The organism is Cupriavidus sp. IK-TO18 (assembly GCF_015549295.1).
Classification (GTDB): domain Bacteria; phylum Pseudomonadota; class Gammaproteobacteria; order Burkholderiales; family Burkholderiaceae; genus Cupriavidus; species Cupriavidus oxalaticus_A.
The window spans coordinates 1-113,482 of record NZ_JADGMP010000008.1 but is presented as its reverse complement, the minus strand read 5'-3'; the positions used below and the strand labels follow the sequence as shown (position 1 = coordinate 113,482).

General features: G+C 66.6%; 100 protein-coding genes (1 of these 100 cut by a window edge). 44 read left to right on the top strand and 56 right to left on the bottom strand.

Annotated features, from left to right (window positions below):
• On the bottom strand, positions 1-221 hold the start of the coding sequence (locus tag IPF36_RS08320; RefSeq protein WP_133096687.1) for a magnesium and cobalt transport protein CorA. Its footprint begins 751 nt before the window's first position; the window shows 221 of its 972 coding nt (coding positions 1-221); the start codon lies at positions 219-221; its stop codon lies beyond the left edge, outside the window.
• Positions 222-463: 242 nt separating this feature from the next.
• On the opposite strand from IPF36_RS08320, the gene minC reads away from it, so the two are divergent.
• The 4 genes from minC to IPF36_RS08300 all read left to right on the top strand — a co-directional run bounded on the left by minC (position 464) and on the right by IPF36_RS08300 (position 3,862).
• The gene (gene minC / locus IPF36_RS08315; protein ID WP_195427758.1) at positions 464-1,294 is read left to right on the top strand and encodes a septum site-determining protein MinC; all 831 of its coding nucleotides are present in this window, start codon (positions 464-466) and stop codon (positions 1,292-1,294) included.
• A 67-nt stretch (positions 1,295-1,361) separates the two neighbouring features.
• Positions 1,362-2,177 carry a septum site-determining protein MinD gene (gene minD, locus IPF36_RS08310; RefSeq protein WP_029047801.1) on the top strand — a complete coding sequence of 272 codons (816 nt, stop codon included), beginning with the start codon at positions 1,362-1,364 and terminating at the stop codon, positions 2,175-2,177.
• Positions 2,178-2,198: 21 nt separating this feature from the next.
• A complete protein-coding gene (minE, locus tag IPF36_RS08305; protein WP_006164360.1) occupies positions 2,199-2,453 on the top strand; it encodes a cell division topological specificity factor MinE in 255 nt (84 codons plus the stop codon).
• A gap of 329 nt (positions 2,454-2,782) precedes the next feature.
• Complete coding sequence (locus tag IPF36_RS08300) at positions 2,783-3,862, top strand: porin (RefSeq protein WP_135704100.1); 1,080 nt, start codon at positions 2,783-2,785, stop codon at positions 3,860-3,862.
• A gap of 94 nt (positions 3,863-3,956) precedes the next feature.
• Here IPF36_RS08300 and IPF36_RS08295 read toward each other — a convergent pair whose 3' ends face one another.
• The gene (locus IPF36_RS08295) at positions 3,957-4,664 is read right to left on the bottom strand and encodes a response regulator transcription factor (RefSeq protein WP_133096684.1); all 708 of its coding nucleotides are present in this window, start codon (positions 4,662-4,664) and stop codon (positions 3,957-3,959) included.
• Positions 4,665-4,866: 202 nt separating this feature from the next.
• Here IPF36_RS08295 and IPF36_RS08290 point away from each other — a divergent pair, with 202 nt between their 5' ends.
• Positions 4,867-5,547, top strand: a complete 681-nt coding sequence (locus IPF36_RS08290; protein ID WP_133096683.1) for a response regulator transcription factor — start codon at positions 4,867-4,869, stop codon at positions 5,545-5,547.
• A 16-nt stretch (positions 5,548-5,563) separates the two neighbouring features.
• Here IPF36_RS08290 and IPF36_RS08285 read toward each other — a convergent pair whose 3' ends face one another.
• The 3 genes from IPF36_RS08285 to IPF36_RS08275 all read right to left on the bottom strand — a co-directional run bounded on the left by IPF36_RS08285 (position 5,564) and on the right by IPF36_RS08275 (position 8,002).
• Positions 5,564-6,559 (bottom strand): tripartite tricarboxylate transporter substrate binding protein, encoded by a 996-nt coding sequence (locus tag IPF36_RS08285; protein ID WP_195427757.1) that lies wholly within the window; start codon positions 6,557-6,559, stop codon positions 5,564-5,566.
• A gap of 119 nt (positions 6,560-6,678) precedes the next feature.
• The gene (locus IPF36_RS08280) at positions 6,679-6,972 is read right to left on the bottom strand and encodes a hypothetical protein (protein WP_243736965.1); all 294 of its coding nucleotides are present in this window, start codon (positions 6,970-6,972) and stop codon (positions 6,679-6,681) included.
• Positions 6,973-7,060: 88 nt separating this feature from the next.
• A complete protein-coding gene (locus tag IPF36_RS08275) occupies positions 7,061-8,002 on the bottom strand; it encodes an EamA family transporter (protein WP_255519710.1) in 942 nt (313 codons plus the stop codon).
• An 87-nt stretch (positions 8,003-8,089) separates the two neighbouring features.
• Here IPF36_RS08275 and IPF36_RS08270 point away from each other — a divergent pair, with 87 nt between their 5' ends.
• Entirely contained in the window at positions 8,090-8,650 is a 561-nt protein-coding gene (locus IPF36_RS08270; protein WP_135704096.1) for a MarR family winged helix-turn-helix transcriptional regulator, read from the top strand.
• Between the two features lie 37 nt (positions 8,651-8,687).
• Here IPF36_RS08270 and IPF36_RS08265 read toward each other — a convergent pair whose 3' ends face one another.
• Positions 8,688-9,929 carry an MFS transporter gene (locus tag IPF36_RS08265; protein WP_195427756.1) on the bottom strand — a complete coding sequence of 414 codons (1,242 nt, stop codon included), beginning with the start codon at positions 9,927-9,929 and terminating at the stop codon, positions 8,688-8,690.
• A gap of 126 nt (positions 9,930-10,055) precedes the next feature.
• Between IPF36_RS08265 and IPF36_RS08260 the strand changes: the two genes are divergently transcribed.
• Positions 10,056-10,940 carry a helix-turn-helix domain-containing protein gene (locus IPF36_RS08260; RefSeq protein ID WP_195427755.1) on the top strand — a complete coding sequence of 295 codons (885 nt, stop codon included), beginning with the start codon at positions 10,056-10,058 and terminating at the stop codon, positions 10,938-10,940.
• 77 nt (positions 10,941-11,017) lie between these two features.
• On the opposite strand, the gene IPF36_RS08255 is transcribed toward IPF36_RS08260, so the two are convergent.
• From IPF36_RS08255 to IPF36_RS08245, 3 genes are all read right to left on the bottom strand, one after another.
• The gene (locus IPF36_RS08255; RefSeq protein WP_195427754.1) at positions 11,018-12,241 is read right to left on the bottom strand and encodes a M20 aminoacylase family protein; all 1,224 of its coding nucleotides are present in this window, start codon (positions 12,239-12,241) and stop codon (positions 11,018-11,020) included.
• 294 nt (positions 12,242-12,535) lie between these two features.
• Entirely contained in the window at positions 12,536-13,384 is an 849-nt protein-coding gene (locus IPF36_RS08250; RefSeq protein ID WP_135704089.1) for a fumarylacetoacetate hydrolase family protein, read from the bottom strand.
• 37 nt (positions 13,385-13,421) lie between these two features.
• Complete coding sequence (locus tag IPF36_RS08245) at positions 13,422-14,141, bottom strand: GntR family transcriptional regulator (protein ID WP_240745916.1); 720 nt, start codon at positions 14,139-14,141, stop codon at positions 13,422-13,424.
• A 188-nt stretch (positions 14,142-14,329) separates the two neighbouring features.
• Between IPF36_RS08245 and IPF36_RS08240 the strand changes: the two genes are divergently transcribed.
• The 3 genes from IPF36_RS08240 (at position 14,330) to gstA (ending at position 17,242) form a co-directional block, all read left to right on the top strand.
• Positions 14,330-15,628 carry an MFS transporter gene (locus IPF36_RS08240; protein WP_133096676.1) on the top strand — a complete coding sequence of 433 codons (1,299 nt, stop codon included), beginning with the start codon at positions 14,330-14,332 and terminating at the stop codon, positions 15,626-15,628.
• Between the two features lie 87 nt (positions 15,629-15,715).
• Positions 15,716-16,444, top strand: a complete 729-nt coding sequence (locus IPF36_RS08235; RefSeq protein WP_029047813.1) for an aspartate/glutamate racemase family protein — start codon at positions 15,716-15,718, stop codon at positions 16,442-16,444.
• Between the two features lie 171 nt (positions 16,445-16,615).
• The gene (gene gstA / locus IPF36_RS08230) at positions 16,616-17,242 is read left to right on the top strand and encodes a glutathione transferase GstA (RefSeq protein WP_133096675.1); all 627 of its coding nucleotides are present in this window, start codon (positions 16,616-16,618) and stop codon (positions 17,240-17,242) included.
• Between the two features lie 33 nt (positions 17,243-17,275).
• Here the strand turns inward: gstA and IPF36_RS08225 are convergent, their stop codons facing one another.
• The 6 genes from IPF36_RS08225 to IPF36_RS08200 all read right to left on the bottom strand — a co-directional run bounded on the left by IPF36_RS08225 (position 17,276) and on the right by IPF36_RS08200 (position 24,107).
• On the bottom strand, positions 17,276-17,893 hold the full coding sequence (locus tag IPF36_RS08225; protein WP_133096674.1) for a glutathione peroxidase: 618 nt from the start codon (positions 17,891-17,893) through the stop codon (positions 17,276-17,278).
• Between the two features lie 82 nt (positions 17,894-17,975).
• A complete protein-coding gene (locus IPF36_RS08220; protein WP_195427753.1) occupies positions 17,976-19,529 on the bottom strand; it encodes an MDR family MFS transporter in 1,554 nt (517 codons plus the stop codon).
• Between the two features lie 272 nt (positions 19,530-19,801).
• The gene (locus IPF36_RS08215; RefSeq protein ID WP_133096672.1) at positions 19,802-20,242 is read right to left on the bottom strand and encodes a CBS domain-containing protein; all 441 of its coding nucleotides are present in this window, start codon (positions 20,240-20,242) and stop codon (positions 19,802-19,804) included.
• Positions 20,243-20,398: 156 nt separating this feature from the next.
• Positions 20,399-21,820, bottom strand: a complete 1,422-nt coding sequence (dbpA, locus tag IPF36_RS08210; RefSeq protein WP_195427752.1) for an ATP-dependent RNA helicase DbpA — start codon at positions 21,818-21,820, stop codon at positions 20,399-20,401.
• Between the two features lie 22 nt (positions 21,821-21,842).
• On the bottom strand, positions 21,843-22,754 hold the full coding sequence (locus IPF36_RS08205; RefSeq protein WP_195427751.1) for a DUF72 domain-containing protein: 912 nt from the start codon (positions 22,752-22,754) through the stop codon (positions 21,843-21,845).
• A gap of 150 nt (positions 22,755-22,904) precedes the next feature.
• On the bottom strand, positions 22,905-24,107 hold the full coding sequence (locus IPF36_RS08200; RefSeq protein WP_135704083.1) for a DUF4382 domain-containing protein: 1,203 nt from the start codon (positions 24,105-24,107) through the stop codon (positions 22,905-22,907).
• Between the two features lie 278 nt (positions 24,108-24,385).
• On the opposite strand from IPF36_RS08200, the gene IPF36_RS08195 reads away from it, so the two are divergent.
• Positions 24,386-26,185, top strand: a complete 1,800-nt coding sequence (locus IPF36_RS08195; protein WP_195427750.1) for a methyl-accepting chemotaxis protein — start codon at positions 24,386-24,388, stop codon at positions 26,183-26,185.
• Positions 26,186-26,232: 47 nt separating this feature from the next.
• Here IPF36_RS08195 and IPF36_RS08190 read toward each other — a convergent pair whose 3' ends face one another.
• Positions 26,233-26,661 (bottom strand): helix-turn-helix domain-containing protein, encoded by a 429-nt coding sequence (locus IPF36_RS08190; protein ID WP_135704081.1) that lies wholly within the window; start codon positions 26,659-26,661, stop codon positions 26,233-26,235.
• A gap of 74 nt (positions 26,662-26,735) precedes the next feature.
• Here IPF36_RS08190 and IPF36_RS08185 point away from each other — a divergent pair, with 74 nt between their 5' ends.
• The 3 genes from IPF36_RS08185 to IPF36_RS08175 all read left to right on the top strand — a co-directional run bounded on the left by IPF36_RS08185 (position 26,736) and on the right by IPF36_RS08175 (position 29,884).
• The gene (locus tag IPF36_RS08185) at positions 26,736-27,623 is read left to right on the top strand and encodes a class I SAM-dependent methyltransferase (RefSeq protein ID WP_195427749.1); all 888 of its coding nucleotides are present in this window, start codon (positions 26,736-26,738) and stop codon (positions 27,621-27,623) included.
• A 143-nt stretch (positions 27,624-27,766) separates the two neighbouring features.
• Positions 27,767-28,882 carry a hypothetical protein gene (locus IPF36_RS08180; protein ID WP_195427748.1) on the top strand — a complete coding sequence of 372 codons (1,116 nt, stop codon included), beginning with the start codon at positions 27,767-27,769 and terminating at the stop codon, positions 28,880-28,882.
• Between the two features lie 144 nt (positions 28,883-29,026).
• On the top strand, positions 29,027-29,884 hold the full coding sequence (locus IPF36_RS08175; RefSeq protein WP_195427747.1) for a hypothetical protein: 858 nt from the start codon (positions 29,027-29,029) through the stop codon (positions 29,882-29,884).
• A gap of 69 nt (positions 29,885-29,953) precedes the next feature.
• On the opposite strand, the gene IPF36_RS08170 is transcribed toward IPF36_RS08175, so the two are convergent.
• Complete coding sequence (locus IPF36_RS08170; RefSeq protein ID WP_133096663.1) at positions 29,954-30,277, bottom strand: nucleotide pyrophosphohydrolase; 324 nt, start codon at positions 30,275-30,277, stop codon at positions 29,954-29,956.
• A gap of 155 nt (positions 30,278-30,432) precedes the next feature.
• Here IPF36_RS08170 and IPF36_RS08165 point away from each other — a divergent pair, with 155 nt between their 5' ends.
• Entirely contained in the window at positions 30,433-31,092 is a 660-nt protein-coding gene (locus IPF36_RS08165) for an isoprenylcysteine carboxylmethyltransferase family protein (protein WP_195427746.1), read from the top strand.
• A 40-nt stretch (positions 31,093-31,132) separates the two neighbouring features.
• On the opposite strand, the gene IPF36_RS08160 is transcribed toward IPF36_RS08165, so the two are convergent.
• The 3 genes from IPF36_RS08160 to IPF36_RS08150 all read right to left on the bottom strand — a co-directional run bounded on the left by IPF36_RS08160 (position 31,133) and on the right by IPF36_RS08150 (position 34,961).
• Positions 31,133-32,350, bottom strand: coding sequence for a T6SS immunity protein Tli4 family protein (locus tag IPF36_RS08160; RefSeq protein ID WP_195427745.1), 1,218 nt, complete (start codon positions 32,348-32,350; stop codon positions 31,133-31,135).
• The gene (locus IPF36_RS08155) at positions 32,347-34,179 is read right to left on the bottom strand and encodes a hypothetical protein (RefSeq protein WP_195427744.1); all 1,833 of its coding nucleotides are present in this window, start codon (positions 34,177-34,179) and stop codon (positions 32,347-32,349) included. The genes IPF36_RS08160 and IPF36_RS08155 overlap by 4 nt, the downstream gene beginning before the upstream one ends.
• A gap of 128 nt (positions 34,180-34,307) precedes the next feature.
• Positions 34,308-34,961 carry a hypothetical protein gene (locus IPF36_RS08150; RefSeq protein WP_195427743.1) on the bottom strand — a complete coding sequence of 218 codons (654 nt, stop codon included), beginning with the start codon at positions 34,959-34,961 and terminating at the stop codon, positions 34,308-34,310.
• 443 nt (positions 34,962-35,404) lie between these two features.
• Here IPF36_RS08150 and IPF36_RS08145 point away from each other — a divergent pair, with 443 nt between their 5' ends.
• On the top strand, positions 35,405-37,912 hold the full coding sequence (locus IPF36_RS08145) for an EAL domain-containing protein (RefSeq protein ID WP_195427742.1): 2,508 nt from the start codon (positions 35,405-35,407) through the stop codon (positions 37,910-37,912).
• 391 nt (positions 37,913-38,303) lie between these two features.
• On the top strand, positions 38,304-40,946 hold the full coding sequence (locus tag IPF36_RS08140) for an EAL domain-containing protein (protein WP_195427741.1): 2,643 nt from the start codon (positions 38,304-38,306) through the stop codon (positions 40,944-40,946).
• Positions 40,947-41,056: 110 nt separating this feature from the next.
• Here the strand turns inward: IPF36_RS08140 and IPF36_RS08135 are convergent, their stop codons facing one another.
• The 3 genes from IPF36_RS08135 to IPF36_RS08125 are packed head-to-tail and all read right to left on the bottom strand — an operon-like array spanning position 41,057 to position 42,491.
• Positions 41,057-41,389, bottom strand: coding sequence for a hypothetical protein (locus IPF36_RS08135; RefSeq protein ID WP_195427740.1), 333 nt, complete (start codon positions 41,387-41,389; stop codon positions 41,057-41,059).
• Positions 41,361-41,960, bottom strand: coding sequence for a hypothetical protein (locus tag IPF36_RS08130; protein ID WP_195427739.1), 600 nt, complete (start codon positions 41,958-41,960; stop codon positions 41,361-41,363). The genes IPF36_RS08135 and IPF36_RS08130 overlap by 29 nt, the downstream gene beginning before the upstream one ends.
• 3 nt (positions 41,961-41,963) lie before the next feature.
• Positions 41,964-42,491, bottom strand: coding sequence for a PAAR domain-containing protein (locus IPF36_RS08125; RefSeq protein ID WP_218959519.1), 528 nt, complete (start codon positions 42,489-42,491; stop codon positions 41,964-41,966).
• A 452-nt stretch (positions 42,492-42,943) separates the two neighbouring features.
• Between IPF36_RS08125 and IPF36_RS08120 the strand changes: the two genes are divergently transcribed.
• Positions 42,944-43,651 (top strand): hypothetical protein, encoded by a 708-nt coding sequence (locus IPF36_RS08120; protein ID WP_195427738.1) that lies wholly within the window; start codon positions 42,944-42,946, stop codon positions 43,649-43,651.
• A gap of 34 nt (positions 43,652-43,685) precedes the next feature.
• On the opposite strand, the gene IPF36_RS08115 is transcribed toward IPF36_RS08120, so the two are convergent.
• Positions 43,686-43,964, bottom strand: coding sequence for a hypothetical protein (locus tag IPF36_RS08115; protein WP_195427737.1), 279 nt, complete (start codon positions 43,962-43,964; stop codon positions 43,686-43,688).
• Between IPF36_RS08115 and IPF36_RS08110 the strand changes: the two genes are divergently transcribed.
• The 5 genes from IPF36_RS08110 to IPF36_RS08090 are packed head-to-tail and all read left to right on the top strand — an operon-like array spanning position 43,945 to position 48,537.
• A complete protein-coding gene (locus IPF36_RS08110) occupies positions 43,945-45,360 on the top strand; it encodes a saccharopine dehydrogenase NADP-binding domain-containing protein (protein WP_195427736.1) in 1,416 nt (471 codons plus the stop codon). The genes IPF36_RS08115 and IPF36_RS08110 overlap by 20 nt on opposite strands.
• The gene (locus tag IPF36_RS08105; protein WP_195427735.1) at positions 45,360-46,532 is read left to right on the top strand and encodes a glutathionylspermidine synthase family protein; all 1,173 of its coding nucleotides are present in this window, start codon (positions 45,360-45,362) and stop codon (positions 46,530-46,532) included. The genes IPF36_RS08110 and IPF36_RS08105 overlap by 1 nt, the downstream gene beginning before the upstream one ends.
• 4 nt (positions 46,533-46,536) lie before the next feature.
• The gene (locus IPF36_RS08100) at positions 46,537-47,304 is read left to right on the top strand and encodes a hypothetical protein (protein WP_255519709.1); all 768 of its coding nucleotides are present in this window, start codon (positions 46,537-46,539) and stop codon (positions 47,302-47,304) included.
• Positions 47,305-47,327: 23 nt separating this feature from the next.
• Positions 47,328-47,726: a DUF350 domain-containing protein gene (locus tag IPF36_RS08095; RefSeq protein ID WP_195427734.1), complete on the top strand. Its 399-nt coding sequence runs from the start codon at positions 47,328-47,330 to the stop codon at positions 47,724-47,726.
• Between the two features lie 43 nt (positions 47,727-47,769).
• Positions 47,770-48,537 carry a YdcF family protein gene (locus tag IPF36_RS08090; protein ID WP_368671126.1) on the top strand — a complete coding sequence of 256 codons (768 nt, stop codon included), beginning with the start codon at positions 47,770-47,772 and terminating at the stop codon, positions 48,535-48,537.
• 105 nt (positions 48,538-48,642) lie between these two features.
• Here the strand turns inward: IPF36_RS08090 and IPF36_RS08085 are convergent, their stop codons facing one another.
• The 6 genes from IPF36_RS08085 to dnaA all read right to left on the bottom strand — a co-directional run bounded on the left by IPF36_RS08085 (position 48,643) and on the right by dnaA (position 58,660).
• Entirely contained in the window at positions 48,643-48,972 is a 330-nt protein-coding gene (locus IPF36_RS08085) for a DUF1484 family protein (RefSeq protein WP_195427732.1), read from the bottom strand.
• 351 nt (positions 48,973-49,323) lie between these two features.
• Positions 49,324-50,646: an McrC family protein gene (locus IPF36_RS08080; RefSeq protein WP_195427731.1), complete on the bottom strand. Its 1,323-nt coding sequence runs from the start codon at positions 50,644-50,646 to the stop codon at positions 49,324-49,326.
• Positions 50,643-52,106: an McrB family protein gene (locus IPF36_RS08075; protein WP_218959518.1), complete on the bottom strand. Its 1,464-nt coding sequence runs from the start codon at positions 52,104-52,106 to the stop codon at positions 50,643-50,645. Before IPF36_RS08075 ends, IPF36_RS08080 begins: the two co-directional genes overlap by 4 nt.
• A 500-nt stretch (positions 52,107-52,606) precedes the next feature.
• The gene (gene gyrB / locus IPF36_RS08070; RefSeq protein ID WP_195427730.1) at positions 52,607-55,132 is read right to left on the bottom strand and encodes a DNA topoisomerase (ATP-hydrolyzing) subunit B; all 2,526 of its coding nucleotides are present in this window, start codon (positions 55,130-55,132) and stop codon (positions 52,607-52,609) included.
• A gap of 242 nt (positions 55,133-55,374) precedes the next feature.
• Complete coding sequence (dnaN, locus tag IPF36_RS08065; RefSeq protein WP_116320112.1) at positions 55,375-56,490, bottom strand: DNA polymerase III subunit beta; 1,116 nt, start codon at positions 56,488-56,490, stop codon at positions 55,375-55,377.
• A 370-nt stretch (positions 56,491-56,860) separates the two neighbouring features.
• Entirely contained in the window at positions 56,861-58,660 is a 1,800-nt protein-coding gene (gene dnaA, locus IPF36_RS08060; protein WP_135704039.1) for a chromosomal replication initiator protein DnaA, read from the bottom strand.
• Between the two features lie 803 nt (positions 58,661-59,463).
• On the opposite strand from dnaA, the gene rpmH reads away from it, so the two are divergent.
• The 5 genes from rpmH to tam all read left to right on the top strand — a co-directional run bounded on the left by rpmH (position 59,464) and on the right by tam (position 63,104).
• Positions 59,464-59,598 (top strand): 50S ribosomal protein L34, encoded by a 135-nt coding sequence (gene rpmH, locus IPF36_RS08055; RefSeq protein WP_008650850.1) that lies wholly within the window; start codon positions 59,464-59,466, stop codon positions 59,596-59,598.
• Between the two features lie 142 nt (positions 59,599-59,740).
• A complete protein-coding gene (gene rnpA, locus IPF36_RS08050) occupies positions 59,741-60,196 on the top strand; it encodes a ribonuclease P protein component (protein ID WP_195427729.1) in 456 nt (151 codons plus the stop codon).
• 11 nt (positions 60,197-60,207) lie between these two features.
• Positions 60,208-60,525, top strand: coding sequence for a membrane protein insertion efficiency factor YidD (gene yidD, locus IPF36_RS08045; RefSeq protein WP_195427728.1), 318 nt, complete (start codon positions 60,208-60,210; stop codon positions 60,523-60,525).
• A 21-nt stretch (positions 60,526-60,546) separates the two neighbouring features.
• Positions 60,547-62,217 carry a membrane protein insertase YidC gene (gene yidC / locus IPF36_RS08040; protein ID WP_195427727.1) on the top strand — a complete coding sequence of 557 codons (1,671 nt, stop codon included), beginning with the start codon at positions 60,547-60,549 and terminating at the stop codon, positions 62,215-62,217.
• Positions 62,218-62,333: 116 nt separating this feature from the next.
• On the top strand, positions 62,334-63,104 hold the full coding sequence (tam, locus tag IPF36_RS08035) for a trans-aconitate 2-methyltransferase (protein WP_135706195.1): 771 nt from the start codon (positions 62,334-62,336) through the stop codon (positions 63,102-63,104).
• 24 nt (positions 63,105-63,128) lie between these two features.
• Here the strand turns inward: tam and IPF36_RS08030 are convergent, their stop codons facing one another.
• Both IPF36_RS08030 and IPF36_RS08025 read right to left on the bottom strand, forming a co-directional pair.
• On the bottom strand, positions 63,129-63,515 hold the full coding sequence (locus IPF36_RS08030; RefSeq protein WP_195427726.1) for a VOC family protein: 387 nt from the start codon (positions 63,513-63,515) through the stop codon (positions 63,129-63,131).
• A 30-nt stretch (positions 63,516-63,545) separates the two neighbouring features.
• Positions 63,546-63,983, bottom strand: coding sequence for a PaaI family thioesterase (locus tag IPF36_RS08025; protein WP_135706193.1), 438 nt, complete (start codon positions 63,981-63,983; stop codon positions 63,546-63,548).
• A 189-nt stretch (positions 63,984-64,172) separates the two neighbouring features.
• Between IPF36_RS08025 and IPF36_RS08020 the strand changes: the two genes are divergently transcribed.
• From IPF36_RS08020 to IPF36_RS07995, 6 genes are all read left to right on the top strand, one after another.
• Positions 64,173-65,003 carry a CHAD domain-containing protein gene (locus IPF36_RS08020; protein ID WP_195427725.1) on the top strand — a complete coding sequence of 277 codons (831 nt, stop codon included), beginning with the start codon at positions 64,173-64,175 and terminating at the stop codon, positions 65,001-65,003.
• Positions 65,004-65,102: 99 nt separating this feature from the next.
• Complete coding sequence (mnmE, locus tag IPF36_RS08015; RefSeq protein WP_195427724.1) at positions 65,103-66,530, top strand: tRNA uridine-5-carboxymethylaminomethyl(34) synthesis GTPase MnmE; 1,428 nt, start codon at positions 65,103-65,105, stop codon at positions 66,528-66,530.
• 36 nt (positions 66,531-66,566) lie between these two features.
• A complete protein-coding gene (locus tag IPF36_RS08010; protein ID WP_195427723.1) occupies positions 66,567-67,811 on the top strand; it encodes a glycosyltransferase in 1,245 nt (414 codons plus the stop codon).
• A gap of 42 nt (positions 67,812-67,853) precedes the next feature.
• Positions 67,854-68,432, top strand: a complete 579-nt coding sequence (locus IPF36_RS08005; protein WP_195427722.1) for an OB-fold putative lipoprotein — start codon at positions 67,854-67,856, stop codon at positions 68,430-68,432.
• 27 nt (positions 68,433-68,459) lie between these two features.
• A complete protein-coding gene (locus IPF36_RS08000; RefSeq protein ID WP_029046432.1) occupies positions 68,460-68,660 on the top strand; it encodes a hypothetical protein in 201 nt (66 codons plus the stop codon).
• A 137-nt stretch (positions 68,661-68,797) separates the two neighbouring features.
• The gene (locus IPF36_RS07995; protein WP_195427721.1) at positions 68,798-69,352 is read left to right on the top strand and encodes an Sbal_3080 family lipoprotein; all 555 of its coding nucleotides are present in this window, start codon (positions 68,798-68,800) and stop codon (positions 69,350-69,352) included.
• Between the two features lie 29 nt (positions 69,353-69,381).
• Here the strand turns inward: IPF36_RS07995 and IPF36_RS07990 are convergent, their stop codons facing one another.
• The 4 genes from IPF36_RS07990 to IPF36_RS07975 form a co-directional block, all read right to left on the bottom strand.
• The gene (locus IPF36_RS07990; protein WP_195427720.1) at positions 69,382-70,353 is read right to left on the bottom strand and encodes a M14 family metallopeptidase; all 972 of its coding nucleotides are present in this window, start codon (positions 70,351-70,353) and stop codon (positions 69,382-69,384) included.
• Positions 70,354-70,462: 109 nt separating this feature from the next.
• Positions 70,463-71,440: a tripartite tricarboxylate transporter substrate binding protein gene (locus IPF36_RS07985; protein WP_195427719.1), complete on the bottom strand. Its 978-nt coding sequence runs from the start codon at positions 71,438-71,440 to the stop codon at positions 70,463-70,465.
• Positions 71,441-71,554: 114 nt separating this feature from the next.
• Positions 71,555-72,508: a LysR family transcriptional regulator gene (locus tag IPF36_RS07980; protein WP_133096626.1), complete on the bottom strand. Its 954-nt coding sequence runs from the start codon at positions 72,506-72,508 to the stop codon at positions 71,555-71,557.
• A gap of 60 nt (positions 72,509-72,568) precedes the next feature.
• Positions 72,569-73,624: an AraC family transcriptional regulator gene (locus IPF36_RS07975; RefSeq protein ID WP_133096625.1), complete on the bottom strand. Its 1,056-nt coding sequence runs from the start codon at positions 73,622-73,624 to the stop codon at positions 72,569-72,571.
• A gap of 115 nt (positions 73,625-73,739) precedes the next feature.
• Between IPF36_RS07975 and IPF36_RS07970 the strand changes: the two genes are divergently transcribed.
• Positions 73,740-74,363, top strand: coding sequence for a hypothetical protein (locus tag IPF36_RS07970; protein WP_133096624.1), 624 nt, complete (start codon positions 73,740-73,742; stop codon positions 74,361-74,363).
• Positions 74,364-74,371: 8 nt separating this feature from the next.
• Positions 74,372-75,967: a GMC family oxidoreductase gene (locus IPF36_RS07965; protein ID WP_135706184.1), complete on the top strand. Its 1,596-nt coding sequence runs from the start codon at positions 74,372-74,374 to the stop codon at positions 75,965-75,967.
• Positions 75,968-76,097: 130 nt separating this feature from the next.
• Here the strand turns inward: IPF36_RS07965 and IPF36_RS07960 are convergent, their stop codons facing one another.
• The 3 genes from IPF36_RS07960 to IPF36_RS07950 form a co-directional block, all read right to left on the bottom strand.
• A complete protein-coding gene (locus tag IPF36_RS07960) occupies positions 76,098-77,585 on the bottom strand; it encodes an efflux transporter outer membrane subunit (protein WP_135706183.1) in 1,488 nt (495 codons plus the stop codon).
• A 1-nt stretch (position 77,586) separates the two neighbouring features.
• Positions 77,587-80,739 (bottom strand): efflux RND transporter permease subunit, encoded by a 3,153-nt coding sequence (locus IPF36_RS07955; RefSeq protein WP_133096621.1) that lies wholly within the window; start codon positions 80,737-80,739, stop codon positions 77,587-77,589.
• 71 nt (positions 80,740-80,810) lie between these two features.
• Positions 80,811-82,061: an efflux RND transporter periplasmic adaptor subunit gene (locus tag IPF36_RS07950; protein ID WP_135706182.1), complete on the bottom strand. Its 1,251-nt coding sequence runs from the start codon at positions 82,059-82,061 to the stop codon at positions 80,811-80,813.
• Positions 82,062-82,629: 568 nt separating this feature from the next.
• On the opposite strand from IPF36_RS07950, the gene IPF36_RS07945 reads away from it, so the two are divergent.
• A complete protein-coding gene (locus tag IPF36_RS07945) occupies positions 82,630-83,370 on the top strand; it encodes a TetR family transcriptional regulator (RefSeq protein ID WP_133096619.1) in 741 nt (246 codons plus the stop codon).
• Positions 83,371-83,409: 39 nt separating this feature from the next.
• Here the strand turns inward: IPF36_RS07945 and IPF36_RS07940 are convergent, their stop codons facing one another.
• Positions 83,410-84,471 carry an ABC transporter substrate-binding protein gene (locus IPF36_RS07940; RefSeq protein ID WP_195427771.1) on the bottom strand — a complete coding sequence of 354 codons (1,062 nt, stop codon included), beginning with the start codon at positions 84,469-84,471 and terminating at the stop codon, positions 83,410-83,412.
• A 316-nt stretch (positions 84,472-84,787) separates the two neighbouring features.
• On the opposite strand from IPF36_RS07940, the gene IPF36_RS07935 reads away from it, so the two are divergent.
• Both IPF36_RS07935 and IPF36_RS07930 read left to right on the top strand, forming a co-directional pair.
• Positions 84,788-85,462, top strand: coding sequence for a response regulator (locus IPF36_RS07935; RefSeq protein ID WP_063239986.1), 675 nt, complete (start codon positions 84,788-84,790; stop codon positions 85,460-85,462).
• A gap of 28 nt (positions 85,463-85,490) precedes the next feature.
• A complete protein-coding gene (locus IPF36_RS07930; protein WP_135706181.1) occupies positions 85,491-86,954 on the top strand; it encodes a sensor histidine kinase in 1,464 nt (487 codons plus the stop codon).
• A gap of 23 nt (positions 86,955-86,977) precedes the next feature.
• On the opposite strand, the gene IPF36_RS07925 is transcribed toward IPF36_RS07930, so the two are convergent.
• The 13 genes from IPF36_RS07925 to IPF36_RS07865 all read right to left on the bottom strand — a co-directional run bounded on the left by IPF36_RS07925 (position 86,978) and on the right by IPF36_RS07865 (position 103,657).
• Positions 86,978-88,459 carry an NAD(P)/FAD-dependent oxidoreductase gene (locus IPF36_RS07925; protein WP_195427718.1) on the bottom strand — a complete coding sequence of 494 codons (1,482 nt, stop codon included), beginning with the start codon at positions 88,457-88,459 and terminating at the stop codon, positions 86,978-86,980.
• A gap of 66 nt (positions 88,460-88,525) precedes the next feature.
• Positions 88,526-89,443 carry a patatin-like phospholipase family protein gene (locus IPF36_RS07920; RefSeq protein WP_195427717.1) on the bottom strand — a complete coding sequence of 306 codons (918 nt, stop codon included), beginning with the start codon at positions 89,441-89,443 and terminating at the stop codon, positions 88,526-88,528.
• Complete coding sequence (locus IPF36_RS07915) at positions 89,443-89,865, bottom strand: PaaI family thioesterase (protein WP_116320087.1); 423 nt, start codon at positions 89,863-89,865, stop codon at positions 89,443-89,445. The genes IPF36_RS07920 and IPF36_RS07915 overlap by 1 nt, the downstream gene beginning before the upstream one ends.
• A gap of 61 nt (positions 89,866-89,926) precedes the next feature.
• Positions 89,927-90,985 carry an AbrB family transcriptional regulator gene (locus IPF36_RS07910; protein ID WP_195427716.1) on the bottom strand — a complete coding sequence of 353 codons (1,059 nt, stop codon included), beginning with the start codon at positions 90,983-90,985 and terminating at the stop codon, positions 89,927-89,929.
• A gap of 114 nt (positions 90,986-91,099) precedes the next feature.
• Positions 91,100-92,614: a tripartite tricarboxylate transporter permease gene (locus IPF36_RS07905; protein WP_133096613.1), complete on the bottom strand. Its 1,515-nt coding sequence runs from the start codon at positions 92,612-92,614 to the stop codon at positions 91,100-91,102.
• Between the two features lie 28 nt (positions 92,615-92,642).
• The gene (locus IPF36_RS07900) at positions 92,643-93,116 is read right to left on the bottom strand and encodes a tripartite tricarboxylate transporter TctB family protein (protein WP_195427715.1); all 474 of its coding nucleotides are present in this window, start codon (positions 93,114-93,116) and stop codon (positions 92,643-92,645) included.
• Between the two features lie 271 nt (positions 93,117-93,387).
• Positions 93,388-94,356, bottom strand: a complete 969-nt coding sequence (locus IPF36_RS07895; protein ID WP_029046453.1) for a tripartite tricarboxylate transporter substrate binding protein — start codon at positions 94,354-94,356, stop codon at positions 93,388-93,390.
• Between the two features lie 376 nt (positions 94,357-94,732).
• A complete protein-coding gene (locus IPF36_RS07890; RefSeq protein WP_195427714.1) occupies positions 94,733-95,569 on the bottom strand; it encodes a ChaN family lipoprotein in 837 nt (278 codons plus the stop codon).
• Between the two features lie 54 nt (positions 95,570-95,623).
• Positions 95,624-98,821 (bottom strand): efflux RND transporter permease subunit, encoded by a 3,198-nt coding sequence (locus tag IPF36_RS07885; protein WP_135706175.1) that lies wholly within the window; start codon positions 98,819-98,821, stop codon positions 95,624-95,626.
• A gap of 3 nt (positions 98,822-98,824) precedes the next feature.
• Positions 98,825-100,096 carry an efflux RND transporter periplasmic adaptor subunit gene (locus IPF36_RS07880; RefSeq protein WP_195427713.1) on the bottom strand — a complete coding sequence of 424 codons (1,272 nt, stop codon included), beginning with the start codon at positions 100,094-100,096 and terminating at the stop codon, positions 98,825-98,827.
• A 262-nt stretch (positions 100,097-100,358) separates the two neighbouring features.
• Positions 100,359-100,997 carry an MOSC domain-containing protein gene (locus IPF36_RS07875; protein ID WP_135706173.1) on the bottom strand — a complete coding sequence of 213 codons (639 nt, stop codon included), beginning with the start codon at positions 100,995-100,997 and terminating at the stop codon, positions 100,359-100,361.
• Positions 100,998-101,168: 171 nt separating this feature from the next.
• Positions 101,169-102,353 (bottom strand): MFS transporter, encoded by a 1,185-nt coding sequence (locus IPF36_RS07870; protein WP_133096607.1) that lies wholly within the window; start codon positions 102,351-102,353, stop codon positions 101,169-101,171.
• A gap of 278 nt (positions 102,354-102,631) precedes the next feature.
• A complete protein-coding gene (locus IPF36_RS07865) occupies positions 102,632-103,657 on the bottom strand; it encodes a D-2-hydroxyacid dehydrogenase family protein (RefSeq protein WP_135706172.1) in 1,026 nt (341 codons plus the stop codon).
• 522 nt (positions 103,658-104,179) lie between these two features.
• Here IPF36_RS07865 and IPF36_RS07860 point away from each other — a divergent pair.
• The gene (locus tag IPF36_RS07860; RefSeq protein WP_135706171.1) at positions 104,180-106,036 is read left to right on the top strand and encodes a phosphoenolpyruvate carboxykinase (GTP); all 1,857 of its coding nucleotides are present in this window, start codon (positions 104,180-104,182) and stop codon (positions 106,034-106,036) included.
• Positions 106,037-106,165: 129 nt separating this feature from the next.
• Here the strand turns inward: IPF36_RS07860 and IPF36_RS07855 are convergent, their stop codons facing one another.
• Positions 106,166-106,840, bottom strand: coding sequence for a response regulator transcription factor (locus IPF36_RS07855; RefSeq protein WP_135706170.1), 675 nt, complete (start codon positions 106,838-106,840; stop codon positions 106,166-106,168).
• The gene (locus IPF36_RS07850; protein ID WP_133096603.1) at positions 106,837-108,255 is read right to left on the bottom strand and encodes a cache domain-containing protein; all 1,419 of its coding nucleotides are present in this window, start codon (positions 108,253-108,255) and stop codon (positions 106,837-106,839) included. Before IPF36_RS07850 ends, IPF36_RS07855 begins: the two co-directional genes overlap by 4 nt.
• 391 nt (positions 108,256-108,646) lie before the next feature.
• Between IPF36_RS07850 and IPF36_RS07845 the strand changes: the two genes are divergently transcribed.
• The 3 genes from IPF36_RS07845 to IPF36_RS07835 all read left to right on the top strand — a co-directional run bounded on the left by IPF36_RS07845 (position 108,647) and on the right by IPF36_RS07835 (position 111,622).
• Positions 108,647-110,719: a carbon starvation CstA family protein gene (locus IPF36_RS07845; RefSeq protein WP_133096602.1), complete on the top strand. Its 2,073-nt coding sequence runs from the start codon at positions 108,647-108,649 to the stop codon at positions 110,717-110,719.
• Positions 110,720-110,744: 25 nt separating this feature from the next.
• Entirely contained in the window at positions 110,745-110,939 is a 195-nt protein-coding gene (locus tag IPF36_RS07840) for a YbdD/YjiX family protein (protein WP_012354346.1), read from the top strand.
• A 227-nt stretch (positions 110,940-111,166) separates the two neighbouring features.
• Complete coding sequence (locus IPF36_RS07835) at positions 111,167-111,622, top strand: hypothetical protein (RefSeq protein ID WP_133096601.1); 456 nt, start codon at positions 111,167-111,169, stop codon at positions 111,620-111,622.
• A 297-nt stretch (positions 111,623-111,919) separates the two neighbouring features.
• Here the strand turns inward: IPF36_RS07835 and IPF36_RS07830 are convergent, their stop codons facing one another.
• Positions 111,920-112,210 carry a hypothetical protein gene (locus IPF36_RS07830; protein ID WP_195427770.1) on the bottom strand — a complete coding sequence of 97 codons (291 nt, stop codon included), beginning with the start codon at positions 112,208-112,210 and terminating at the stop codon, positions 111,920-111,922.
• Positions 112,211-112,409: 199 nt separating this feature from the next.
• Here IPF36_RS07830 and IPF36_RS07825 point away from each other — a divergent pair, with 199 nt between their 5' ends.
• Positions 112,410-113,351: a LysR family transcriptional regulator gene (locus IPF36_RS07825; RefSeq protein ID WP_133096599.1), complete on the top strand. Its 942-nt coding sequence runs from the start codon at positions 112,410-112,412 to the stop codon at positions 113,349-113,351.
• Positions 113,352-113,482: the final 131 nt, after the last annotated feature.

Below are 113,482 nucleotides of genomic sequence, written 5' to 3'. Positions count from 1 at the left end.
TCCAGCTTGGGCCGCTGGTGCGCATCGAGCGCATCTTCCACCGCCAGGTCGTGCAGGCCGAAGGCGAGCTGCACCTTGCGCAGCAGCGTCAGGTCTGGCTCATGCAGCCCGAGCCAGACAAAAGTGCCGGGCACGCCCAGCACCGTGGGGATCTCTTCCATGCCGACCGTGCCGAGCCGCTGGCCCTGCCGGTAGGCCACGCAATTGACGATGGCGCCCATGGGAACTCCGCTGTCCAATGGCGCAATCGTAACAAGGCTTTGCAAATTGCTACGGCGGCGAGAGCCGGCCCTGCGTGTCGCCGGTCACTCGGCGCCGGCGGTGCGAGCCGCGTGCTGCACAACGCGCGGGCAGATGGAACGCACAGGGCACCTATTGCGGCTCGATCTCACGGATCGCGCCAATTGTTACAGTTCGCGTGTAAGACAACGTTAGAATGTGGCATTTCCACGGTCACCCGGCTATGTCCCAGAAGAAATCGCCACGCTTCGAGCTGCGCAGTGGCAACGTCGATGCCCTCCTTCTCGCCCTCCAGACCGCCGACATGGCTGCGCTGCGGGATGACCTCCTCTCCCGGTTCGAAGCCACTCCCGATTTCTTCTCCAATGACGTGATCGCGCTGGACCTGCGCGCGCTCGAGGACGATAGCGAAGTCGCGCTCGGCACGGTGATCGAGACCCTGGCCACGCTCAAGGCACGCGCCATCGGCGTGGTGGCCCGCGCCGGCCAGCGCGAATGGGCCGAGCGCTTCGGTCTGCCGCTGCTCGACAGCCAGAGCCGCCGCGGCAGCGGTGCCGGCGCCGATCGTGCCGCCGAGGCCAAGGCCGCCGCCGAGGCGGAACAGGCCGCTGCTCAGGCCGCCGCGCAAGCCGCGGCCGAGCAGGCCGCGCGCGAAGACGCCGTCCGCGCCGCCGCGCAGGCCACCACCGACGCCGCGGTCGCCGCCGCGGTGCGCCAGCACCAGACCCTGCTGATCGACAAGCCGCTGCGCTCGGGCCAGCAGGTCTACGCGCACGGCGACGTGGTGATCCTCGACGTGGTCAGCTATGGCGCCGAGGTCATTGCCGAAGGCAACATCCATATCTATGCCCCGCTGCGCGGCCGCGCGCTGGCGGGCGTCAAGGGCAACACCGCTGCGCGCATCTTCAGCACGTGCATGGAGCCCGAACTCATTTCCATTGCCGGCATCTACCGTACCGCGGAGCAGACGCTCCCGGCCGACGTGCTCGGCAAGACGGCCCAGGTACGCCTGGCCGAAGAAAAACTGATCCTCGAGGCGCTGCGGCTCAAGTAACCGCACCGGCATCGGGGACCCCAATCAAGCAGCGCAAGCTTCAACCTAATTACTGGACCAAAGAGCCATGGCAAAAATCATCGTTGTGACCTCCGGCAAGGGAGGCGTCGGCAAGACCACCACCAGCGCCAGCTTTGCCGCCGGCCTGGCCCTGCGTGGCCACAAGACTGCCGTGATCGACTTCGACGTCGGCCTGCGCAACCTCGACCTGATCATGGGTTGCGAGCGCCGCGTGGTGTACGACCTGATCAACGTGGTGCAGGGCGAAGCCAACCTGCGCCAGGCGCTGATCAAGGACAAGAAGTGCGAAAACCTGTTCATCCTGCCGGCCTCGCAGACGCGCGACAAGGACGCGCTGACCAAGGAAGGCGTGGAGAAGGTCATCAACGGCCTGATCGAGATGGACTTCGAGTACATCGTGTGCGATTCGCCCGCGGGCATCGAGTCGGGCGCGCTGATGGCGATGTACTTTGCCGATGAGGCACTGATCGTCACCAACCCCGAAGTGTCCTCGGTGCGCGATTCGGACCGCATCCTCGGCATCCTGTCGTCCAAGACCAAGCGCGCCAGCGAAGGCGGCGATCCGATCAAGGAACACCTGCTGATCACCCGCTACAACCCCAAGCGCGTGCACGGCGGCGAGATGCTGTCGCTGACCGACATCCAGGAAATCCTGCGCATCAAGCTGATCGGCGTGGTGCCGGAATCGGAAGCCGTCCTGCACGCATCGAACCAGGGCACGCCCGCCATCCACCTGGAAGGCAGCGACGTAGCCGACGCCTATGGCGACGTGGTGGACCGCTTCCTCGGCAAGGACAAGCCGATGCGCTTCACCGACTACCAGAAGCCGGGGCTGTTCTCCCGCATCTTCGGCAACAAATAAACGGTCCGGAGGCTCATCCCAATGTCGATCCTTTCCTTCCTGCTGGGGGAGAAGAAAAAGTCCGCGTCGGTCGCCAAGGAGCGGCTGCAGATCATTCTCGCCCACGAGCGCACCGGCCATTCCGCCCCCGCCGACTACCTGCCCGCGTTGCAGCGCGAGCTGGTGGCGGTGATTTCCAAGTACGTCAAGATCAGCGACCAGGACCTGCGCGTCAGCCTCGAGCGCCAGGACAACCTCGAGGTGCTCGAAGTCAAGATCGAGATCCCGCAAGGCTGATCCCGGTCGCCATAGCCCGGTCCCCATCCGTCCCGCTACAGGCCAGGGCGCAGTGTCTGCGTCCTGGCCTGTAGTCTTTTGCGCTCCGCCATCAGTTCACCAGCCCAGTGCCCAAGCGGCCTGGGGCATTGCGCGTCGCACCAAAACTGGAATTTGTAGCGGCGAGACAACGAATTCGCACCAAAATCCTGCTTGAAAGCCGGGCTTGGCGGACATTTGTGTCCTTACTGCTTACGTTTTGTTAAATTTTCGCCGGCGTTTACACGAAACGTAGACCTTCTCCCTGCCGTGATCCGGCAGAGAACAGTACAAGACAGAAAAGGAGCACCATGAAGAAATCGGCCATCGTCCTCGCAGCCGGCAGCCTGTTGGCAGGTTCGGCATTCGCCCAGTCGTCCGTCACCCTGTACGGTATCGTTGACCAGAGCATCCGCTTCCAGACGAACTCGAGCGCCAACAACGACAACTCGTGGGAACTGACCAACGGCGCAGTGACCAACAGCCGCTGGGGTATCAAGGGCAGCGAAGCGCTGGGCAACAACCTGAAGGCGATCTTCCAGCTGGAAAACGGCTTCGATCCGGACACCGGCCGTGCCAACCAGGGTGGCCGCCTGTTCGGCCGTCAAGCCTATGTGGGCCTGTCGGGCGACTTCGGCACGATCAAGCTGGGCCGCCAGTACACCGAAGGCTTTAATTTCTTCGGCGACTTCGATCCGCTGACCATCGGCAACTACACCAACAACGCCTGGCCGTTCTTCCTGACCAACTTCCGTAACGACAACGTCGTCAGCTACGGCGGCAAGTTCGGCGGCCTGGACGTTGGCGCCAGCTACGGCTTCGGCGAGCAGCCGGGCAGCATGAGCCAGAACCAGTACTGGGGCACGCGTGCCGCTTACACCTACGGTCCGTTCGCCGTCGGCGGCGTGTACCAGGAAGTGCGCAACACCACCGGCCAGAAGCAGCAAATGTGGGGCGCTGCCGGTAAGTACTCGATCGGCCCGGCAAAGATCTTCCTGGGCTACATCGGCGGCCAGGACCGCACCGGTTCGGTCGACGCTTCGCTGAACTTCACCGGCGGCGCGACGAACAACCCGGTCCCGGCTGGCGGCAACTTCGCGGCTAACCCGCGCAAGGACACCATCGGCTACATCGGCATGACCTACCAGGCCACCCCGGCCCTGGCCCTGACCGGCGTGTTCTACGGCGACTACGTCGAGAACGTCAACGGCGTGAGCGACAACAACGGCCGCCGCTACACCGGCGTGCTGCTGGCCGAGTACTCGCTGTCCAAGCGCACCCAGGTCTATGGCACCGTGGACTTCAACAAGGTCTCGGGCGGCACCATCACCGAAATGCCGGGCCGCAACAACCAGACCGGCGCTGCCGTCGGTATCCGCCACATCTTCTGATCGTTACCCCATCAGCAGTCCCTGGCGAAAGGCACCTTCGGGTGCCTTTTTTTCATTGGCGTGCGCTGCCCTCGTGCCTGCCCTCATGCTTCCCTCACGCGGCGGCGCGCTCGATCCGTTCCAGCCGGTAGCCATGCGTGTAGACGGGCGTCAGCCGCAGCGCCTGCGACGCCTGCAGGCCGAGCTTGCTGCGCACGCGCGACACATGGGTATCGATGGTGCGCGACAGCGAAGAGATCTCGCGCCCCCAGACCGCGGCGGTGATGTGGTCGCGCGTGACGATGCGGCCCTCGTTGCGGAACAGCAGCACGGCGAGGTCGAACTCCTTGGGCGTCAGGCAGATGGGATGCCCGTTGCAGGTGGCCGTGCGCATGGCGCAGTCGAAGGCGTATTCGCCCAGCCGCAGCGGGGCGTGCGGCGACTGCACCGGGGGATAGGCGCGCCGCAGCAGGCATTCCACACGGGCCGACAGTTCGGCGGGACGCACCGGCTTGACCATGTAGTCGTCGGCGCCCGCGGCGAGCGCGCTGATGATGTCCTGCTCGGCATCGCGCCCGCTGAGGAACATCACCGGCACGCGCCGGTCGAGATGCGTGCGCACCCACGCCAGCACCTCGCGCCCGGACAGGTCCGGCATCGACCAGTCGAGCAGCAGCAGGTCGAAGCACGCATTACGCAGCGCCAGCAGCAGCTTGCGACTTTCGGTGAAGGTCACGCACTCATGCCCGCCGCCGGCGATGATCCGGCGGATCAGCGCCGCATCGGCGGGCGCGTCCTCTAGCGATGCAATCTTCTTTCCCATGTGTGGTCTCCGGCGACGTTCGCCCGCAGCGCACAGTCGCTGCAGTCGTAGCGCGTCATTTAAGACCGCGTGCCCCGCCGGACGAATAGGAAAGACCTCAATTCGGGCTTTCAACAATCTTTTACTTCTTGCCTCAGCCAGGCGCCCATAACATGGCTTCGCCATTGCCGGCGGCATTGCGCCGGCAGGAGGAGCCACGACCGTGAAGATTGCCTCGCTGCAGGCCGATCCGACCCTCGCCATCCGCATCGAACAGGCCCTGCGCCTTGACGGCCACCAGTGCCGGCGCTACCTCAGCGGCCGCACGCTGCTGGGCGCGCTGCACGCCGAGCCGTTCGACCTGCTGATCCTCGATTGCGAAACGCCGGGAATCCCGGCGCTGGATGTGCTGGCGTGGGTGCGGCGCTCGCTGGGCCATGAGCTGCCGGTGATGCTGACCGGCGGCTCGAATGAAGAGGACTTTGTCGCGGCCTGCTTTGCGCAGGGCGCCGACAGCTACCTGCCGGGGCCGCCGCGGCTGGGCGAGCTGGCCGCGCGCGTGCAGGCGCTGCTGCGGCGCGCGCGGCCGTCCACGCAAGCCTGCGAGGTGGCGCATGGCGCGTTCCGCTTTGCCCCTTCCGAGCGGCGTGCCTGGGTGCATGGCAGGCCGGTGCCGCTGGCGCCGAAGGAATTCGACCTGGCCGTGCTGCTGTTCCGCAATCTCGGCTGCGTGGTGCCGCGCCAGACCATGGTCGACCAGGTCTGGCGGTATCACATCGAGCCGACCTCGCGCACGGTGGACAGCCACCTGTCGCGCGTGCGCACCAAGCTGTCGCTGTGGCCGCACAACGGTGTGCGGCTGTCTGCGGTCTATGGGCTGGGGTGCCGGCTCGATACCGCCTGAGCCGGCATTCGCCAGGTCAGTCCGCCTTGATGCCGGCTTCCCTGACGATGCGTGCGTTCTCCGCGTACTCCTCGCGGATCGACCTGGCGAACTGCGCCGGGGTGCCGCCGGTGGGCACTTCGCCGCCCTTGAGCAGGCGCTCGTGGACGTCCGGTTCGGCCAGTGCCTTGTTCAGCTCGGCATTCAGGCGCTCGATGATCGCCGCGGGGGTCTTGCCCGGCGCGAACACGCCGAAGGTCGAAGTCAGGTTGGCCTTGGGATAGCCAAGCTCGGCCAGCGTGGGCACCTGCGGCAGGCTCTCCAGCCGCTTTGGCGCGCCGACCGCCAGTGCGCGCAGGCGGCCGGCCTTCATATGCTGGGTCAGTGCCGGGCTGGCGTTGGTGCTCATCACCTCGAACTGGCCGCCAAGCGCATCGTTCATCTGCTGGCCGGCGCCCTTGTAAGGGATCAGCGTGATGTCGGCCTTCGACTTCTGCCTGATCTGCTCCAGCACCACATGGCCGACCGTGCCCAGCCCCGAGGTCGCCCAGCGCACCGAACCCGGCTTGGCGCGGGCCTGGCCGACCACGTCGGCGAAGCCCTTGCCGCTGAAGCCGTTGGTGGCGATCACCAGCACCGGCGAGTACATCACGCTCATCACCGGCGCCACGTCCTTCTGCGGGTCGTAGTTGACGTGGCCGACGTGCGGGTTCAGCGTCAGCGGGCTGGTCGAGGCGAAGCCGAGCGTGTAGCCGTCCGGCGCGGCCTTGGTGACGGCATCGATGCCGATGCTGCCGCCGGCGCCGGCCTTGTTCTCGACCACCACCGAGGTGCCCATCTGCGCCGACAGGCGCTCGCCGAGCGCGCGCGCCACGGTGTCGCTGATGCCGCCGGTGGGATAGGCGACGATCAGGCGGATCGGGCGGCTGGGGTAGTTGTCTGCGGCAGCGGAGGCGGCGACGGGGAGTGCGGCGGCCAGCAGGCCGGCGGCAACGGTGGCTGCCAGCAAGGTCGGGCGGAACGGGAAGGCCATGGTGTCGGGAATACGGGGAAGACGGGGAGAGAATCTGGAGCGCGTCTTCGCCGGGCAGAACTGCCGGCCGGCGCGCGACAGCCGCTATCTTAGCCGATCGGTTGCGCGCTCAACGGTGCCTAGCGCACCAGCGGGCGTTCCGGCACCCAGGAGACAAAGAGCTCGTTGGCGCGGTCATAGAGGCGCCAGACCGTGCCGCAGTCGCGGCAGGCAAAGGTCAGCATGCTGAACGGCACGCCCGCGGCACTCTGGCTCACCAGCGGCGCGGTATTGCGCAGCGCCAGGCAGGCAGGCGGCTCGCGCCGGCGTGGGTCGGCGGCCAGTTCCAGGCAGCGCTCGCAGGCCGGCGTGGCGTTGGGCGGCGTCGTGACAGGCGCGGAGGTGACCGGAGAAGGCGGGGCGAGCGGGGGCATGGTGGGCACGGCGGACTTCATGCCCGCCATGATGCCGCAAAACGCAGGCCGGCAGCAGTCCGCGGCGGCTGCGGCGATGCCCATGCACTCAGTGTGCCGCGCGCTGCCCCAGCCAGACACTCGCCAGCACCAGCAACGCCCCCACCGCCTGCACCGCGGTCAGCGCCTGCCCCAGCACCACGAAGCCAAGCACGGTGGCGCTGACCGGGCTCAGCAGGCCCAGCGCCGACACCGCCGACGACGGCATGCGCCCCACCCCGCGAAACCACAGCGCATAGGTCACGCCCGCGCCGATGATGCTCAGCCAGGCGTAGCCCAGCCAGTTGGCCAGCGTGAAATGCCCGGGCAGCGGCTCCAGCGCCAGCGCGAACGGCAGCAGGAACAGGCCGCCCGCACACAGCTGCCATGCGGTCAGCACCAGCGGCGACAGCGGCGGCTGCCAGCGCCGCGTCAGCACGGTGCCCACCGCCATCGATGCCGCACCCGCGGCCGCCGCGGCCACGCCAATGGCATCGAGCCGTGCCGCCGGCCCCAGCACCAGCAGCGCCACCCCCAGCAGCCCGCCCACGCCTGCGAGCCAGGCCGCGGTGCGCGGGCGCGCGCCCAGCCAGGCCCAGGCCAGCGCCACCACGATCAGCGGCTGGATCGCCCCGACCGTGGCGGCCACGCCGCCGGGCAACCGGTACGCCGCGATAAACAGCATCGCCTGGAAGAAGCCGATATTGAGCACGCCCAGCACCGCCGCCCGCCACCACCAGCTGCCCTTGGGCAGGGTGCGGCCCCAGGCCAGCATCAGCAGCCCGGCCGGCAGCGCGCGGATCACGCCGGACAGCAGCGGCTGGCCCGGCGGCAGCCACTGGCTGGTGACGAGGTAGGTGCTGCCCCAGATCGCCGGGGCCAGGCCGGTGAGGAGGATGTCCCGCAGCGGCAGCCGGCCGGTTGCGGGGGACGCTGAAGCCGCGGAAATTGCCCCGGCAGAAGCGGATACAGCAGCGGACGCAGCAGCGTTGGCCGGACCATTCGTCTTCATATCAAGTTTCTTGATATCAATATAAACCCACTTTACGAAGCAGATCGTTTGATGTCAAGATACTTACGTTCCTGCCTGAATGTACCAATGCCAGCCCGCCGCAAACCCCAGCCCGCAATCCCGGACGACACGCCAGACCACGTCGACACCATCCTCGCGCAGTGGGCGCGTGAACGCCCTGACCTGGATGCTTCGCCGATGGGCCTGATCGGCCGCGTGGCCCGGCTCAACCGTCATACCGGCAAGTCGATCGAGTCCGCGCTGGCGGAAACGGCGCTGCAGCCGTGGGAATTCGATGTGCTGGCGACCCTGCGGCGCTCCGGCCCGCCGTTTGCGCTGTCGCCGGGCGCGCTGATCGGCTCGCTGATGATCACGTCCGGCACCATGACCAACCGGCTCGACCACCTGGAGCGCGCGGGCCTGGTGCAACGCCGCCCCAACCCGGACGACCGGCGCGGCCTGCTGGTGGAACTGACCGACGCCGGGCGCGAGCGCATCGATCATGCTGTGGCAGTGCACGTCGAGAACGAGCACCGCCTGGTGGCGGCGCTCAGCGCCACGGAACGGGCCCAGCTGGCCACGCTGCTGCGGCGCTGGCTGCGCCAGTTCGAACCGCCTCCTGGCGGCGACGAGACCAGCGACGCCTGAGCCCTGACTGACCCGGCGCCCCGGAGCCGGCCGAGTGTCAGCCGTGCGCGCGCTCGCGCAGGTCCGGCAGGAACACCGTCAGCAGCCCCAGCAGCGGCAGGTAGGCACAGTACTCATAGACCGCGCCGATGCCGTACGTATCCGCCATCCCACCCAGCACCGCAGCGCCGATGCCGCCCATGCCGAAGGCAAAGCCGAAGAACAGCCCCGACACCATGCCGACCTTGCCGGGGATCAGCTCCTGCGCGAACACCAGGATCGCCGAGAACGCCGACGCCAGGATAAAGCCGATGATGAAGGTCAGTACCGTGGTCCAGAAGAGGCCCGCGTGCGGCAGCAGCAGCGTGAACGGCGCCACGCCCAGGATGGACGCCCAGATCACGCGCTTGCGCCCGATGCGGTCGCCGATCGGCCCGCCCAGGATGGTGCCCGCCGCCACCGCGAACAGGAACAGGAACAGGTGCAACTGGGCGTTCTGCTGCGCCAGCCCGAAGCGCTCCATCAGGTAAAAGGTGTAGTACGAGGTCAGGCTGGCCATGTAGAAATACTTGGAGAACACCAGCACCATCAGCACCAGCATCGCCCGCATCACCACGCGCGTCGGCACCGGGCTGGCCGCGGCGCCCGCGGCCTTGCGCTTGCGCGCGCCCTGCGCCAGCTGGCGCGCGTACCACCCGCCGATGCGCCACAGCACCACGATGCCCACCAGCGCCGCCAGCGAGAACCACGCCAGGCTCGCCTGCTGGTGCACGATCAGCGCCGCCAGCAGCGGCCCCATGGCGCTGCCGCCGTTGCCGCCGACCTGGAAGATCGATTGCGCCAGCCCGTGCTGGCCACCCGACGCCATGCGCGCCACGCGCGACGACTCGGGATGGAAGATCGACGAGCCGGTGCCGACCAGCGCCGCCGCCACCAGCAGCACGCCGTAGGTCGGCGCCACCGACAGCAGCAGCAGGCCGCCCAGCGTAAAGGCCATCGCGATCGCCAGCGAATGCGGCTTGGGATGCTTGTCGGTGTACAGGCCCACCACCGGCTGCAGCAGCGACGCGGTGACCTGGTACGTCATGGTCAGCAATCCGATCTGCGTGAAGCTCAGGTTGAAGCCGCCCTTGAGCATCGGATAGATCGCCAGGATCAACGACTGGATCATGTCGTTGAGGAAGTGGGCGAAGCTGATCGCCGACAGCACGCGGAAGCCGGTGCGTTCGGCCTGCGCCGGCGTGGTGGAGATGCTGGAAGCTGAGGCGCCGGACGGCGCGGAGTCGATGGTTGTGCTCATTGGCGGCTCTCGACAAAAACGGAAAGCGGTCAGCGGGGGCGCTGGCCAGGACTGTGAGTCGGGATGCTAGCTGGCACGCACGCGCCTGTCCTGCGAGAATGGGGCCGCAACCTTGGAGAAAAGGACATGCCGCGCGCGCCCCGTGCCTCCGACGACACCGCCCCGCCGGGTTCCGCAACCGGGCGGCCTGCCCGCGATCTGCGCGGCTTGCCGGTGCCGCCAGCCGCCACGCCGGACGACACCTACAGCAATCCCCCGCGCTACGTCCGCTACGACCGCAGCCCGATGCCGGTTGCCGCCATGGCCGCCGACTACCTGCCCGGTGAAATGACCAAGCGGCACCAGCACCCGCACGCGCAGCTGATCCACGCGGTGCACGGTGTGATGGTGGTAGCCACCGAGGAAGGCCAGTGGATCGTGCCGCCCACGCGCGGCATGTGGATGCCGGGCGGCACCATGCACTGGATCCGCATGGTCGGCCACGTGCAGATGCGCACCGCTTATATCCGCCCGGATGCCGCGCCGGGCCTGCCGCAGCGCTGCACCGTGCTCGGCATCTCACCGCTGCTGCGCGAGCTGATCCTGGCCGCGATCGACATCCCCCTGCCCTATGAACCGGATACGCGCGATGCGCGCCTGATGCGGCTGCTGCTCGATGAAGTCCTGCTGGTGCCATCGCTGCCGCTGCACCTGCCGCGCCCGGCTGACGCAGGCCTGCGCCAGATCTGCGACGCGATCGTGCAAACGCCCGACATCGCGCTGACCCTGGCGGACTGGGGCGAAAAGCTGGGCGTGGATCCCAAGACCATCCAGCGCCGCTTTGCGCGCGAGACCGGCATGACCTTCGGGCAATGGCGCCAGCAGGCGCGGCTGCTGGCGGGGCTGGAAAAGCTGGCTGCGGGCAGCAAGGTGGTCGACGTGGCGCTGGACCTCGGCTACGACAGCCCGAGCGCGTTCGCGACGATGTTCAGGCGGCAGTTCGGCGTACCGCCCAGCGTGTTCTTCCGGTAAGAAACCGACCACTGGTGCCCGTCGTGAGGGCTCCCCTCGCCCGCGAAGTGGGAGAGAGGAGAAAACCCGTGCCCCGCTCAACGCCCCAGATACCGCTCCACCAACCTCGTCCAGTACGCCGCGCCCACCGTCAGGTTCTCGTCGTTGAAGTCGTACCCCGCGTTATGCAGCAGTGGCTGGCTGGCCCCATTGCCCAGCCGCACGAAGCAACCCGGACGCTGCTGCAGGTAATAAGCAAAGTCCTCGCTGCCCGTGATGCGCGCAGCCTGCGGCACCACCTTGTCGGCGCCAACCAGTTCCTCGGCCACCTGCCGCGCGAACTCGGTCTCGCGCTCGCTGTTCACCAGCACCGGATAGCCGCGCACGTAGTCGACTTCCGCCACGGCGCCATAGCCCTCGGCCTGCGAGAGCGCCAGCTGGCGGATGCGGTTTTCCAGCGACGCGCGCACATCGGGGCTGAAGGACCGAACGCTGATTTCCATGCGCGCGCTGTCCGGGATCACATTGGGTGCGTGGCCGGCGTGCAGCGTGCCGATGCTCACCACCGCGGCCTCGTTCGGATCCACGAAGCGCGACACCACCGACTGCAGCGCCATCACCAGGCTGCCGGCCACCAGGATCGGATCGACCGACTGGTGCGGGCGCGCCGCGTGGCCGCCCTTGCCGCGGATGGTGATGGTGACCGTGTCGCACGCCGCCATGAACGGGCCCGCGCGGAACAGGAAGTTGCCCTGCTCCACGCCCGGATGATTGTGCAGGCCGAAGATCGCGTCGCACGGGAAGCGCTCGAACAGGCCATCAGCCAGCATGCGCTCGGCGCCGCCGCCCGCGCCGATTTCCTCGGCCGGCTGGAAGATCAGGTGCACGGTGCCGTCGAAGTTGCGCGTACGCGCCAGCTGCCGTGCCGCACCGAGCAGGATCGCGGTGTGGCCGTCGTGGCCGCAGGCATGCATGCGGCCCTGATTGACGCTCGCGTAAGGCAGCCCCGTGCGCTCGTGGATCGGCAGCGCGTCCATGTCGGCGCGGATGCCGATGCTGCGCGTGCCCTCGCCGCTTTGCAGCGTCCCGACCACGCCGGTCCCGCCCACGCCACGCGTGACCGTGAAGCCCCACGCTTCCAGCAGGCTGGCGATCAGGCCGGACGTGCGGACCTCGTCAAAGGCAAGCTCGGGATTCTGGTGGATGTTGCGCCGGATCGCCTCGAGTTCGGCGCGGCTGTCCAGGGTGTCGGCCAGCCCGCAGTAGCGGCGCTTGAGTGTGGTACCGAGGTAGGACTCGATCTCGGGGGCGTGCTCTGACATGACGTTTGCTCTCTGGCGAAACCTGTATAACCAGTATTTCACGCAGAAAACGCAAGCGAAATGCCAAGTGTGCGATTTCGGGTAAATCGAGGCGATCCGGGCGTTTTCGTCACCGGAACCGTTGCGCGCACGGCACGCTTTGTATGGAAACCCAACGCTTTGTGTGAAAGCGTTTCGACGGGGAACCATTGAAGCTGGCGCTCTTTACCTGCGTTGCAGCATCGCGCAACGCGCGCGGCGGCGTCACCTTGCCAGGTAACGCCGCGCCCTGCCCGGCTTGCGCCGGGAGGGTGATCAGCGCTCGCCGTAGGCGACCACGCGCTGGCTCTGCACGCCGAGCCCTTCCACGCCCAGGCGCATGGTGTCACCCGCCTTCAGGAAGCGCGGCGGCTTGAAGCCCATGCCCACGCCCGGCGGCGTGCCGGTCGCGATCAGGTCGCCTGGCAGCAGCGTCATGAAGCGGCTGACATAGCTGACCACCGTGGCCACGTCGAAGACCATGGTCGCGGTGCTGCCCCGCTGCACGCGCTCGCCGTTGACCTCCAGCCACAGGCCCAGCGCCTGCGGATCGGCCACTTCATCGCGCGTCACCAGCCACGGTCCGGCCGGGCAGAAGGTGTCGCAGCCCTTGCCCTTGTCCCAGGTGCCGCCACGCTCGATCTGGAACTCGCGCTCGGACACGTCGTTGACCACGCAGTAGCCGGCCACGTGGTTCAGCGCCTCTTCGCGCGAGACGTTGCGCGCGACGGTGCCGATCACCACGCCGAGCTCGACCTCCCAGTCGGACTTCTCCGAGCCGAACGGCAGCATCACATCGTCGTCCGGGCCGTTGAGCGAGCTGTTGGCCTTCAGGAACACGATCGGCTCCGCCGGCAGCGGCATGCCAGCCTCGGCGGCGTGATCGGCATAGTTCAGGCCAATCGCCACGATCTTGCCGATACCCGTCCAGGGCACGCCAAAGCGCGCGCCCTCGAGCACGGGCAGCGCTGCCACGTCCACCTGCGCCAGCCGCGCCAGCGCCGCGGGCGCCAGCTCGCCCGGGCCGATCTCGCCCACCACGCCGCTCAGGTCGCGCACGCGGCCGTCTGCATCGATCACGCCAGGGCGCTCGGCGCCGGGATTGCCTACTCGAACCAGTTTCATCGTCGTTGCTTTCGTCAGGGATTGGATTAGGGATGATTCATGCGGACTGCTTCAGGCCGGGGGCGCGCGCACCGGCTTCGCCCAGCGAAGCCGCCACCACGGCGAGTACCTCGGTCGCGGTGTTCTCCGAATGCCGGCGCAGCACCTGCGCCAGGCGCGGCCTGCCGGGCTCGCGCAGCGCGGCCATGATTTCTTCATGTTCCTCATGCGACTCCTGCCAGCGCAGGATGTCGGCATTGGCGGCGCCGCGCGCGCGGTGGACCTTGCTCATCAGCGTGGCGTAGACGCCGGCCAGCACCGGGTTGGCGGCGCCGTCGATGATGAGCTGGTGGATTTCCTGGTTGATGCGGAAATAGTCGGTGCGCCGCCCCGCGGCATGCGCGTCGATCATGGCCTGGTGGCGCCGCTCCAGCTTCGCCATGGCGGCGTCGCCCAGCCGCCGCGCCGCCAGTTCGCCGGCCAGCGCCTCGAGCCCGTGCAGGGTCTCGAAGGTGGCGCGCAACTCCTCCAGGTCCAGCGGCGCCACGCGGTAGCCGATGTACTGCCGGTGCAGCACCAGTCCCTCGGAGACCAGCACCTTGAGCGCCTCGCGCAGCGGCGTCTTGGAGACGTCGAAGGTCTCGCAGAAGGCGCGCTCGTCGATGCGGGCGCCGGGCGGCAACTCGCCCTCTTCGATCATGGTGCGCAGCCGGGCAGCGATGCCGGCGGACATGCCGAGCGTGCGCAGGCGCGTGGTAGGGGAAAGCGTTTGTGTCACAGACGTCACCAGAATGGGGAAATGCACCACGAGAAGGCTATCACATACCAAAATTGTGCATTCGCAACATCGTAAAATCAATAACTTACAAGCGTTGTAATTACAGATTACGTATCCTATACTCCGGCCTGTTGCGCGACACCCATTAAAACTGCCCACCCAAAGGACCGAGACAAGGAGACGCCGCCATGCAAACGACAAGCCAGGCGACGGTGTTGACGGAGGCCAAGACCTCCGTGCGCTGGAAGATTTTTTTGATGATGCTGTTTCTCATCGCGATCAACTACATCGATCGCGCCTCGCTTTCGGTGGCCATGCCGCTGATCGCGAAGGAGTTCGACCTCAGTCCCACTATGCAGGGCCTGATCCTCAGTTCGTTCTTCTGGACCTACGCGCTGATGCAGGTGCCGGGCGGCATGCTGGCCGACAAGTACAAGCCGCGCATCGTGATCGCCTGCGCCACCGTGTTCTGGGGACTGGCCCAGACCATCGCGGCGTTCACCACCAATGCCATGTCGCTGATGCTGACGCGGCTCGGCCTTGGCGCCGCCGAAGCGCCGATCTACCCGGCCGGCGGCAAGCTCAACGCCATCTGGATGACGCAGAACGAACGCGGCCGCGGCGCCACGCTGCTTGACGGCGGCGCACCGCTGGGCGCGGCCCTGGGCGCGATCATCATCACGTGGCTGATCGCCTCGCTGGGCTCGTGGCGGCTGGCCTTTATCGTGGCCGGCGTGGGCACCGTGCTGGCCGGCTTCATGGCCTGGTATTACGTGCGCAATTCCCCGCGCGAGCACCGCGGCGTGAACGAGATGGAAGCGCGCTATATCGAAGAAGCGCAGGCCAGCGAGCACCGCGCCGAGCCGGCCAACCTGTCGGGCCGCTCCATGGATTTCTTCAAGTACCGCTCGGTGTGGTGCATGGCCGCTGGCTGGATGTGCTTCAACACCGTGTTCTACGGCCTGCTGACCTGGATGCCCAACTACCTGAACAAGGTGCACGGCTTCGACATCAAGCAGATGGGCGGCGCCAGCTTCATCATCTTCTTCAGCGGCTTTATCGGCGAACTGGTCGGCGGCTGGATCGCCGACAAGTGGAAAGAGGCGGGCGGCCGTCCCAACGTGGTGATGCGCACGCTGTTCGGCATCGCCGCGGTGGTGGCCACGGCCTCGATCTTCTCGGTGGCATATGTCAGCGACCCGATCATCGTGGTGGTGCTGCTGTCGTCCACGCTGTTCTTCCTGCGCTGGTGCGGCCTGTTCTGGTGCGTTCCGTCGATGCTCGGCACCCGCAACAAGGTCGGCTTCCTGGGCGGCGTGATGAACCTGGGCGGCAATATCGGCGGCATCACCGTGCCCATCATCGTCGGCATGATCGTGCAGTTCACCGGCTCGTACTTCCTGGCGCTGATGTTCTTCGCTGCTGCCGGCGTTGGCCTGCTGCTGGCCTCGACCGCCATCGACTACGAGACCAAGATTCCGGTCTGATCCGCGCGGATCGCTGCGATCACCAAATTCCAAGACAAGCAGGGGGCCGGCAACGTCCCAGCCCCCACGTTTACTCCTGAACACAACATGACCAAGCAAATCCGACTCGGCATGCTCACGCCGTCTTCCAACACGGCGCTCGAGCCCATCACCAGCGCGATGGTTGCCGGCCTGCCCAATGTCAGCGCGCATTTCTCGCGCTTCACCGTGACCGAGATCTCGCTGCGCGACCAGGCGCTGGGGCAGTTCAACCTCGACAAGATCCTGGCCGCCGCCAGCCTGCTGGCCGATGCGCGCGTCGACGTCATCGCCTGGAACGGCACCTCGTCCGGCTGGCTCGGCTTCGACAAGGATGAAGCGCTGTGCAGGCAGATCACCGAGGCGACCGGCATCCCGGCCACTACCTCGGTGCTGGCGCTCAACGAGATCCTGGAAAAGACCGGTGCGCGCAACTTCGGCCTGGCCACGCCGTACCTGGACGACGTGCAGCAGCGCATCATCGCCAACTACGAACGCAGCGGCTTTCACTGCGTGGCGGAAAGCCACCTCGACCTGCACGTGAACTACAGCTTTGCCGAAGTCGAAGCCGACACCATCCGCGAGATGGTGCGCGGCCTCGCGCAGCATGGGCCGCAGGCAATCACCACGTTCTGCACCAACCTGCGTGCGGCGCACCTGGCCGAGGAGCTTGAAGCCGAGACGGGGATCCCGCTGTACGACACCATTTCTACCGTGGTGTGGAAATCGCTGCGGCTGTGCGGCGTGGATACGCGCGAGCTGAAAGGGTGGGGCCGGCTGTTCCGCGAAGTGGAGTGATTGCCTGAGCCACGATGGCGCGATCCAGTCGCGCCATCGACGCACGCGGGCTGTGCAAATCTGCAATCCCCCTCCGCACGCCCGCGCATTGCCGCACCGAATCCGCGATCCTAGACTGCTCCCACGGCCCCACAATGGCGTGGCGGCCAGCCCACCCCAAACAGGATCGCGATGAAGCTCTACTACTCCCCCGGCGCATGCTCGATGTCCGTCCACATCGCGCTGCGCGAAGCCGGCCTGCCCGTTACGCTGGCCCAGGTCGACCTGCAACACCACAAGCTGGCACAGCCCGAGAACGGCAGCGACGACTACTACGCCATCAACCCGCGCGGCTATGTGCCGCTGCTGCAGCTGGTCGACGGCTCGCGCCATACCGAAGTGGCATCGTTGCTGCAGTACATCGCCGATCTGGTGCCCGAGCGCGGCCTGCTGCCCGCCGCCGGCACGCGCGAGCGGCTGGAAGCCACCGGCTGGCTGACCCTGGTCTCCACCGAACTGCACAAGGTGTTCAGCCCGTGGCTGTGGCACAAGGAAACCGCGGCAAGCACGCAGCAGGCATGCAAGGCAAAGCTGCAGGCGCGCTTCGCCGAACTCGACCGCCACCTGCAAACCCGCCAATACCTGATGGGAGACCGCTACACCGTGGCCGATGCGTACTGCTTCACCATCCTTGGCTGGGCGCGCATGCTGATGATGCCGCTGACCGCCTACCCGTCGCTGCAGGAATACCTGTCACGTGTGGCCGCACGGCCCGCGGTACAGGAAGCAATGCGCGCGGAAGGGCTGGTGCGCGACTGAGCTGGCGCGGAGGTGGTGCGGGGAGGGCGCCGCTCAGCGCTGCGCGCCGAGCAGCGATTCGATCTTCGCCACCAGTTCCTTGTCGTCGGGCCTGGTGCGGCTGTCGTAGCTGGCCACCACCTTGCCGTCGCGGCCGATCAGGTACTTGTAGAAGTTCCACTTGGGCGCGGTGCCGGTCTGTCTGGCAAGCAGCGCGTACATCGGGTTGGCGTCGCTGCCGCGCACGTGCGACTTGCCCAGCATCGGGAACTTGACGCCGTAGGTGTTGTAGCAGAAGTCCGCGATCTGCTTCTCCGAGCCCGGCTCCTGCGAGAAATCGTTGGACGGGAATCCCAGCACCACCAGCCCGCGCGCATTGTATTTGGCGTGCAGCGCCTCAAGCCCTTCGTATTGCGGCGTGAAGCCGCAATAGCTTGCCGTGTTGACCACCAGCACCACCTTGCCGGCGTACTGGCACAGGTTCTGCGGCGCTTCGTCCTGCAGGCGCGGGAAGGTGAAGTTGAGCGATGCGGGGCAAGCGCCCGCCTGCGTCGCCACAACGGGCGCTGCGGGCTTGTCGGCGGCGCGGGCAGGCGAGGGCAGCAGTGCCGCCGCGGCGAACGCCACGGCGGCGAAGGCGACGGGATGGGTAATCACGGAACGGCGGAACATGGCGACGGGGCTCCAGGGGTCGGCTCGCTGTATCGGGTACGCGTAGTCTACGCCGATGGCGGGGCCGCTGCCGCCCGCCGCTTCAGTCCATGGCCAGCGTCGCCGCGTGTTCGGTGACGCTGCTGCGTAGCTCCAAGTCCGGCATGCTGCGCACGACCAGCAGCGCCAGCACCGACGCGGCCGCACCGGCGGCAAAGATCAGCTGGAAGCCCGACTCGACACCGCCCGCCAGCACGTGCCGCACCGCCGGCGACAGCTGCGCCAGCGCTTCGCTGCCATGGCGCAGCGCGCCCAGGTCGAGCGCCTGCTTCACGCCCGAGGCCGCCAGCGCATGGCGGAATTCCAGCGTCAGCAGCGTGCCCGCCAGCGCCCCGCCCAGCGCGCTGCCGAGCGAGCGCAGCACCAGCAGCGCGCCGGTGCCGGCGCCGGTATCGCGGCGCTCCAGCACGTTCTGCACGCTCATCAGCGTGGCCACCATGGTGATGCCCAGGCCCACGCCGGCCAGCGTCATCGCCATCAGCACGACAGCCAGCGGCACCGCCGGCGTCACCAGCGCCAGCACGATCAGGCCGAGCGCACCGGCGACATAGCCCGCCGTCAGGATGCCGCGCATGCGGCCTACGCGCGGCGCCACCCATGCCACGATAAAGTTGCCCGCCACCGTTGCCAGCAGGAACGGCATCACCAGCAGGCCGGAAGTCGAAGCATCGGCACCGCGCACCAGCTGGAAATGCAGCGGCAACGCAAAGATGCACAGGAAGATGTTGAGCGCCGACAGCGCCGACGCCGCCACGCCCATCACATAGGCGCGGTTGGCAAACAGCCGCGGCGGCAGCATCGGGTCGGCCGCGCGGCGCTCCTGCCACGCCAGCAGCGCCACCGCCACGGCCGCGGCGAGCAGCAGGGCGGCCAGCTCAGGCGAGAGCCAGTCGTAGACATCGCCACCCCAGCTCATCGCCAGCAGGAAGGCGACGATGGCCACCGCCAGCAGCAGCGCGCCCAGCCAGTCCACGCGCGCCGGACCGCCGCGCGGCGCCAGCATCGCCAGGCCGCGATGGCACATCGCCATCGCCAGCAGGCCCAGTGGCACGTTGACCCAGAACAGCCAGCGCCACGACATGTAGTCCGACACCCAGCCGCCCACCAGCGGCCCCGCGATCGACGCCACCGCCCACACCGTGGCCAGGTAACCCTGGTAGCGCCCGCGCTGGCGCGGCGCCACCACGTCGGCGATGGCCGCCTGCGCCAGCGACATCAGCCCGCCGCCGCCCACGCCCTGCAGCGCGCGGAACAGGATCAGCTGCCCGAGCGTCTGCGCCAGCGCGCACGCCACCGAGGCGCCGATGAACAGCGTGATCGCCACCATCAGCAGCCGGCGCCTGCCGAAGCTGTCGGAAAGCTTGCCGTACAGCGGCGTGGTCACCGTCGACACGATCAGGTACGCGGTCACGATCCACGACAGGTGGCCGAACCCGTTCAGGTCGTTGGCGATGGCCGGCACCGCCGGGATCACCACGGTCTGGTCCAGCGCCGCCAGCAGGATGCACAGCACGATGCCGCCGATGACGCGCATGATGGCGCGATGGTCGTGGACGGGCGTTGGAATGGCTTGGGCGGCGGGTGCGGACGACGACATTGCAGACACGGGTACGCGGCACAGTGCCGCGAGGGAAACACAGGGAAGGGGGAATTGCCGGCCGGAAGGTCCGCCAGGAACGGCCGGTAGGCCGCAGCGGAGTGACCGTAATTCAGTAACCGCATAATTATATGCGGTCGGCGCATATCGCGCTAAGGGAGGCCGCGGGGCATGTCGTCAAACCCCTACGGTTTTCTCCCCTCTCCCGCCCGCGGGAGAAGGGCCAGGGGGCAGGGCCGGCGCATCAATTCCCCACCAGCCCAACGCATTGCCTAATGCCCACCCCCATGGATGTAATGCTCCAGCTGCTCGATGATGAACTGCTGCTCGGAGATGATGTCCTTCACGAGGTCACCGATCGACAGCATGCCGACCAGTTCATCGTTTTCCATCACCGGCAGGTGGCGCAGCCGGTGCTTGGTCATCAGCGCCATGCATTCGTCAGTGCTCTGGCCGGCACTGACGTAGATCACCGAGGTGGTCATGATGTCGCGTACCAGCGTCTCGCGCGAAGTACGCTGCATCAGGATCACCTTGCGCGCATAGTCGCGCTCGCTCAGGATGCCCTTGATGTCACCGTGCTCGATGACCAGCAGGGCGCCGATCCCTTTCTCGGCCATCAGCTGCAGCGCGGCATAGACCGTCGCCGTCGGCGGGATGCTGTAGATGGCCTGAGTCGGCTTGGATTCCAGAACCTGGCGTGCAGTTTTCATCACCAACTCCTCTTCCGTCGAGAAATCATGCGGCTGGCGCTACCTGCCTTGCGACCAATGGAACCAGAGTAGCAAAGGAATGCGCCGGCTTACAGGGTGACTTACGCGAATCTTTGTAAGCGATGTTGTGGCGCACCCACGACTGCGGGCTTCCACTTATTCCGTCATCAGTCGCACCTTCACCTTCTTGCCTTTGACCTTGCCGGCGTTGAGCCGCTTCACCGCCTCGCGGCCGATGCTGCGCTCCACGGCGATATAGGTCGACATATCGAGCACGTTGATCTTGCCGATCTGTTCCTTGGTGAAGCCGGCCTCGCCGGTCAGCGCGCCAAGGATATCGCCGGGGCGGATCTTCTCCTTGCGGCCGCCAAGCATCTGCAGCGTCACCATCGGCGGCAGCAGGCGCTCACTGCTCGCGGGCGTCAGTTCGGCCAGCGAATGCCATTCGAACTCGCCGCCGTGGTGCTGCTCGAGATTACCTACGCGTCCCATCTCGTCCATGCTGACCAGGCTGAACGCCCAGCCCTCCTGGTCGGCGCGGCCGGTGCGGCCGATGCGATGCACGTGCACCTCGGGATCGGGCGTGATCTCGACGTTGATCACCGCTTCCAGCTGCGCGATATCCAGCCCGCGCGCGGCCACGTCGGTGGCAACCAGCACCGAGCAGCTGCGGTTGGCAAACTGCACCAGCACCTGGTCGCGATCGCGCTGCTCCAGGTCGCCATGCAGGGCCAGCGCCTGGTAGCCCTGCGCGCGCAGCAGCTCCACCAGCTCGCGGCAGCGCGCCTTGGTATTGCAGAACGCCAGCGTGCTGGCCGGGCGGAAATGGTCGAGCAGCCGCCCGACCGCGCCCAGGCGCTCGCCTTCTTCCACTTCATAGAAGCGCTGGCGGATGGTGGCGTTGTCGTGCGTCGCTTCCAGCTTCAGCGACTGCGGCTTGCGCAGGAACTTGTGGGCAAGCTTGTCGATGCCTTCGGGATACGTCGCCGAGAACAGCAGCGTCTGGCGCTCCTTCGGGCAACGGCTGGCGACGTAAGCGATATCGTCGAAGAAGCCCATGTCGAGCATGCGGTCGGCTTCATCGAGCACCAGCGTGCTGATCGCCGCCAGGTCCAGGCTGCCGCGATCGATATGATCAAGAATCCGGCCCGGTGTACCCACCACGATATGCGCGCCGTGAATAAGGCTATCCACCTGCGGGCGCATCGGCGAGCCGCCGCACAGCGCCAGCACCTTGATGTTCTCTTCGGCGCGCGCGAGGCGGCGGATTTCCTGGGTGACCTGGTCGGCCAGCTCGCGCGTGGGGCACAGCACCATGGCCTGCACGTCGAAGCGGCGCGGATCGAGCCGGTTCAGCAGCGCCAGCGCGAACGCCGCGGTCTTGCCGCTGCCGGTCTTGGCCTGCGCGACCAGGTCCTGGCCCGCCAGCGTGATCGGCAGGCTGGCCGCCTGGATCGGCGTCATCTCGTCGTAGCCGAGCTGCGCCAGCGTGGCGAGCATGGCGGGCGACAGCGGGAGGGTGGAAAAAGCGGGGCCGGCTTGCGGCTGCGAGGGTGCTTGGACAGGGGTCGAGTTCATGCGGGATTATAGCGAGCCGGCGTCAGGCATCCGCGTCGGCGGGCGGCGTCCAGCCCAGCCGCTCCAGCAACGCCTGCGCGGCGGCCGGCGCGCGTTCCTTGGCGCCGTTGATGAAGAAGACAAAGACTTCGCGCTTGCCGCGCTTGGGTGCCGCGGGCTTGCGGTCTTCGAGCACCGGCAGGTCGTCCGGCTGCGCGCCCTGCGCCCATGACTGCGCGCGTCCGGCCCATTCGTCGAGCGCACTGGGGCCATAGCCGGTCTTCAGCTTCTCGCTGCTTTCCATCAGGCGCGCATAGACAAAATCCCCGGTCAAATCCGCCATCGAGGGGAATTTCGGCGAATCGGTGAACACCGTGGCGGCCTTGTACTTGCGCGCGAGCTTCAGGTAGTCCGGCGTCATGAAGCTGTCATGCCGCACTTCGAGCACGTGACGCAGCTTCACGCCTTCGACGGAAGCCGGCAGCAGTTGCAGGAAACCTTCGAAGTCCTCCCCGTCGAACTGCTTGGTCGGTGCGAACTGCCAGACCAGCGGACCCAGCTTGGGGCCCAGCTCGGCAATGCCGCTGTCGATAAAGCGTTCGATCGATTCGGCCGATTCCGCCAGCACGCGCCGGTTGGTGGCAAAGCGCGACGCTTTTACCGCAAACACGAAATCTTCCGGCGTTTCATCACGCCATTTGATAAACGACGAACGCTTTTGCGTGCCGTGATAAGTGCTGTTGATTTCGATCGCGCTGAGGTGCCGGCTGGCGTAGGCCAGTTCGCGCGATTGCGGCAGCCTGGCCGGATAGAAGTTGTCGCGCCAGGGTGCGAAATTCCAGCCGCCGATGCCGACCCGGAACAGGCCGCCGGGCTTGCGCCGCGCTGCTGTCGGCGCAGACGCTGGCTCAGCTGCCGGCGCAGGTGCGGACTTGGCCGCGGTGCGTGCTGCCATGGCGCGATCTCCCTGGACGCGAGAGTCCAAGTCTAGCGGGAAACCGCGGCCAGCGGGGCGCCATGCCGAACCGGGCAGGCGCCAGAAACGAAGAAGCCGGAAGCAGGCTTGCGCCCGTTTCCGGCTGGTCCCCCGTTAACCCGGGCCCGCTCAGAACGACAGGTTCTGGATCACATCGGCAGTATTCACATCGACCTGTTGCGTCACCACCGCACCGCTGTTGCTGGTGGCCTGCACGCTGTACTTGCCGCCCGCGGCGCCGTCAGGCTGCAGCGGGATCGGCAGCGAGGCCTGGTAGGTGCCGATCACCGGCGCGGCCACCGGCAGCGCCCGCTCGGTCACGAACAGGCTGTAGGCTCCGGTATTGGTTTCCGCGGCGGTCGCCGCGATCTCGAAGGTGCCGCCGTTGACCAGTTGCAGCGCGCGCAGCGTCGCTTCGGCCGAAGCCGGCGTCACCGTGCCCGAGACGCGGCGGTACGCGGAAGTCGGCAGCGACATCGGCGATGCCGAATTCGAGATCGCCGTGCTGCCGCCCGCCACAACCGGCACGCTGCGTACGATGCCCGTGCCACGGCCATTGGCTTCGCCCGGCACCACCACCACGTCGACCGCGCCGGCGGTGCTGCTCTGCTCGATCGGCGACAGCGTGAAATTGCCGTTGGCATCGGCCACCGTCGCCTTCACCACCACGCCGTTGCGCTCGGCATAGACGCGTGCGCCCGGGGCCGAGGCCACCACGCCGGTGACCGCGCCGCTGACCACCGTCGGAATCGCCGTCACCACCGGCTTCAGGCCATAGGTGCCGTTGCCGCGCGTCACCACCGACTTGCAGGCATCGAAGTCCAGCACCAGGTCGGTGAGCGTGCCGGACGCGACCGTGAACGAGCGGTTGATCTTGATGCCGGACTGCACCGCGCTGGGCGTATCGAGCGCCTGCTCGGTACCGCCGGTGGGCACCACGGAGTTGGCCAGCGCACCCGAACCGCCCCCGCGGTTCGCGTCGAGCACCAGCCGTACCTGCTGATAGTTGCCGGCCGGCAGCACGGTCTGGCCCAGTGTGGTCAGCACGCCGTTGGTCAGCGACAGCAGGTCGATCTTGCGCGCGGGCACCACGTCGATATCGACCCAGCCGCCGGCGCCGGGCTCGGCATTGGCGCTGCTGTGCACGCGCACCTTGTTGACGGTTACAAAGACATTGTCATAGCCGCAGGCGGGCGCATCGGTCATCGAGACCTTCAGCGTTCCCTGGCCACCGGAATCATCGCCACCGCCACCGCCACAGGCGGCCAGCGCGAGCGCGCCGCTCAGCGCCAGGATGCGCAGCGGCGTGGATGAGTGTGAAAGGTTCAGCACGGTGTCTCTCCAATTTTTGTCATAGGTTGATCGGAGAATATGCTGCGAAACGCATACCCGGTGTAAGCCTTTGTAATGCGTTGTAAGGAAGCCTCGCCTCAGTATCCTGAACGACGCTCCGATCACACAGCAAGTGGGTGCGTTGCGTCATCAACTTCGGTGAATTCCAAACATCTCGCCTTCCTGCCTCAAGTCGGCAAGCGGGTGCACCGTATACAGCGGGGTGGAAATCCCACGAACAAACGCCCCCAACGATTCCCTACGAAGGAACTCCCCCGATGTTTAATACCCTCCGCGCCCGGATCATGGCCCTGTGCGTGGCCATTGTCGTGGCCGCGCTCGCCATCAATACGGCGCTGAACCAGTCCGTCGCCAGCCGCTACAACGAAGACGCCATCGACAGCAGCCTGGCCGCCGTGCAGAGCGGCCACACCAGCGCCATCGTCGAATGGGTGGCGTCGCACAGCCAGATGATCAATTCCCTGCAGGACGCCGTGCTGCAGCCCGAACCCGATGCCGCGCTCAGGCAGATTGCCGATGCCGGCCGCTTTGCCAACGTCTACGTCGGCTATGCCGACAAGACCGCCAAGTTCTCCAAGCCCGAAGGCATCCCGCCCGACTACGATCCCACCGGGCGCCCATGGTACAAGCAGGCCGCCGCGGCCGGCAAGCCGGTGGTCACGCCGCCTTATGTCGATGCCGGCACCGGCAAGCTGGTGGTGGCCTTCGCCGTGCCGGTGATCCGCGACGGCGGCATCAAGGCCGTGGTTTCGGGCGACGTCGCCATGGACACCGTGGTCGCCAACGTCAAGGCGATCCATCCGACGCCGGCGAGCTTCGGCATGCTGGTCGCCAAGTCCGGCGAGATCGTCGCGCATACCGACGACAAGCTCACGCTCAAGCCCGTCACCGACCTCATCCCCGCGCTGACCGCGGACACGCTCGGCACGCTGGCCGGTGCGACAACGCCGCTGCAGGTCGATGTCGGCGGCAGCGCCAAGCTGCTCGGAGCGCGCGCCATCGCCGGCACCGACTGGATGGTCATCGTCGCGCTCGACAAGGCCGAGGCCACCGCCGGCATGCGCTCGGTGCTGATCGCCTCGGTGATCGCGCTGGTGCTGATCGCCGGCGTTGCGGCCATCGTGGTGTGGGGCGTGGCGACCATGTCGCTGCGCGGCCTCGGCACCGTGCGCGACGCCATGGACGCCATCGGCTCCGGCGACGGCGACCTGACCCAGCGCCTGCCGGCGCACGGCAACGACGAAGTCGCGCAGATCGCGCGCGCCTTCAACACCTTTGCCGACAAGCTCTGCACCACCATGCGCCAGATCCGCGAAGCCAGCGAATCCGTGCGCGCCGCGTCCGACGAGATCGCCGCCGGCAATATCGACCTGTCGCGCCGCACCGAATCCGCCGCCGCCAGCCTGGAGCAGACCGCGGCGTCGATGGAAGAAATCACAGCCACCGTCAGCCAGTCGGCCAACTCGGCGCAGCATGCCAACGAGTCGGTCAGCACCGCCTCGCGCGTGGCCGCCGATGGCGGCGTGGTGATCGGCGAAGTCATCGCCACCATGGGCCAGATCGAGAACGCCTCGGTCAAGGTCTCGGACATCATCGGCGTGATTGAAGGCATCGCCTTCCAGACCAATATCCTGGCGTTGAATGCCGCCGTGGAAGCCGCGCGTGCGGGCGACCAGGGCCGGGGCTTTGCCGTGGTCGCGGGCGAGGTGCGCGCGCTGGCCCAGCGCAGTGCGCAGGCAGCCAGGGAGATCAAGACGCTGATCGAGTCCACGGTGGGCAGTGTCACCTCCGGCTCGGGCCAGGTCCGGCGCGCCGGCGAGACCATGGACGAGATCGTCAGCAACGTGTCGAAGGTGACCGGAATTATTAACGAGATTACTCACGCATCGATGGAACAGACGCGCGGCATTCAAGAAGTGAATAAAGCGGTCAGCCAGCTCGATGAGATGGTCCAGCAGAACGCGGCGCTGGTGGAGCAGTCGACCGCGGCGGCCGCGGCATTGCAGACGCAGGCGGGAAGCCTGGCGGGGGCGGTGGGGCAGTTCAGGCTGGGGTAAGGGGGCTGGCCACGCGAAGGCTGGCCGCAGGCCGCCTTCGCGCCGGCTTAAGCGGCGGCCGTACGTTTGCGGCGCCCGCCAATCGCCCCCGATGCCGCCGCACCAAGAATCCGCCGGAACGTCGGGCATTCCATATGGCTCGGCGCCGGGCACGCAGCCGCGTGCCGCAATCCGTCCCGCATCGCCGTCAGCTTCCGGATGGTCCGGTCCAGCTCATCGGCCTTGGCGGCGAGCAGCTTCCTGTCGATCTGCGGCCCGCCCTGCCGCGAGAACATCCGGGCGATGTCGTCCAGCGAGAATCCCGCCGCCCGCCCGAGCGCGATCAGCGCCAGGCGTTCGAGCACCGCGGCGTCGTACACGCGCCGCATGCCACGCCGGCCGATCGGGGCGATCAGGCCCTTTTCCTCATAGAAGCGCAGCGTCGACGCAGGCACGCCCGCCTGCTGCGCCACTTCGGCGATATCCAGGCTTGTCACCGCTTGACCTCAAGTTGACTTGAACTGGCACAGTGTAGCTTCGCCGCCGCGATGGCGTGCAGGAGGACGCAACCATGGGTGACAAGCAGGCAACAAGCAGTGGCGCCGGCGAACAAGCCGCGCTGTGGAACGGCCCGACCGGCCAGGCATGGGTAGCGCAGCAGGCGCTGCTTGACCGGATGCTCCAGCCGATGGAAGCGCTGCTGGCCGGCGCGGTCGATGCCGGCCAGCAGCACTTGCTCGACGTAGGATGCGGTGCGGGCGCTACGACGCTGGCCCTCGCGCGGCTGACCGGTGCGCGCGGGCATTGCACGGGCATCGACATCTCCGGCCCGCTGGTGGACGTGGCGCGGTCGCGCGCGCAACGGGAAGGCGTGCCGGCCACGTTCGTCCACGCGGATGCACAAGCCCATGCCTTCGCGCCAGGCAGCTTTGACGCCATCGTGTCGCGCCTTGGCGTGATGTTCTTCACCGACCCGGTCGCCGCGTTTGCCAACCTGCGGCGTGCCGCAAAGCCGGGCGCCGCGTTGCGTTGCATCGCCTGGCGCAGCGCGGCAGACAACCCCTTCATGACCACTGCCGAGCGCGCCGCTGCGCCGTTGTTGCCGAACCTGCCACCCCGCCAGCCGGGTGGGCCTGGCCAGTTCGCGTTCGGCGATCGCCAGTTGGTGCGGTCCATCCTCGAGGACAGCGGCTGGACCGCCATCGACATCACGCCGGTCGACGTGGCATGCGCGCTGCCGGCGCACGCGCTGGAAGACTACTTCACGAGCCTGGGCCCCGTCGGCCTGGCGCTGCGCGACGCAGACGCAGGCACGCGTGCCCAGGTTGTCGAAGTCGTCGGCAACGCCTTCAGGCCCTATGTGCAGGGCGAGACCGTGCCCTTCACCGCAGCCTGCTGGATGATTACCGCGCGGGCGCCCGCCGGCCCGGAGGCAGAGCACACAACTGAGCATGGCTGACGCCACGGTTTCGGGCCTGCCCCTCCACGACCGGGAATGCCTGGGTTGAGTGCGCTACCGCACCGAGCTTCCGTTGCGCAGGTCGAGAATAGGAACCCTTCGGCGCCATCGCGCACCGCATCCCGCTACTGCGGGAAAATTGCATGGCAAGGCTTCCTGGCCGACTGGCCGCCTGCGTCGCGTTCAGCCTGATGCTCACCACGGGTGCGCAGGCGTCGGATATTGCCTGCCATCATGGACTGGGTTCGCAGGCCGCCCGCTGCGACGGCCAGTCGGCCCCAGGGAATACGTGCAGGCATGCGGACAAGCCGCCCAGTGGCGCGGCCCTCATTTGCGATTACACAATGCTCCGCGGCGCGTATGAACGCGTCTACGCGGAGCAGTTGCAGGGCTTGCGCACCGGTGAGTTCGGGCCGGACGATATCGCCGCATGGCGAAGGCTACGGGATGCCTGCACCTCGGTGCCGTGCCTGGACAGGGCCTTCGCCAACTGGCGCGACTACGCGAGGCAGAAACCCATTCCCGCCGCCGACGCGCCCCCGGGGGTGCCTGCACAACCCGCGCGCGCTACCAGGAAGAGCAAGCCGGATGCTGCCGGACAGAAGGCTGAGGTCCGGCAGCCTACGCCTGTCGGGAAGCCGGAGCCGCGGGTGAAGCAGCAGGAGCGGCAGCAGGAGAGGCAGCAGGAAGAGCGGCACGAACGGCAGCAGCGGGACACGCTGCCGGCTACGGCCGTGGCGTCTACAGCAAGCCGGGAACAGCCCGCCCCTGTCGAGAAGAACCGATCGCTCCCCGATACCGTCTCACCACCTGCACCGCAGCTTCCGCCTGAGCCTGTGGCCGACAGGAACATCAAGGCGCTTCCCATCGCGCCGGTCACGATCGACCCGCCGCTCCCGGATTCCGCCTCAGTGCCCGCGCCACAGCTCAGGCCCGAGGCCGCGACCGGAAGAGAAACCCCTGAGCGCCCCATCGCCTCGGTTGCGATCCATCAGCCACCTCGCGGCCCAGCCACCCTATGGACCCCCGCCTACCCCGTGGATGGCACCTTGCCACGCAGATGGGAAACGCTTGTCGCGCTGGCGTGGCTGGGGCTGTGCGGGGTGTGCCTGGCCTGGTGGTGCCGGAGGCGGCGGATTGAATGGCTGCCGGATGCCGCGCGCCGACGCGAACGGACGCGGACCGCGGCGCGGATCGTGCTGGTATCGGCGGGACTGATCGCCGTGAACAGCATCGTGCTGTTCTGGATCCTGGCGTAACGCCGGTCATGGCCTTGCGCTCAGGCCGGGATACCCCTGCCGTTCCGTGCGCGACCGCACCGAACATCCGCCGCAGAGCCCCAGAATAGGAGCCCATCGACGCCCCGCTTGCGCCGCCTCCCTCGGCTTGCCCCGGGCGACAGCATGACAAGGCTTCCGGGCCAACTGGCCGTTTGCATCTCGATCAACCTTCTGCTCACCGCCGGTGCGCAGGCGTCGGATATCGCCTGCAAGCACACGCTGCGTCAGCCAGCCGCGCGCTGCGACGATCTGTTCGCCTCCGGCAGCCCGTGCAGGGAGCACCGGCAACCAAGCGCCGCCACCCTGATCTGCGACTACGCGATGCTCTATCGCAATCACGAACGCATTCATGCGCAGCAGCAGCGACTGCTGCGCGCCGGGGAAATCGGGCAGGACGAGGTCATCGCATGGCGCCGGCGCCGGGATGCCTGCACGTCGGTGGCATGCCTGGACAACGTCTTTGCCAGCTGGCGCCCGCACCGGAACCGCAAGCCGGAGCCTCGCGCCACCGCGTCGCAACCCGAGGCGCCCGTGCACAGCATTGCGAAGAACGAGCCGCAAGCGGCACCAAAGATGGCGCCCAGGCTAACGCGGCCGAACGAGCCGCAGCCAGCGCCACCGGACATCGCGCCGCAGCCTCCGCCTGGTCCCGTAGTCGAATCGGGAATTCTTGAAGACCCCGTCCCCCGCGCCGCAGTCGATCGTCCGCCCCCGGCTTCCATACCGCTACGTACGTCGCCGCCGCGCGCGCAGGCACCCCGGCAAACCGGATGGGAATCGCTTGGCACGCTGGCGTGGCTGGGCATGTGCGGCGCGGGCATTTGCTGCTGGTCCCGCAGGACGCGTGGGGAATGGCTGCCGGGCGGGCACCGCCTGCGCGAGCGCCTGCGCGACGCATCGGCCATGGCGCTGACGGTCAGCGGGCTGCTGGTGCTGAATGCGGTGCTGTTCTTATGCATCCTGGGAGCATCCGGCTCATGAGGCCGGGCCGCCGTCGCGCAATGCGACGCAGGCCTGCGTTGCCGATGTCAGCGCATGCAACCCGCCCGCTCACTCCGGCAACGGATACTTCCGGGCATTCATCTCCATCTTGGCGCGCACCGCGGCGTCAAGGTCCACACCCAGCGCCGTCACCAGCTGCGTCAGGTAGATGGTGATATCGGCCAGCTCCTGCTCCACATGCTCACGCTTGTGCGTCGACATGACCTGACGCGACTCATCCTCGGTCTGCCACTGGAAGATCTCGACCAGCTCGGCCACCTCGACGCTCAGCGCCATCGCCAGGTTCTTGGGGCTGTGGTATTTGCCCCAGTTGCGGGCCTCGCCAAAGGCAAAGGCGGCTTGCTGGAGGTTCTGGATATCGATCAGTGGCATGGCGGGATGGCGTTGGCGTTTCATGGCGCCCAGCTACGTCGGCGCATCGGCAGCGGGGTGAAACCCGCAATTTAAGCACGACCACGCCCGCTCGACAGCCAAGCCTACCGGGCTTACGCTACACAGGTGCATCGATCGTCGCAGCGGAGGTCTCCATGCGCCCGACTCCCGGCCTGGCATTCGCCACCCTCGCCGGCACCGTTGCCTACCTGGCCATCGCAATCGCAGGCTGGGGCGGCATCGGCGCCTTCTTCGCGCATCCCGCGCGCGTGGCACTCACCATCGTGCTGTTTGCACTGGCCGTGGCCGCGCTGTTCTCGGGCGGCAACATCAGCAGCGGCATGCGCGAAGACCGCGGCAACCGCTGGGTGCTGGGCGCGTTCGGCGTGCTGGGGCTGCTTGCGGCTTACCTGCCGGCCTATACCGACCGCATCGGCTTCTGGACGCTGGACGGCGATACCGTGCGCTGGATCGGCGTGGCCTTGTTTGCCACTGGCGGCGTGCTGCGCTTGTGGCCGGTGTTCGTGCTCGGGCGGCGGTTCAGCGGGCTGGTGGCGATACAGCCCGGGCATACGCTGGTGACGACCGGCATCTATGGCGTGATCCGGCATCCGAGCTATCTCGGGTTCGTGATCAGTTCGCTGGGGTGGGTACTCGGGTTCCGCTCAGGCGTGGGCGTGGTGCTAACGCTGGCGATGGTGCCTGTGCTGGTGGCGCGGATCCGCGCGGAAGAGGCGTTGTTGCTCGATCAGTTTGGCGATGAGTATGCGGCGTACTGTGGGCGGACGTGGCGGATGGTGCCGGGGGTGTATTAGACGGTCGTCCATCGCGCCGTGCAGCAGTGCAGCGGCTCATTCAATGAGCCTCGCCCATCCACGTCCACACCACCAGCGCTTCGTCGGCGGGCGACAGCCCGAAGCGGACCATCGGCATGCCTTTCTGCCTGACGATGCTGGATTTGCTGGCCACCCACGCTGCCTGCGGGTGCCCGGGCGGAAGCGAGGCGCGCCACATGCCAGACAAGGGCGTGATCTCGTCCGAGCGCACCGTGACGGGACCACCCGTCTGCGTCGGCGGCGCGTTGACGCGAAAGCGCACGCCATCCAGCAGCCTGTTCCAGAGGGCAATGGCTTCCTCGTCGCTCAACGATGCCGTGTCTGCGGCCCCGACACGATTGGCGGCCACCTTCGTGTACATCTTCGCGTTGATCCAGGCGGGGTGCAGCGTTGAGCGTTCCTTGCCCACGGCCTCCCATTCGAAGTCATGCGTGCCATCCGCACGGCGGACCAGCGATTCCTCGCCCTGCCAGACGCCGACCGTACGCTTGCGTTCCCGCAAGGTCGTCAGCTTTGGATAGCGGTGGCCGAGATCCTTCTTTTGCTGGGCGATCGAGGCCAGCAATCCGACGTCATCGGTGTCGTCAACGGTCGCCAGCTTGTTGGAGTCCACCGAAAAGCTGACATCCGGAAAGCTTGGCAGACGGATACCTGCGCTGAAGATTTCCTGGAATGTGCCGGATGCGTCCGCGACGAAGCCGTGGTCGATGCAGACGCCTGGAGCAGTTGGAATGTCGGCGTTGTCGCGTGCGCGGATGCCGGCTACCAAAGGGGCGAGCTCCTCGCCGCCGTAGAACCATTCAAACAGGTGTGAGCCATTTGACACGAATGTCCTTGCCTTTTCGACTCCAAATGTTTTCGCATTTTTGCTCTCAAACGATCGAACTTCGATGCTTTTGTGAATAGGTCCCGGCCCGAAATAGGGAATCTCGGCAGTCTTGTTTGCCGCAAGCACTTTGTCGCGATACGCCTGCGCCACCTCCTTCAGTTCGCCAGCGGCTCCAATGTGTGCGACGATCTTTCCCGGAAACTCTTGGAAGCCCCACAGCAACTTGGCTTCCGCCGGCACCTCCATCACGTAGCGTCCAAAACATACCTGCCTGGTCTTGGCGAAGAGCGTTTGCAAGCGCGGTGACAGTGCAGCGGGTTCCGACATGTTCTTCCCCGGATAGGTATGCGATTGGCAGGCCGCGACCAGCAAAGCGGCAAAGCTTATGGTTAGGGCTCGGCGGATCATTGATCCCACCATTCGGCGGTGTTGGCGATCTTGATGATCGAGTACAGTGTGCTCGCCAATACCTGATCGTTCTTGTAGCTGTCCTGATGCTCGTAGCCGGTCTGCCGGAACAGCGTACCGCGCACGGCTTCGGCCGAGGCTTTGGCCGGCACCGTCTGGTCCCCAGCGTCCTCCGGAGGCTCCAGGCGCAGCGTCAACGGCTGACCACTCTTGGTGCGCACCACGATGCGGCCTTCGGCGTCCTCGCTTTGTAGCGTCCATGTGAGCGGGTCGCCGTGCGGCGCCAGATCGGTAGTGTCCGCGCGCCAAGTCACACTGCCGTAGGCTTTCTGGTCACTGTCATGACCATAGCTGGCATAAGTGGTGGGGTGATACAGGTCCTTGATGTTTTTGTGAAAGTCCAGTGCGTCGGCAATCCGCTGTTTAGCCAATGCGTAAGGATCCGCACGTTCATACTTCTTGTCGGCAGGATTGATCCACTCCGGATTCAGCAGCCGCCACCACGCCTGCGGGTTTCGCCCATAGATGTCATAGACCGGATCGCCAATAGCCACGGGCGCCGCTGGCTTGCTCACGCCCAGCGTCCGGTGCAGTTCCAGATCATCCCGGTACGCTTTCAACGGTTCGTCCGACACGATCGGCAACGCCATCACCTGACGGTAGTCGCATGTTTGCAGCCGCAACCAGCCGCGCGGATATGAGGCGTTCGGCAAGAGTTCCAATGCCCCGGAAGCATTGGCAAAGACTGCCGTCACTTCCTTGCCCGTTCTGCCCAAGACATCCCGCGTAAGCTCCCCAGACAGACTGGTCTGCGCCTCGAAGCCCGCGCGCACGCGCCTGTAGGCCGCCCCGGCACCGAGTGCTGGCTGTACACCGTGGTAGATCCCGAGAATCTTGTCCTTCGCGTTGCCGTAGTCCGGATGTAGCAGCGCGCGGGCAACCAGCCCGCCCATGGAATGAGTGACCACGATCACCTTCCCGCACTTCCGCCCCTTGGCCTTGTACATTCCGATGATCTCGTCGATGCGACTGGCAATCTTCCGCGCCGACGTACCGTTGCTTTGCAGCCAGTTGTAGCCCATCGCGTAGACCGGGTACCAGCAGTTCGACACGCGCCGGATATCGTCCTCGGTGAGCGCATCGCCCGCGCCGCCCCAGTAGGCGGGATCGACGCCCAGCACCTTTACCTTCCTGCCGTGCTTCCAGGTTGGCGAGAGCTCCTTGGACGATGGGACCAACATGTCGTTCATATGCGCCTCCAGCAGCTTGATCACGGTGCCGTACGTCTCGAACATGACTTCGCTCCATCCGCGCCAGCGCGCCTTCTGCGCCGCCGTGGATTCATGATTGCCGCGCCTGGCTTTCCATTCCTCGCCGGCTGGCGGTAACGGTGCGCTCATCAGCAAGCCGATATCGGGCAGTCCGTCCGGCACATTGCTGTGACGCTTGTCGGAGTCCACCGTTTCCGCGCCGGTCATGTCGAACTTGCCGGCATCCTCGGTGATTTCATAACGGTCCACTTCGGTCGCGTCGGGGTCGAAGTTCCGTTGCCGCAGGGCTGGCGAATCCCTGCGACGGGCAAGGGCGTCCCAACGGTCGTCGGGACGCCATGCGATGTTGTCAGTACGCCCGATCTCCTTCTGGCGCGTGCGGCTCATGCGCAAATTACTGCCCATGATGCCCGGCAGAAAGATGATGGGAATCACCCTGGCAGGCGGCACCTGCAGGCTCACGCGCCGCTTGTCGGTCGAAGGCGTCAGGGCAATGGTGGCACCGGCGTGCCCACCGATTTCCTCGCCGGTTTTCAGGTAGATGCGATCAGATTCCATAGAGCACTTCCGCCGTGTGAGAGGTGGAGCTCCTTTATAGCCAGCGCCCGCAGAGGCAGGTATCGGATTGCTCTGGTCAGCTGGTAGGAATCGACGTCATCTCAACGATGCTAGTCGTGGGCTGTAGATCAGAAACCGATGGGTAGTGTTTGCAAGTCGCGCATCACCACTAGTGCCAGCGGTATCAGCGGGATCGCCAGCAGAATCAAGGCGCCATCCGCAGCAACCGTCAGTGGCGTCATGACAACCAGCGCTTCCCTCGCGCCGTTCGGCAGCGCTTCCCTGACCTCGACCCGGTAAGGCTGATTCAATGGCCTGGTGCCCGCCGGCATGCTGAATTTGGCAGCGGAGTAGCGGGAGCCTTGCAAGGCAAACCACCGCACCGCGCGGGTCGTCGATAAATCGGTGAATCCGAAGGCCTTGGCGGCCAGCCGGTCCTCCTGGCTTGCCTGCTCGAGAATCAAGGCAAACTGCCCTTCGACATCGCCATTTGCCTTGACGTTAAAGACATCAAAGCGGGCCGACATTTTCCGGTGCAGCGGCGAGTCCAGCAACTGCACCAAACCCTCCGGTACATCGAAGATGTAGTGATACTTCGGACCAAGAACCGCCAGCCTCTTGCCGTCCGCGGTGACCAGCACCTGGCTGACCGTCTCCTCGTATCGCCGGTACTCGGTTTTAGTCGCCTTGTCCATCAAGGCCTTGGTGGCGCATCCGCCAGTGCCAAGCAATGTGAGGGCCGCCAGGGTGAGAAGTGTTCTGCGGTGGATGCGATTCGTCATCTGGGGAGTGGCTGGCGCCAGTCGATGGGAATCGAATATCAAAGCCTACGTCAGACACTCACTCAATAGCGCGAATCCAAATTGCATACGGAATTTTCCCGAATCTCGTCTGGCATCGCCGCTCGCGAAGACGCCCATCGGCCCTGATCGTGCTCCCGGCCCCTATGCTCGTCTCATCAGCCATGCTTCAAGTGCGTGAGCAGCGCATTGGCAACGGGGTCCGAGGACGCCGGGTTCTGTCCCGTGATCAGCAAGCCGTCCGTGCCGGCATGTCACTCGTCGGCGGGCACCGCGCTATCCGCGCCCTCGCCAGCGTATCCATTTGGCACACGCAGATTCCGCCTTGATCTACATCAACGGTCGCCACCGATCCCGCCACTATGCTGGCGAGCGCTAAAGGATAGCGCTGAACAAAAGAAAGACACAGACATTACGGGTACGACATGCCGCATCACACCCTGGATATCGAGATCGAACGCCTGGTATCGAAATCAACGCTGGAGTGCGAGCCGCTGACGCCCGTCAGCGAAGTTGTCGCCAGAATGGCGGAGCGCCGCTGCAGTTCGATCGTCGTGATGGACCAGGGGCGCGCTGTCGGCATCTGGACCGAACGCGATGCGCTGGCGCTCGGCGACTCGTGCGACGCGCTGTGCGGGCCGATCAGCGCGCTGATGAGCCATCCCGTGCAGTCCCTGCCCGGCCGCACGCGCCTTGGCGATGCGGTCGTCCATTTCAAGAACAAGGGTATCCGCCATTGCCTGGTGGTCGACGACGCCGGACGCCCGCTCGGCATGCTCTCGCAGACCGATCTTGTCATGGGCCACGGTGCGGAATTCTTCCTGCGCACCAGGCCGATCGATTCGGTCAGATTGTCCCGGCCTGTCGTGCTGGCGCCCGACACCAGCCTGCCCGACGCGATGCACGCCATGCGCACCGGCGGGCTGAGCGCCATCATCGTCCGCTACCCCGCAGGCGAGTACGGCATCCTGACCGAACGCGATATTGTCCGCCTGGCAGCCGCCAATGCGCTGGGCGGCACGGTGGCCGAACACGCAGCGCGCCCCCTGCGCGCATTGCGGCGATCCCAAAGCCTCTACGCGGCTCGCCAGACGCTGATCGAACACCGCATACGCCATGTCGGCATATTTGACGACCAGCACCACGACCACGGCGAACTGGTGGGTGTGCTGAGCCTGGCCGACATCCTGAGCCATATCGAATACGAGTATGTGCACGAGCTGCAGCTGGCGCTGCGCGAGCGCGATGAAGCCCTGCTGCAATCCGCCTATCACCTGAAGCTGGCAGACCGCGTGTTCGATGCCACGCTCGACGGCGTCATGGTGACGGACCGCAACGGGGTGATCGAGCGGGTGAATCCGGCCTTTACGCAACTGACCGGCTATTCCCTGGCCGAGGCCATCGGCAAGACCCCGCGCATGCTGAACTCCGGTAAACAGGGCCCCGAGTTCTATCGGTCGCTGTGGCGCCAGCTGCGCGAGCATGGCAGCTGGCAGGGCGAGATCTGGAATCGCCGCAAGAACGGTGAACTCTACCTGGAGTACCTGTCGATCTCCGGCATCTACAGCCCCGATGGCGACTGCACGCACTACGCCGCCATCTTTTCGGACATCACCCAGCAGCGGATGGACGAGGAGCGCCTGAACCACCTGGCGATGCACGATGCCCTCACGGCCCTGCCGAACCGTACCCTGTTCAGCGAGCGCCTGAAGCAGGCCATCGCCCGTGCCGAGCGTGCCGCCAGGCGGGTGGCCGTGATGTTCATCGACCTCGACCGCTTCAAGCTGATCAACGACACCATGGGGCACGGCGTGGGCGACCAGGCCCTCAAGGTCATCGCCCGGCGGCTCAGGGAAGCCGTTCGCGAAAGCGACACGGTGGCGCGCCTGGCCGGGGACGAATTCACCGTGGTCATCGAGGACATCGAAGACATCCGCCACGTCGCGCAGATTGCCCAGGGATTGCTGAGCGCGGTCGGGCACCCCATCGACACCAACGGACAAACCGTGTTCGTGACACCGAGCATCGGCATCAGCATCTACCCCGACGACGGCACCGACCAGAAACAGCTGCTGATGCAGGCCGATCGCGCCATGTACGCGGCCAAGGAGGAAGGCAAGAACAGTTTCCGCTTCTTCTCCACGCAGATGACCTCATCCTCGATGGAGCGGATCACGCTGGAAACCGAGCTGCGCAACGCCCTGGCGGCCAACGAATTCCGCCTGCACTACCAGCCGGTCTTCGACCTGCGCAGCGGGGCCATCGTCAGCGTGGAAGCGCTGCTGCGCTGGCAGCATCCGACGCGGGGTCTGCTGGCACCGGGCGCGTTCATCACCGCCGCCGAGGATTCGGCATTGATCATGCCGATCGGCGCCTGGGTACTGCGCGAAGCCTGCAGGCAGGCGCGCCGCTGGATCGAAGAGGGTTTCGCGTTCGGCCGGATCGCCGTCAACCTCTCCGCGCGGCAATGCCGCCACGAGCAGTTCCTGCATGACCTCACCACGATCCTGAGCGATACCGGCTTGCCGCCTGGCAGGCTGCAGCTGGAACTGGTCGAGAGCATGGCCATGACTGGCAATGAGGTGACGGAAGCGCTGCTGGGTGAGCTCGCCCGGCGTGGGGTGAGCCTTGCTATTGATGATTTTGGGACGGGGTATTCGTCGTTCACGTATTTGCAGACGTTGCCGGTGGATACGCTGAAGGTGGACCGGTCGTTTCTTGCTGGTATCGATGGTCGGCGGCGTGACAGTGCGATCTTGCGGGCGATTGTTGCCATGGCGCGGTCGCTTGGGTTGACGGTGGTGGCGGAGGGGGTGGAGAACGAAGAGCAGTTGGGGTTTCTGCGGGAGATTGGGTGTGATCGGGGGCAGGGGTTTTTGCTGGGGCGGCCTGTGGCAGCTGAGCGGTTGCAGCGTGCAGGTTTTGGGGCCTGACGTCATTGGCTAGCCACCAGATGCATGCTTGGCGCGCCCACCACACTTGACCCGGAAGTTCAGTACCGACTTCGCGCCGACCTGAAACAGCCGGCACTCGGTCCGCGTAAATGCCTTAGCCCCCTTTTGGGGGGCGCCAATCAGGCCGGAATGGCACATAGTTGCCATCATGCCTGCTGGCCAGCCTTGGCACACTCAGCTGGTCGCCGATACCCGCCCCCTCGCATTCGCGAGCAGCGGGGCAAGATCACCACGTGCCGCTTTCGGCGCACGCCGGCCTCGGCATCACGCGGTGAGCATGGGACTAGAGTGCGTGCTGCTTGTCGGGTTCGCTGACCTCGACTAGCCTGCTATCGATGTCGATTCTTCGCTGCGCTGCGATACCCATTTGATGCCAGAACGCTCGACCACCCGCTATGGCAAGGCGCTGCAGCGCCTGCGCGAGGTCTTTTCCCCGTTGAACCTGGCGGCGGCGGCATGGCTGATAGCAACATGGGCGTTCGCGGCGTTTCAGCTCGTGAGCGAGCGGGACCGCCTGATGCACGACGCCGAGAAGCGTACCCAGGCGCAGGCCCAGGCGTTCGGCGCGTACTCGAAATCCAGCATCCTGCGGCTGTCCGAGTTCCTCCTGGACCTGCGGGCCAGTTGGCTGGCCGGCCAGCCGGGGTTCATCGAGATGGTGCGTGAGCGGCAGAACCTGGTGGTGGACCTGTCGTTCCAGGTGTCGGTGATCGACAAGCATGGCCTGCTCCTCTACTCGTCCATTGCCTCGCCCACGCCCGGCGAGAAAGTCGACCTGAGCGGGCGCGAGCATTTCCGGGTCCATCAGAGCGCGGGCGGGCGCGACATGCTGTTCATCAGCGACCCGGTGAAGGGCAAGGTCTCGCGCAAATGGTCGATCCAGTTCACGCGCCCCATCCTGCGCGCGGGCAGCTTCGACGGGGTCATCGTGGTCTCGGTCAGTCCGGAGCAGTTCGCCAGCTTTGCGCAGACGTTCACTGACCGCGATGGCGAAGTGGCGTCGGTCATCAAGGCTTCCGGCCAGGTCCTTGCGCGCGTGCCGGCCCTGGAGGGCACGCTGGCCAGGACGGCCAGCAACAGGCCTTACCTCGCCAGCGGCTCGCCCCCGTCTGGTAGTTATCGGGCGGTGTCGGGCTCCGAAGGCGTGGAGCGGGTCTTCGGCTATTACCGATTGCCGGAGTTCGGCCTCAATTTTGTGGTGGGCGAGTCGGTCGGCCTGGTGCTGGCGCCCTACGAGGTCTATCGCCGCGTTGCCCTGGCTGGCGCCATGGCTTCCACGCTGCTGCTTGCCCTGCTGTACTACAGCCTGCGCCGCTCCATGGCGGAGCGACGGCGCCATATGGAGGAAATGCGGCTGGCTTCGCTGGTCTATTCGTCCAGCAGCGAGGCCATGGTGGTGACGTCGCTCGATGGCACCATCATCGACGTGAATCCGGCCTTTGCCGCTACCACCGGCTATACAGCCGAGGAGATCAGGGGCCGCTCGGGCTATAGCGTCAGCGGGGCAGGCAATGCGGCAGGGCTGGTCGAACGCCTGCGGGCCACCGTGGCAGCCAAGGGCAGATGGAGCGGCGAATTCTCGATCCGCCGCAAGGACGGCAGCGAGTTTCCCGCCTACCTGACCGTGGATACCTACCTGGCCCACGCGTATGGCGAGCGCTGCCGCGTTGCGCTGATCCATGACATGACCGAGAAGCGCCAGGCGGAGGAAGTCATCCGGCACCAGGCGAATTTCGATGCGCTCACGGATCTGCCCAACCGCCGCATGTTCTTCGACCGGCTGAATCAGGAGATCGAGCGTTCGCGCGGCACGCAGGATGTGCTGGCGCTACTGTTCATCGACCTGGATCGCTTCAAGGAGGTGAACGATACCCTCGGCCACGACCAGGGCGACCAGTTGCTGCTGGAGGCGGCGCGGCGCATTGCGGCATCGGTGCGCGCGACAGATACCGTGGCGCGGCTGGCCGGCGACGAGTTCACCGTGATCCTGCCCGCAGTGGGCGATGCCGGCGTTGCCGGGGGCATTGCCCAGGCGATCCTGGAGCGGATTGCCGCGCCTTACCACCTGGCCGGCGAGCTGGTGGTGGTGTCGGCCAGCATCGGCGTGGCCACCTGGCCCAGGGACGCTGACAACGCCGAGGCCCTGCTGGTGTGCGCCGACCAGGCGATGTTTGCCGCCAAGGATGAGGGCCGCAATCGCTGGAAGGTCTTCACCCAGACGCTGCTGCAGGTGGAGAGGGAGCGCCTGCGCATCACCCAGGACCTGCGCACGGCGCTGGCGTCCGGGCAGTTCGCGCTGCACTACCAGCCCATTGTCGATCTGCGCACGGGCAAGGTCTGCAAGGCCGAGGCCCTGATCCGCTGGGACCATCCGGTGCGCGGGCCGATCCACCCGGCCGATTTCATTGCCGTTGCGGAGGAATCCGGCCTCATCATCGACATCGGCCGCTGGGTGCTGACCGAAGCGCTGGACCAGCTTGCGCGCTGGCAGGTGGTGCTGGGCAAGGGCTTCCAGATCTCGGTCAACAAATCACCCGTGGAGTTCTGCGCGCCTGCGAGCGGGCCCGAGTCCTGGTCCAGCATGATCGAGCGCAGGAACGTGCCGGTGGGCAGCCTCGTCATCGAGATCACCGAAGGCTCGCTGATGAAGCAGAACGCCGATGTCATGGACCAGCTCTCCCGCTTCCAGGCAGCCGGCATCGAGATCGCGCTCGACGACTTCGGCACCGGCTACTCGTCCTTGTCGTACCTGCGGCGCCTGGACATTGACTACATCAAGATCGACCAGTCCTTCATCCGCTCGCTGACGCGGGGCCCGGACGACGTGGCCTTGTGCCGCGCCATCATCAGCATGGCGCATGCACTGCGCATCAGGGTGATTGCCGAGGGCGTGGAGACGGAGTCGCAGCGCGATATCCTGGTGGCCGCTGGTTGCGACTACGGGCAAGGCCACTTCTTTTGTCCGCCGGTGGAGGCCAGCGCGTTCGAGGCGTTTGTGAGCGCCGTGACTTGAGGCGAGCGGCGTCCTTCGGTGTTTTGGTCGGGGGCTCGTCTGGGCTTCGTTCTTGGACCTACCAATTGCGACAATGGAGTCTCGCCAATTTGGCGGACTCCATTCTTCCGTCAGCGCGTAGTGATGGGCGGGTCGAATGAATAGCCTTCGGCCGTCCAACCGATCAGGTTGCCACACCTGACCCGGAAGTTCAGTATCGATTTCGCGCCGACCTGAAACAACCGGCACTCGGTGCCGGGCTCGACATAACCAACGACCTTCGCCGCAGGGTCTAGCATGCCTTCCCATTCCTGGTATAGCGCAACACGTTTCGCCACGACCCGGCTTTCGAAATCCAGGCGATAGCCGCCGACCAGGCCGAATAGAACAACAGCAACCGCTGCGAGACCTAGCCATATGACGTAGGATCTGCGCTTACCAATTTCCCGACGCGCCACCTTCATAGCCCTTCTTGTAGTGTCGCTCCTCAACAAGCCGATTCGATCTTCTCAGCCCCATCAGCACGTCAGCCGGCGAAACCAGATCGAAACCGCGTGGGTCATGCGCAAGAATCCCCGCCAGTTCTAGTACATCAGCGACATTGGTGCTGCACGAATTGCCGAACAGGCTGTACTTAGAGTTCTCGGCGACCCGTCTTTCCAGTTCATCACGGATCAGCTTCATTTCACGCGGTGACACCCAAAGGTACATGCCAATGCCATCCCGATACATGCCAGGATGGCTTCCCGATTCGTCCGACACGGTTTGTGCCGTATTGCTGCGCAGGTACTTAGTATAGGACCCCTTGAAATAGGTCGAAGGTGCGCGGCTGTAAACGGTGCCATCGATCTCTATGGCCACGTGGCCGAACTGTGAACCACGACTAATCAGACGGCCATCGAAGATCACGACTTCGATGAACGCTCGCTCGACTTGAACAGGCTTTGGTTCGTCCGCCGACACGGGCGTGGTCGTCCGCGTTGCCTGGCGAATCAAGGTCTTGCCAGAGGTTGGAGATACGAGCTGATTCGTCATGGCTCACCCCTCAACGAAGATTGTGACGTCTTCCGCCTGCGCGTCAGCTGCCAATAGGTGCGTTCTGCCTTCAACGTCAGTTACGCCAAACTCAGCGTTACCACTGGCTCGACGTATCGCATATTCAGTGCTGGCAAGCGGCTGCGCTGTCTTGCTATCCAACAGCACATAGCGATCGTCGAAGCCGACTGTCGAGTCTGTGCCTGTGTCCGTGTCGCACCGTGGACTACCTGCTCCGACGTAGGCAGACCCTATGCCTCTTGGATACTCGACATTGGCGAATCCGCTAGTTGATGAAATAAGGAGGGCGCCACATGCGGTACGCATCCCATGAAGCGCCACGGAGTAGTTGTGTGCGGTGAATCCGGAGTCGCCCTCGATAATCGGGAAGGCGCCCTTGCACTTCGGGCAAAACACCATATGCCCTACGCCAGCCACGGGCACGCCGTGCACCAGAAAGTTGGGAATGCCTTCCAGAACGGTCCCGCCGTGCGTCGTGCCATCGCCCTTGCAAACAATGCCCTTCATCATGGAGTCCTCTCCCTTAAAAGGTGGAACTCCCTTATAGCCGCGTGCAGTAACGGCATAAATCAGACTTTTCCGGCTTTTTGGAAGGGTAGTCGCCATATGTAGCGACGAGACTTCTGCTTGAACACGGCATCCGAAGAAGTCCTCCAAGCGGGAGATTCCTCACAGCCATCTGCCAACGCCAACCCAGATCCGTTGCCCGATGCTCTTGACTGCATCGACGGCTTCGCGGAAGAGCCCCTTTGCCGTAGCGCGGACCCTGGTCACGACGGCCCCTCCCGCAGAGGCGATCGTCGTCGGCAGGCGCTACACGCGGATCGGCTTGCCCGCAGGCTCGAGCTGGCAAATTTGAAAATTGGCGATATTTGCGAGTCCCAGGACACAACTCAAATTCCTTCCCCGCGCCTTTCGCTATAGATAGCGGGGCAAACATTTGATAACCAGGGAGACGCGCATTGCATACTATCCCTCGCGGTGTCCGCTCTTGCGGGCATGTCCTCCACACTTCCCAGTACCTGTACGTCCTCGTTCAGAACCAGCCGGCGAAAGACCAGCCCAACTGCTGCCGCGTCGCCTGGGAATACCTAGATACCGATCAGCCTGCCAAGGGGCCACTATGCACCGGACACAAAGGGATACCTGCGAAGCTGATAGTGGCGATTTTTGCTGGCTTGGCGCTCGCTCCCCAGGCCTTCGCCCAAGTGCCGTCGCCGGTTTTTGACAGCTGCGTATTGATGGAAAGCTACAAGGCTGGCACATACCAGGAGCTTGGTGGCGAGGCCACCATCAGCGACGACGAGATACGCGGGTATTCGGTCCTGAGCTATCAGCATAAAGGAATCAGCTACGGGTATGCATCCAGCGCCAGAAGCCAAGGGGATCTGCTTATAGTTGGCTCACAAAGGATGTCAATCCTCAAAGCCAAGCGAGTGGGGAAAGAGAGTCCAGAGAGAATCGATCCAACTCAGGCGGTCTACGGGATCGTGCGCTACAAAGCGCGAGCCTACTATTGCGTGGCATCCAATTTTGAAGGGTTGGGGCGAAGCGGCTCGCTTCAAAACATACGAGCTGCCTACATTGCTCCCCTCACTGGTTCCAGCAAGGCGCCAAAGATGAGTGGGCTCTACTATTCTGTGCGGGATATCCGCAAGATCCCGAGATAGCCAAGCGGGCAGATAAGCGGCCTTGCCCGCTTGGTCATTCATCGCTGGGCCCATTGGCCGCCCACCATACCGCGAGCAGGCCCGTCACCATCAACTCCTCGGCATACCGCCTGCGTTGCCAAGGTCTGCGCGCATGCTTGGCAGCAACCATTGCCCGCGATAGTATTGCCTTCGCCATCTCTGGCAACTCCAGACAAAACGAATAAAAACCAGGCGCCCGGCCCGGGGCCGGCGTGGCGGCAACCACCGCAGCGCCGGCATGGCCGATCGCCATTACGGGCGGAAAGGTCTGCGTGATCGAACAAATCGTCATCGTCGGCTTCGGCTGCATCGGCCAGGCTGTGCTGCCGCTGCTGGAGAGAACCTGGCCAAAGGCGGCGATAACCGTGGTCGACCGCGTGCTCGACCACACGCGCATGCAACTCGTAGCCAGACACGGCCTGCATGCCGTCGAGGCCAACATCACCGCCGGCAACCATGAAACGGTACTCGGCCCGCTACTGAGCCCCGGCACCTTCGTGCTGAACCTCGCCCCGTCCGTCTGCAGCCGCGACCTGATCGCACTGACGCAGGCACACGGCGCCTTGTACGTTGACGCCGGCATCGAACCATGGGACTACGAAGCCGACCCGCAAGCCTCGCACCTGAGCAACTACGCACTGCGCGATGAGATGCTCGCCTTCGCCCGCGGCCGCGAATCCCTGCCGACCGCATTGATCGCGCATGGCGCCAATCCCGGGCTGGTGTCCGTGCTGGTCAAGGCCGCGCTGATGGCGCTGGCCGGCAACGCGGGATTGCAGTTGCCCGAGCCTGAAGACCGCGCCGACTGGGCCGCACTCGCGCGCGCCCTCGACGTGCGTGTCATCCAGGTCGCCGAGTACGACAGCCAGCAAGCTCCCGGCTACCCGCGCGACGGCGAATTCGCCAACACCTGGTCCGCCGAAGGCTTCATCACAGAATGCCTGCAGGACGCCGAACTCGGCTGGGGCACGCACGAGCCCACGCTGCCGCCCGACGGTTATCGCCACGGCTACGGCAGCGGCGCTGCCATCGCGCTGGACCGGCCCGGGCACCGCACGCGCGTTCGGTCATGGTCGCCGCAGCATGGCCCCTTCGACGCGTACCTGATCACGCACAACGAATCGATCTCGATCGCCGAGTACCTGACTCTGACCAGCAACATCACCACCGGCCAGCCGCCATACCGCCCCACCGTCTACTACGCCTATCGCCCCACCACCGCCACGCAGGTGTCGATGCAATGGCTGGACGACCGCGCCGCACCGCGCGTGCGCGGCGAACGCATCCCGCGCGACGAGATCCAGTGCGGCGAAGACGAACTCGGCGTGCTGCTGATGAGCGGCCGGCACGGCGCGGTCTGGTACGGCTCGCGCCTGTCCGTGCAGCGCGCGCGCTCGCTGGCGCCGTACAACACCGCCACCAGCCTGCAGGTGGCATCGAGTCTGGTCGCCGGCATGCAGTGGATGCTGGCCAACCCCGCGCGCGGCGTGGTGGAATCCGACGCGCTCGACTTCCGCCCCGTGCTGGCCGATGCCGAGCACTGGTGGGCGCCGCTCAGCGTGCATTTCACCGACTGGCTGCCGCGGCCGGGCGCCACGTCGCTCGCCTTCACCGACTTCCTGCTCAACGACGCCACCGCGCCACCCGTCGTCTGCCAACCTGCAACGTCTCCGACAATGGCCTGCTGATGCAACGCATCCCCCAGACCCCGCGCCGCGACTGGCCGCGCGAACTCGAGAAGGTCGGCTTCCACTTCCATTCGCTGGACGAGTTCAACGTCCCGCGCGAAGTCGACGACAACACCTTCTTCTACTGGCGCGAAGACGCCGCCTACGCCTTCAGCAAGCACGAGATCGAAACGCTGTACGCCGCCGCGTATGACCTCAACCAGCGCTGCCTGGAAGCCGTGCAGCACGTGATCGACCACGACCTGTTCGCGCGCCTGGCCATCCCCCAGGACTTCGCGCAACTGATCCGCACCTCCTGGGACCGCGACGAGCCCACGCTGTTCGGCCGCTTCGACATGACGCTGGACGAGCACGGCGTGCCGAAGCTGTACGAGTTCAACGCCGACACCCCCACCTCGCTGATCGAATCCGCCGTGGCGCAGTGGTACTGGAAAGAATCCGTGCAGCCGCAGGCCGACCAGTTCAACAGCCTGCACGAGGCGCTGGTGGCGCGCTGGCAATGGCTGCGCCAGCACTACCGCAACGCCAGCGTGCTGCACTTTGCATGCATGTTCGACAGCCAGGAAGACATCTGCAACACCGAGTACCTGATGGACACCGCGCTGCAGGCCGGCTGGTCCGTCAAGCTGGTCGACCTGCAAGACATCGGCACCGACGGCCGCGGCGGCTTCTATGACGCCGACGACGTGCCGATGGAAGTCGTCTTCAAGCTCTACCCATGGGAATGGATGGCCACCTCCGACTACCGCGACCAGCTCGCGCATAGCCCCATACGCTGGGTCGAGCCGCCGTGGAAGGCCGTGCTGTCCAACAAGGCCATCCTGCCGATCCTGTGGGAGCTGTTCCCGGGACACCCCAACCTGCTCGAAGCCAGCTTCGACCCCGGCCGCTTCGCCGGCCAGCCGCACGCCAAAAAGCCCTTCCTGTCGCGCGAAGGCGAGAGCGTGACCCTGCTCACCCCGGAAGGCCACGTCCACAACCCCGGCGAGTATGGCGAGGAAGGCTTCATCTACCAGGCCTACTCGCCGGCGCGGCGCTTTGACGGCCGCTACACCACGCTGGGCGTCTGGATCGTCGACGACGTGCCCAGCGGCCTGTGCGTGCGCGAGGAATCCGGGCCCATCGCCAGGAACACCAGTTTCTTCGTTCCACACTACTTCACGAACGCGTAAGCAAATGGCCAAGAAGAAGCCGGGCAGCCAACGGCCGTCGAAGTACGACAGCCCCTACAGCCCCAGGCCCAGCCGCTCCGCCAAGGTGTCATGGCAGGCGCAGGCCTACAACACCCAGCCGAAGAAGTCGCCCACGCTGTGGATCATCGGCGCCTGCGCCGTGGTCGCCGGCGCAGCGGCACTGGGCTCCTGCAGCGACGACGCCGACGACGATCCCGGCGTGACCGTCCGCCGCGCCAGCTACGCCACGCTGCAAGACTGCGAAGCCGACTGGAACACGCCCAACGACTGCGAGAGCGTGCCGGCCGACGACACGCGCAACCTCTACAGCTCCAGCCTGGCCGACGCCGCCAGCAGCCCGGGCGCCAACGGCAGTTCTGGCAGCGGCCATGGCAGCACCGCCTACTACGCGCGCTGGTACGGCCCGTACTACACCGCCAGCGGCACCGTCTATCACCCCGACGGCTCGCAGACCCAGCGCGACATGTCCTCCGGCCCGCTGCGGCCGATGACTGCCTACGACAGCAACGGCATGCGCACGCAGCAGCAATGGGCGCCATCCACGCCGAACGCCGCGATGTGGAAGAAGCCACCGTGCGCCGCAGTTCGCTCGGCCGCGGGCAATCCATGGGGCTGTCCATGCGCGCCGCAGCCGTGTCGCGCGCGCCGGTGGTGTCGCGGGGTGGCTTTGCCAGCCGGTTTGGCAGCTCCGGGCGGTCTGGTGGCGGTTGAGTGTTGCTTCGCTTTCGCTGTGTCTTATTTCCTTCCCTGATCCACTGACAACAAGTCGAACCTATGGTCAATGCCATGCATCCGGCGCTTGCCTACCTGATCTATATCGTCACCAGCTTTGGCTTGCTGGGGTTGTTCCTGCTGGTCTATACGCGGGTGACGCCGCATCGGGAATTCCAGCTGATTCGCGAGGGGAACGTGGCGGCGGCGTTGTCGCTGGGCGGGGCGGCGTTGGGGTTCTCGCTGACGTTGTCGTCGAGCATTCAGCATAACGCTACGTTTGGGATGTTCTTGTTGTGGGCGCTTGGGGCGTTTGCTGTGCAGGTGGTGGCTTACCTGGTGGCGGCGCGGGCGTTGGGGGGTGTCGGTGAGGCGATCTCCAATGACAACCGGGGGGTTGGGGCGGTGATGGGGGTGATTTCGTTGTCGGTGGGGGTGGTGAATGCGGCATGTCTTAGCTGAGGTGGTGGACGCAGGGCCGGCGGTGAAACGCAGCAGGCATTGGGTGCGCATTGGCCTGGCGCTGGTTGGTGCTGTGCTGCTTGGGGATGCTGTTGCGCTGATGGGGATGGGGTTGTTCAGTCTCGGCATCACGTTGCCGGGGGGTATTGGTATTGCGCTCCTGTTGCTCGCGTTGTGTTGGGATGGCGTGGCGCGGTGGCGGAAGGCTGATCGGCGGCGGGAGTTGCTTTGGCGTGCGGGGTGGGGTGCGTTTGCGGTGTGGCTGGTGACTGTCGGGGTGTTCTTTTATGGCATCCGCAGTGGCATGGGCGTGTCCGTGCCGGCGGGGACGTCGGTGAAGGCGATTGTCATTCTTGGGTCTGGTACGCCTAACTGTGAGGCGTCGCCGACGTTGATTGCGCGGCTGGATCAGGGGTTGGTGCAGGCGCAGCGGTGGCCTGGGGCCAAGGTTGTTGTGAGTGGTGGGCAGGACTTTGGGCTGCGGTGTGTTGAGGCGGACATCATGGCTGACTACCTCGTTGCTCGTGGGATAGCGACGGACAAGGTGATTCGGGAAGGACGCAGTACCAGTACTGAAGAGAATCTGGTGTTCAGCCGGCGGTTGCTGGAGGGGCAGGGCGTTGGTGCTGCGGGTGCGATTGTGGTGGTGACCAGCGATTTCCACGTGCGGCGGGCGGTGGGGATTGCGCGGAAGGCAGGATTTGGGAAGGCATTCGGCGTGGGGGCCGAGACGCCGTTGTACCTTCGATTCAATGCATGGCTGCGTGAGTACTTTGCGGCGATCAGCAGTTGGGTGTTGAGGGAGTACTGAGGCGTCAGCTTGTGGCACTTCGCAGTATCAGAACCAGAACGGCGCGAGACCAGTGGGCTCGCGCCGTTCTGCTTTCAGACCCGCGTTGCGCAGGCCTGTGTCCCGTCAGACAAGCGCCTGCAGGCGGTCGGCGCTTTGGTCAATCTGCCGCTTGAGCGGCGACAGCAGGGCGTGGAGGCCGATGCTGTCGGGGACATCGCCGGCCTGCAGGTCCAGCAAGGTCAGGACGGACTGGAGGCCAGCGCTGACGCGCAGCAGATCGTCGCTGGCTTCGAGGATGTGGTCTTCGAGGGTGGCGGCTTTGCTGGGTTGCGGTGGGACGGCTTTGGCGCGGCGGCGGAACTGGGCGCGGTCGGCTTTGGCCAGGTTTTCGGCTAGTTGGGATTGTTTTTGGGCGAGGGTGGGCTCTTGGGGAGCCGGGGTGATGGGTTGCATTGCGAACCTCCTTGCATTGGTGATAGAGGCCCGCCGTCCGCTGTCAATCGGGTGGGCGAGCACGAAGCAGGGTTGACAGACCGGATGCAAGGGCCGGCGAGCCCGAGGGCTCCCCCGCCGCGGCTCGCCCGTAAGGGTCTGCGTAGGCGAAAGACGAGAGGATACCGCCTCGTAGCTCGTCCGGCTTGCATGGATTCAGGCTGTCAAACCTGGTCGACCATTGCTGTGGTGACGCAGCCAGTTTCCATCGGCAGTCTGCTCGGAACAATGCAGCGGAGTCTCAAAACATACGGCAACCAGCGCTGACAAAGCTAAAGCGGGGGCCCTCAGATGCTTCTGATCCAGAAGCGTTCACACTGAAATCGCCTCGGCCCTAGTAACGGTATTCATGCTGTTTGCCGTACGCAGAAGCGGCAGGTTGGTGAAGCCTCGCTCGAACAAACGGCCACTGTGCAAATCGAATGGTAAGACCCAGAGCCTGAGTTCCGGGTCGAACTCGAATACAGGAAGCGGCTCCTTAAAGGCACTCCGCCGAGGGTAGATAAGCGCAAGCTCGCCTTTTCCGGATAGATACTTCTGGCCGTAGGCGAAGAGCTGATAGAAGTCGGCTTGGCTGAGACCATAGTTCTTAGTCTTGTTGGCACCGTCAACCAACTTCCACTTGGTGTCTAGCACCCAACGTCTTCCCGATTGCTCAATGAGCAGGTCCGGCCGTAGCCGAAACATTGCGCCGCCGTCGTGCAAGCACAGGGAGCGGGCGGTTGCTTGCGTGATGAGACGCGCATCCGGGTGCAGTGCCCTGCCGAGATGCGCGGCCACGTAGCGCTCGAACAGCTTTTCCATCGGAAAAAGTAGGCTAATGCCTTGCCACGCGCCCACGACAGACAAAGGCATTTGCCGCGACAACACAAGCTCACACCAAGGCTTTACTGCTTGGTAGTGCGCCATAAGCCGATCAGTCCGCCAGCGCTTGAAATCCTCGGCCACGTCAGCGCTTCTGGGTATCTCATGGAAGAGCGTTCGCAGCTCCTGCGCGAGCCGCCAGCTGGCCGGGTTCTGCGTCCGCTGACAGCTCTGTTCCACCGCTAGCTTAAGCAGCCGATTCTCCGGCCGATCCGGGGAATAGATGTCGTGGCGAATTTGGAAGATGTGCTGTCGGCCCGGCGGCAAGCGAAGCTGTCGCACGGTGTCCAACTGTCCTCTAAGGTGGCGTTCCGCTGCTTCGACGCGCCCATAGTCGGACCGCACACCTCGCTTGATCAAATGGTCCAGTGCGGATAAAAACTGCGCTATGACCCACTCGGTCAGCGGCGCATTGAAGCGCTGCAGTGCAGTCTCGCCAACCTCCCGCACCGGAAGGTCCATTGCACCGGCGATCATTCGGCACATCAGTGCTCGACTGGTCGCCGCGTCGGTAGCTTCTTCCTCGTGCTTGGGCAGAATTTCAATCCGCGTGCCGCAAGGCGTTTCAATGACGCCGACATAGTTGTCGAGCCTCAGCCAGCGTCGGTCTTCCACTTGAACCAGAGAAGTTCCGGAGGGGCTGATCTCCGCATTCAGGCGGCACAGCCACTCAAACGCTGACGCCGAAATCTGGGCACGGTCGAGAGAGGCTTCGGCGATGGGAGCCGTCGTTAGCCTGGCATACTCCCGCACGGTGACAGAAGCGCTCACGCGCCTGTCCCTCCCAGAGGGTCGATTACCCCGATGTATGCCTCTGCTTGGGAGAACGCCAGCTCATTGATCGTCCAGCGTTGATTCTGCTCTCCAATGCCAACGCCTTCACCGAAGAGCTGCGCCACATTACTGGTCGGCTTGTGCACGAATCGATGTTCGACTGACTTGCGGTGATCATTAAACACCCACTGGATGCGCAGCCAGTCTTCAAAGAAATACTCCTGCAACAAGGGCAAGATCTTCGCGCGGAAGACTTGCGCCAAGGCATCCAGCGTCGGTGACTCCACTAGGGGCATGAAATAGGCGTGCCCAATGCAATGATCCCGATCCAGCAGCAACTCGATACGCTCGTTCATCACTTGAAGCAACGCCGCGACGTTAATGCCGTCAATATCAACGTCTTCCAGCAGCTCCGGACGCGGCGGCATTTCGCGGAAGCTGAATCGCCGCCTCAGCGCCAGATCGAGCCCGGCGAGCGAACGGTCGGCCGTGTTCATCGTTCCAATCAAGTGAAGGTTTGGCGGAACGCTAAAACGATCCTTCGAATACGGCAGCGTGACCTCCAGCGCCTCGGGGCATCCCGCTCGCTTGGAAGGCTCGATCAGAGTAATAAGCTCTCCCAGAACGCGGGAAACATTGCGTCGGTTGATTTCATCGATGATCAAAACCTTGGCGTTGCGCGTTGGCTTCGCTGCTTCTGCATTTGGTCCGGACGCAACGGCTGGGCTCGTCAGCAACCGATCGACGAACGCAGGCAGGATATTGTTGTACCCGTTGACCAGATAGGGCTCCAGCGTGGAGTTCTGCAGCTTGTCGAAAACACGCTTTTCGCGGATGTCCTCAATCGTAATCTGACCACCGCGCACGAAGCTCGCAAGGAGTTCCAGCATCCGCATGCTGAATGCCAATCCGTTACCGTTCGGCTTTTTCAGCTCGAGAATGTCCGCCGACGCATACGTCACTTGGTATCCGCTACCAAACTTCTCACCAACCTTAAAAGATGCTGCCGTGGCCGCACCATCCGCGCGATTGGATACATCACTACTACGAAGCGCTAGACAGATACTCTTGAACACACCGTCCACGACCGAATAGCTTAGTTGGCCGTCTTCCGTCTGCTCCGCACGAATGCCCTCGACAAAGTCTTCGTAGCTAAAGCTTTGATGGAAGGTGACAAAGCGGATGTCTCCGGCAGCAACCAGAGCATCAAAATGTGCCTTCAATGCTCGCCGATCATCGCCATGTGCGGCGAGGAACTCGGGCGACAGCACTTCCAAGGCGGCGTTGATTGTTTCGTATGTCTTTCCGGTTCCCGGCGGGCCGAAGAGGATTTGATTTAGGGGCGGCATGGCATCGGCGGCAATCGAATTAGCGCTACGAGACTCGACCGTATCCTTGTTGGGGGCTGCTGGCATTGCTCGTTCTAATCCCGGGTGGGTCGCGGCGGCGCAGTTCATCGGCGATGGCTCGGAAAGTTCCGAGCCTTTGAATCGCCTCAATTGTTACCGAAAAGTGGAAATTTCGGTACAGCCGCACCCGTCAGCCAAAATGTGCTCTTTTTTCGCCACCAGTTCGGGTGCGGTCTTCGTTGCACTATGTTGTTTTGCCATTGCGGCGGCTCGCGACATCATCTGTCGGAACCAAGAGGGCTGGTTTCTAGGGGGCTCGGTGTGGTAGCCGGTATGCCGCTGTAGCTTATTAGCGACAATGCAACGGCGCGAAGCGCGGATGGCGTGCGCCGTTCTACTTGAGGCTCGCTGCCTCGCCGTTATCTGGGCGACGGATGCAAGCTTCGGCACCCTGAGATTCGGGAAGTTGTTGGCATTGCGTTTGAGCCCTAAGAGTCCGCGGCACAAGCGTACCCACTTAGGTGCCATGCTGCATCGCATGAAAAATGGCGCTGAGAAGCGCCATTTTTCATCAACTGCAGCAAGTGGTTTTCACTAACTTGGCAAAATCACACATCAATATTCCGCGCCACCAATGCATTGGATTCAATAAAGTTCCGCCGCGGCTCCACCTCATCACCCATGAGGGTGGTAAAGATCTGATCCGCCGCAATAGCATCCTCAATCTGTACCTTCAGCAGTCGCCGCTGCGTAACGTCGAGAGTCGTCTCAAACAGCTGCTCAGGATTCATCTCCCCCAGCCCCTTATACCGCTGACGAGAAACCCCACGCTCAGCCTCAGCCAGCAGCCATTGCATGGCCCCGTGGAAGTCATTGACAGTCTGATCCCGCAGCTTATCCCCTTCACCCCGCTGCACCTTAGTCCCTTCCGGCGTCAGCCCTTGGAAAGTCTTGGCAGCATTGGAGAGCGCAGCGTAATCAGCCCCATGAACAAAGTCCGCATCCAGATGCGACAACCGCACGTTGCCATGATGACGCCGCGCAATCATCAGCCGATGCTTGTCAGTCTTCTCATCAAACTGCGCATACACATCAGCCGTACCATCATCATTGACGGCAGCCCCAATCAACGTCTTGGCATGCATCTCAGCCAGCTTAGCCTTCAGCGCCACCGCTGAAGCCTCCGCCGCAGCAGCACTATCCAGATCCAGCGTCACGCCGTCCGCAATGGCACGCAGAGCATCCGTATCCACCACCCGCGACAGGCGACCAATCACGCCTTCCGTCAGCTGGTACTGACGAGCCAGTTCGGTCAGCGCATCACCACTGATCTCACTACCATCCGGCCGCACCAGCACCGCCTTCTCCATCGCCAGCTTCAACAGATAAGCATTCAGCTCGACATCATCCTTGATATACCGCTCTTCCTTGCCATGCTTGATCTTGTACAACGGCGGCTGCGCGATATACACATAGCCGCGCTCAATAATGTCAGGCATCTGCCGATAGAAGAACGTCAGCAGCAGCGTCCGGATGTGCGAGCCGTCCACGTCCGCGTCAGTCATGATGATGATGCGGTGGTAGCGCAGCTTGTCCAGGTTGTAGTCGTCCTTGCCGATGCCGGTGCCCAGCGCGGTGATCAGCGTCAGCACTTCCTGGCTGGACAGCATCTTGTCGAAGCGGGCGCGCTCTACGTTCAGGATCTTGCCCTTGAGCGGCAGGATGGCCTGGAACTTACGGTCGCGGCCCTGCTTGGCGGAGCCGCCTGCGGAGTCGCCCTCCACCAGGAAGAGTTCCGACTGGGCGGGGTCTTTTTCCTGGCAGTCGGCCAGCTTGCCGGGCAGGCCCATGCCGTCCATCACGCCCTTGCGGCGGGTCATTTCGCGGGCCTTGCGGGCGGCTTCGCGGGCGCGGGCGGCGTCTACGATCTTGCCGCAGATGGTCTTGGCGTCGATGGGCGTTTCCAGCAGGAAGTCGGTCAGGGCCTTGCTGACGAGTTCTTCCACGGGCAGGCGCACTTCTGACGAGACCAGCTTGTCCTTGGTCTGCGAGCTGAACTTGGGCTCGGGCACCTTCACGGACAGCACGCAGGCAAGGCCTTCGCGCATGTCGTCGCCGGTGGTTTCCACCTTGGCTTTCTTGGCGACTTCGTTTTCTTCGATGTACTTGTTGATGACGCGTGTCATCGCGGCGCGCAGGCCGGTCAGGTGGGTGCCGCCATCCCGCTGCGGGATGTTGTTGGTGAAGCAGAGCACCTGCTCGTTGTAGCCGTCGTTCCACTGCATGGCCACTTCCACGCCGATGCCGTCTTTTTCGGTGTTGGCGTAGAAGATGTTGGGGTGCAGGACGGTCTTGGCGCGGTTGATGTACTCGACAAAACCCTTCACGCCGCCGGAGAAGGCAAAGTCTTCTTCCTTGCCGGTGCGCTGGTCGACCAGCTTGATATGGACGCCGTTGTTCAGGAACGAGAGTTCGCGGATGCGCTTGGAGAGGATCTCGTAGTGGAACTCGACGTTGGTGAAGATTTCTTCGTCGGCCAGGAAGTGGACTTCGGTGCCGCGCTTGTCGGTGGCGCCGATGACCTTCATCGGGGAGACTTCGACGGGCTGGCCGTCGGGGCCGGGCACGGTCTCGATGATGCGGTTCTGCACATCGCCCTTGGCGAATTCGATGAGGTGGACCTGGCCGTCGCGGCGCACGGTCAGGCGCAGCCACTTGGAAAGTGCGTTCACGCAGGACACGCCCACGCCGTGCAGGCCGCCCGATACCTTGTAGCTGTTCTGGTTGAACTTGCCGCCGGCGTGCAGCTCGGTCATGGCAATTTCGGCCGCGCTGCGCTTGGGTTCGTGCTTGTCGTCGAACTTGACCAGGGGCGGGATGCCGCGGCCGTTGTCGACGATGGAGATCGAGTTGTCGCTGTGGATGGTGACCTGGATCTCGGTGCAGTAGCCGGCCAGCGCTTCGTCGATGGAGTTGTCCAGCACCTCGAAGACGAGGTGGTGCAGGCCGGTGCCGTCGGAGGTGTCGCCGATATACATGCCCGGGCGCTTGCGTACCGCCTCCAGGCCTTCCAGGATCTGGATCGAGGAGGCTCCGTAGGTGTTTTCCTGTTGCGGTTTCTGCTGTTCGGTCATGTCTTTCCTACTTGCGGCGAATACGGATTTCGGGCCGGGCCGGCATGCTCTGGATGCTGGCAGCGGGGCGCGAAGGGTCCGCATGGCGGGTTACTAAAAACGGCAAAAGGGGCGGATCGTCATATCGATCCTGCCCCCGCTGCGGGATGCCTATCCCCAGGACTTCCCGGCCGGGCCGGGTGTCAATGCGTGCCGTTTGCTGCTCCGGTAGCTCGTCTTCTGCGTGTCCTGTTACCGGATCATCAGATGCGCATCGGCATGACGACGTACTTGAAGTTGTCGTCTTCCGGCACGGTGATCAGCGCGCTCGAATTCGAGTCGCCGAGGCTGACCTGCACCTGCTCGCTCTTCAGGTTGGCGAGTACGTCGAGCAGGTAGGTCACGTTGAAGCCGATATCGAGCGCGTCGCCCGAGTAATCGAGTTCCAGCTCTTCCTGCGCCTCTTCCTGGTCGGCGTTGGTGGAGCTGATCTTGAGGACGTGCGTGTCGAGGATGCAGCGCACGCCCTTGAATTTGTCGGTGGTCAGGATCGCGGTGCGTTGCAGCGCCTGCTGCAGCCGCACGCGGTCGATCGCGAAGGCGTTCTTGTAGCCCTTGGGGATCACGCGCTGGAAGTCGGGGAACTTGCCTTCGACCAGCTTGGAGATCAGTTCGATATTGGCGAACGTGAACTTGACCTGGTTGGCGGCCAGCTGCACCGTGACCGGATCGTCGTTGTCTTCCAGCAGGCGCTGCAGTTCCAGGATGGTCTTGCGCGGGATGATGACTTCCTGGCGCGCGCCGACGCCGGCGGCTTCGTTCTCCAGCTCTACGCCGCAGTAGGCCAGGCGGTGACCGTCGGTGGCGACTGCCATGACCTTCTTGCCTTCCACCACCAGCAGCATGCCGTTCAGGTAGTAGCGGATGTCCTGCTGCGCCATGGCGAAGTGGACCATCGCCAGCAGGTGCTTGAAGGTCTTCTGCGGCAGCGTGACGCTGGCGTTGAATTCGCTGGCTTCGGCAACGGTCGGGAATTCTTCAGCGGCCAGCGTCTGCAGTGCGAAGCGGCTCTTGCCGGATTGCACGGTCATGCGCTTGTCATTGAGCGACAGGGCCACGTCGCCGTCAGGCATGGCACGCAGGATGTCGAGCAGCTTGCGCGCGGCCACGGTGGTGGCGACGCTGTCGTTGCCAACGCCGCATTCTGCATGCGTGGTGATCTGGATTTCGATGTCGGTCGACAGGAAGGACACGTTCGACCCGGACTTGCGAATCAGCAGGTTGGCCAGGATCGGGAGGGTGTGGCGGCGCTCCACGATGCCGCTCACGATTTGCAGCGGACGCAGCAGGTTGTCTCGCGAGGTTTTGACCAATTGCATTGAATTTATCCTTCGTCGTTTGTAGTCGGCGACCGCAGAACGCAAACAACTCCAAATTCACTTAGGAATCAAGGAGTTAATGTGCCATTGTACCAAGGATAAGCCGCTGCGGTGAAGCGGGGCGGGACCGGCGGGCGGGCCAGCTGTGCACAAAAAGCCACGCTGGCGCTGACTGCGCTTTGCCATCCCGGCCCGACTCACCGCAAAGCCTTATCGGTGGCCACTTTCCGGACTTTTGCTCCGGCGATGCTGACGTTAATTCCCCAGGCGCCACGGGTTGTCCGTGGCGCGCACCCTACAGTATGCCAGCCTCGGAGGCCGGCCCTTCAAAATGCGCCTTTCCCGGTCTACGGCCGGGAACGACCATGCATCAGCCCTTGAGCGTTTGCTCCAGCACGTGCAGCTCATGGTTGAGCTGCGCATCCTTGCTGCGTTCGTCGGCGATCTTGCGCACGGCGTGCAGCACGGTGGTGTGGTCGCGGCCGCCGAAGAGTTCGCCGATCTCGGGCAGGCTCTTCTGCGTCAGCTCCTTGGCCAGGTACATCGCGATCTGGCGCGGTCGGGCAATATTGGCAGGCCGCTTTTTCGAGTACATGTCAGCGACCTTGATGTTGTAGAAATCCGCGCAGGTCTTCTGGATGTTCTCCACCGAGATCTGGCGGTTCTGCACCGTCAGCAGATCCTTCAGCGCTTCACGCGTCACCTCGATGGTGATGTCCTTGCCGTGGAAGTTGCTGAACGCCAGGATCTTGCGCAGCGCGCCTTCCAGCTCGCGCACGTTGGAGCGCAGGTGCTTGGCGACAAAGAAGGCAACTTCTTCCGGAACGTTCACGTTCTCGGCGGCGGCCTTCTTCATCAGGATCGCCACGCGCATTTCCAGCTCGGGCGGCTCGATCGCCACGGTCAGGCCGGAGTCGAAGCGCGAGATCAGGCGGTCGTCGATGCCGGTGATTTCCTTGGGGTAGGTATCGCTGGTGATGATCACCTGCGCCCGGTTGGCGATCAGGGCCTCGAAGGCGTAGAAGAACTCTTCCTGCGTGCGGTTCTTGCCGGAGAAGAACTGGATATCGTCGATCAGCAGCAGGTCGAGCGAGTGGTAGTAGCGCTTGAACTCGTCGAACGCCTTGCGCTGGTACGCCTTCACCACGTCGGACACGTACTGCTCGGCGTGGATGTAGCGGATACGCGCGCGCGGGTTCTCCAGCAGCATGTAGTTGCCGATGGCGTGGATCAGGTGGGTCTTGCCCAGGCCCACGCCGCCGTACAGGTACAGCGGGTTGTAGGACTTGCCGGGGTTGTTGGCGACCTGGATGGCGGCGGCGCGCGCCAGCTGGTTGGCTTTACCCGTGACGAAGTTGTCGAAGGTCAGGATCGGGTTCAGGCGCGAGCGCTCGTGGACCGTGTCGCTGGGCTGGTGGCCGGGCATGCCGTTGGGGCCGCCCATCGGCGGCTGCGACTGCGGCTGCGGCGCGCGGTAGGAGCGGGCGCTGACTTCTGCGGGGTCCATGTGGACCACGTCGATATCGCCCATGTCGTTGGCGTGCTGGCTGCCATGGCCACCCATCTGGCCCAGATGGCTATTGTTCTGCCCGGGGTGCTGGCCGCCCTGGCCCATGCCGGGCATCGGCGCACGCGCGCCGGCCGGGACCGGCGCGGCGGACGGGTTGCCGTACGGCGGCTGGCCCATGCCGTAGGCGGTCGCGGCCGGATACTCGCCATAGCCCTGCTGGCCGGGCTGGCCGGCCATGGGGTAGGGCGCTTGCCCGCCCATCTGCTGGCCGCCCGGGTAGCCGCCCATCCCCGTACCCGGGGCTGCGTGGCCGTCCATGCCCGGCATGCCCATGGCGCCGCCCTGCTGCGGGTGCGCGCCCGGCCCGATGGCCGGTTGCGGCGCCTGCATATAGGCGGCGGCACGGCCGGAGGCCGCGGGATCGAGCACGAACTGGACGGTGACCTGCGCTTCCCAGTATTCGCAGGCCAGTGCGGTGATGCGCCCGGAGAACTGGCTCTTGACCCAGTCCAGCTTGAAACGGTTGGGCGCAGCAATCCGCAGCGCATGCGTTTCTTCATCGAACGCAACGGGCGCCAGCGGCTTGATCCACGTTTTGAACTGTTGCGGCGTCAGCTCGCGCTCGAGTTGCGCTGCTGCCGCCTGCCAGAAATCTTGCATTGTTTGTTGTTTAGTAGTGGCACCCGGGGATCGCGGCCCGGGCACATCACAAGCGGCGTATACGTTGCGTCGGCCGGGCCTGCTTGCCGAACTGGTAATCACTACCAGTTGGCGTACCCCCGCGGCATGACATGCGACAGCCTGCGAGCGACCGGCTCGCCGCACTGAGCGTGCGTTAACTCATGCGTTGTTCGCGGTGGGGGGCCCGGGTTGCGCCTGCGCCACGCAGCCCATGATGTGTTTGGACCGGGATTGTACCCCCGCCCCTGAGTTATCCACAAAGGATAAGTCTGTGGACAACTTGTGCAAATTCAGTGGATTGTTGTGCACAACCCGTGCTGCAGTGCGGGGTAGCGGGCTGTGGAAAGCCGCGAAACACCAGGCAAAACAGGGACTTTGGCCTGGGTTGTCTTATATGTTGGCGGCGCCTCGGGCACAAAAGTTTATGCACTGGCCACTGTGGACAATGATGCACTGACAGGTTCTTCGGTTTGTGGCATATGTGTCGGCGCACAATGCCGTTTACCTTGACACCTTCTTTAAAACTGGGTTAAATGCCGGGTTCTGCGATGCGGCAGGGGATCACGTATGCGCATCGCCGGGTCTGGCCTGTTCGTGCCGTCCGCGCCCACAGGCCAACGCCTGCACTGCGCCGCCGGCCGGCAGCAAGACAGAACCAGAATCGTCGGCATTACCGCGGCAGTTCCTTGCCAGCGGCAGCCCCATGCGAACCATACGCGGCGGCCACGGCACCCCGGCACCGGCCGAAGCCGGGCACGCCCAGATCAACCAGAGAGTGCAACATGAAACGTACCTACCAACCTTCCGTTACCCGCCGCAAGCGTACCCACGGTTTCCGCGTGCGCATGAAGACCCGTGGCGGCCGTGCCGTCATCAACGCTCGCCGCGCCAAGGGCCGCAAGCGCCTGGCCATCTGAGGCCCGGGCAACCGGCCTGACGGCGCCTGCGGCGCCGTCGATGCCTCTTGCCTCGGGTCCAGGACGGCCGGCGCGATTTGCGCCGGGTTGCCGCCGGGTCCAGCTAGTCAGTCAGCAGTATCTCTCGCCAGCCTTGCCCAGCGTGTCAGCCCATGCCTTCCCCAAAGCCGCGAGGCTAACAAAGACGGATGAGTTTTCATCCGTTTTTGCTTTGCGGCCCCGGCGGCGCAGCACGCATTTCGTGCTGTACGTGCGCGCCAACGGCCAGGCCGAGGCCCGGCTGGGCGTGGTGGTGGGCAAGAAGTTCGCGCCGCGCGCCGCCGAGCGCAACCTGGTGAAGCGCATGGCGCGCGAGCTGTTCCGCCAGCGCCGCGAGGAGCTGTCGGGGCGTGATGTGCTGCTGCGCCTGCAGGCAAAATTCCCGCGGGCGGAATTTGCCACGCGCACGGCGGTCCGACAGGCGTGCGCAGCGGAAATCGCCAGCCTGCTGGAAGTGGCGGCCAGGCCGCTGCCGCCGCCGCCCGCTGCCAACCCTGCACCGCCCGCCCCGCCGCCGGCTTCTGCTCCGCAGAGCCAGCCACCGGGCCTTCCGGCCTGACGGTTCTCACCATGAAGCGAATCCTGCTAGCCCTGCTGCGTATCTACAAGATCGCCCTGAGTCCTTACCTGGGCTCGCAGTGCCGCTTCCTGCCGACCTGTTCCGACTACGCCCGCGACGCGATCGTCCATCACGGCGCCGCGCGCGGCAGCTGGATGGCCGCCTGCCGGCTGTGCCGTTGCCATCCCTTCGCCCAAGGCGGGTATGATCCCGTGCCGGGCACGGAAACCGACACGGCCAGGGCGGACTCCGCCTCGGGCCGTTCCGTCCATGCCGCGGCAGGCCATGCGTCCCATGCGCCTGCCGCAATCCGTCTGCCCAGACCCTGATTTCTCCGACCACAGCCAGACATGGATATCAAACGCACCATCCTCTGGGTCATCTTCTCGATGTCCCTCGTGCTGCTCTACGACAACTGGCAACGCTCCCAAGGCCATGCGTCGATGTTCTTCCCGAGCGCGACGCAGCAGCAGGGCGCTTCGGCGCCGGCCGCCAGCGGCGCGGCCGCGCAGGGCGATGTGCCCAAGGCCAACGTCCAGCCCGGCGCAGCCGCCCCGGCCCCGGGCGCTGCGCCGCAGGCCGCCGCCCAGCCCGCCGGCGAGAAGATCGTGGTGACCACCGACACGGTGCGCGCCGAGATCGACACCGCCGGCGGCATCGTGACGCGCCTGGAGCTGCTCAAGGAGCTCGAGAAGGACGGCAAGCCGGTGGTGCTGTTCGAGCGTGACAATGTGCACACCTACATGGCGCGCTCGGGCCTGATCGGCGGCGACCTGCCGAACCACACCACGGTGTTCACCGCTGCTCCCGGTCCGCGCAACCTGGACGGCGCCGAGCAGCTGGAAGTGGTGCTGACCGCCGAGAAGAACGGCGTCAAGCTCACCAAGACCTATGTCTTCCGCAAGGGCAGCTATGTGGTCGACACCAAGTTCGCGGTGACCAACGCGGGCACCGCGCCGGTATCGCCGACGCTGTACCTGGAACTGGCGCGCGATGGCAGCAAGATCGAGCAGTCGCAGTTCTACAGCACCTTCACGGGCCCGGCGCTCTATACGGACGCGGACAAGTACCACAAGATCAGCTTTGAAGACATCGCCAAGGGCAAGGCTACCGTGCCTGCCGCCGCCAACAACGGCTGGGTGGCGATGGTGCAGCATTACTTTGCCTCGGCCTGGATCCCGCAGACCGGCAAGGAGCACAGCTTCTACGTCCAGCAGATCGATCCGAACCTGTACCGCGTGGGCATCCAGCAGCCGCTGGGCGAAGTGGCCCCGGGCGCCACGGTGAGCACCGATGCACGCCTGTTCGCCGGCCCGCAGGAAGAACACATGCTCGAGAAGATCGCCCCGGGCCTGGAGCTGGTGAAGGACTACGGCTGGCTGACCATCCTGGCCAAGCCGCTGTTCTGGCTGCTGGAAAAGCTGCACGGCTTCCTGGGCAACTGGGGCTGGTCGATCATCGCGCTGACGGTGCTGATCAAGCTGGTGTTCTTCCCGCTGTCGGCGGCGAGCTACAAGTCCATGGGCAAGATGAAGGACCTGCAGCCGCGCATGACCGCGATCCGCGAGCGTTACAAGAACGACCCGCAGAAGATGAACCAGGAGATGATGGGCCTGTACCGCACCGAGAAGGTCAACCCGCTCGGCGGCTGCCTGCCGATCGTGATCCAGATCCCGGTGTTCATCGCGCTGTACTGGGTGCTGCTGTCGTCGGTCGAAATGCGCGGCGCGCCGTGGCTGGGCTGGATCAAGGACCTGTCGGTGCCGGATCCGTTCTACATCCTGCCGATCGTGATGGCCGTGTCGATGTTCGTGCAGACCAAGCTGAACCCGACGCCGCCGGATCCGGTGCAGGCCAAGGTCATGACGATCATGCCGCTGGTGTTCTCGGTGATGTTCTTCTTCTTCCCGGCCGGCCTGGTGCTGTACTGGGTGGTGAACAACATCCTGTCGATCGCGCAGCAATGGCAGATCAACCGGATGCTCGGCAAGGGCAAGACGGCGGTTGTGGCCAAGAGCTGATTGAATGTTGCGTTGATGTAGCAAGCGGAAAGCCCGGCGGATGCCGGGCTTTTTGTTTTTGTGGCTGACGTGGCGGGCGTATCCTACTGGCCTGCACCTCACGTCCGGAGATCCCCATGAGCTGGTCCGCCCGCCAATACGTTGCCTTCGAAGACGAACGCACCCGTCCCGTGCGCGATCTCGTCGCCGCCATCCCGAACGAGATCGTGCGCAATGCAGTGGATATCGGCTGCGGCCCCGGCAATTCCACGGAGGTATTGCTGGCGCGATATGCCGGCGCATCGATCACCGGCCTGGACAGCTCCGGCGACATGGTCGAGGCCGCACGCAAGCGCCTGCCTGACGTGCAGTTCCGCGTGGCCGACATCGGCGCGTGGGACGATCCCGGCCCGTACGACGTGATCCTGGCCAACGCCGTGCTGCAATGGCTGCCCGACCACGCCAGCCTGTTTCCCAGGCTCGTTTCCAAACTCTCGGAAGGCGGCACGCTGGCCGTGCAGATGCCCGACAACCTGGAAGAGCCCGCGCACCGGCTGATGCGGCAGGTGGCAGCGGAAAGCCCGTGGGCGCAGCAGCTGGCCAGCGCCAGCAAGGCGCGCGCAGAGCGTTCGCCGGCGCAGTGGTACTACGAACTGCTGCGCCCGCTGTGCCGGCGCGTGGATGTGTGGCTGACCACCTACCATCATCCGCTGGCCGGCGGCGCGGCGGCGGTGGTGGAGTGGTTCAAGGGCAGCGGCCTGCGGCCGTTCCTGCAGCCGCTGGACGAGGCCGGGCGCCTGGCGTACCTGGCGCGCTATGAAAGCGAGATCGCGAAGGCGTATCCCGCGCTGCCCGACAAGTCGGTGCTGCTGCCGTTCCCGCGGCTGTTTATCGTGGCGACGCGCTGATCGCCATCTGCCGCACCAGCCGGCTCAGGCGGGCTTGTGGCACACCGCCTCGATGTTGTGCCCGTCCGGGTCCAGCACGAAGGCGCCGTAATAATCCGGGTGATAGCGCGCCCGGAGCCCCGGCGCGCCATTGTCCCGTCCGCCCGCCTCGATCGCGGCGCGGTAGAACTTGTCCACAAGCTCGCGGCTGTCCACGCGGAAGGCCACGTGGACCGGCGGCCGGTTGGGCTCGCCGCGGTGGATCCAGAAATCCGGCTTGCCCGGTGGCCCAAAGCCCGCCACGTCGGTACTGCCCGTGACGCTGGCCGGAAATTCCTTGACGAGGCCGTAGCCGATGGCGCCGAGCGCGGCCAGGTAGAACGCGCGGCTTTTGGCGTAATCGCTGACGCTGGCGCCGGTATGGTCGATCATGCTTGGCTCCTTGCAGGGTTGGGGCTGGACTCAGGCCAGGTCCAGCACGCTCATGGTGGCGTTGAAGCGGCTTACCAGCACCGTTTCGCCATGCACGTCCGCAAACACATCCGCCTCGACCACGATGATCGAGCGGCCGGACTTGAGCACGTCGGCGCGGCAGCGCAGCCGGTCGCTGCGCACGGCCCTGAGCAGGTTGATCTTGAATTCCGCGGTGACCACGTGCTGGCCCGCTTCGAGGATGGTGGTGGCCGCCGCGCCCGCGGTGTGCTCGGCCATGGTGGCCTGCACACCCGCGTGGACGATGCCGCCGTGCTGCAGGTGACGCGCGGTGATCGCCAGCGTCGATTCGCACCAGCCCGGCCCGCAATCCGCCAGCGCGATGCCGACATCATTGACGAAGGCGGCCTGGCGGAAGCCGGCCGCGATGGTGTCGCGCAGCAGGAGACGCTCCTGTTCGGTGGTCATGGCGGGTCCTCGTACGGTCACTGCTACGGTCACTGCATCACCAGGCGGTGTGCGCATTGCAGCGCGACCGCGGGCCGCTGTCAACCGCGGCAGCGCCTGATGCGCCGCCCGGGCACGTTCGCGCGTGCCGTCGCCTACACTGGTGGCATCTGCGTCTCCACCGGCGCGCCTGACCGCATGAAGACCGCCATGACTGACGCCCAGCCGCCCACGCTGCGCCGCAAGACGCATCCGGTCGTTGCCTTTGCCGCGCTGACACAGGCCAGCCTGGCGCGGATCGACACGTCCCTGCAGGATCTGCTGCACCGCGACGAAGCGGAAGACCTGCACCAGCTACGCGTAGCGGTGCGCTATGCGCGCGCGGTGCTGTGGGCGCTCGCGCCAGCGCTGCCACTGCTGGAGCGCGAGCGTTGGAAGCGCGAACTGCGCACGCTGGCGCGAGCGACCAGCGAGGTGCGCGACTGGGACGTGTTCCTGGCCGAGACCGTTGCCCCGGCGCACGGGAAAGCGCCGGACGATCCGGTGCTGGCCGCCGTGGCCGAGGTTGCCGCCACACGGCGCAACAGCGCTCGCGCGGCCATGCTGGCGACACTGGTCAGCTACCGCGACGGACAGTTGCCTGTCGTGCAACGCGATCTCGCCCACCTGGGCCACCTTGCGGAAAAGGTCGCCGCCCGAGGCAAGGCCGGGCGGCGCGACCGCCTGGGCCCGTTCGCAAGCCAGCGTGTGCGCCGCGGTCGCAAGCGATTGCTCGCGCTGAAGCAGGCCGCACAGGGCGGCGACCTGGGCGCGGTGCATGACCAGCGCATCGCGGGCAAGCGGCTGCGCTACACGATCGAGGCGCTGGCACCGGTGCTACCGTCGCGCTATACCAGGCGGCTGCACCGCAAGCTGATCAGGCAGCAGACGCGGCTGGGCGGCTTTGTCGACGCCATCGTCGCGCGCCGGCTGATGTGCGAGTGCCTGGACGTGGCGGAGCTGCCCGACGACGTGCCGCCGCCACCGCCCGGCGCGAGCTGACGCCCCGCCCGACATGGCGGCCGACCCACCGCGCCGCGCGGCGCTCCTGCAAGTGCAACCCGCGCCACGCCAACTGCAATCGATCTGCGACAATACCGCATGACTGCTACCCAGGTTCCCATTGCCGCCATCGCCACCGCGCCCGGACGCGGCGGTATCGGCGTGGTGCGCGTCTCGGGCCCCGATGTCGGCCCGGTCATGCGCGCCGTCTGCGGCCAGGCACTGAAGCCGCGCCATGCCACCTACCTGCCGTTCCTCGACGGCCACGGCAAGGTCATCGACCACGGCCTCGCGCTGTACTTCCCCGCGCCCAATTCATACACCGGCGAAGAGGTGCTGGAGCTGCAGGGCCACGGCGGCCCGGTGGTGATGCAGATGCTGCTGACACGCTGCCTGCAGGCCGGCGATGGCATCGGCCTGCGGCTGGCCGAGCCGGGCGAGTTCACGCGCCGCGCCTTCCTCAACGACAAGCTCGACCTGGCGCAGGCCGAGGCGGTGGCCGACCTGATCGAAGCCAGCACCGAAGCCGCGGCACGCTCGGCGGCGCGCTCGATGGAGGGCGAGTTCTCCAATGCGATCCGCAAGCTTGTGGACAAGGTGATCCACCTGCGCATGCTGGTCGAGGCCACGCTGGATTTCCCCGAGGAAGAGATCGATTTCCTGGAGCAGTCCGATGCGCGCGGCCAGCTTGCTGCCATCCGCAATGATCTGGGCGGCGTGCTGGCGCAGGCCCGGCAGGGCGCGCTGCTGCGCGAAGGCCTGTCGGTGGTGCTGGCGGGCCAGCCCAACGTGGGCAAGTCTTCGCTGCTCAACGCGCTCGCCGGCGCCGAGCTGGCCATCGTCACGCCGATCGCCGGCACGACGCGCGACCGCGTGCGCGAGACCATCCAGATCGACGGCATTCCGCTGCATATCATCGACACCGCCGGCCTGCGCGAGAACGCCACCGATGAAGTCGAGCGCATCGGCATCGAACGCACCTGGGACGCGATCCGCCGCGCCGACGTCGTGCTGCACCTGGTCGACGCCACCGACTACCTGCGCCACGGCCTGTCCGAGATCGACGACGCCATCGACGACCGGCTCAGCGGCCATCTGCCACCGGGCTCGCCGATCGTGCGCGTGGTCAACAAGATCGACAAGGCGCCGGCAGTGGGCGACACGATGTTTGGCGGCAACCGCCCGCACGTTGTCGCAGCGAACGGGCCAAACCCGACGGAGATCTGGATCTCTGCCCGCACTGGTGCAGGCATCGAACTGCTGCGGCGCGAGTTGCTGCGGCTGGTGGGCTGGCAATCCGGCAACGAAGGCACCTTTCTCGCGCGCGAGCGGCATCTGACGGCGTTGCGCAATGCGCAGTCGCACCTCGATATTGCGGCGGAACAAGCCGAGCATCAGGCGCAGGCGCTGGATTTGTTTGCGGAGGAACTGCGGCTGACGCAGGAGTGCCTGAACAGCATTACCGGGGAGTTCACCAGTGATGATTTGCTGGGGACGATTTTTACGCGGTTTTGTATTGGGAAGTGAGGCGGTCGCAACCGGAACGCGCCACCATCCTCTCCCATGCGCCTAACCCTCATCACCTTCGGCACCCAAGGCGACTGCCGCCCCATCGTAGCCCTCGGCCTGGGCCTGCGTGACGCCGGGCATGACGTGCTGATGCTTGGCGAACGCTCCGCCGCAACGCTTGCCGCCGGGCATGGCCTGCCGTTCGCGCCGATGGCCGGCGATATCCAGCAAACCCTGCAGCCCGGCGGTGCCTTGCACAAGCTGATGACGGAGGGCGGCAACGTGGCCGAGGCCACGCGTGCGTTCGGGCGCATTGCGGAGGAGAACACCGAGGCGTGGATGGCGCAGCTGGCGGAAGCGGCGCGCGATGCGGATGGCATTGTATTTTCGGGGCTGACGGCTTATGTGGCGCTGTCCGTGGGCGAGCAGCTGCGCAAGCCGGTGATCGGCGCGGGCATGTTCCCGATCTCGCCGACGCGGGATTTCCCGTCGTCCCTGTTGCCGCCGTTGCGCATGCCGGGCTGGGCCAACCGGGCCAGTCATGCGGTGATCAACTTCGTGCTGTGGCGCATGTTCCGCAATGCCACCAACGCAGCGCGCGCGAAGCTGTTCGGCGTGGCGCCGCGCCGGGCGATGTGGCGCGATTTCCCGTCGCTGTACGCGATCTCGCCGCACCTGGTGCCGCGCCCGCGCGACTGGCATGCGGACTGGCTGGTGACCGGCGCGTGGAACATGCCGGCGCAGCCGGCCTGGAAGCCGGGCGCTGCGCTGCGAGACTTCCTGGCGGCCGGCGCGCCACCGCTGTATATCGGCTTTGGCAGCATGGCGGGCTTTGACCGGCAGAAGGTGGTCAAGGCCATGCTGCAGGCCGTCGATGGCCGGCGCGCGCTGTTCTATCCGGGCTGGTCGGGCATCGATGTGTCGGCGCTGCCAGCCAACTTCCATGTGATCGGGGCCACGCCGCATGACTGGCTGCTGCCGCGCGTGGCGGCGGCGATCCATCATGGCGGGGCCGGCACCACGCACGCGGTGGCGGCGGCCGGCGTGCCATCGATCGTGCTGCCGTTCGCGGGCGACCAGTTCTTCTGGGCGGGACGGCTGGCGGCGCTGGGCGTGGCGCCGGCGTACGTGCCGGGGCACAAGATCGACGCAGCGCGGCTGGCGTCGATGATCGCCTTTACCGAGCGCCCCGAGACGCGCGGCAAGGCCGCCGCGCTGGGGCGCGCCGTTGCGGCGGAGCGCGGGGTGGAGCACGCGGTGGCTGCAATCGGGCGCTTCTGCGCTTCGGGTGGCGCATAATCGCGCTTTCGCCTTTTTGCATGCTCCCAGGCAGACCGCCAGATGTTGAACCGTACCCAGCAGATCCTCGTTGCCATCGTCGCCGTGGCTGTCCTTGGCATGTTGTGGCTTGCCGGCAATGACCGGCATGAAGACGCCGCCGCACCCGCTGATTCCGCAACGCCGGCGCAGGCCAGCGCGCCCGTTGCCACGGCCAGCGATGTGCGCGGCGTGCCGCGCGACGGCACGCTGGACCCGGTCAGCATCGACCCGCAGCGGCCCGCCGACCGCCTGCCGCAATACCAGGCCGGCGCCATCCTGGAGGACTACCGCAACGATCCCAAGGCCGCGGATGCGCGTTACCTGAACCGCTACGTGATCGTCGAAGGCGTGGCCAGCGGCGTGCGCCGCGAGGGCGAGCAGGTGTTTGTCGATATTCGCACCAACGATCCCGCCGCCAATGTGCGTGCCTTGCTGCTGCAACGGCAGATCTGCGGCCCGGCGGGCCGGGTCTGCGAAGTGGAGGCCCGCGCCACCATGGTGCGGCGCGGCCAGAAGGTGGCGGTGGAGTGCAACGGCGCGGGCGTGGCCGATGGCGTGCCGCTGCTGCGCGACTGCCTGCTGCGCGGCGGCGCCAACTGAGCGCAAGCCTGAACCGGAGAACCTGCGATGCAATCCGTGCTGTCCGTGCTTGCGCTCATCATCCTGGCGGCGACCGCCGCCGGCCTGGCTTCGCCGCGCTGGCTTAGCGAGACCCTGCTGGGCGGCCGGCCCGTGACGCGGCTGCAGGTCGCGGTGGTCGGGCTGTGCCTGGCTGCGTTCTGCCTGATCCTGGTGGGCCGGCTCGCGCAAGGCGGGGCGGGCGGCTGACGCGCCACGCCGGCGCAGCAGCGCCGGTTTTGCGTCTCTGTTCCGGGAATTGGCCGGCGCCGGCAGCGCCTACAGTGTGAAGGCACACTGCCCGCATTGCGCGCCGGCGGCAGTGCCCCAAGCCATCCAGGATTCCCATGAACAAAGCCCTGCTGGCCGCCAGCGTCGGCCTGCTGCTGTGCGGCTGCTCGACCTACCAGGCCGTGACCCCGGTCGACCGCCCCGACCGCTCCGATCCCAATACCGCGTTCCAGGTGCCCGCCGGCGGCGGCCCGCGCGGCGACTACGGCGCCAACGGCATGCTGCTGTGCGTGGTGGTGAACCCGGTGAGCGGCAACAACTATGTCGAGGCCTTCCGTGCCTCGCTGGAACACCGCAACTTCGAAGTGAAGATGCTGCAGGCCGAGGCAGCGTCGGCGATGGCGTGCCCGATGGTGGCGTATTACAGCGCGCGCAGCGCCTGGTTCTGGACGTCATACCTGGACAGCGTGGACATCACAGTCTTTCGCCAGGGCGACCGCGTCGGCAAGGCGATCTACAGCGCCAACCGCAGCGCGGGCGGGCTCAACCTGAGCAATCTCGTGGACCCGGCGTCCAAGCTGAACGAGCTGGTCGAGCAGCTGTTCCCGGGCATGCTGCCGCCGCCGGCGCCGTCGGCGGGCACATCGCCGGCACCGACGGCGGGAGCCTGATCAGGCAGACCCTGACCTTCCAACCCGGCTCAGCGTTCGAGCCGGCCCAGCCGCACCACGGTCACACCGGGGCGAAGCTGGCGCAGCGAAGGCATCACCAGCACGCAGTCGGGATACGGCGTCACCACCGGCTCGCCGTCGCGCCAGCCGATGACCGCGCCGGCGTCGGCAAAGGTCTCCAGGCCGGTATAGGGGCCGGCAAAGCGGAAATCCATGCTGGTGGCGACCACCGGCTCGGTCACGCGTACCACCCGCTGCGCGGCGGGCAGCGGCTGCAGCCAGCCGGCGGGCAGGTCGGCGGCGTCGACCACGCCGGCGTGCAGCAGGAAGCGCGCGGTGCTGTCCTGCGCCACCGTCACGGCAGCCGGCTCCCAGTGCTGGCCGCATTCGATCAGCAGCGCATTGCGCGGGCTGGCGGGATCGCCAAAGCCGTCGTAGTCGCGCATGCGGCGGCCTTCGGGATGGCCTTCGTCGACGATCACGTCGGCCGGCGCGCCCAGCGCGCGCGACAGGGCGATGCCCTTGTCGAGCGGGCCCGAGACGATCAGCGGGCGGCTTTTCTCATGCATCGAATGCAGGTCGAGCAACAGGTCGACGGTGTCGATCACCGGGCGCATGGCGCGCGCGCGGCGCAGCTCGGAGGAATCGCGGCTGGTGTCGTCCAGCGTGGCGGCGGTCCATACGCGGTTGAAGTCCTGGTCGACAAAGCGCGAGGCGTCGGGCCGGGCCGGGTCGAAGCTGTGATAGGCATCGACGTTGGCGAAGGCCAGCGTCAGGCGGCCGCGGCGCGGGCGCAGGTGGTGGTCGAGCAATGCCTTGACGGCGATGGCGCCGCAGACCTCGTTGCCGTGGGTCAGGGCGTTGACCATCACGTGCGGGCCGGGCTGGCCGCTGTCGAAGGAGTACAGGTAGGGGATGCCGCTGTTGCCGGGGGCGTAGGGGCGGATGTCGGGGAAGGCGACGTCGACGGGGTAGGCGTCGAGGTGGGCGGGGTGGGTCATGGAAATCAGGTGCTCACAGGGGTGCGCATTGGATCGGTGCCTGGCGGGTCGTTTCTATTTGGTGTGTCGTGGGTACTGGCAGGCGCTGGCAGCACCGACACCCCATCCCTCACTCACGAATCCCAGCCGTCTGCACAATCGTCCGGTAGCGCCCCGTCTCGCGCTTGATAAAGCTGCCGAACTGCGAAGGATTGCCCGGCGTCACTTCCACACCAGCCTCGGCCAGCTTCTTCTTCACATCCGGCAGCGCCAGCACGGCTTGCATCTCGTTGTTCAGCCGCTCCACTACCGGCTTAGGCAGGTTGGCCGGCCCCATCAGACCGAACCACACCCCCATATCGACGCCCTTCAACGCCGGCGTCTCCGCCAATGCCGGCACGTTCGGCGCCACCGCGGCGCGCTTGGCGCCGGTCACACCATAGGCCTGCACGCGGCCCGCCTGGATATGCGGCAGCGCCGACGACAGCACCATCACCGCCAGGTCGATCTGGCCGCCGAGCAGGTCGGTGGCCATGGCCGATGCGCCCTTGTACGGCACGTGCGTGATATTGACGTTGCCCTGCTGCTTGATCAGCTCGCCGGCCAGGTTCAGCGGCGTGCCCACGCCCGACGACGCATACGACAGCTTGCCCGGCTGCGCCTTGGCCAGCGCGATCAGCTCGGCGGCGTTCTTCGCCGGCAGGCCCGGCTTGCCGACCAGCACCATCGGCTGGGTGCCGACGAAGGTCACGGGCGCCAGGTCCTTCTCGCCGTCGTAGCGCACGGCCGGGTTGGTCAGGCGAGCGATCGAGACCTCGCTGCCGGATCCCATCAGCAGGGTGTAGCCATCTGCCTCGGCCTTGACCACCTTGGACGCGCCGATGGTGCCGCCGGCGCCGCCCAGGTTTTCGATAACCACGCTCTGGCCCAGGCGCTTGCCCAGCTCCGGCGCGATGGTGCGGGCGACGAGGTCGACGCTGCCGCCGGCGGTATAGCCCACCACCAGCGTGATCGGCTTGGCGGGCCAGGTGCCGGCAAAGGCGCCGCCGGTGGCGGTGGCGGTGGCAAGGCAGAGTGCGGCAGCGGCCGCGCGCAGGATGGTCTTCATGGTCTTGTCTCTGGGGGTTCCGGAATCTATGTTGTGACCGGATGTTAGAGAGCGCGCGGCCCGGCCGGCATGCGGCTTTGGCAAGTGGGGTTGCCGATTCGGCAATGGCCGCAGCTAGCGCGGCGCCGCCACCGCGGCGCGCCAGAACGCCTCGGCCAGCGGCCGCATCGGCGCACGCGGGCGGTACAGGCGGATATCGAGGGCAAGGTCGCCGCCATCGTCGGCCCCCGCAGCAGTGGCGCCGATCGCGCGCACCAGCCGGCCCGCGTGCAGGTCGTCGGCAATGAGCCGCGCGGGCAGCCACGCCAGCCCCATGCGCTGCCGCACCATTTCATGCACCGACTCGGCAAAGTCGCTGACCGCGATCACGTCCAGCCGCGGCGCCAGCTTGCGGCGCGCGATCTCCTGGTTGACCATGCGCCCCAGCGTCAGCGTCTCGGCATAGGCGATCATCGGCACCGGCTTTTCCTTCGCTGCCTTGCCGGTGCGCAGCCGGTGCAGCGGTGCGCCGTGCGCGTCGGCGGCGCTGACGCACACCAGCCGCTCCACGCCGGCCAGGTGGAACTGGTAGCGCGCGTCGTCCAGCATCACCGGCAGGTCGGGCGGGCTGTAGCACAGCAGGAAGTCGGCATCGCCCTCGGCAAACATCGCCAGCGCGTCGTGCATGGGGAAGGTCGACAGCCGCGTGCGGAAGCCTGCCGCGGCGGGGTCGCCGCGCAGCGTCTCGCGCAGGCCGGACAGCCACGCCGGCACCATCGAGCGCGCCAGCGTCTTGCCGGTGGCGATGGTCACGGTGCTGGCGTCGGCCCGGTGCGCGGCGCGCAGTGCCAGCCGCGTTTCATCGAGCGTGCGCAGCGCGCCCTGCGCGGCTTCCAGGAACAGCCGGCCCTCGGCGGTCAGGCGCACCGGGAACACGCTGCGGTCGATCAGCGGGGCGCCGGCCCATACTTCCAAGGCCTGCATGCGCCGGCCGAACGCGGGCGGGGTCACGTTGCGCAGCTCGGCGGCGCGCGCCAGGCTGCCGGCCTGCGCCAGGCAGACGAAATCTTCGAGCCAGCGGATATGCATGGAAGGCGGGCGGGTGGGGTTGGTCTGCCCTCATTATCGGCAAAACCAGCACGGGTTTTGCTACGCCTGCGCGACCCGGCGGCGCCAGCCGTGCGGCGTCTCGCCGGTCCAGCGCTTGAATGCATGCGTGAACGCGCTCTGCTCGGAATACCCCAGCCGCAGCGCGCACTGCGCCAGGCTGACCGCGGGATCGGCCAGGTATTGCTCGGCCAGCGCGCGCCGCACGTTATCCACAAGCTGTGAATAACTGATGCCCTGCGCCTGCAGGCGACGCTGCAGCGTGCGCACGGGCAGCCGCAGGTGCGCGGCCACGTCGGCGATGGGCAGCTCGCCGTCCTGCAGGCGGGCGCTGATATAGGCACGCGCCTGCGCCAGCTCGTCGGCGCCGGCGGGGACGCAAAGCTGCAACTGAGAGTCGGCGATGCGCGTCATCTGCGCCTGCATGCCGGCATCGGCCTGCAGCGAAGGCAGCGCCAGCAGCGCCGGGTCGATATGCATGGCATGGCGCCCGGTGCCGAAGGCGACCGGGCAGCCGAACACCTCGGCATGCAGGCTGGTGTCGGCCGGCGCGGGGTGCGGGAATTCAACCTGCGTGGCGAAGTAGCGCTCGCCGATCAGCCAGCGCGCGAACACCGACCAGGTGGCCATGTGCAGCTCATGCGCGTGGCGCGACAGCGGGCCGTGCTGCGCGGTCCAGGTCATGCACGCCATGCCCGGCGCTTCGACCAGGCGGGTGCGGCCGATATCGTTGGCCAGCACCTCATAGCGTATGCCCTGCAGGATGGCGTCGCGCACGGTCGGCGTGGTCAGCACCACATAGCCCATCTCGGCATAGTGGCGCGGCACGAAGGCGGCCCCGGCACGCAGCCCGACATGCGGATCGCCGGTGGCCTCGCCGAGCCAGTCCAGCAGCGCAAGGTAGGCGGCACCCGGGATGCGCGTGGCGATCGGCGCACCGGTGGCGCCGAGGATGCCGGCCGCCACGCCGACGGCGCGCAGCTGGTCGGCGGCGGCAATGCCCTGGCGTTCGCCGTGGTCGAGCACGGCGCGAAGGTAAGCGAGCGACACGGTGCCGGATACCGTGGCACCGCCGGCGGTCGGGTTGGCGCGTGGCATCAATTCACCTGTCATGCGGAATCAAGACGGGGCTCCGATCTTTATCCAAACTACAGGTAGCGTCAATGCGGAGTCATCCGCCCCGACAACAACACCGACGCACAGGAGACACCCCATGCCCCCGCATTCCCAACCTGCGCCACACCGGCGCGCAGATGCCGGCGCCGAGGCGCTGCACGCGCTACACGCTCTCTCGCGCCGCGGCTTCCTCAAGGTCGGACTCGGCTTCTCGGCCGCGCTGGCGTGTACCGCGCTGGTGCCGTCGCTGGCCGGATGCAGCGCGGCCGATGCCGCGCCGCAGGCCGGCATGGCCTGGCTGCGGCCCGACGACGTGGCCATGTTCCGCGCGTTGCTGCCCGCCGTCGTCACCGAACTCGCCGAGGCGCCGCCGCCGCGGCGCGAGGCCCTGGTGCAGGAGACACTGCGCAATATCGACACCAGCTGCGCCGCGATGAACGCCGGCGCGCAGGCTGAGCTGCGCAAGCTGTTCGGCCTGCTCGCCAGCACGCCGCTGCGCTGGGCGCTGGCCGGCATCCGCCAGTCCTGGGACGCCACCACGCCGGAACAGGTCCAGGCCTTCCTGGAACGCTGGCGCGCCAGCCGGCTGGCCACGCTCAATGCCGGCGCGGTGGTGCTGGTCAAGCTCGCCAGCGTGAGCTACTACGTGCTGCCCGCCGCCTGGGCCGGCAGCGGTTATCCCGGCCCCAATGCGCCGGTCTACAAGGCGCTGCACGCCTGAATACAGACATGGCCATCGACAATCTCTACGATGCCGGCATCGCCGCCGGCTGGAAGGTGCTGGATGCCGCCACCTTCACCGCCTCCCGCACGCTCGACGCGGACGTTGTCATCGTCGGCAGCGGCGCGGGCGGCGGCATCAGCGCCGAAACGCTGAGCCGCGCCGGGCTGCGCGTGGTGCTGCTGGAAGAAGGCGCGCTGCGCACCTCCGACAGCTTCCGCGACATGGACGAGAACCGTGCCTACCGCGAGCTGTACCAGGAGGCCGCGGCGCGCACCACCGCCGATGGCGCCATCGCCATCCTGCAGGGCCGCGCCGTCGGCGGCAGCACCACGGTGAACTGGTCGTCCAGCTTCCGCACGCCGCCGCAGACGCTGGCGCACTGGGCCGGGCACCATGCCGTCAGCGGCCACGCCGAGGCCGACATGGCGCCGTGGTTCGCGCAGGTGGAAGCGCGCCTGGGCATCGCGCCCTGGGCCATGGCGCCGAATCCCAACAACGACGTGCTGCGCCGCGGCTGCGAAAAGCTGGGCTGGGAGTGGCACGTCATCCCGCGCAACGTGAAGGGCTGCTGGAACTCGGGCTACTGCGGCTTCGGCTGCCCGGTCAATGCCAAGCAGTCGATGCTGGTATCGACCATCCCGGCGGCGCTGGCCGCAGGCGCGACGCTGGTGCACCGGGTGCGGGTGCGCACGCTCGGACACGACGGGCAGCGCGTGCAAGCGGTCATCGGCGAAGCGCTCGGCGCAGACGGTTATACGCCCACCGGCGTGGGCGTGACCGTGCGCGCGCGGCACGTGGTAGTCGCCGGCGGCGCTATCAACACACCGGCGCTGCTGCTGCGCTCGCGCGTGCCGGACCCGCATGGGCGGCTGGGCGTGCGCACGTTCATCCATCCGGTGAATATCAGTGTCGCAGTCATGCCGGAGAAAATCGATCCCTATTATGGCGCGCCGCAGTCGGTCGCCTCCGACCACTTCCAGTGGGCCAACGGCGCCACCGGCCCGATGGGCTACAAGCTGGAGGTGCCGCCGCTGTTCCCCGGCATCAGCGCCGGCGTGCTCAACGGCATGGGCGACGCGCTGCGGCGCGATATCGCGCAGCTGCCCAATACCAACGCCATGCTGGCGCTGCTGCGCGACGGTTTCGTACCGCAGAGCGAGGGCGGGCGCGTGCGGCTGGCCCCCGACGGCAGCCCGCTGCTCGACTACGAGATGAGCGACTACGCCTGGGACGGCGTGCGCCGCGCCTGGCTGAGCATGGCACAGGCGCAGTTCGCCGCCGGCGCGGTCAAGGTGCGGCCGGCCCACCTGGACGCCACCGACTACCGCAGCTGGCCAGAAGCGCGCGACGCGATCGCGAAGCTGCCGCTCAAGCCGTTCCGCACGGCGCTCTTCACCGCGCACCTGATGGGCGGCTGCGGCATGAGCGACGACGCCCGCCGCGGCGTGGTGGACAGCCACGGGCGCCACCACCAGCTGGAGAACCTGTCGGTGTTCGACGGTTCGGTCTTTCCGACCAGCGTGGGGGCCAATCCGCAGTTGTCGGTGTTTGCGCTGACGGCACAGAATGCAGATGCGCTGGCTCGAAATATCACGGCATGATGGATCGGCGCCGCTGTGATGCAGGCGAAAAAAAACCAGTGGCGCTGCCACTGGTTTCATCGCTTGAGCTGCTTGCTCCCTCTCCCGCTTGTTCCGCTTGTGGGAGAGGGGAGCAAACCGGCAGTGAGCGTTACTGCGTCACCGGTTGCTGCGCCGCTGGCGCTGCCTGCTGCGCCACCGCGCTGTCCGCCTTCAACCCGCCGCCCAGCGCGCGATACAGGTCGATCGCGTTGTTCAGCCGCAGCTGCCGCGCCTGGATCAGCGCCTGCTCCGCGGTGAACAGCTGGCGCTGCGCATCGAGCTCGTCCAGGTAGCTGGCCACGCCGCTGCGAAAGCGCAGGCGCGACAGTTCGTAGCGCGCGGCTTCGGCATCGCGCACCTGTTCCTGGCCGGTGACCTGGTCTTCCAGCGTGCCGCGCGCCACCAGCGCATCCGCCACTTCCGCGAAGGCCGTCTGGATGGTCTTCTCGTAGTTGGCGATCTGGATGTTCTTGCGCACGTTGGCCAGGTCCAGGTTCGACAGGTTGCGGCCATAGTCGAAGATCGGCAGCGTCAGCTGCGGCGCGAACGACCATGCGCGTGTGCCGGCATCGAACAGCCCCGAGAACGTCGGGCTGATGGTGCCCACGCTGGTGGTCAGCGAGATGCGCGGGAAGAACGCGGCGCGCGCCGCGCCGATATTGGCGTTGGCCGACAGCAGCTGCTGCTCGGCCTGCCGGATATCGGGACGCTGCTCCAGCAGCTCCGACGGCAGGCCCGCCGGGATATCGCTGATGATGCGCTCGTCCGACAGCCGCATCGGCTCGGGCAGGTTCTCGATGGTGCCGATGGGCTTGCCCACCAGCACTTCGAGCGCGTTCTGCGCCTGCGCGCGCTGGCGTGCCAGCTGCGCCGCGGAGACGCGTGCCTGCGCCACCAGCGATTCGTTGTCGCGCAGGTCCAGCGCCGAGGTGGCGCCGGCGTCAAAGCGCTTCTTGGCCAGCCCGTAGGTGCTTTCGCGCGCCTGCAGCGTGTTGCGTGCCAGCTCGTACTGCTCGGCAAAGGAGCGCTCGGCCAGGTAGGCCTTGGCGACTTCCGACACCAGCGAGATATACGCCGAGCGGTGCGCTTCTTCGGTGGCGAAGTACTGCGCCAGCGCGGCGTTGGACAGGCTGCGCACGCGCCCGAAGAAATCGAGCTCGTACGACGAGATGCCCAGGCCGACCCGGTAGACCTCGGTCACCCCTGGCTGGCCCAGCACGGTGGCCGCCTCGGCCGGGGTGGTGCGGGCCCGCGTATAGCCGCCTTCCACGTTCACCGTGGGCAGCAGGTCGGCGCGCTGCACCTGGTACGTGGCGCGCGCTTCCTCGATGCGCAGCGCGGCCTGGCGCAGGTCGCGGTTGTTATCCAGCGAGGTGGCGATCAGCGCCTGCAGGCGCGGGTCGCGGAAAAACTCGCGCCAGCCGATGTCGGTGGCGCGGCGGGTCTCGCCGCTCTTCACCTCGGCGGTGGCATAGCCCTCCGGTGCCACCGGGAAGCTGTCTGCCACCGGCGGGGCGGGGCGGTCATAGTGGGGTGCCAGCGTGCACCCGGTCAGAACGCCGGCCACCAGCAGCAGTGTGGTCAGGGTCTTGGTCATGTCAGATTTCCTCTTGCGGGTCATGCCACTTCTTGTCCAGCATGCGCTGGCGCTGGCTGCCCTTGAAGCGCTTGCGCACCACCACGAAGAAGACCGGCACCAGGAAGATCGCCAGCACCGTGGCCGTGATCATCCCGCCCATCACGCCGGTACCGATCGCGCGCTGGCTGCCCGAGCCCGCGCCGGTGGCGATCGCCAGCGGCAGCACGCCCAGGATGAATGCCATCGACGTCATCAGGATCGGGCGGAACCGCAAGTGCACCGCTTCCAGCGTGGCTTCGACCAGGCCCTTGCCTTGCGCCTGCAGGTCCTTGGCGAATTCCACGATCAGGATGGCGTTCTTCGCCGACAGGCCGATCGTGGCGATCAGGCCCACCTTGAAGTACACATCGTTGGGCATGCCGCGCAGCGTCACGCCCAGCAGCGCGCCGAGCACGCCCAGCGGCACCACCAGCAGCACCGAGAACGGGATCGACCAGCTCTCGTACAGCGCGGCCAGGCACAGGAACACGATGATCAGCGACAGCGTGTACAGGATCGGTTCCTGCGAGCCGGCCAGGCGCTCTTCATACGACTGGCCCGACCACTCGAAACCGAAGCCCGGCGGCAGCTTGGCGAAGTTCTCTTCCATCGCGCGCATGGCCTCGCCGGTACTGCGTCCCGGCGCGGCCTGGCCCGCGATCTTCACCGCCGGCATGCCGTTGTAGCGCTCCAGGCGCGGCGAGCCCATGATCCACCTGGACGTCGCAAACGCCGCGAACGCCACCATGTCGCCGTTGCTGTTCTTCACGCGCAGCTTGGTCAGGTCATCCGGCAGGCGGCGGTCGGCGCCGTCGGCCTGCACGATCACCTTGCGCACCCGGCCTTCATAGATGAAGTCGTTGACGTAGCTGGAGCCGAACGCGATCGACAGCGTCGAGTTGATCTCGGCCACCGACACGCCCAGCGCTCGCGCCTTCTCGCGGTCGATGTCGATCTGCAGCTGCGGCGCGTCTTCCTGGCCTTCGGGGCGCACGCCCATCAGCACCGGGTTCTGCGCGGCCATGCCGAGCATCATGTTGCGCGCTTCCATCAGCTTGGCGTGGCCCTGGCCGGTGCGGTCCTGCAGGCGGAAGTCGAAGCCCGAGGAGTTGCCCAGCTCGGCGATCGCCGGCGGATTGAGCGGGAAGATGATCGCGTCCTTGATGAACGACAGCGCGCCGAAGGCACGGCCCACCAGCGCCTGCGCGTTCTCGCCGTCGCCGGTGCGCTCCTTCCAGTCCTTCAGGCGCACGAACGCGATACCGCCGTTCTGGCCGCGGCCGAAGAAGGAGAAGCCCGCCACCGTGATCATCTGGTCCACCACCTTGCTTTCCTTCTGCAGGTAGTAGTCCTCGATCTGCTTGAGCACGCCGATGGTACGGTCCTGCGTGGCGCCGTTGGGCAGCTGCACCACCGTGATCATGTAGCCCTGGTCTTCATCGGGCAGGAACGACGACGGCAGGCGCTTGAACAGCACCACCACGCCGGCGATGATCAGCGCGTAGATGATCAGGTAGCGGCCGGTGCGCTTGAGGATGCGCGCGACCACGCCCTGGTAGCCGGTCGACGCGGTAGCGAAAGTGCGGTTGAACCAGCCGAAGAAACCCTTCTTCTCATGGTGATGGCCGGCTTCCACCGGCTTGAGCAGCGTCGCGCACAGCGCCGGGGTCAGCGTCAGCGCCAGCAGCGCCGAGAACGCCATCGAGGCGATCAGCGACAGCGAGAACTGGCGGTAGATGTTGCCCACCGAGCCCGAGAAGAACGCCATCGGGATGAACACCGCGGTCAGCACCAGCGTGATGCCGACGATGGCGCCGGTGATCTGGCCCATGGCCTTGCGTGTCGCTTCGCGTGGCGAGAGTCCTTCCTCGCTCATGATCCGCTCGACGTTTTCCACCACCACGATGGCATCGTCCACCAGGATACCGATCGCCAGCACCATGCCGAACATGGTCAGCACGTTGATCGAGAAGCCGAACGCCAGCAGTGCGCCGAACGTACCCAGCAGCGCGATCGGCACCACCAGCGTCGGGATGATGGTGGCGCGGAAGTTCTGCAGGAACAGGTACATCACCAGGAACACCAGCACCACGGCTTCCAGCAGCGTCTTGATCACTTCCTCGATCGAGATCTTGACGAAGGCCGAGGTGTCGTAAGGCACCGTGTACTGGTAGTCAGCCGGGAAGGTCTTCGACAGCTCTTCCATCTTGGCGCGCACCGCGGTGGCCGTGGCCAGCGCGTTGCCGGTCGGGGCCAGCTTGATGGCGATGGCCGCCGACGGCTTGCCGTTGGTGCGGGCCAGCGTCGAGTAGTCGGCGCCGCCCAGCTCCACGCGGCCCACGTCCTTGATGCGCACCGACGAACCGTCGGGGTTGGTGCGCAGCAGGATGTTGCCGAACTGCTCGGGCGTGGACAGCCGGCTTTCGGTGGTGACGGTGGCGTTCAGCTCGGTGCCCTTGGGCGAGGGCGTGCCGCCCAGTTCGCCCACGGCGACCTGCACGTTCTGCTCGCTCACCGCGGCGGTCACGTCCAGCGGCGTCAGGTTGTAGCCGGTCAGCTTGGACGGGTCCAGCCAGATGCGCATGGCGTACTCGGTGCCGAACAGGTCGGCCTGGCCCACGCCCGGCACGCGGCGGATCGAGTCGATCACCTGCGCCGAGACATAGTTGCCGAGCTGGATCGCGCTGGCCGTGCCGGACTTGGACGACACGGTCAGGAACATCATGTAGTTGTTCCCGGCCTTGTCCACGCGCACGCCCTGCTGGCGCACCTCCGCCGGCAGGCGCGCTTCCACGCGCTTGAGGCGGTTCTGCACCTCGACCGAGTTCAGGTCGACGTTGGAGCCCGGCGCGAACGCGATGGTGATCGTCGCCAGGCCGGTCGATTCGCTGGTCGAGTTGTAGTAGAGCAGGTTGGGGGCGCCGTTAAGCTCCTGCTCGATCACCGAAGTGACGGAATCCTCCAGCGTCTTGGCCGACGCACCCGGATAGGTGGCCGTGACCGAGATCGTAGGCGGGGCGATGTTCGGGTATTGCGCGATCGGCAACTGCATGATCGACAATATCCCGCCCAGCACGATGATCAGCGCGAGCACCCACGCGAACACCGGCCGGTCGATAAAAAACTTGGCCATAAGACTGGCTCCCTCTTTGTCTAGCCCTGTGTGCCGCGGCGGCTGGCTTCAGCCGCCGCGGCGCGGCGGTTTCAGCCTTGCTTGCCCTCGGCCTTCGCTTCCTGCTTCGCTTCGGCCTTGGGGGCCGAGGCCGGGGCAGCAGAAGCCGCAGCCGGCATGGCGGCCGGCGCCGAGGCACCCGCCTGCACGAACGGCACCGGCCTGGCCGGCGCGCCGACCTTGACCTTCTGCAGGCCCTCGACGATCACCTTCTCGCCGCCCTTCAGGCCTTCGGTCACGATCCAGCGGTCGCCGATGGCCTGCGGCGCCTTGACCGGCACGGAGGCGACGTTGCCGTCGTTGCCAACGACCAGCACGGTGGCGCCCTGCGCGCCGCGGATCAGCGCCCGCTGCGGCACGGTCAGCGCGTTCTCATCCACGCCCTGCTCGATCTTCACGCGCACGAAGGTGCCCGACAGCAGCTCGCGCTTCGGATTGGGGAACTGCGCGCGCAGCGTGATCGCGCCGGTGGTCGGGTCGACCGTCATGTCCGAGAACAGCAGCTTGCCGGTGTGCTCGTACTCGCGGCCGTCTTCCACGTACAGGTGCACGTTGGCGCCGCCGTTGACGCCCTTGACGGCGCCCGACTCGATGGCGCGTCGCAGGCGCGTGACTTCCGAGGCCGGCTGGGTGAAGGTGACCCACATCGGGTCGACCTGCTCCACCAGCGCCAGCTTGGTCGCCTCGCCCTTGCCCACCAGCGCGCCCTCGGTCACCAGCGCACGGCCGGCGCGGCCGCTGATCGGCGCGGTCACGGTGGTGTAGCCCAGGTTGATCTGGGCGGTGCGCACGGCGGCCCTGGCCGATGCCACGTCGGCGTTGGCCTGGCCGGCGGCGGCCACGGCGTCGTCGTATTCCTGCTTGCTGACCGCGTTGACGGCCACCAGCGGCTTGTAGCGCTCGGCCTTCAGCCTCGCAGTGACGGCGTTGGCCTCGGCGCGCTGCAGCGCGGCCTGGGCCGACGACAGTTCGGCCTGGTAGGGCGCCGGGTCGATGCGGAACATCACCTGGCCGGCCTTCACTTCGCCGCCCTCGGTGTAGTTGCGCGACAGCACGATGCCTTCGACGCGAGCGCGCACTTCGGCCGTGCGCACGCCTTCCAGGCGGCCCGGCAGTTCATTGACGACGGCGACCGGCGACGGCGTCACGGTGACCACGCCCACTTCCGGCGGGGGCGGGGCACCGCCCTCGGCCTTCTTGTCGCCGCAGGCAGTGAGCGCCAGCGCCGACAGCGCAGCGGCTGCAAAAGTGGCAACGCGACTGATATGTTGGGACTTCCTCATCGATAACCCCATGATGGCAATTTGAGATCTGCCGCATCGCCCCGGCCTGACATCTCAGGAAAGCGAAAACGACGCAGCCCGCCGCAATATTTGCAGCGGATAAAAGCGTGATGCTAGCCACAAATCGCGTCGGCGCGGTGACGAATACGACGAACGGTGGCTTTTATATGACGACTGGATTGCCGTCCGGCTGGCCTGCGCAAGGAGTCGCCCAGGGTGCTGGCTATGTCACAGGGGGCGGCTGGCCGAAAGCCGGGCGAGCGCGTATTATATATACATTCAAGCATGTATGTTAAAGTCGATTCATCAGCAGGGGCTTTCACATCACGCCGGGCGGGTCCGATGCGAACCATCGGATCCCAGCGAAAAGCCGGCCAACCTGATCCGGTATCCGGCGCAAACCGCCGACTCGGGTTAGGATGCGCGCCGTCCTGTCGGACCCAAGGGCTTGCGACAACATAGCCATGTGACGACAACGACCCGCCGCGCACCTTGCGCGGCACCGGGGAGATTCAACACGCCGGACCGTGGACACCGTGTCCATGCGCCTCCGGCATATGAGACAGAAATGGTCAGACGCACCAAGGAAGAGGCGCTAGAGACGCGCCACCGGATTCTCGACGCGGCCGAAACCGTGTTCCACGCCCGCGGCGTGGCACGGCCGTCGCTGGCCGACATCGCCGAGGCGGCGGGGGTCACGCGCGGCGCGATTTACTGGCACTTCAAGAACAAGAGCGATGTGTTCGCCGCCATGTGCGACCGCGTGCACCTGCCGGTGGAAGCGTTGTGCGATCCGGAGCGGATCGCGCGCCAGGAAGACCCCCTTGGGGGCGTGCGCGACATCTGCGCCTACGTGATGCGCCAGACCGTGGTGAACCCGCGCCTGCGCCGCGTGTTCGAGATCATCTTCCACAAGTGCGAGATGGTGCAGGACAACGGAGCCATCTTCGAGCGCCAGCGCCAGTCGCACAAGGAAGGCCTGGTCAAGATCCGCGAGCACCTGCGCCTGGCGCGCGAGCGCGGGCAGCTGCCGGCCGACCTCGACCTCGATCTCGCCGTCAATGCGTTCCACGCCTGCATCGGTGGCGTGCTGGCGCACTGGCTGTTCTCACCCGAGGACTTCGACCTCGACGCCAACGCCGAGCGCATGGCGGATGCCTTCATCGATACCCTGAGATTGTCCCCCGCGCTGCGGCTCGGCTACGTGCCGCGCCCGATGGCGCAGCTCGACGACGAACTGTCGACGCTGTGCGAGCAGGCCTGCCAGAAGGAAGCCGCGGGCCTGGACACCAGCGACCTGGTGCCCTGATCTCCTGACTCCCCTGGCTCCCCGAAACCGGCCTGGGTGCTAGCCGCGCACCGCTTCGTGCCAGCGCGCCAGGAAGGCGCGCTTGCGCAGGGTGTCCTGCGCGGCCAGCAGGCCCGGCCCCACGCTGATCGGCTTGAGCGCGTAGCCCAGGCGCTCCGACAGCGCCGCGGCGGTGTGCACGCTGTCGGTATCGGTGCGGATGGTATAGAGCTGCGTGGTCGACTTGGCCAGCAGCGCCTGGCCCTCGCGCGACAGCAGGAAATCCAGCCACAGCCGCGCCGCATTGGGCCGCGGCGCGCGCCTGGCGATAAACGCCACCCGCGACATCACCAGCGTGTAGTCGCGCGGCGCGATCACGTCGATCGCCGCGCCGCGCTCCATCAGCGACAGCGCGTAGGAACCCAGCAGGTTGTACCCCATCACCAGCTCGCCGCTGGCGATGCGCTCGACCATCTCCGCGGTCGACGACGACAGCTGCACCCCGGCGCGCCCCAGCGCCTGCGCCAGGTACCAGAACTCGCTGCCCATGCGCGCGTCCTGCTGCGCCAGCAGGTAGCCCACGCCGGAGCGCTCCACGTCATACGTCACCACCTTGCCGCGCCAGCGCGGCGCGTTCTCCTGCAGCAGCCGCGCCAGCCCGGTGCGGCTGCGCGGCGCGCGCATGCCGGTGAAGTGGTGGCGGTTGTAGACGATCACCGCGGGCTCGAAGGTGGTGCCCCAGGCCTCGTCGCGCCACACCGCCCAGCCGGGCAGGCCGGCGCGCTCCGGCGAGGCGTAGCGCTGCGCGTTGCCGTCGTTGACCAGCTTGATCTGCAGGTCCATGGCGGTGCTCCACAGCACGTCGGCATAGCGCGCGCCCGGCGCCGGGCGGCCGCTGCCCAGCGCGGCGGTTTCGGCGAGGAAGCGCTGGTTCAGGTCGACGGTGTTCAGGTCTTCATAGCGCACCCGGATGCCGGGATAGCGCGTCTCGAACGCCGTGATCAGCGGCTGCGCCACTTCCAGGTCGGTCGAGGCATAGACCACCACCTCGCCTTCGCGCAGCGCGCGGGCGATGGTGGCGTCATACCCCGACGGATAGCCCGGCGGCGGCGCCGGCAGCATGGACTGGGCCTGCAGCGGCAATGACAGCGAAGTCCCGGCAAGCAGCGCGGCACCGGCCAGCCGGCGGCGCTGCGGTGAGGCGGGTGACGGGTGTGATGCGTGACGTGATGCGGGAAGGGCGGGCGACCCATGCGCCGCGGGCGGCATGGAAGCGGACTGCTGGGGCGGACGCTTGGACACGGTGATCGGGAACTGGAGGGCGGCCCTGCAGCAGGCGCGCCGGGACAGGCGGGGCGGGGTTATTATAGGCGCCCGCGGCCGGCGCACCATAGCGCCGGGGCCGCCATGCAAGAACCGGCAGAGGAGGAGGACCGGCATGCGCATCCTGCTGGTGGAGGATGAAGTCGAACTGGCACGCTGGGTCGCCCGCGCACTGGAGCAGGGCGGATTCGTGATCGAGCACGTCGCCGACGGCCTGCAGGCCGAGGCACGGCTGCAGGCCGAGGAATACGACGCGGTCGTGCTCGACCTGCGCCTGCCCGGCAAGGACGGGCTGGCCGTGCTCAAGTCGATGCGCGGGCGCGACGACCGCACCCCGGTGCTGATCCTGACCGCGCAGGACACGCTCGACGAACGCGTGCGCGGCCTCAACCTCGGCGCCGACGACTACCTGCCCAAGCCCTTCGCCATCGCCGAGCTGGAAGCGCGGCTGCTGGCGCTGATCCGCCGCAGCCGCGGCCGCGCGCACCCGCGCCTGCAATGCGGCACGCTGGTGTTCGACGGCGAGACGCGCAGCTTTACGCTCGATGGCCAGCCGCTGGCGCTGACGCCGCGCGAATCGACGCTGCTGGGCGCGCTGCTGGCGCGCAGCGGCCAGCCGCTGACCAAGGCGCAGCTGCTCGACAAGGTGTTCTCGCTCGACGCCGACGTCTCCCCCGACGCGATCGAAGTGCTGGTCTACCGGCTGCGCAAGAAGCTGGCCGGGCACGGCGTCACCATCGTCACGCTGCGCGGCTTCGGCTACCTGCTGGAGCCCGAGGCCGGGCGCTGACATGCGCTGGATGGCAGGGAATATGCGCATGGGTCCGCGCCATCCCATACTGCTGTGGCGGCGCGGCAGCCTGCGCCGCCAGCTGCTGTTGCTGCTGGTGCCGGCGCTGGCGGCGATGATGGCGATCGACACCTGGCTCAGCTACGGCACGCTGCGCGACGCCGCCAACCGGGCCTACGACCGCTCGCTGTACGGCTCGATCCGCACCATCGACAACGCCATCGGCATGGCCGGCGAAAGCGTCCAGCTCACGCTGCCCGACGCCGCCATGGAAATGTTCGAGAGCGCGGCGCAGACCCATGTGTACTACCGCGTGTCGCTGGAGCGCGCCGGCAAGGTGGAGACCATTACCGGCTACGACGACCTGCCGCTGCCCGCCGGCAACCTCGTCAACAACCAGCCGCGCTTCTACGATACCGAGTACCTGGGCGAAGCGGTGCGCATCGGCGTGATGGCGCGCCCCGTGTACCGGCCCGATGCGCGCATGCGCGTGATCATCCAGGTTGCCGAGACCGCCGAGCCGCGCAGCGCGCTGATCGCCACGGTGTGGCGCAGCGCGCTGGCGCGCGACCTGATGCTGATCCTGCTGAGCGCCGCGATCCTGGTGGGCGGCGTCACTTACGTGCTGCGCCCGCTCAAGCGCGTGCGCGACGACGTCGAGGCGCGCTCGCCCGACGACCTCGCGCCGCTGTCCTTCGAGCGCGTGCCGTCCGAGGTGCGGCCGCTGGTCGACGCGGTCAACCTGCACGTGTCGCGCTCGGCGGCAATGGCGCAGGCGCAGGCGCAGTTCATCGCCGATGCCGCGCACCAGCTGCGCACGCCGCTGGCAATCCTGAAGACGCAGGCCGAATATGCCCAGCGCCAGCTGCGCGACCCCGATCCGGAAGCCGCGCGCCGCGCCGCGGGCGAGGCCGTGGGCGGCATCGTCACGCAGCTGGAGCAGGCCGCGCGGCTGACCAACCAGCTGCTGGCGCTGGCGCGGGTACGCCAGCACCATGGCGAGAATGCACAGCCGGGCGAGGCCAGCGACGCCATCGACATCATCGACGCCGTCGCCGTGGCCGAGCAGGTGGCGCTCGACTACCTGCCGCTGGCGCGCGGCAAGCAGCAGGACTTCGGCTGGGAGCCGGTGCCGGGGCTGAAGCTGCCGGTGCGCGCCGATCCCGCGCTGCTGCGCGAGGCGCTGGCCAACCTGGTGCACAACGCGATCCAGTACTCGCCGCGCGGCAGCCGGATCACCTTGTCGGCAAGCCGCAACGACGAAACGGCCTGCCTGGTCGTGGAAGACGACGGGCCGGGCATCCCGGCCGAAGAGCGCGAGAAGGTCTTCGCGCGCTTCTACCGCCGCGTGGGCAACGCCGAGCCCGGCTCGGGGCTCGGGCTGGCGATCTCGCGCGAGATGGCGTCGCGCTTCGGCGGCACGGTGGAGCTGGGCGACGGCGCGCAGGGCGTTGGCGTGCGCGCCGTGCTGAAGCTGCCGGTCGGTGATTGAACCCGAGTAGCGCTCAATAGCGCTCAGCCGAACAACTCCTCCGCCACCGTCGGATGCAGCTGCACCGTGGTCTGCAGGTGCGATTCACGCACGCCCAGGCGCAGCGCCACCGCCAGCGCCTGCACGATCTCCGGCGCGGCGTTGTCCATCAGGTGCACCCCCAGCACGCGCCCGCTGCGCGCGTTCAGCACCAGCTTGAACACGCTCTGGTACGCCGTGCCGCCGAAGCGGTTCTCCAGCGAGACAAAACGCTTGACCACGGTGCGGATGCGCTCGGGCTTGCCGGCATCGGCAATCGCTTGCGCCTCGGTCATGCCGACCGCGCCGATGGCCGGTTCGCTGAACACCGCGGTGGGCACGAAATCGAAGTCGGCACGCTCGCCGCGCCGGCCATACAGCCGGTCGGCCAGCCAGCGGCCCTGCGCGGTCGCCACCGGCGTCAGGTGCAAGCCGTCGGTGGCATCGCCGACCGCATAGATCTTGCGCACGCTGCTGCGGTACTGCTTGTCGACATGGATGCCGCCCTTGTCGCCAAAGGCCAGGCCGAGTTCTTCCAGCCCCAGCCCCTGCACATTGGAGATGCGCCCGATCGCCGCCAGCGCGGCCTGCGCGCGCACGGCCTCGGTCTGGCCGGGGCGGTCGGTGGGCCGGTAGCAGACTTCCACCGCGCCGTTGGCCTGGCTGAGCAGGTGGACTTCGGCGTTCAGATGCAGGCGCACGCCGCGCGCCGTCAGCGCCTCGGCCAGCGCAGCGCCGATCTCATGGTCGAAATGCCGCAGCAGCCGGTCGCCGGCGACGATCAGGTCGACCTTGACGCCATAGCGCGACAGGATCGATGCCAGCTCCACGCCGATATAGCCGCCGCCGATCACCGCGACCGAGGCGGGCACGGTCTGCCAGGTAAAGACATCGTCGGAGCTGGCCGCCAGTTCGCCGCCGGGCACGTCCAGCGGGCGCGGGCGCGCGCCGGTGGCGATCAGGATGCGGCGCGCATGGATGGTCTCGTCGCCGACGCGGACTTCATCGGGCGCGGTGACGCGCGCGTCGCCACGCAGTATCTCCACGCCGGATTCATGCAGGCGCTGGGTGTAGCCCGCGTTCAGCCGCGCCACCTCGGCATTGACGCGCACGATCGCGTCGCGCCAGTCCTCGTGCCCGCCGGTGTGCGACAGGCAGCCCGACAGGATCGCTGCCCACGAGGCGCCATACGACAGCATCTTCTTCGGTACGCAGCCGCGGTTGACGCAGGTGCCGCCGATGGCATCGCGCTCGATCAGGATCACGCGCGCACCGTGCGCCGCCGCGCGCCGCGCGCAGGCCACGCCGCCGGAGCCGCCGCCGATCACCACCAGGTCGGCGTCGCGCGCCTTGCCGTTGCGGCGCTTGCCTCCCTGGCCACGGGCGCGCGGGACGCGCTCGACGGGTGGCGCAGCGCTGACCTGGCGGGCACGCCTCGGTTCGTTGGTCCCCTGCGTTGCGGTGGGGGTTGTCTTGCGCTCGGTCATCCATGCCTCCTGTCGCGGCACGCGGGCCGCATCGACAATCGATCGGGCCGGTGCCACAACACGAAGCTAGGCGCCCGGCCGCAGTTCGGTATTCAGGATCGACGGCCACTCGCGCAGGAAAGTTTCCCCGTCGCGGCGGCCGAGTTCGTAGGCGTGCGTCATGGCATCGGGCCGGGTGTAGTCCCAGCTCGAGATCGGCACGCGCTCCGAGGGCTGCAGGTACAGGCGGCGCTGGCCGCCTTGCTCGATGACGAAACGGCGCGGGCGCGGATAGAGCCGCGTCACCAGCACCAGCACATTGCCCGGCGCGGTGTCGAGCGCATCGACCGGTACGTTATCCACAAGGCCGCCGTCGAGCACCGGCCGGCCGTCGCGGCGCAGCACCGGCGTGAACGGCGGCGTCGACGCCGACTGCAGCAGCAGGTCGGCCAGCTGCTCCGGCGAGGCGCAGTCCTGCGCGCGCACGAACTCGGGCCGGAAGCCAAGCTTGCGCCCCAGCCGCGGGTGCAGCGTCTTGAGCACATGCTTGTCGATGTTGTAGGCCAGCAGGCCCGCCGCCACCGCCAGCCGCGGACCGCTCCAGCGCGGGATATGCGCCACGCCGATGCGGATCTCGGGCGCCTGTTGAAGCTGCGCCAGGCGGCCGTCGGCAAAGATCGTCAGTAGCGCGGTGCGGTAGATGCCGTAATGCGGGAACACGCGCTCGTTGCGCAGCAGGTTGCCCCAGTAGGCATTGCGGCGGTTGTTGGACAGCACCTCGCGGTAGTAATCCATGGTCTGGTGCGAGTCATGCGCATAGACCATGCACGCGGTGGCCGCGCCGGCCGAGATGGCCGCGATCACCCGCGGACGCAGCTGCAGTTCGGGCGCGACCATGTCCCACCAGCCCGCCTGCCACCAGCAGCGGTTGCCGCCGCCGGCAAAGACGACCTGGTCGAAGGGATTGGCGGGATGGGCGGGACTGGTGCCCGCGCTGGCTGGCATCAGAGCAGCGCGTAGGTGGTGGTGGCCTGCACCGCGAGCTTGCCGTCGGTGCCGGTCAGCTCGATCTCGCCGAACACCACGGTCTTGCCCAGGCGCAGCACGTTGGCGCGCACCAGCACGTCGCCGTCGATCACGGGACGCATGAAGTTGGTGGTGAGCGAGACCGTGGTCATCGGGCGGAAGCCGCCGAGCGCACTCGCGACGGCAACGATCATGGCGGTATCGGCCGCCGACATCAGCACCTGGCCGCAGACCACGCCACCCGCGTGGCGAAATGATTCGTTGAAAGGCAGGCGCAGCGTTACGCCTTTTGCATCGACGGCTTCGGCCCGCAGGCCTAGCTGGCGCACCCACGGCGCCAGCACGCGCTCCAGCGTGGCGTCGATGTCGGCAAGGGCAAGTTGCGGTGATGCTTCAGACATGGCGGTCCTCGTTCTTGTATCCATGTTCCCGGCCGCGCCCGTGGCCGACCCGTGGCCGACCTTACGCTGTCTCCCCCGGCGCGACGCGATGCTTCAGGCAATGATACAGGGGGCCGGTGGCAAGCACCACGAAGGCCATCCGGATCACATGGAAGGCCGTCACCAGCGGCACGCCCAGCTCCAGCACCTTGGCGGTGATGCACATCTCGGCAATGCCGCCGGGCGTGGAGGCCAGGATCATGGTGGCCGGGTGCGCGCCCGACAGCGCAGCCAGCGCCCAGCCGAACAGCGCCGACACCACCAGCGCCAGCACCGTGTACAGCGCCACGCCCGACAGGAAGCGCGGCGCGGTGTGCAGGAACTCGCGCGAAAAGCGCACGCCCAGCGACACCCCGATCAGCAGCTGGCCGGCGCGGCTCATCCAGGCCGGGATCGCCGACAGCTCGATGCCCGATGCCGTCAGCACCGCGGCCGCCAGCAGCGTGCCGATCACGAACGGGTTGGGCATGTTCAGGCGCCTGACCAGCAGCGCCACGCCCAGCGTGATTGCCACCAGCGCCAGCAGGCCCGGCGCGCTGACCACGCGCGGCCCGGGGATGTACGTGTCAAGCCCATGGATGCCGCCGTACTGGAAGATCGCCGGCACCGTCACCACCACCATCAGCACCCGCAGCGAATGCGCCGCCGCGACCTGGTCGATGCGCGCGCCGTTGCGCTCGGCCAGGTTGGCCATCTCGGAAGCGCCGCCGATGGCTGTGGAAAAGTAAGCGGTCTTGAATGCGACCCCGGTGGTCCGGCGCAGCATCAGCGCGCCGCCCGCGCCCATCGCCAGCGCGAACAGCGAACCGGCGACGATGTACGGCAGGAACTCCACCAGCCGCGCCACCACGTCGGGCGTGAAATACAGCCCGAGCGAGGCGCCGATCACCCACTGCCCGGCATTGCGCGCCTGCGACGGCGCGCGCAGGTCGGCGCCCCACATGCGTGCCGAGGCGACGGCCAGCAGCGGGCCGATCATCCACGGCAGCGGGGTATGCAGGACGGTGCAAAGCAGGGCGGCGGCCAGCCCGAGTGCCAGCGTGGGCACCGCGGCCAGCCAGCGGTTGGCGGCGAGACTCATCGGTCAGCGGCCTGGCGCGCAGGCGCCGGCGCTTGTTGTTTTAAGGGGATGGAAATGCAAAGGGCCCGCACGCCATGGCGCCGGGCCCCGGAAACTACCGCATGCTAACGCGCATCACGCCGCGTTGTCAGCCTGCGCATGCGCCGAGCCGCGCGCGGCATGCCAGCGCAGCAGGCGCGGGATCACCACCACCGCCACGGTCAGCGCCAGGATGGTGGCCGAGATCGGCTGGCGCACGAACAGGCTCCAGTCGCCCTGGCCGATCGACAGCGCATTGCGCAGCTGCTTCTCCGCCATCGGTCCCAGGATCATGCCAACGATCACCGGCGCGGTCGGGAAGTCGAAGCGGCGCATCACCATGCCGAGCAGGCCGACCACGAACAGCAACAGCAGGTCGAACCACGACTGGCGGATGCCGTACGCACCCAGGCCCGCGAAGATCAGGATGCCGCCGTACAGCAGCGGCGTCGGCACGCGCAGCATGCGCACCCACAGGCCGATCGCCGGCAGGTTCAGCACCAGCAGCATGACGTTGCCGATATACAGCGACGCCAGCAGGCCCCACACCAGGTCGCCCGAGGTCTGGAACAGCATCGGGCCCGGCTGCAGGTTGTAGTTCTGGAACGCGGCCAGCAGGATCGCGGTGGTGTTCGAGGTGGGGATGCCCAGCGTCAGCAGCGGGGCCAGCGTCGCGGTCACGGCCGAGTTATTGGCGGCTTCCGGGCCGGCCACGCCTTCGATCGCACCGACCTTGCCGAACTCTTCCTTGTGGTCCGACAGCTTCTTCTCGGTCGCATACGACAGGAAGGTCGGGATCTCGGCGCCGCCCGCGGGGATCAGGCCGAACGGGAAGCCGATAAACGTGCCGCGGATCCACGCCGGCAGCGAACGCTTCCAGTCCGACTTGTTCATGTGGACCGAGCTGAGTTTGTTGAAGGTGCCGTCCGGCTGTGGGAAGAACGCATTGAACAGGGCCTCGCCCACGGCGAACAGGCCGACGGCCACCACCACGATGTCGATGCCGTCATACAGCTCCTGCACGTTCATCGAGTAGCGGGTCTGGCCCGACAGCGAATCCATGCCGATCAGCCCGATGCCCAGGCCCAGGAACAGCGCCGTCATGCCGCGCAGCAGCGACGAGCCCAGCACCGCGGAAACCGTGGTGAAGGCCAGCAGCATGATCATGAAGTACTCGCCCGGGCCGAACTGCAGCGCCACGTCGGCCGCCACCGGCGCGAACAGCGACAGCATCACGGTGGCGATGGTGCCGGCCACGAACGAGCCGATCGCCGCGGTCGCCAGCGCCGGGCCGGCGCGGCCGTTCTTGGCCATCAGGTTGCCTTCCATGGCCGTGACCATGGTGGACGATTCGCCCGGCGTGTTCATCAGGATCGACGTGGTCGAGCCGCCGTACATCGCGCCGTAGTAGATGCCGGCGAACATGATCAGCGCGGCGGTGGGTTCGACCTTGGCGGTCAGCGGCAGCAGCATCGCCACCGTCAGCGCGGGGCCGATGCCCGGCAGCACGCCGATGGCGGTGCCCAGGAAGCAGCCCACCAGCGCCCACATCAGGTTGATCGGCGTAATCGCGACGGCAAAGCCGTGCATCAGCATGTTCAGCGTTTCCATTCGAAGACTCCTTGCTGGACGGGCGGGCTCATAAGCCGGCGATGGGGAGCAGCGGCAGGTTGATGCCGAGCAGGAATTCAAACAGCGCCCACATCGGCACCGTGATGCACAGGCCCACGATCAGGTCGCGCACGATGCGGCGGCTGCCGTAGCCGCGCGCCACGCACATCATCAGCAGCGTGGAAGAAAACACGAAGCCGAGCGTGCCGATCAGCGCCATGTTCAGCACCAGGCCGGCGGCCACCCACAGGAAGCCCTTGAAGTTGTGCGGCGCGCTGGGCAGTTCGGCATCTTCCTCCGGCATGTTGTGGAAGCCGCCGCGCACGCCCTGCCACGTCAGCAGCGCGCCGCACACCGCCAGCCCGACGGCCACCAGCGTGGGCACGAAGCGCGGCGACAGGCCGGCATAGCCCTCTTCGCCGGTAATGCCCGACAGGCCGAGAAAGAAGAACAGCGAAAGCGCCAGGACGGCAACGCCGATGGCAACGTGCGAGGGTTTCATGGAGACTCCTTGGCCTTTGTCGCCAGCAAGGGGGCTGGCGTCCGCGACGCTGGCTTAGCTAAGCTTGCGGCCCGCGCGGCAATGAGGCCCGGCGACATATGGTTGTTGTCTTCGGTATCGCAGGTGGACACCGGGCCCCATGCCGTTTTCCTGCCGCCGGGATCGCCGGCGGTGTTGGCAGGCACGACAGGTAAAGCGGTTTGATGCGGTTTTCTGATGCGGTAACGCGGGGGGGTTCACAGGCCGCGCCGGCTTGGCGCGGCAGCGGGCTTTACTTGGCGACGCCCAGCTCGCGCAGCGTGCCGCCCAGGCGGGTCGATTCGCTGTCGACAAACTTGCCGAACTCATCGCCGGTCAGCAGGAACGGGGTCCAGTCGTTCTTCTGCAGCGTGTCCTTCCAGGCCTTGCTCTCGGTGGCCTTGACCACCGCATCGATCATGGCCTTGCGCTGCTCGGGCGTGGTGCCGGGCGCGCCATACACGCCGCGCCAGTTGTAGATCTCGACGTTGACGCCCTGCTCCTTCAGCGTCGGGATGTCGGCGGTGCGGTCCTTGGAGGTCACGGCCAGCGCGCGCATCTTGCCGCTCTTGATGAAGGGCAGGAATTCCGACACGCCGGCGATGCCCACCGTCACGTGGCCGCCCATGATCGAGGCCGAGGCTTCGCCGCCGCCCTGGAACGGCACGTAGTTGATCTTCTTGGGATCGACACCGCTCTCCTTGGCGACCAGGCCGGCCAGGATATGGTCGATCGAACCCTTGGAGCCGCCGCCCCAGCTGACGCTGCCCGGGTTGGCCTTGAGCTGCGTGGTCAGGTCCTTGATCGACTTGATCGGCGAGCTGGCCGGCACGGTGATGACCATGGTGTCGGCGAACAGGCGCGCGATCGGCGTGGCGTTCTTCAGCGTGACCGGCGGCTTGTTGGTCTCGATCGCGCCGACCATCACGGCACCCACCACCATCAGCGCGTTGGGGTTGCCCTTGTCGGTGTTGACGAACTGCGTCAGCGCGATGGTGCCGCCGGCGCCGCCCTTGTTGTCGTACGAAGCGGTCTTGGCCTGGCCGGCTGCGATCATCGCGGCGCCCAGCGAGCGGCCGGTCTGGTCATAGCCGCCGCCGGGGTTGGCGCCGATCATGACCTTGACGCTGTCCAGCGCGTAGGCGGGCGCGGCAACGACGGTGGCGGCAACGGCGGCCGATGCCAGCGCGGCATGGGCGAAACGGGAAATCGAACGGCGCATAGCGGTCTCCTTGGTTGTACCGGTGATCGCTTGCCAGTCACTGGCTGGCCGCGATCCGACCCGGGGGTTCCGGCGGCAGCCTGAGCGTTGCTGGGGACTGGGACACGGCTTGCCGGCGGCGCACGGGGCGCTGCCGGGCTTGTCTCCTGTCCGGGCGCAGCGGGGCGTGGCCGGGACTGTTCTTGGATTATTGGTGAACATCAGACCGGGGTTAGCGGTCATGGGGCGGATTCTAGGCGGGGGAAACTGTCAAAAGGCTGTCAAAAGTGGTGGGAAGGGGTTGGGGTTTACGTGGATGGCGGGGGATTGGCATGTGGACGGGCGGGAGAGGGCCCGCGCATCCAGGGACTGCGGGCCTGCAATAGCTCAATAGCGCTCACCCTGCAGGCACCGCCTGCAAGCAAGGATCCTTGCGCGCCACCGCCGGCACCACCACCGCCATGTCGAACTCGCCGTCCGCCGCCGCGCTCTCCACGTAGCCCACGCTGACAACCTTGCCGGCCTCGCCAGTAAGCCAGCGCGGCACCCCCACGTCGCGCCGCACATGCCCGTTGCCCGCAATCAGCACCGCGCCGCGCTGCGCGTAAGGCCGCAGCGCCCGCGCCATCACCGCGTCGCGCGCCGCCTGTGCCGCCAGCATGCCGGGCAGCATTGCCTTGGGGAAATTGCCGCAGTGCCCGCGGTCAAGCACAGCGGTCTGCGCCGCCACCAGGTCAGGCGGCAACTCTCCCGTCAGGCCAAGCTTCTCCCGCTCGTGCGCCGGGAACAGCCCGTCCAGCCCACCGCGCACGATCTTCCCCGCATCCGCGCGCGACAGGTTAGCCGCGACCAGCGGCAGGTCGTACTGCAGCGCCAGCGCCACCACCGGCCGGTACAGCGGCCACTGCCAGGCACCACCGCCGGCCTGCGCGATCAGGTAGTCGGCATCCCTGGGCCGCTCCTTGCGGGCACGGTCGATATCGGGCTGCCGTTCGCGGTCGAACTGCTCCATGGCGATGGCCGGACGCCAGCCCTGCTCGACCGCGCGCGTCAGCGCGGCCAGCCGCTGCTGCTGTCCGGCGGCATTGTCATGGACCTCGCCCAGCAGCACGTAGGGCTTGCCGGCAAAGCCGGCGCTGACGGCAGCCGGCGAGGGAACCGGGGCGGCACAGCCTGCGGTCAGCAAGGCGGCAGCTGCGGCCAGCATGGTTGGAACGCGCAAGCGGAATGACATCACGCGGCTTCCTTTTTCTTGTTTCGTTCGTTAGCACGGATCCGGCTAGCGCCCTCAGTGCTGCCGCACCGTCTCCCCAGGCACCTTCTCCGGCAGCTTGTTGCCTTCCGAGTCGATCTGCAGCGGCCCCGTGCCCGAGAACCTGTCCAGCGCCAGGTAGATCACCGGCGTGATGAACAGCGTAATCACCTGAGAGAACAGCAGCCCGCCGACCACCGCCAGGCCCAGCGGCTGGCGCAACTCGGCGCCGGCGCCGAGGCCCAGCGCCAGCGGCAGCGCGCCCATCACCGCGGCGAAGGTAGTCATCATGATCGGACGGAAGCGCAGCAGGCATGCCTGCCGGATTGCCCTGGCCGGCGTCATGCCTTGCTCGCGCTGCGCCGCCAGCGCGAAGTCGATCATCATGATCGCGTTCTTCTTGACGATGCCGATCAGCATCAGCACGCCGATGACCGCGATCAGCGACAGCTCGATATTGAAGACAAAGAGCGTCAGCAGCGCGCCGACCGCGGCCGACGGCAGTCCCGCCAGGATGGTCAGCGGGTGGATGTAGCTCTCGTACAGCACGCCCAGCAGCGTGTAGATCACCGCGATGGCCGCCACCAGCAGCACGATCTGCGTGGCCTGCGATGACTGGAACACCGCCGCGTCGCCGCCCCAGCTGGTGAAGATCGACGTCGGCATCGCGATCTCCTGCTTGTAGCGGTCGATGCGCGCCGACGCGTCGCCCAGCGCCGCGCCCGGCGCAAGGTTGAACGACACCGTCACCGACGGCAGCTGCCCCTGGTGGTTGACCGCGATCGGGCCGACGCGGCGCTCGGTGGTGGCGAACGCCGACAGCGGCACCATCTGGCCGGTCTTGCTGCGCACGTAGAGCTTGGCGAACGCGGTCTCGTCGACGCGGTCGAGGTCGGCCGCCTGCAGGATCACGTAGTAGTTGTCGATCGGCGTGTAGATGGTCGACACCTGCCGCTCGCCGAACGCCGAATACAGCGCGGTGCGCACGTCCTGCATCTGCACGCCGAGCGCGTTGGCCTTGTCGCGGTCGATCGACAGGTGCGCCTCCAGGCCCGACTGCTGCGAGTCGCTGGTGACATCGCGGAACAGGCTGTCGGCGCGCATCTTCGCCATCAGCTTGTCGGAGTAGTCCTGCAGCTGGCCGGCCTTCACGCTTTGCAGCGTGTACTGGTAGCGGCTCTTGCTCTGGCGCCCGCCGAGCTGCAGGTTCTGCACCGGCGCGAAATACACCGCCAGCCCGGGCACGCCGGCCACGTCGCGGCGCAGCGACTCGATCACCTTGGGCATCGCGTTGCGCTCGCCGCGCGGCTTGAGCTCGACGAACATGCGCCCGGTGTTGATGGCCGGCGACGGGCCGCCGCCGATCGCCACCACGATGCTCTTGACCGCGGGGTTGGCGCGCATGCGCTCGGCCGCATCGCGCAGGCGCTCGGACATGGCATCAAAGGAAATGTCCTGCGGCCCTTCGGCATTGACGCGGATCTGGCCGATGTCTTCCTCCGGGAAGAAGCCCTTGGGGATCGTGACGAACAGCACCGCGGTCAGCACGAAGGTCAGACCCGCCGCCACCAGCACCGTGCGCCGGTGCGCCAGGCACCAGTCCAGTCCGCGCGCATAACGGTGCAGCGTGAACTCGAACAGGTTCTCGAACCACTGCGTGGAGCGCATGCCGATGGTCTGCCTCTGTGGCACGGCAGGCTGCGCCAACGCGTGGTCGCCATAAGCGTGGTGCGACTCGTCGACCGGCACGTTTTCGGCCGACAGGAAACGCGCGCACAGCATCGGGATCAGCGTCAGCGACACCGCTGCCGACACCAGGATCGACAGCGACACCACCGCGGCGAACTCGTGGAACAGCAGCCCGATCACGCCGGGCATGAAGAAGATCGGGATAAACACCGCCACCAGCGAGATCGAGATCGACAGGATGGTGAAGCCCATCTCGCGCGAGCCCACCAGCGCGGCCTTCAGCGGCGGCACGCCTTCCTCGATATGGCGCACGATGTTCTCGAGCATGACGATGGCGTCGTCCACCACCAGCCCCACCGCCAGCGTGATGGCCAGCAGCGAGACGTTGTCCAGGCTGTAGCCGAACGCCTTCATCAGCGCCACCGTGCCGATCAGCGAGATCGGCAGCGACACGGTGGGGATCAGCGTGGCGGCGGCGCGGCGCAGGAACAGGAAGATCACCATCACCACCAGCGCCACCGTCAGCGCCAGCGTGAACTGCACGTCGTGGATCGATTCGCGGATCGAGCGCGAGCGGTCGTTGACCACCGCCACGTTGACCGAGCCCGGCATCTGCCCGATCAGGCGGGGCAGGGCGGCCTGGATCGCATCGACCACCGCCACGGTGTTGGCGTCGGGCTGGCGCAGCACGGCCAGCACGATCGAGCGCTCGTTGTTAAGCCAGCTGCCGGTCTTGATGGTCTCGACGCTGTCCTCGACCTCGGCCACGTCGGACAGCCGCACCAGCGCGCCGTTGGGCTGGCTGGCGACGATGATGTTGCGGAAGGCATCCGCATTGGTCATCTGCCGGTTGGCCTGGATGGTCAGCGTCTGGCGCGCGCTGTCGAGCGTGCCCACGGGGGTGTTGGCGTTGGCGCGGTTCAGCGCGGTGGCCAGCTCGTCCAGCGTCAGGCCGCGCGCTGCCAGCGCATCCGGGTGCGCGCGCACGCGCACGGCAAAGCGCTTCTGCCCGAAGATCTGCACCTGCGCCACGCCCGGCAGCGTGGCCAGCGTGGGCGAGATCAGGTTGTCGCCGAAGGCATTCAGGTCCGCCAGGCTCATCGCCGGCGAGTTGATCGCCAGCAGCAGCACCGGCGCGTCGGCCGGGTTGACCTTGCGGTACGACGGCGGCGTCGTCATCTCGATCGGCAGCGAACGCTGCGCGCGGAACAGGGCCGCCTGCACGTCCACGGCCGCGTCGTCGATATCGCGGTCGCTGTTGAATTCGATGGTGATGCTGGAGTTGCCGAGCGTGTTCGACGAGCTGATCACCGACACACCGGGGATGGTGGCGAACTGCTTTTCCAGCTGCGTCGCCACCGAAGCCGCCATGGTTTCCGGGCTCGCGCCCGGCAGCGTCGCGGTGACCTGGATCACCGGCGAGTTGAAGCTGGGTAGCGCGGCGATCGGGATGGTCGGGTACAGCACGATGCCGGTGACGACCACGGCCAGGCACAGCAGCACCGTCATCACCGGACGGCGGATGCAGAGTTCGGACAGCGTCATGGCTCAGTGCCCCGCGGCGGCATTGGCGGCATTGGCGGCAACGTTCGCGGCACTGGCTGGCCGCGCGGCGGCCGCACCGGAGGCGGCGCCGGCCGGCGCCTCGCGCACCAGCGCGCCCGGGCGCAGGTTCTGCGTGCCTTCCACCACCACGCGGGCGCCGGGCTGCACGCCTTCCACCACGGCCGCGGCGGCGGTGGTGGTGATCACCTGCACCGGCACGCGCGCGACCTTGCTGTCGGGCTGCACCACGTAGACAAAGCGGCCTTCGGGGCCGGTCACCACCGCCTGCGGCGGCACCGACAGCGCGCCCTTGAGCGTCTGCACCACCGCGCTGACGTTGGCGTAGGTGCCCGGCCACAGCCGCTGCTCTTCGTTGCCGAACTGGGCCTTGACGCGAATGGTGCCGTACTGCGGATCGACCGTGTTGTCCACGAAGGTGATCTTGCCGGTCACCGGGGTCTTGCTGCCGTCGTTGGGCTGGGCGATGACCTGTACCGGGCCGGCCTGCAGCGCCTCGCGCAGCGCCGCCAGCTGGCGCTCGGGCAGGCTGAAGGTCACTGCGATCGGCTGCACCTGCGCGATGGTGACCATCGGCACGGCGCCGGTAGGCAGCACCAGCGAGCCCGGGAAGGCGTTGATCACGCCGGTGCGGCCACTGATGGTGGCGCGGATCGAGCCATAGCTGATCGCCACGCGGCTGGCCTCGATGGCGGCCTGGTCGGCGCGCACGGTGGCTTCGGAGCCATCGACCCTGGCCTGCGCGGTATCGACTGCGCTCCTGGAAATGAAGTTGCGCTCGAGCAGTTCCTTGCTGCGCGCCAGCGTGCGGCGGGCGTCGGCCAGGTCGGCCTGGTCCTTCAGCAGCTGCGCCTGGGCCTTGGCCAGGTTGGCCTCGTCCATGCGCGTGTCGAGCGAGAACAGCAGGTCGCCCGGCTTGACCGTCTGGCCTTCCTTGATATGGACCGTGCGCACCGTGCTGGACACCTGCGGCCGCACCTCGACCGTGGACAGCGCGGTGACATTGCCGTTGGCCGTGACCTGCAGCGGCACGTCACCCTGCTGCACCAGCGCGGTGGTGACCACCGCCGCGGCGGGCGGCTTGGGCGCCGGCTTGGGCGCCAGCCACGTGCGCCAGGCAAACCAGCCCAGCCCGCCCAGCACCAGCACTGCCAAGACCAGTACCCACGGCGAAACCCGGCCGCGCCCGGTTCCCGCGGCCGCACTCCAGTTGCTGTCGACGAACCCCTTGGGCTGGTCGATCCTGTCAGTTTTCATGTTGTGTGGACCCTCTGCACCGCGTCTTGCGCTACTCCCCGTGATCCGCGCCGGCTTGTTGTGATCGAATGTCGCCGGCGCGTGCTGCGCAAAGACTCTACTAGTACCGCGCTTCGCCGGCCGGAGCCAGCGTCGCGTATTACAGTCCGTTACAGGGGTGTAAGGCGGTATCGGGAAGACGGGCGCCGGCAAGCGCCCTCCGGACCACGGAGGAAACCGGAAATGAAGTTGGCGAGGCGCTTGTATCGTTAGACAAACATTATCAGAAAAGCTGCCGCCGGCTGTCACGACGCCACTGGTTGACGCTGTCGATCGACAGTTCGCGTGGCCCCGGCTGCACAATGATGGCGTCGCCGGCGCGAACCTGGCCGGTCACCAGCACGCTCAGGTAGACGCCCGAATACCCGCTCTGCACCATGTCGCGCACCGCGTGGCGGTAGCCGAGCGCGGCATTGAACTTGTAGCAGGGCCGGCGCGGCGCCTCCACCCGCAGCAGCGCCGTCCCGGCGCGCACCAGGTCGCCGATCCACAGGTCGGACTCCAGCAGGCCTTCCAGGCTCAGGTTCTCGCCCAGAGCGCCGAACGGCAGCGGCTGTGCCGATTCAGGTTGCCCGCAAGCGCGCCGGCGCGCATTCCACCAGGGGTAGTGCTCGGACGGATAGGCGTAGACCGCCTTGTCCCGGCCGCCGTGGACGGTCAGGTCGGCCTGCTCGTCGCCGGCCATGCCCAGCGGCCGCACCTGCACCGAGAGCGGGTGCAGCAGGGTGCTGACGGGATGCTTGCGGATGCCGGACAGCACCACCGCCTCGGTGCCTGCGCCGGCCACGACCAGCGGGATCGCCTTGCCAAGGCTCACGGCCAGCACGCGTGCATTGCCTTGCCAGCGTCCGGAATCGCTCACGTGCGCCCCCGCTTGTGGTTGTGGATGGAGATGTGGATAAGCTGCGGATATCCCTGAGGATAAGGGGGCGGATAACACTGTGGACAAGTGCTTCGTGCGGTGCCTCACAAGACGCCGCGTGCACGGCGAGGCAGGTCGCTCCCGGGGACAGGACGCCCCCGGGCCTTGGTTTCAGCCGGCGTTGGGAGCCTGCTGCGGAGCCTGCGGGCGCTGCCACTGGCAGCCCAGCGAACGGGCGCGCTGCGACACCGCCAGCGCCGCCAGCATCAGCGCCGCGGCGCCCCAGTGCAGCGAATCGACCCCGGCCAGGGTATAGATGCCGGCGCCGGCCATCGCGCCTGCAGCCTGCCCGAGGTAGATCGACGAAGAGTTCAGCGAGATCGAGGCCGAGGCGCGCTCCGGCGCCAGCAAGACCAGCCGCGCCTGCTGCGCGCTGTTGGTGGCAAACCCGCCCAGCCCCCACAGCATGAACAGCAGCACCAGCGCCACGCCGCCCAGGCCCGCCAGCGGCCACAGCACCATGGCGGTCACCGAGGTCAGCAGGGCCACCTGCACGATCCGGCTCGGGGTGACGCGATCCATGCGCGACGCCGCCAGCGCATTGCCGAACACGCCGCAGGCGCCATAGGCCAGGAACATCAGGCTGAGCGCGCCGCCGCTGATGCCGTAGACATCGCGCATCAGCGGCGCGACATAGGTAAACATGGTGAACATGCCGGCCGACGACACCATGGTGGTCAGCACCACCAGCATGACCGGCTTGTGGCGCAGCACCGCGGCCCAGGCCTCGCGCCCCACCGGCTCCACGTACAGCCCGCGCGGCAGCGCCCGCCAGACCGCCGCCGACACCAGCAGCGCCAGTGCGCCCACCAGGCCCATGCTGACGCGCCAGCCCAGCGTGGTCGAGATCCAGGTGCCCAGTGGCACGCCCACCACGCTGGCGACGCTCCAGCCCAGGAAGACAAAGCTGATGGCACGGCCGCGCGTCTGCGCATTGACCAGCAGCGGCAGCGTCGCCGCGGTCTGCGGTGTGTAGATGGCGGCGCCGATCGCCGTCAGGAAGCGGATCACCATCAGCGCCGCGAAGCTGGGCGCAAAGGCGGCCGCCAGGTGCATCACCGCATAGACCAGCAGCGACCCCGCCAGCAGCAAGCGGCGGTCGATGCGCGAACCCAGCGTGGCAAACAGCGGCGCGCCCACGCAGGTGGCCAGCGCGAATACTGAAATCAGCTGCCCGGCACTGGCCGCGCCCAGCCCGAAATCCCCGGCAATATCGTTCAACATGCCGGTCACGATCATCGCGCCGGTGCCGATGACGAAATTGCCGACGCAGAGCGTCACGAGCCTGGGATCCATGCCGGCCTTGGGAAGAGGGGGTGCGCGCGGGCGCTTGTTGTTGTCGGGGCTGCCGCCATGGCCGTTGCGGCCGGCGGTTAGGGAAGTCCCGAGTGTAGCGGGATTGGCGGATTCGCGTTGACAGCGCAATCCGCCCTGGCCATAGCCCACGCCATGTGAACCAGGCTCCCCTCTGCCGCGCTCGCTCCCGCGAAGTGGGAGAGGGGTGGGGGAGCCTCTACGAAGTGACGCGAGGCGGAATGCCAGCGCCGACCCGCCCCGGCAGCTACCGTAACGCCTCAGCGCGACAGCGCCGGTGTCAACGCCTTGGGATTGACGATGCAGCCGTGATTGCCGCCCAGCACGTCCAGGATGTTCTGGAAAGCCGTGCGGAAGTACAGCTCATAGCTGTCGCGCTCGACATAGCCCAGGTGCGGCGTGCAGATGCAGTTCTCCATGCGCAGCAGCGCGTGCCCCTGCAGGATCGGCTCGGATTCGAACACGTCGACCGCCGCCATGCCCGGGCGGCCGCGGTTAAGCGCGGTGACCAGCGCGTTCTCTTCCAGCAGCTCGGCGCGGCTGGTGTTGACGAACAGCGCGGTGGGCTTCATCCGCGTCAGGTCGGTCAGCTTGACGATGCCGCGGGTGTCGTCGTTCAGCCGCAGGTGCAGCGACAAAACGTCGCTGTCGGCAAAAAACTGGTCCTTGGAGGCGGCCACGTCCAGCCCGTCGGCGCGCGCGGCCTCCAGCGAGGCCTCGCGGCCCCACACCATCACCCGCATGCCGAAGGCCTTGCCATAGCCGGCCAGCAGGCGGCCGATCTTGCCGTAGCCCCAGATGCCCAGGGTCTGGCCGCGCAGCATCTGGCCCAGCCCGAAGTTGGGCGGCATGGTGGTCGATTTCAGCCCCGATTGCTGCCACGCGCCGTGCTTGAGGCTGGCCACGTACTGCGGAATGCGCCGCTGCGCGGCCATGATCAGCGCCCAGGTCAGCTCGGCCGGCGCCACCGGCGAGCCGACGCCTTCCAGCACCGCCACGCCGCGGTCGGTGGCGGCATCCAGGTCGATATGGCTGCCCGGACCGGCGCCGACCTTGCCGGTCTGGCTGATCAGCTTCAGTTTCGGCAGTTTTTCCAGCAGTTGCCGGGTGATACGGGTGCGTTCGCGGATCAGCACCACGGCTTCCACGTCCGACAGGCGCGCTGCCAGCTGGCCCACGCCCTTGACGGTGTTGTTGAACACCTTGACGTCGTGTCCCTCCAGCAGGCTGAAGCACGGCAGCTTGCGCACGGCGTCCTGGTAATCGTCGAGTACGGCAATCTTCATCGGCAACTCTGGTTTGTCTTCCGGCGCTTGTGCCGGTTGGTGCGCGCGGCAACCGAGCCGCGCGCCGCCCAACAGTATTGTGGATAACCCAGCGTCGGCGCCAGCATGCCGGCCCGCCGCGAGGTGGAACATCTCTTGCGAAACAACGGCGTCAATTGTTGCGCAGCAAAAAACAGGGGGGTGCGCCAGTGGTATCCTTGCCCGCTCCGGTGCCGCCGCGGATTGTCGGTCGAGCCTTGCTCCCGACACGCGGTTGCCGCCGGACAAAGCCCGCCCGGCGCGCGCAGATACCCCTGCGCGGGCGAAGCGCAACTGTAGCGCAGCCGCAGGGACCGCCGCGACCTTTTGCACAACACGGGCCGCCGCGGAGTTGTAACGGGATGTGACGATCGGGACAGGGCCATCTCCCATGCCGCGATCCCGCGATTCCGTCCCCCGCGCGAGCAACGGACCAACCGCCCGCCGGCCAGGCTTTGCAAGGTTTCCTTCCCTTCCTTCCCTTTACAAACCTGGAGTTGCAGTATGAACCACCCCTCGATGCAAGGCACGGCGCCAGTGAATGCCCCGGCCTGGGTCAAGCACCCCAAGCTGGTTGCCTGGGTCGCCGGAATCGCCGCGCTGACCAAGCCCGACAATATCTACTGGTGCGACGGCTCGCAGGAAGAATATGACCGCCTGTGCGAGCAGATGGTCGCCGCCGGCACCATGAAGCGGCTGAACCCGGCCAAGCGCAAGAACTCGTTCCTGGCGCTGTCGGATCCGTCGGACGTGGCCCGCGTTGAAGACCGCACCTTTATCTGCTCGGAACGGCAGGAAGACGCCGGCCCCACCAACAACTGGACCGCCCCGGCCGAGATGCGCCAGACGCTGAATGGCCTGTTCGAAGGCTGCATGCGCGGCCGCACGCTGTACGTGGTGCCGTTCTCGATGGGCCCGCTGGGCTCGCCGATCGCCCATATCGGCGTGGAACTGTCCGATTCGCCGTATGTGGCGGTCAATATGCGCATCATGACGCGCATGGGCCGGGCCGTGTATGACGTGCTGGGCACCGACGGCGAGTTCGTGCCGTGCGTGCACACCGTCGGCAAGCCGCTCGCCGCCGGCGAGAAGGACGTGCCGTGGCCGTGCAACCCGACCAAGTACATCGTCCATTTCCCGGAAACGCGCGAGATCTGGTCGTTCGGCTCGGGCTACGGCGGCAACGCGCTGCTGGGCAAAAAGTGTTTTGCGCTGCGCATTGCGTCGACCATGGGCCGCGATGAAGGCTGGCTCGCCGAGCACATGCTGATCCTGGGCGTAACCTCGCCCGAGGGCAAGAAGTACCACGTGGCCGCGGCGTTCCCGTCGGCCTGCGGCAAGACCAACTTCGCCATGCTGATTCCGCCCAAGGGCTTCGAGGGCTGGAAGGTCACCACCATCGGCGACGACATCGCCTGGATCAAGCCGGGCCAGGATGGCCGCCTGTACGCGATCAACCCGGAAGCCGGCTTCTTCGGCGTGGCCCCGGGCACCAGCGAGAAGACCAACTACAACGCGATGGCGACGCTGAAGGAGAACGTCATCTTCACCAACGTGGCGCTGACCGACGACGGCGACGTGTGGTGGGAAGGCATGACCAAAGAAGCGCCGGCTCACCTGATCGACTGGCAGGGCAAGGACTGGACCCCGGAAATCGCCAGGGAGACCGGCGCCAAGGCTGCCCACCCGAACTCGCGCTTCACCGCGCCGGCGTCGCAGTGCCCGTCGATCGACGAGAGCTGGGACAACCCGGCCGGCGTACCCATTGATGCGTTCATCTTCGGCGGCCGCCGCTCGACCACCGTGCCGCTGGTGACCGAGGCCCGCAACTGGACCGAAGGCGTGTACATGGCCGCCACCATGGGTTCGGAAACCACCGCCGCGGCCGCTGGCCAGCAAGGCGTGGTGCGCCGCGACCCGTTCGCCATGCTGCCGTTCTGCGGCTACAACATGAGCGACTACTTCGGCCACTGGCTGGCACTGGGCCAGAAGCTGGAAGTCGCGGGCGCGAAGCTGCCGAAGATCTACTGCGTCAACTGGTTCCGCAAGGACGCCGACGGCAACTTCGTGTGGCCGGGCTTCGGCGACAACATGCGCGTGCTGTCGTGGATGATCGATCGCGTGGAAGGCAAGGGGCAGGGCGCCGAACACATGTTTGGCACGACGCCGCGATATGAGGATCTGAACTGGAATGGGGTGGAGTTCTCCCCGGCGCAATTTGCGCAGGTGACCTCGATTGATCGCGATGCCTGGCGGGAGGAACTGGCGCTGCATGATGCGCTGTTCACGCAGCTGAATCATCGCCTGCCGCAGGCGCTGGCGGAAACGCGCGCGGCGCTGGGCAAGCGGCTGGAGGGCTAAGCCGCTGCCGGTTTGCTCCCCTCTCCCCGTGAGGTCCGTGAGGGGAGAGGGAGAACACCTTGCCAAGGCGAGTTCGGGCGGCCTGGGAGCACCCAGAACCGCACTCCTTTTCGGCGTCCTGGGGGCCTGTCAGCCCCCCTCGCTATCCCCCAGCGTCTCCACCGCATACTTCACCAACCCCGAGCGCCCTTCGATCCCCAGCTTGCGTTTCAGGTTGAGCCGGTGTGTTTCGACCGTCCGCACCGATACGCCCAGTTGCGCCGCAATCTCCTTGTTGGCCATCCCGCGCCCGATGCAGCCCAGGATGTCGCGCTCGCGCCGGGTCAGCGCATCCAGCGGTCCCGGGCTCTGCTCGGCCATGCCGCGCGCGATGCGGGCACTGTAGAACACCCGCCCCGCCAGCACCGACTGGATCGCCGCCATCAGCTCATCGGCCGGCGCATCCTTCAGCACATAGCCCCGCGCCCCCGCCCGCACTGCCTGCCGCACATACTCCAGGTTGTCGTGCATCGACACGATCAGTACCGCCAGCTCCGGATACCGGTCATGGAGCGCGGCCGCCAGCGCAATGCCGCCCATGCCGCGCATGCCGATATCGGTGATCACCAGGTCCGGCAGGTCGGCCTCGCCGGCACGGTCCAGCCACGCGAGCGCCGCCTCGCCGCCATCGGCCTCGCCGACCACGCGCAGCCCCGGCTGCAGCGCCAGGTGCATGCGCATGCCGTCGCGCACCAGCGCGTGATCGTCGATCAGCAATACGCGCGCCGGTGCGCCGGTGTGGCTCGATTCAGGGGAACGTGTCATGACTGCGAAGGTCCGGCGGAAACAGGATCATGCGAAACGGCTGCGGGCTTTGGCGCAGGCTTCGCCAGGGGCAGCGACGCCACCAGCTCGGTGCCGCCGGTGCCGGAAACAATATCGAACTGCCCGCACAACGCGGCGATGCGCTCGCCCAGGTTGCGCAGGCCGATGCCGCGCCGGGGATCGCGCTGCATGCTCGGCACGTCGAAACCGGCGCCGTCGTCGCGCACCGTGAGCCGGGTGGCGTCGGCGTCGAATGCCAGCGACACGCTGACGTGCCGGGCGTTTGCGTGGCGTTCCACGTTGGTCAGCGCCTCCTGGGCGATGCGGAACAGCGCGGTGGCCTGCTCGTCGGGCAACTCGCGCGGGGTACCTGACTGAATCACCGAGATCTGCAGCCGGCTGCCGCCCTGCATCTCGCGCGCCAGGTGCTGGAGCGCGGCAAAGAGACCGAGGTCGTCCAGCAATGCCGGCCGCAAATTGCGCGCCACCCGCCGCACTTCATTGAAAACCGTGTCGAGCCGGTTCAGCGCCATGCCCAGCACCGGCGCCACCGCGGCGCCTTCGGTCGGAGCCAGCCGCAGCCGGTTGGTAGCGGTTTCCAGCACCAGCTTGACCGACACCAGCAACTGGCTGATGCCGTCGTGCAGTTCGCGCGACAGCCGTGCCCGCTCCTCCTCCTGCGACTGCACCACCCGCTGCGCAAGCTGGCGCAGCTTGGCATCGGCCTCGCGATGCTCGCTGACATTGAGCGCGAGGCCGCTGGCCGCTACCAGCAGGATGCTGATCGCGGCGATCACGCCGATCCAGGCCATGGTCTCCCGGATATCGGTCTCGGCACGGGCATCGAGCTGGCGCAGCGTGCTTTCCACGTCGTCCAGGTAGATGCCGGTGCCGAGCATCCAGCCCCATTCGGGCACCGACACCACGTAGCCGAGCTTGGGTACCAGTTGCTGCGATGACGGCTTTTTCCACAGGTACCGCACCGCGCCGCCTCCGCCCCTGGCCGCCGCGATCAGCTGCTGGATGGTGAGCGATCCCTGCGGGTCGCGCATGGTCCACAAGTCCTGGCCGACCAGCTCGGGTTGGCGCGGGTGCATCAGGTTGCGGCCCTGCAGGTCGTACAGGAAGAAATAGCCGTCCGGCCCGTAGTCGAGCCGGGCCAGCGCCTCCATTGCCGCCTGGCGCGTGGCCAGATCAGTGCGGCCCGACCGCACCATCGGCGCGATCGCGCTCTGCGCCAGTTCTACGTAGTGGCGCAGCTCCATTTCCTTGCTTTGCAGGTAAGCGGCTTCGACCAGCGCGCGCTCATGCTGCGCGAGCTGGGTCGCCTGGTAGCGCACGGCAAGCGCGATGCCCAGCATGGCCACCGCAAGGGGCGCCACCGCGAGCAACAGGATCTTCTGGCGGAGTTTCATACAGGACTGGGGGTAAACACCGATGCCGCGCAGGCGGCATGCCACCGTCGATTTGCGTAGTACTACGCAGAAGTGCTGCGTAGTTACGCGCTTGTGCGGGGTTTGGCGGGTGTCAATACTACACGCCGGATGCGCAGGCCGCCCCAACAAGGCGCGCGTATCCACGCAGCTGGTGCACCGGCCTATCCGGATGGTGCACCGCCTGCCTGCAAGACGAGATCCGGAAACGACACGAACCGGGCGAGCAGCAGCCAGATCCCAGGAGACACCTTCACCGCCGGATTGCCCAGCTGCCCGCCCAGTCGCGCCCGCCGCCGACCCAGCCCGTTGCCAGTTACCAGTCCTTCGCCGCCGCAGGCTTTCCAAATCCCGGTCTGAGGAGACCTTCACTATGAATCGCATCGGAGAACACCTGGTGTGGCTGGCCGTCGCCGTGCTCGGCGCGTTTGCCTTCGGCACCGTCGCGCTGGCGCGCGGCGAGGCCGTCAGCGCACTGTGGATCGTGGTCGCCGCGCTCTGCATCTACCTGATCGCCTACCGCTACTACAGCCGCTTTATCGCCGACAAGGTGATGCAGCTCGACCCGAAACGCATGACGCCGGCCTGGCGCCATAACGACGGCCTGGACTACGTGCCGACCAACAAGGCGGTTCTGTTCGGCCACCACTTCGCCGCGATCGCCGGGGCCGGCCCGCTGGTCGGCCCGGTGCTCGCCGCGCAGATGGGCTACATGCCCGGCATGCTGTGGCTGCTGGCCGGCGTGGTGTTCGCCGGCGCGGTGCAGGACTTCATGGTGCTGTTCATCTCCACGCGCCGCGACGGCCGCTCGCTGGGCGACCTGGTCAAGTCCGAAATGGGCACGGTGCCGGGCCTGATCGCGCTGTTCGGCTGCTTCATGATCATGATCATCATCCTGGCGGTGCTGGCGCTGATCGTGGTGAAGGCGCTGGCCGATTCGCCGTGGGGCACCTTCACCGTGGCGGTGACCATCCCCATCGCCATCTTCATGGGCATCTACACCCGCTACATCCGTCCGGGCCGCATCGGCGAAGTATCCGTGATCGGCTTCGTGCTGCTGATGATGGCGATCATCGGCGGCCAGTACGTGCATGAAAGCGCGACGCTGGCCCCGCTGTTCACCTACGACGGCAAGGCGCTGACCTGGATGCTGATCATTTACGGCTTCATCGCCGCCGTGCTGCCGGTGTGGCTGCTGCTGGCCCCGCGCGACTACCTGTCGACCTTCCTGAAGATCGGCACCATCATCGCGCTGGCGGTGGGCATCGTGATCGTGGCGCCGGAGCTGAAGATGCCGGCCTTCACGCAGTTCGCCGAGGGCGGCGGCCCGGTGTGGTCGGGCAACCTGTTCCCGTTCCTGTTCATCACCATCGCCTGCGGCGCGGTGTCGGGCTTCCATGCGCTGATCTCGTCGGGCACCACGCCCAAGCTGCTGGAGAACGAGACCCACGCGCGCTTCATCGGCTACGGCGCGATGCTGGCCGAGTCCTTCGTCGCCATCATGGCGCTGGTGGCCGCCGCGGTGATCGAGCCGGGCGTGTACTTCGCCATGAACAGCCCCGCGGCCGTGATCGGCACCACGCCGGAAGCGGTGGCGCAGGCGGTCTCGACCTGGGGCTTCGTGATCACGCCTGACGTGCTGGTGCAGACCGCCAAGGACGTCGGCGAGAACACCATCATCTCGCGCGCCGGCGGCGCGCCGACGCTGGCCGTGGGCATCGCGCACATCCTGCACCAGGTGGTGGGCGGCCAGGCCATGATGGCGTTCTGGTACCACTTCGCGATCCTGTTCGAGGCACTGTTCATCCTGACCGCCGTCGACGCGGGCACCCGTGCCGGCCGCTTCATGCTGCAGGACCTGCTGGGCAGCTTTATCCCGTCGATGCGCAAGACCGACTCGCTGCCCGCCAACCTGATCGCCACCGGGCTGTGCGTGGCGGCCTGGGGCTACTTCCTGTACCAGGGCGTGGTCGATCCGCTGGGCGGCATCAACACCCTGTGGCCGCTGTTCGGCATCTCCAACCAGATGCTGGCCGCGGTGGCGCTGGTGCTGGGTACCTGCGTGCTGGTCAAGATGAAGCGCGGCCAGTACGCCTGGGTCACGCTGGTGCCGACCGTCTGGCTGCTGATCTGCACGCTGACTGCCGGCTGGCAGAAGCTGTTCCACGCCGACCCGAAGGTCAGTTTCCTGACCCACGCCGCCAAGTTCAGCGCCGCCATTGCCGAAGGCAAGGTGCTGGCCCCGGCCAAGTCGATGGAGCAGATGCACCGCATCGTCTTCAACGACTACCTGGACGCCGGCCTGTGCGCGCTGTTCATGGTGGTGGTGCTGTCGATCGTGTTCTATGGCTTCAAGACCGCGCTGCAGGCCCGCGCGGTGAACCGCCCGACCGACAAGGAAACGCCGTTCGAGCCGCTGCCAGGCGCGGCTTCGGCCCAGTCCTGACCCTGACCTCGACAAGGAGCCCGCCATGCTGGAACAACTGGGTACGATGGGGCGTTATCTCGGGCAGTCGCTGCGGCTGATGGTCGGCTTGCCCGACTACCAGACCTATGTGGCGCACATGGAGAGCACGCATCCGGACCGCGCGCCGATGAGCTACGAAGAGTTCTTCCGCGAGCGCCAGGAAGCGCGCTACGGCGGCGGGCAGGGCAAGTGCTGCTGAGCACACGGTAAAATACGCATCCGGGCCCTGGCCCGGGTGCAGACAAAGCAGACAGGCGATCACATGATCGCCTGTCTTTTTGTTAGGTGTTGTATTTTCACCGCGCTTTTATTGCCCAGTTACGCCGTTTCTGTAGGGGGTTACAGGGCTTTACAGGTAGTTACAGCAAGCGTGGGGCTCCTTCTCTACACTTGCGACACATCATGGCAATTCAAAGGACAAGACATATGACTCGCCATCCCGTTCGCAATCTGACCATTGCCCTCGCCCTGGCGGCCAGCGCGCTGCCGGCCTTCGCGGGCGACATGAACAACGCCCTGGGCGGCGCGCTCGGCGGCGTCGCCGGTGCCGCAGTGGGCGGCGCGCTCGGCGGCAGCACCGGCGCAGTGATCGGTGGTGCGGTGGGTGGCGGCGCAGGCGGCGCCGTGACGTCCAACCGCCGCGAGCGCACCGGCGCCATCATCGGCGGCGCGCTGGGCGGTGGCGCGGGTACCGCGGCGGGCAACGCCATGGGCGGCCGTACCGGCGGCCTGATTGGCGCCGGCCTGGGGGGCGGTGCCGGTGCGGCGCTGGGCGGCAATATCTCGCGCAGCAATTCGTATGCAGACGACCGTCGTTATTACAACAACGGCCACTACAAGCACAAGAAGCACAAGCATCGCCATCACCACGATCACGACTGATCTGCCGGGGTGAAGCAAAAACGGGCCGCAAGGGCCCGTTTCTTATTTGTGCCGTCTGGCATAATCGATTTCAGTGCGGCGCCCGACCTGCCGCGCACCGAAACAAAGAAGCCCGCAGCCGGACATGCCGGTTGCGGGCTTCTTCTCCTCCAATAAAGCGGGAGAGGGTGTTTGACTCTCTCCCAAAGCCGGTTGGAGACCAGGCAGAAACAGAAGGGGCCGCTCTGGGGAGGAGCGGCCCCGGATCGCGCTTGCAGGAGCCTTGTTGCGGTAGCGGACCCCGGAGGGACGGGCCGCTTACAGCGGCGCGCGATCGGTACCGGTTTCGTACTTTGCGCCGTCGGCAAAGGCGTCGAACTTGCCGGCGCGGGCGCCATCGGTGTAGGTGTCGAACTTGCCAGCCTTGGCACCGTCAGCGAACACGTCGTACTTGCCGGCCTTGGCGCCGTCCGTGTAGACGTCGTACTTGGCCGCCTTGGCACCGTCGGTGAACACATCGAACTTGCCTGCCTTGGCAAAGGCCGGCGAAGCGGACAGGGCAGCGGCGATGGTGGCGACAGCGATCAGGGCGGAGCGGTTTTTCATGATTCAGGCCTTCTTTATAGCTTGGATGCCTCCGCCAGCACTTTGGCTGAAACAGGATTGTTGCATTGCGGCATCCGATGGGCAGATATTAGGCATTTCCCTCATATCAATAAATATCAGGATCCACAATGATTAGTTCTGATTCCAACAATAAAGCAGCCTGAACGCGTAAGGATTCAGCGCAGAAACGGGAGACTATGTCATGGATCGCCTGCAATCGATGCGTGTGTTTTCCAAGGTGGTGGAACTGGGAAGCTTCGCGCGTGCAGCGCAACAGCTGGAAATGTCCAACGCCGTGGTCACCCGCTACGTCGCCGACCTGGAAAGCCACCTGGGCACCCGGCTGCTGAACCGGACCACTCGCAGCCTGTCGCTGACCGACGCCGGCGAAACCTACCTGCAGCGCTGCCAGCAGATCCTCGAGGATGTGGAAGAGGCCGAAAGCGTGGTCGCCGCGCGCAGCCAGTCGCTGTCGGGCACGCTGCGGCTGGTGACGCCGGTGATGTTCGGCCTGCACCTGCTGCCCGAACTGCTATCGCGCTTCCAGCAGCTCTATCCGGATGTGGTGTTCGACGTGCTGCTGTCTGACCGCAACGTCGACATCGTCGAGGAAGGCCGCGACGTGGCCGTAATGCTGTCAGACCTGGGACTGGGCTCGCATCTTGTGGCACGCCCGCTGCTGTCGGCCGAAGTGATCCTGTGTGCATCGCCCGGCTACGTGGCCGCGCACGCGCCGCTGCGCCATGCGCACGAGCTGAGCCACCATCGCTGCATCGCGATGCGGCTGCCCAACGCCGAACACGAATGGACGCTGCTCGGGCCCGAGGGCGAGGTGACCGTGCCGATCCGCCCTGGCCTGCTGTGCAGCAATGCCGAGCTGGCGCACCAGGCTGCGCTGGCCAATATGGGCGTGGCCATGCTGTCTTCCTACCTGGCCCGGCCGAATATCGAATCTGGCAAGCTGGTCCATGTGTTGCCGCAGTATCAGTTGCCACGGCGGGACGTCAGCGTGGTCTACCCGAGCCGGAAGTTCCTGCCGACCAAGGTCCGTGCGTTTATCGATTTCCTGCTGGAGGAAGGGCAGGTGAAGGGCAAGGCGGAGGACGCCGAGCCGCGGCACCCGGCGCATAGCGTCAGCACGTAAGTCCTGGAAGTCCTGGAAGTCCTGGGAAGGGCCGGCGGCTGATTCCGGATTGCAAAAGGGGCCCTTGCGGGCTAATGCCGTTCAGTTAAGGTCCTTTCTGAGGAACCGGACGGTGTAGCGCTTAGGCAGGG

Coding starts and splice junctions, on each gene's coding strand:
- gstA (WP_133096675.1), top strand. CDS start 16,616: ATGAAGCTCTACTACTCCCCCGGCGCATGCTCGATGTCCGTCCACATC.
- IPF36_RS07910 (WP_195427716.1), bottom strand. CDS start 90,985: ATGAGTCTCGCCGCCAACCGCTGGCTGGCCGCGGTGCCCACGCTGGCA.
- mnmE (WP_195427724.1), top strand. CDS start 65,103: ATGACTGCTACCCAGGTTCCCATTGCCGCCATCGCCACCGCGCCCGGA.
- IPF36_RS08275 (WP_255519710.1), bottom strand. CDS start 8,002: ATGAAGACGAATGGTCCGGCCAACGCTGCTGCGTCCGCTGCTGTATCC.
- IPF36_RS07940 (WP_195427771.1), bottom strand. CDS start 84,471: ATGCTGCCGGCGCCGCCGCCGGGCTATCCGTCGGGGTATGACGCCACC.
- IPF36_RS07880 (WP_195427713.1), bottom strand. CDS start 100,096: ATGAAAACTGACAGGATCGACCAGCCCAAGGGGTTCGTCGACAGCAAC.
- IPF36_RS07985 (WP_195427719.1), bottom strand. CDS start 71,440: ATGAAGACCATCCTGCGCGCGGCCGCTGCCGCACTCTGCCTTGCCACC.
- IPF36_RS08140 (WP_195427741.1), top strand. CDS start 38,304: ATGCCAGAACGCTCGACCACCCGCTATGGCAAGGCGCTGCAGCGCCTG.
- yidC (WP_195427727.1), top strand. CDS start 60,547: ATGGATATCAAACGCACCATCCTCTGGGTCATCTTCTCGATGTCCCTC.
- IPF36_RS07915 (WP_116320087.1), bottom strand. CDS start 89,865: ATGTCTGAAGCATCACCGCAACTTGCCCTTGCCGACATCGACGCCACG.
- IPF36_RS08020 (WP_195427725.1), top strand. CDS start 64,173: ATGACTGACGCCCAGCCGCCCACGCTGCGCCGCAAGACGCATCCGGTC.
- IPF36_RS08025 (WP_135706193.1), bottom strand. CDS start 63,983: ATGACCACCGAACAGGAGCGTCTCCTGCTGCGCGACACCATCGCGGCC.
- IPF36_RS08175 (WP_195427747.1), top strand. CDS start 29,027: ATGACAAGGCTTCCGGGCCAACTGGCCGTTTGCATCTCGATCAACCTT.
- rpmH (WP_008650850.1), top strand. CDS start 59,464: ATGAAACGTACCTACCAACCTTCCGTTACCCGCCGCAAGCGTACCCAC.
- IPF36_RS08205 (WP_195427751.1), bottom strand. CDS start 22,754: ATGGCAGCACGCACCGCGGCCAAGTCCGCACCTGCGCCGGCAGCTGAG.
- IPF36_RS07980 (WP_133096626.1), bottom strand. CDS start 72,508: ATGCATATCCGCTGGCTCGAAGATTTCGTCTGCCTGGCGCAGGCCGGC.
- IPF36_RS08085 (WP_195427732.1), bottom strand. CDS start 48,972: ATGCAACCCATCACCCCGGCTCCCCAAGAGCCCACCCTCGCCCAAAAA.
- IPF36_RS07930 (WP_135706181.1), top strand. CDS start 85,491: ATGGGTCCGCGCCATCCCATACTGCTGTGGCGGCGCGGCAGCCTGCGC.
- tam (WP_135706195.1), top strand. CDS start 62,334: ATGAGCTGGTCCGCCCGCCAATACGTTGCCTTCGAAGACGAACGCACC.
- IPF36_RS08265 (WP_195427756.1), bottom strand. CDS start 9,929: ATGAGCACAACCATCGACTCCGCGCCGTCCGGCGCCTCAGCTTCCAGC.
- IPF36_RS07860 (WP_135706171.1), top strand. CDS start 104,180: ATGAACCACCCCTCGATGCAAGGCACGGCGCCAGTGAATGCCCCGGCC.
- IPF36_RS08255 (WP_195427754.1), bottom strand. CDS start 12,241: ATGTCAGAGCACGCCCCCGAGATCGAGTCCTACCTCGGTACCACACTC.
- IPF36_RS08105 (WP_195427735.1), top strand. CDS start 45,360: ATGCAACGCATCCCCCAGACCCCGCGCCGCGACTGGCCGCGCGAACTC.
- IPF36_RS08165 (WP_195427746.1), top strand. CDS start 30,433: ATGCGCCCGACTCCCGGCCTGGCATTCGCCACCCTCGCCGGCACCGTT.
- yidD (WP_195427728.1), top strand. CDS start 60,208: ATGAAGCGAATCCTGCTAGCCCTGCTGCGTATCTACAAGATCGCCCTG.
- IPF36_RS07890 (WP_195427714.1), bottom strand. CDS start 95,569: ATGTCATTCCGCTTGCGCGTTCCAACCATGCTGGCCGCAGCTGCCGCC.
- IPF36_RS08235 (WP_029047813.1), top strand. CDS start 15,716: ATGACCAAGCAAATCCGACTCGGCATGCTCACGCCGTCTTCCAACACG.
- IPF36_RS08075 (WP_218959518.1), bottom strand. CDS start 52,106: ATGAACTGCGCCGCCGCGACCCACCCGGGATTAGAACGAGCAATGCCA.
- IPF36_RS08250 (WP_135704089.1), bottom strand. CDS start 13,384: ATGAAACTGGTTCGAGTAGGCAATCCCGGCGCCGAGCGCCCTGGCGTG.
- IPF36_RS08160 (WP_195427745.1), bottom strand. CDS start 32,350: ATGATCCGCCGAGCCCTAACCATAAGCTTTGCCGCTTTGCTGGTCGCG.
- IPF36_RS07825 (WP_133096599.1), top strand. CDS start 112,410: ATGGATCGCCTGCAATCGATGCGTGTGTTTTCCAAGGTGGTGGAACTG.
- dbpA (WP_195427752.1), bottom strand. CDS start 21,820: ATGAACTCGACCCCTGTCCAAGCACCCTCGCAGCCGCAAGCCGGCCCC.
- IPF36_RS07845 (WP_133096602.1), top strand. CDS start 108,647: ATGAATCGCATCGGAGAACACCTGGTGTGGCTGGCCGTCGCCGTGCTC.
- IPF36_RS07935 (WP_063239986.1), top strand. CDS start 84,788: ATGCGCATCCTGCTGGTGGAGGATGAAGTCGAACTGGCACGCTGGGTC.
- IPF36_RS07850 (WP_133096603.1), bottom strand. CDS start 108,255: ATGAAACTCCGCCAGAAGATCCTGTTGCTCGCGGTGGCGCCCCTTGCG.
- IPF36_RS07835 (WP_133096601.1), top strand. CDS start 111,167: ATGACTCGCCATCCCGTTCGCAATCTGACCATTGCCCTCGCCCTGGCG.
- IPF36_RS08180 (WP_195427748.1), top strand. CDS start 27,767: ATGGCAAGGCTTCCTGGCCGACTGGCCGCCTGCGTCGCGTTCAGCCTG.
- IPF36_RS07895 (WP_029046453.1), bottom strand. CDS start 94,356: ATGCGCCGTTCGATTTCCCGTTTCGCCCATGCCGCGCTGGCATCGGCC.
- IPF36_RS08115 (WP_195427737.1), bottom strand. CDS start 43,964: ATGACGATTTGTTCGATCACGCAGACCTTTCCGCCCGTAATGGCGATC.
- IPF36_RS08135 (WP_195427740.1), bottom strand. CDS start 41,389: ATGAAGGTGGCGCGTCGGGAAATTGGTAAGCGCAGATCCTACGTCATA.
- IPF36_RS08240 (WP_133096676.1), top strand. CDS start 14,330: ATGCAAACGACAAGCCAGGCGACGGTGTTGACGGAGGCCAAGACCTCC.
- IPF36_RS07960 (WP_135706183.1), bottom strand. CDS start 77,585: ATGACCAAGACCCTGACCACACTGCTGCTGGTGGCCGGCGTTCTGACC.
- IPF36_RS08215 (WP_133096672.1), bottom strand. CDS start 20,242: ATGAAAACTGCACGCCAGGTTCTGGAATCCAAGCCGACTCAGGCCATC.
- IPF36_RS07970 (WP_133096624.1), top strand. CDS start 73,740: ATGCCCCCGCATTCCCAACCTGCGCCACACCGGCGCGCAGATGCCGGC.
- dnaN (WP_116320112.1), bottom strand. CDS start 56,490: ATGCAATTGGTCAAAACCTCGCGAGACAACCTGCTGCGTCCGCTGCAA.
- IPF36_RS07925 (WP_195427718.1), bottom strand. CDS start 88,459: ATGACCGAGCGCAAGACAACCCCCACCGCAACGCAGGGGACCAACGAA.
- IPF36_RS08145 (WP_195427742.1), top strand. CDS start 35,405: ATGCCGCATCACACCCTGGATATCGAGATCGAACGCCTGGTATCGAAA.
- IPF36_RS07905 (WP_133096613.1), bottom strand. CDS start 92,614: ATGGAAACGCTGAACATGCTGATGCACGGCTTTGCCGTCGCGATTACG.
- IPF36_RS08155 (WP_195427744.1), bottom strand. CDS start 34,179: ATGGAATCTGATCGCATCTACCTGAAAACCGGCGAGGAAATCGGTGGG.
- IPF36_RS08000 (WP_029046432.1), top strand. CDS start 68,460: ATGCAATCCGTGCTGTCCGTGCTTGCGCTCATCATCCTGGCGGCGACC.
- gyrB (WP_195427730.1), bottom strand. CDS start 55,132: ATGACCGAACAGCAGAAACCGCAACAGGAAAACACCTACGGAGCCTCC.
- IPF36_RS08195 (WP_195427750.1), top strand. CDS start 24,386: ATGTTTAATACCCTCCGCGCCCGGATCATGGCCCTGTGCGTGGCCATT.
- IPF36_RS08300 (WP_135704100.1), top strand. CDS start 2,783: ATGAAGAAATCGGCCATCGTCCTCGCAGCCGGCAGCCTGTTGGCAGGT.
- IPF36_RS07975 (WP_133096625.1), bottom strand. CDS start 73,624: ATGCCACGCGCCAACCCGACCGCCGGCGGTGCCACGGTATCCGGCACC.
- IPF36_RS07870 (WP_133096607.1), bottom strand. CDS start 102,353: ATGGATCCCAGGCTCGTGACGCTCTGCGTCGGCAATTTCGTCATCGGC.
- IPF36_RS07900 (WP_195427715.1), bottom strand. CDS start 93,116: ATGAAACCCTCGCACGTTGCCATCGGCGTTGCCGTCCTGGCGCTTTCG.
- IPF36_RS07865 (WP_135706172.1), bottom strand. CDS start 103,657: ATGAAGATTGCCGTACTCGACGATTACCAGGACGCCGTGCGCAAGCTG.
- minE (WP_006164360.1), top strand. CDS start 2,199: ATGTCGATCCTTTCCTTCCTGCTGGGGGAGAAGAAAAAGTCCGCGTCG.
- IPF36_RS07995 (WP_195427721.1), top strand. CDS start 68,798: ATGAACAAAGCCCTGCTGGCCGCCAGCGTCGGCCTGCTGCTGTGCGGC.
- minD (WP_029047801.1), top strand. CDS start 1,362: ATGGCAAAAATCATCGTTGTGACCTCCGGCAAGGGAGGCGTCGGCAAG.
- IPF36_RS08170 (WP_133096663.1), bottom strand. CDS start 30,277: ATGCCACTGATCGATATCCAGAACCTCCAGCAAGCCGCCTTTGCCTTT.
- IPF36_RS08225 (WP_133096674.1), bottom strand. CDS start 17,893: ATGTTCCGCCGTTCCGTGATTACCCATCCCGTCGCCTTCGCCGCCGTG.
- IPF36_RS08260 (WP_195427755.1), top strand. CDS start 10,056: ATGCCGCGCGCGCCCCGTGCCTCCGACGACACCGCCCCGCCGGGTTCC.
- IPF36_RS08010 (WP_195427723.1), top strand. CDS start 66,567: ATGCGCCTAACCCTCATCACCTTCGGCACCCAAGGCGACTGCCGCCCC.
- IPF36_RS07885 (WP_135706175.1), bottom strand. CDS start 98,821: ATGACGCTGTCCGAACTCTGCATCCGCCGTCCGGTGATGACGGTGCTG.
- IPF36_RS07955 (WP_133096621.1), bottom strand. CDS start 80,739: ATGGCCAAGTTTTTTATCGACCGGCCGGTGTTCGCGTGGGTGCTCGCG.
- IPF36_RS08095 (WP_195427734.1), top strand. CDS start 47,328: ATGGTCAATGCCATGCATCCGGCGCTTGCCTACCTGATCTATATCGTC.
- IPF36_RS07945 (WP_133096619.1), top strand. CDS start 82,630: ATGGTCAGACGCACCAAGGAAGAGGCGCTAGAGACGCGCCACCGGATT.
- IPF36_RS07990 (WP_195427720.1), bottom strand. CDS start 70,353: ATGACCCACCCCGCCCACCTCGACGCCTACCCCGTCGACGTCGCCTTC.
- IPF36_RS08270 (WP_135704096.1), top strand. CDS start 8,090: ATGCCAGCCCGCCGCAAACCCCAGCCCGCAATCCCGGACGACACGCCA.
- dnaA (WP_135704039.1), bottom strand. CDS start 58,660: ATGCAAGATTTCTGGCAGGCGGCAGCAGCGCAACTCGAGCGCGAGCTG.
- IPF36_RS07920 (WP_195427717.1), bottom strand. CDS start 89,443: ATGCCAGCCAGCGCGGGCACCAGTCCCGCCCATCCCGCCAATCCCTTC.
- IPF36_RS08130 (WP_195427739.1), bottom strand. CDS start 41,960: ATGACGAATCAGCTCGTATCTCCAACCTCTGGCAAGACCTTGATTCGC.
- IPF36_RS08185 (WP_195427749.1), top strand. CDS start 26,736: ATGGGTGACAAGCAGGCAACAAGCAGTGGCGCCGGCGAACAAGCCGCG.
- IPF36_RS08150 (WP_195427743.1), bottom strand. CDS start 34,961: ATGACGAATCGCATCCACCGCAGAACACTTCTCACCCTGGCGGCCCTC.
- IPF36_RS08030 (WP_195427726.1), bottom strand. CDS start 63,515: ATGATCGACCATACCGGCGCCAGCGTCAGCGATTACGCCAAAAGCCGC.
- IPF36_RS08280 (WP_243736965.1), bottom strand. CDS start 6,972: ATGCCCCCGCTCGCCCCGCCTTCTCCGGTCACCTCCGCGCCTGTCACG.
- IPF36_RS08100 (WP_255519709.1), top strand. CDS start 46,537: ATGGCCAAGAAGAAGCCGGGCAGCCAACGGCCGTCGAAGTACGACAGC.
- IPF36_RS08285 (WP_195427757.1), bottom strand. CDS start 6,559: ATGGCCTTCCCGTTCCGCCCGACCTTGCTGGCAGCCACCGTTGCCGCC.
- IPF36_RS07840 (WP_012354346.1), top strand. CDS start 110,745: ATGCTGGAACAACTGGGTACGATGGGGCGTTATCTCGGGCAGTCGCTG.
- IPF36_RS08005 (WP_195427722.1), top strand. CDS start 67,854: ATGTTGAACCGTACCCAGCAGATCCTCGTTGCCATCGTCGCCGTGGCT.
- IPF36_RS08220 (WP_195427753.1), bottom strand. CDS start 19,529: ATGTCGTCGTCCGCACCCGCCGCCCAAGCCATTCCAACGCCCGTCCAC.
- IPF36_RS08295 (WP_133096684.1), bottom strand. CDS start 4,664: ATGGGAAAGAAGATTGCATCGCTAGAGGACGCGCCCGCCGATGCGGCG.
- IPF36_RS08125 (WP_218959519.1), bottom strand. CDS start 42,491: ATGATGAAGGGCATTGTTTGCAAGGGCGATGGCACGACGCACGGCGGG.
- IPF36_RS07855 (WP_135706170.1), bottom strand. CDS start 106,840: ATGACACGTTCCCCTGAATCGAGCCACACCGGCGCACCGGCGCGCGTA.
- minC (WP_195427758.1), top strand. CDS start 464: ATGTCCCAGAAGAAATCGCCACGCTTCGAGCTGCGCAGTGGCAACGTC.
- IPF36_RS07950 (WP_135706182.1), bottom strand. CDS start 82,061: ATGAGGAAGTCCCAACATATCAGTCGCGTTGCCACTTTTGCAGCCGCT.
- IPF36_RS07965 (WP_135706184.1), top strand. CDS start 74,372: ATGGCCATCGACAATCTCTACGATGCCGGCATCGCCGCCGGCTGGAAG.